Source organism: Ruegeria sp. O11 (assembly GCF_056535285.1).
Genome location: NZ_JBQERS010000007.1, coordinates 1 through 115,343, shown reverse-complemented (window position 1 = coordinate 115,343; position 115,343 = coordinate 1). Strand labels below are relative to the sequence as shown.

Genomic DNA, 115,343 nt, shown 5'->3' with positions numbered 1-115,343 from the left:
TGCCGCGCATTGCTTTTAGCTGCGCCAGTGCTTCTTCCGGCGATTCCGGTTTCGACAAAAGCTGACCATCGAAGTCCAGAACCTGATCACAGCCCAGAACCATGGCACCCGGAACCTTGTCACTAATTTTACGCGCCTTCATCTCGGCCAGTGCATCAGCGATATCGCGGGGCGATGCCCGCTCGGCCAATAGCGAACGCTTGGCCGTATCTTCATCCACACGCGCGATCTGAACTGAAAACGGGACGCCCGCGTTTTTTAGCAACCGGGCCCGGATCTCGGACCCCGAGGCAAGGACTATGGGGACAGTCATGTGGAAAACCCCGTGTGCAAATCATTGAGTAGTCTTGAACGGTTTGTATGACTTTCCGGTTGACACGCAACCCCGGGATTTTGGCACAAGACTTCCCCGAGTCGCCCGGATCCTGTCCAGACGGGACAAGGATAAGTCGAAAAGATCGGATAAGCAGGCTATCCCAAGATACCCTATTGGTTATCCACAGATAATATTATGAGTGATCATCTTAAGTATCTGTAATTATGTTGTTTTTAATAAATATCAATAGATCCTAAAACTCAGCGATTTATTTCGTCCACCTGGGGAAAAATGCAGAACAAAAAAGTAATCCACTGATTTTGATCTCCCTACAAAACCATCTTCCTTTTTCTTTCTTTATTTTTTTATTAGGAGGGTTCCAGGCAGATCCGGGAAGCCCGATGACCGACATTCTTTTCGCAATATACCCTTGGGTGAAATCACTGCACATCATGGCGGTGATTTCTTGGATGGCCGGGTTGTTCTATTTGCCCAGACTGTTTGTGTATCACGTCGAAAAAGCGCAGGCCGTGAATGGTGCGCAGGAAATTTTCTTCGAAATGGAAGAAAAGCTGATGCGCGTGATCATGCGTCCAGCAATGATCGTGGCCTGGATCTGCGGGCTGATCATGGTGTTCACGCCCGGTATCGTCGGATGGGATTGGAGCTGGCCTTGGGTCAAAGGTGCGGCTGTGATCGGGATGACCTGGTTTCATCATTGGTTGATGGCCCGGCGCAAGGACCTTGCTGAGGGGCGAAATAAGCTCACTGGGCGGCAGTATCGCATGATGAATGAGGTTCCGACCATTCTGATGGTTGTGATCGTTCTGGCGGTCGTACTGAAGTTCTAAGGGCCTGTTTGACTCTTCTTAAGTAAGCGCTTATCTATCGCGTAACGCGCCCGTCCGGGCGAGGTATCTTCCGTTCTGAAATTCCACTCTGGTGCCGCGATCCAAGCGGCCAAGGTCCGTATCATCATGACAACTGAATCCCTGAATCTGGCTGACCTTAAGGCCAAAAGCCCCAAAGACCTGCTCGCCATGGCCGAGGAGCTTGAGATCGAGAACGCCTCGACCATGCGCAAAGGCGAAATGATGTTCCAGATTCTGCGCGAACGCGCGGATGAGGGATGGACCATCGGTGGCGATGGCGTGCTGGAAGTGTTGCAGGACGGGTTCGGTTTCCTGCGCTCGCCCGAGGCGAACTATCTGCCGGGCCCAGATGATATCTATGTTTCGCCCGATATGATCCGCAAACACTCATTGCGGACCGGGGATACGGTTGAAGGTGAGATCAAAGCGCCTGACGAAAACGAGCGTTACTTTGCGCTGACCAACGTCACCAAGATCAACTTTGAGAATCCAGAAAAAGCCAAACACAAGATCCTGTTCGATAACCTGACGCCTCTGTACCCAGATGAGCGTCTGAAAATGGAAATCGAAGATCCGACCATCAAGGACAAATCAGCCCGCGTGATCGATCTGGTTTCACCGATTGGTAAGGGCCAGCGTTCGCTGATCGTAGCGCCACCGCGGACCGGTAAGACGGTGATCCTGCAGAACATTGCGCATTCCATCGAGCAGAACCACCCCGAGTGTTATCTGATTGTCCTGCTGATTGACGAGCGACCGGAAGAGGTGACGGATATGCAGCGCTCGGTGAAGGGAGAAGTTGTGTCTTCGACCTTCGACGAACCGGCAACACGCCACGTGGCTGTGTCGGAAATGGTGATCGAAAAAGCGAAGCGTCTTGTCGAACATAAACGAGATGTTGTTATTCTTCTCGACTCAATCACAAGACTTGGTAGAGCGTTTAACACCGTGGTGCCATCTTCGGGTAAAGTTTTGACCGGTGGTGTGGACGCAAATGCCCTTCAACGGCCCAAGCGCTTCTTTGGTGCTGCGCGGAACATTGAAGAGGGTGGTTCGCTGACCATTATCGCCACCGCACTGATCGACACCGGTAGCCGGATGGACGAGGTGATCTTTGAAGAGTTCAAAGGCACCGGTAACTCGGAAATCGTTCTGGATCGCAAGATCGCAGACAAACGTGTGTTCCCGGCAATCGACATCCTTAAGTCTGGTACCCGGAAAGAGGACCTGCTGGTCGATAAGGGTGATTTGGCCAAGACATTCGTTCTGCGCCGCATCCTCAACCCGATGGGTACGACCGATGCGATCGAGTTCCTGTTGTCGAAGTTGAAACAGACGAAGACAAACGGCGAATTCTTCGACTCGATGAATACCTGACACAGGTCTTAACCAACGCGAGGCCTTCGAATGGATACGATATTCGCCTTGGCCAGCGCGCAAGGCAAAGCAGGGGTGGCGGTTATCCGCCTCTCTGGTCCGCAAGCGCATTCTGCGGCCAACATTTTGGCCGGTGGAGGCCTGCCATCACGCGGGATGACGGTTCGGACGCTTAGCGCCGCCGATGGGACGCGGTTGGATGAGGGTTTGGTCCTGACCTTTAAGGCTCCCTCCAGCTTTACGGGCGAGGACGTGGCCGAACTTCAGATTCATGGTAGCATGGCTTCCGTTAACGCCGTATTGGCATCTTTGTCAGATATGGATGATCTCCGTCTGGCAGAGCCGGGTGAGTTTACCCGGCGCGCTTTGGAAAACAGTAAGATGGATTTGGCGCAGGTCGAAGGCCTTGCAGATCTGATTGACGCAGAAACCGAAGCGCAGCGGAAACAGGCGCAAATAATTTTGGCAGGTGCTTTGGGCAGCTTGGCTGAAGGGTGGCGGCGCGATCTGATCCGTGCGGCATCCTTGCTTGAGGCTGTGATTGATTTTGCCGATGAAGAGGTGCCCACAGATGTAACGCCCGAAGTCCGCACATTGATTTCAGGTGTCATGGGCGAACTGACCCGAGAGGCGAAAGGTGTTCGCATCGCTGAGCGGATCCGCTCTGGCTTTGAAGTTGCCATTGTTGGTCTTCCAAATGCGGGGAAATCGACTTTGTTGAACGCCTTAGCTGGACGCGAGGCGGCTATTACGTCTGAATATGCCGGGACAACGCGGGATGTGATCGAAGTTCGTATGGATCTTGCAGGATTGCCAGTTACTCTGCTTGATACAGCCGGTTTGAGAGAAACCGAAGATCATGTCGAAAATCTAGGGATCGAGCTGGCCCGCAAACGGGCCGATGCTGCTGACTTGCGTGTATTCCTAACGGATACACCTGACGATTTAGGCATTCAGATGCAGGAAGATGACATTCATGTTTTGCCGAAATCTGACTTACGAGAAGCTGATGGGCGTGGGATATCCGGTAAAACCGGGCAGGGAATTGACCACCTTATCGACAATATATCGTGTATCTTAAGTGAACGGGCTACTAGCAATGGTATTGCGACCCGCGAGCGCCATCGCGTTGCGATGACAAAGGCAGCGGAAGCGTTGGCTGCGGGACAGACAGTTCTGGAATCGGGACCAGATATGTATGATATAGCAGCTGAGGAACTGCGAACAGCCATTCGCGCTCTTGAATCTCTAGTTGGACGAATAGATGTCGAAACCCTTCTGGATGAGATCTTTGCTAGTTTCTGCTTAGGTAAGTAAGGAGTGTTTCACGTGAAACATTCGAAATTTGATGTTGTCGTTATCGGTGCTGGGCACGCAGGTACCGAAGCCGCACATGCAGCAGCGCGCATGGGCGCAAAAACTGCATTGGTAACTCTGTCCGAACAGGACATTGGCGTCATGTCGTGTAATCCGGCGATTGGTGGGCTAGGTAAAGGACATCTGGTTCGAGAGATCGACGCTCTTGACGGTGTAATGGGACGCGTCGCGGATCGTGCAGGTATTCAGTTTCGTTTGTTGAACCGGCGCAAAGGCCCGGCTGTTCAGGGTCCCAGGGCGCAAGCAGACCGGGCCCTTTACCGGGCTGCCATGGCAGAAGAAACTGAGAAACAAGACAACTTATCGGTTATCACAGGGGAAGTAATTGACTTTCTGATGGACGGTCATCGTGTTGTCGGAGTTAAGCTAGCAGACGAATCTGAGGTTCCGGCGCAGGCGGTCATTTTGACGTCTGGAACTTTCTTACGCGGAGTAATCCATATCGGGGACGTGTCTCGCCCTGGGGGTCGTATGGGCAATCGCCCATCAATTCGGCTGGCAGAGCGCTTAGATGAGTTTGCATTGCCCATGGCGCGCCTGAAGACTGGTACGCCTCCCCGATTGGATGGCCGGACCATAAACTGGGATATATTAGAACGTCAGGATGGCGACGCGGAGCCAACCCTGTTTTCATTCATGTCTAGGTCGGTGACAGCCCCACAAATTGCATGTGGTATAACTCACACGAACGCACAAACGCATGAGATTATAGAAAAAAATCTATCGCGTTCTGCCATGTATGGCGGGCATATCGATGGTGTCGGCCCAAGGTATTGCCCGTCCATTGAAGATAAGATCGTTCGATTTGCGGACAAGGAGTCCCATCAGATATTCTTGGAACCGGAAGGGGTTCAGGATAATACAGTATACCCAAATGGTATTTCTACCTCGTTGCCGGAAGATGTTCAGGTTGCCTACGTTCAATCGATTGTTGGACTAGAACATGCAAAAATCCTGCAACCAGGATATGCGATCGAATACGATTATGTTGACCCGCGTATCCTGTCGGCATCTTTGTCCGTTCCTGATGTGCCTGGTCTATATCTTGCGGGTCAGATCAACGGTACTACAGGATATGAGGAGGCGGCTGCACAAGGCTTGGTCGCCGGGTTGAATGCTGCGTTAGAGGTGCAGTCTCGAGCGCCTTTCTATTTTACCCGTTCAGACAGCTACATCGGGGTGATGATTGATGATCTTACCACCCGCGGGGTTGCTGAACCTTATAGGATGTTCACGTCACGGGCTGAGTTTCGGCTATCCCTCCGTGCTGATAATGCAGATCAAAGACTGACCCCGATAGGGGAGGAACTGGGCTGTGTTGGGGCGCAGCGCCGGGGCCTATTCGCGAATAAGCTCGAAAAGCTAGCGGCTGCCAAGGCCAGTCTAACTTCGCGAACGTATACTCCCAAAGAAATCCTGGCTGCAGGGATTAATGTCAATCAGGATGGAAATCGTCGCGACGGGATGGCTGTACTCGCCTTTCCTGACGTGTCTTTTGAAAATATTGTCCTGCTTGAACCTGGATTGGAAGGGACAGAGAGGGAAATCCGCCGTCAGGTTGAACGCGATGCCTTGTATGCAAACTACATAGCGCGCCAGCAACGTGATGTTGAAGCAATGAAGCGAGACGAGACCCATGAAATACCTCGGGATTTCAACTATTTTGGACTGGACGGATTATCGTCGGAAATGAAGCAAAAGCTGTCACAAGCCAAACCGGCCAATATTGCTCAAGCTGGTCGCGTTGAAGGTGTGACCCCGGCTGCGTTAACTTTGGTCCTGGCTAAGCTCCGGCGCGACGTGAAAGCTCGCAACGCATGAAAGGTCAAGACGTTGCCATCGCTGAGAAACTGAATGTTTCACGTGAAACATTCGAACGTCTCGCGATCTATGTTGCATTGCTTGAGCGTTGGAATCCGAGAATCAATCTAGTTTCAAGGAACAGCCTAAAGGATATCTGGGTTCGTCATATTCAAGATTCAGTTCAAGTATTCAGAACATCAAAGCCTGTGGATCATTGGGTTGATTTAGGCAGCGGCGGCGGGTTTCCCGGAATGGTCTGTGCTATTATGGCAATAGAGTCCACACCAGAAACCCGATTTACGCTGGTTGAAAGTGATCAGAGAAAATCAGCATTTCTTCGAAATGTGGCCCGGGAATGCGGGGCGAAATGCACGGTCTTAGCACGAAGAATTGAAGCAATTGATCCCTTGGGTGCGGATATCTTGTCGGCTCGGGCATTAGCGGATTTGACCAACTTATTATCTTTTTGCGAAAGGCATTTAGGTGAAAATGGTGTAGCTTTGTTGCCAAAAGGCGCAACCTGGAAAAAAGAGCTTTTAGACGCACGCAAGGAATGGAATTTCGACGCCGATCCTATTAAAAGTCTTACAGAACCTCAGTCTGTTATCCTGAAAATCAAAGGAGTTGCGCGTGGTTGATCTGTCTCGTCCTGCCGGACCTCGGATAATCGCGGTTGCCAATCAAAAAGGCGGGGTGGGGAAAACCACGACTGCAATCAATCTGGCGGCTGGGTTGGCCGAGGCAGGTTGCAAGGTTTTGGTCGTAGATCTGGACCCCCAGGGCAATGCCTCAACGGGATTGGGGGTCGAAGATCGCGATTGGACAACCTATGACCTAATATTGGACGACGCATCGTTGGAAGCAGTGGTACAGGAAACAGAAATTAAAGATCTTTTTGTAATTCCGGCCACCGTTGACCTAAGTTCAGCAGATATTGAGCTGATCTCGAATGAGAAACGCAGCTATTTATTGCATGATGCGCTGCGCCAGACGGCGATTGACTCGTTTGATCTGGATTTTGTTCTGATCGATTGTCCGCCATCATTGAATTTGCTCACTGTAAACGCCATGGTAGCAGCTCATTCTGTCCTTGTGCCCTTGCAAAGCGAGTTCTTTGCGCTCGAAGGCTTGTCGCAGTTGATGCTGACTATCCGCGAAGTACGTCAGACAGCGAATCCTAACCTCAGGATCGAAGGTGTTGTGTTGACCATGTATGACAACCGCAACAACTTGTCCCGTCAGGTCGAAAAGGACGCTCGTGACAATCTTGGTCAGATGGTATTTAAGACCAAGATACCAAGAAATGTGCGGGTCAGCGAGGCGCCATCATATGCGCTTCCTGTACTGCAATATGATTCGGGCTCACTCGGGGCGATGGCATATCGGCATTTGGCGCGAGAAGTCATGCATAAGAACAACAAAGTAGCCATCTAAGTGGCCGTCAGGAGGGCAACATGAATGCCAGGAAAGGAAAACCCCGAGGACTAGGTCGCGGATTGTCGGCATTAATGGCTGATGTTGCACCAGAAGCCGATGGTCGTATCTCGTCGGAGCCTCGCCGCCCCGACCTTACAGTGCCCATTGAGAAGTTGCAGGCAAACCCGGATCAGCCGAGACGTCGATTTGCTCAAGAGCAACTGGATGAACTTGCCGCATCAGTCAAAGAAAAAGGCATTATTCAACCTTTGATTGTGCGAAGTATCGCAGGTGGCCAATATGAGATTGTCGCCGGTGAGCGCCGGTGGCGCGCCGCTCAGATGGCACAACTCCATGATATTCCAGTAATTATTCGCGAGTTTGATGATACCGAAGTGCTCGAAGTCGCGATTATCGAGAATATTCAGCGTGCTGATTTGAATGCCGTGGAGGAAGCGGCAGGTTTCAAGCAGTTGATGGATCGCTTTGGTCACACGCAGGAAAAACTTGCCGAAGCTTTGGGTAAAAGCCGAAGCCATATTGCCAACCTGTTGCGTCTGCTGTCTTTGCCGATGGATGTGCAAACACTTGTGATCGAGGGGAAATTATCTGCTGGTCATGCAAGGGCCTTGATCACAGCAGAAGATCCTTCGGAATTGGCCAAACAAGTTGTGCGTGACGGTCTTTCCGTGCGGGCTACTGAAGCGTTGGTCAAAAAACAACAAGGTGGTCCGGATAAGCCAGCGCTAAAATCCAGAAATCTGAATGCTGGGAAAGATGCAGATACGCGCGCCCTCGAAAAGGATTTGTCTGCTATTCTGGCAATGAAGGTCACCATCAACCACAAACCCGGATCAGAAACGGGGCAGGTGGTTTTGTCTTATGAAAACCTTGATCAGCTGGATGATCTTTGCGCAAAGCTTAGCCGCTAGGGCGGGTCCAGATAAAAAGCATGACGCCGCCTAGCACAACGGCCTGAATGATCAGGACGTGTGAAGGCATGGACAGCAACACCGACAGGCCAAATACGGCGGCAACCGACAGGGTGGCCGCTTTTTTTGCGCCAGGCCTAATTACGCCCGAGCTCTGCCAGTCGACAATTAGCGGACCAAAGGTCTGATGGGTTAGCAGCCAATTATGTAGCCTTGATGAAGAGCGCGCAAAGAAAAATGCCGCGAGCAGAAGAAACGGCACTGTTGGAAGCAAGGGTAAGACCACTCCAACCATGGCGAGCGCGACGCAGACCAACCCCAAACCAGCCCAGAGATATTGCATTTGTTACTCCAATAGCTCTCGGATAACGGCATTGAGAACGGCGCGGCCCTGAGATGTGGCGCGTAGCTGGTCGTCTTCCAGGATCAACATGCCCAGATCGGCCAGCGTATCAAGTTTTTCCTGCGGCAGGTCTTCGCCCGAGAGTTGATTGTATCTATCTATATTTAGGCCCTCTGTAATCCTAAGGCACATCATAAGGTATTCAAACGCTTGTTCACGCTGTGTTAGTTCGAACCGGTTGCTTTCTCCACTTCCATTTTCAACGGCGGCCAGCCATTTGGTTGGCGAAAGAAAGGTCTCGGTCGCAAATTTGTGGCCATCAAGGGTGATCCGCCCGTGTGCGCCTGGCCCGATACCCACGTAATCACCATAGCGCCAATAGATCAGGTTGTGCTGAGACTCCGCTCCGGATCGGGCGTGGTTTGAGACCTCATAGGCGGGTAAACCATGGGCCTCGCATATCTCTTGCGTGGCCAGATACATATCCGCCGCGCTGTCATCCTCGGGCAGACCGCGGAGCTTACCAACTGCATAGCGATCTCCGAACGCCGTACCCTCTTCGATGGTGAGTTGATAAAGCGACAGGTGATCGATCGCCATCGACAGGGCCTCAGCCAACTCAGCGCGCCATGCGTCCAGAGTTTGATGTTGTCGGGCATAGATCAGATCAAAACTGACACGGTCAAAGCAGCTACGGGCAATATCAAAAGCGGCGCGGGCTTCAGCCACAGTGTGAATACGACCCAGGCGGCGCAGGTCATCGTCGTTGAGGGCCTGCACACCCATTGAAATACGGTTCACACCTGCATCGCGATAGGCTGCAAAGCGACCGGCCTCGACTGAGCCGGGGTTGGCTTCAAGCGTGATCTCCATATCGTTGGCGGGGCGCCAAAGGGCGCGGGCCTCGTCGATGATGGCAGAGATGGTGTCCGGCGCCATCAGCGATGGCGTGCCACCGCCAAAAAAAATCGTGTTAAGTACCCGACCTTGCGTTTCACTGGCTGCGCGTTTAAGCTCATTCAGATAGCTATTAATCCATTGTTTTTGAATAATATTTCTTGAAACGTGGCTGTTGAAGTCACAATAAGGACACTTGGCCTCGCAAAAGGGCCAATGCACATACAGGCCAAAGCCCCCGTTGCGCCAATCATCCGCCAAAGCAGCCTTTCACGAACATCTCCACCGCGCGGCCGCGATGGCTGATCTTGTTCTTTTCCCAACGGTCCATCTCGGCAAAGGTAATGTCGTGCCCTTCGGGGACGAACATTGGGTCATAGCCAAAGCCATCCTTGCCACGAATTGGCCATGTTAAATGTCCAGGGGCCACGCCCTCGAACACCTCGTCATGCCCGTCGGGCCACGCCAGAACCAGAGTACAGCGGAATTGCGCTGTGCGAGGGTGGGCAGCGCTCTTCGCTTCCAGCTCGTTATGTGCGCGGGTCATCGCCATCAGAAAATCACGGCCATTGCCGGTTTCTGCCCAATCGGCGGTGTAGACGCCCGGCGCGCCATCCAGCGCGTCGATGGTGATTCCGGAATCGTCCGACAGGGCGGGCAGGCCGGTGGCTTGCGCGGCGGCGTGGGCCTTAATCCGGGCGTTGCCGACGAAGGTATCCTCTGTCTCTTCTGGTTCAGGCAGGGCCAATTCACCAGCACCCACGACGGCAACACCAAAGGGTTCGAGGAGATGTGCCATCTCCTCAAGCTTGCCTTTGTTGTGCGTGGCGACCAGCAGCTTGTCCCCGTTGAACTTACGAGTCATGCGGTGGCAGCTTTCTGTGCGGCAGCCAGTTCAGCCACGCCCTTTTCCGCCAGATCCATCAATTGGTCCATCTGTGCGCGGCTAAAGACGGATCCCTCGGCACTCATTTGCACTTCGATTAGTTTGCTAGAGCCGGTCATGATGAAGTTGCCATCGACGCCGGCCTCGCTGTCCTCGGGATAGTCGAGGTCCAAAACTGGCTGACCCGCGTAGATTCCGCAGGACACGGCGGCGACGGGATCAACCAAAGGGTCCGAAATAACATCGCCTGTTTTCATCAGCTTATTCACTGCCAGACGCAATGCCACCCAACCGCCAGTGATCGATGCACAACGTGTGCCGCCATCGGCCTGAATTACATCGCAGTCGACAGTGATCTGGCGTTCACCCAATGCAACTCGGTCTACACCGGCACGCAGAGCACGGCCGATCAGGCGTTGAATCTCTACGGTGCGGCCACCTTGCTTGCCGCTTGCCGCTTCACGCCGCATCCGCGTATTCGTCGCGCGGGGCAGCATGCCGTATTCGGCGGTGACCCAACCCAGGCCCGAGCCTTTTATAAATGGTGGAACGCGGTCCTCGATCGTGGCGGTGCACAGTACATGGGTGTCACCCATCTTGATCAGGCAGGAACCTTCGGCATGTTTGGTAAAGCCGGTTTCAATTGAAACGGCGCGCATTTCGTTTAGATCACGTCCTGAGGGTCGCATGGAAAATCCTTTGTTTGCTGGGTTGGGGATACCGCTCTGCAGCGTTACGATGCAACCCCGATTGACCTTTCTTGTGCCTGCTATTTAATGACGATCCAGCAGAGGATTGCCGATGAGCGAAGCGAGCAAAATTCTGAGCGAGATGAACGACCGGTCACGTGAGGTGTTCCGGCTGATCGTCGAAAGCTATCTGGACAGCGGTGAGCCGGTCGGCAGCCGCACTCTGACACGCACGCTTTCGGAAAAAGTCAGCGCGGCGACCGTGCGTAACGTGATGCAGGATCTGGAATTCCTGGGCCTGCTGGACAGCCCGCATGTCAGTGCTGGTCGGATTCCGACGCAGCAGGGGCTGCGGATGTTCGTCGACGGATTGCTTGAAATGGGCGATCTGGGCGCGGATGATCGGCAGAAGCTGGACGAAACATTAGGCTCTAACGCAGGCGATGTTGGCGGAATGTTAGATCGTGTGGGATCGGCATTGTCACACGTGACACAAGGCGCTTCGCTGGTTCTGACACCCAAACATGAGGCTGAGATCAAGCATATCGAGTTCGTCTCGCTTGGTCATGATCGCGCTTTGGTGGTTCTGGTGTTCTCTGACGGGCAGGTGGAAAACCGGCTGTTTACGCCTCCACCCGGTCAGACACCAAGCTCGATGCGTGAGGCTGCGAATTTCCTGAATGCGCTGATCGAAGGACGTACGCTTAGCGAAGTGCGTCGCCAAATGCTGTCGCAGATAGATGCGCGGAAGCAGGAAATCGATATTTTGGCGCGTGAAATGGTCGAAAGCGGCATTGCTGCATGGGACGGGGATGGCAGCGACTCGGCTCGATTGATCGTACGCGGACGCGCGAATCTACTGAATGAACCGGGTCAGGCCGAGGAGTTGGACCGAATCCGCACCCTGTTTGATGACCTTGAGCGCAAACGTGACATCGCTGAATTCCTTGAATTGACCGAGGAAGGTGAGGGTGTGCGCATTTTTATTGGCTCTGAGAACAAACTTTTCTCACTTTCGGGTTCCTCTTTGGTGGTGTCTCCATATATGAACGCTGATCGTAAGATAATCGGTGCGGTTGGGGTCATTGGACCCACACGTCTGAATTACGGACGGATCGTGCCGATCGTGGATTATACGGCGCAACTGGTTGGGAAGTTGATTTCCGACCGGAGCTAGAGGGTAAGAGATGGCAGAGCCCAAGAACGAAGAATTTCTGGACGACATCATGTCCGCAGAAGCAGAAGAGCTGGCCGAGGAATTTGCTGAGATCAGCGATGAAGCTCTGGAGTTGGACGAATTGCGCGCAGAGCGCGACGACTACAAAGACAAATTCATGCGTGCGCTTGCCGACGCTGAAAACGCCCGTAAGCGTGGCGATAAGGCACGTCGGGATGCCGAGCAGTACGGTGGATCCAAGCTGGCGCGTGACATGTTGCCGGTCTATGACAACATGAAGCGGGCGCTCGAGGCCGCAACCGATGAGCAAAAAGAGCTTGCTGCCGGCTTGTTGGAAGGCGTCGAACTCACCATGCGTGCGCTGAAGGACGTGTTCCAGAAGCACGGTATCGAAGTAATTACACCTGAGGTGGGCGACCGGTTTGATCCGAACGTTCATGAAGCGATGTTTGAGGCACCGGTTCCTGGCACCAAAGCAGGCGACATCATTCAGGTTTCGGCAGAAGGTTTCATGCTACACGACCGTCTGTTGCGCCCGGCGCAGGTAGGTGTTTCGTCTATGCCTGCGGGCTGATTGGCTTCAAAGAAGCCAAGCCTTCGGCGAGAGTATTTTTGAAAAGATGAAGGGGCGGTCAGGATTTGGCCGCCTCTTTTAGTTTGTATATCAGGTCAAGGGCTTCGCGCGGGGTCAATTCGTCCGGCAGGACTTCGTCGAGCATATCCGTAACGGGTGTTGCCTTGGGGGCGGGAGGTGGCGGCGGCGGAGCGGCTGAAAACAAGGGCAGATCGTCGATCAAGGCTTTTTGCTTGCCGCCTTCGCGCTCAGTTTTTTCCAACTGGTCCAGAACAACACGCGCGCGTTCCACCACCGAAGCGGGCAGGCCAGCAAGCTGAGCAACCTGAACACCATAAGATCGGTCGGCGGCACCTTTATGGACCTCGTGCAGGAAGATCACCTCTCCCTCCCATTCCTTGACGGCTACCGTGGCGTTGTCGACGCCCTCCAGACTTCCTGCCAGAGCCGTCAATTCATGGTAATGCGTGGCAAACAGCGCGCGACATTGATTGGCGGCGTGCAGGTGTTCGAGCGTGGCCCAGGCGATCGAAAGCCCGTCATAGGTGGCAGTGCCTCGGCCGATTTCATCAAGAATGACCAGCGCGCGGTCGTCGGCCTGGTTGAGGATGGCTGCGGTTTCAACCATTTCGACCATGAAAGTTGATCGACCGCGCGCAAGATCATCTGAGGCGCCGACGCGGCTGAAGAGCTGGCTGACCACCCCGATATGCGCTTGCTCAGCAGGGACATAACTGCCCATCTGAGCAAGCAAGGCAATCAGCGCGTTCTGCCTCAGGAAGGTCGACTTACCGGCCATGTTCGGCCCGGTCAGCAACCAGATGGAGGCGCCATCTACAGCGCTAAGATCGCAGTCATTCGCAATGAAAGCATCGCCGCCTTGCTGGCGCAACGCGTGTTCAACAACCGGATGACGTCCACCTTCTACCTCAAAGCTGCGCGAGCTGTCGACCTGCGGACGACACCAGCTTTCCCCACGCGCTAGATCAGCCAAAGAAGTGGTTAGATCCAGTTCTGCCAGACCACGAGCCGCTTGGTTCAGTCGTGCGGCACGGTCCAGAATTTCGCTAGAAAGCCTTTGATAGAGCCGCTTTTCAATCTCCAACGCCAGATTTCCAGCGTTCAGGATGCGGGTTTCGATCTCGGACAGTTCCACGGTTGTGAATCGCACCTGATTGGCGGTGGTCTGGCGGTGGATATAAGTCTCAGAGAATGGAGGGCTCAGCATCTTCTCGGCATGGGTGGCCGTGGTTTCAATGAAATAGCCCAGCACGTTGTTGTGCTTGATCTTCAACGAGGTGATGCCAGTGTGTTCCGCATATTTCTGCTGAAACCCTGCAATAACAGAACGGCCTTCGTCGCGCAGCGTCCGGGCCTCGTCCAGCTCGGCATCAAAACCCGGAGCGATAAATCCACCGTCGCGCGCCAGTAGGGGTGGCTCAGCAATCAATGCCTCATCGAGTAGGTTCAGTAGATCATCGAAATCTACGAGGTTCTGCAGAGCGGTTGCCAGCAGGATTGGCAGATCCTGGCCCTCGCAAATTCCAGCAATCGCAGCAGCCTGAGTCAGCCCGTTACGAATGGCAGCCAGGTCACGGGGACCACCGCGTTCCAGTGATAGACGAGAAAGGGCGCGGTCCAGATCTGGTGTTTTACGTAGCGCTTCGCGTAGATCCGAAGCAATTAGACTGTCTTCGGCAGCGAAACTCACGGCGTCCAGCCGGGCATGAATGACGTCCAGATTGCGCGAAGGACTGGATAGGCGCTGTTCCAGCAATCGCGCGCCACCAGATGTAACTGTACGATCAACCACCGAAAGCAAAGAGCCCGCGCGACCACCGGACAAGGATCGGGTCAGTTCAAGATTACGACGTGTGGCCGCATCTATTTGCACTACCCGGTCCTCGGACTCTTTCAGTGGAGTTTGCAGAAGGGGTAGTTTTCCTTTCTGCGTGATCTCCAAATAGTCGATCAGCGCGCCCATAGCCGAAATTTCGGCGCGTCCAAAATTACCGAATGCATCCAGCGCGCCAACGTGAAACAAGCCGCAGATGCGCTTTTCAGCAGCAGTGCTGTCAAAGCTGGCACGTCCCACCGGGGTTAACGAAATGCCCAGATCGCGCACCGGTTCCTGCAACATCTGTTCCGTCCCGTCGGCCACGATTAACTCGGACGGGGCAAGCCGCGCCAGTTCGGGGCTGAGGCGTACGGAGGTCAATGGCATTACATGAAACGCACCCGTGGAAATATCAGCCCACGCCAGCGCGGCCTCATCCCGTACCTGGGAATAGGCGGCCAGAAAGTTGTGGCGGCGAGCTTCCAGAAGGGCGTCTTCGGTCAGTGTTCCCGGAGTTACCAAGCGCACAACATCGCGCTCTACAACCGATTTAGAGCCTCTTTTCTTCGCCTCCGCCGGGCTTTCCATCTGCTCACAGACCGCGACACGAAAGCCCTTGCGGATCAAGGTCAGCAGATACCCTTCGGCAGAATGCACGGGCACGCCACACATCGGAATATCGGTTCCGTTATGCTTTCCGCGCTTGGTTAACGCGATGTCCAGCGCTTCGGCCGCGTTGACGGCATCTTCAAAGAACATCTCATAGAAGTCGCCCATGCGATAAAACAACAGGGCGTCTGGATGAGCCTCTTTGATCTCAAGGTATTGCGCCATCATCGGCGTGACTGTGGACAAAGGCGGCCCCCTTATGGCGTGTTCCGGCGCGACCTTACAAATCCCGCATCTTCTGTAAAAGCCGAAAACTCATTCCCGTTGAGGCGCGGCTCTGCCTGCGCTATGAGGCAAAAGCCCTTAAGTCATGGAAACGACCTGTAAGATGCCCAAAGCGAAGATCACCAAAGAAGAGGCGCTGGCCTTTCACCTCGACCCGACCCCCGGCAAGTGGGAGGTGCAGGCCACCGTTCCCATGACCACGCAGCGCGATCTGTCGCTGGCCTACAGCCCTGGCGTTGCGGTTCCATGTGAAGCCATCGCTGAAGCGCCCGAGACCGCCTATGATTATACCAACAAGGGCAATCTGGTTGCTGTGATCTCGAATGGCACCGCCGTTCTGGGCCTTGGAAATCTTGGCGCGCTGGGCTCAAAACCGGTGATGGAGGGGAAATCGGTCCTGTTCAAGCGGTTCGCCGATGTGAACTCGATCGATATCGAGCTGGATACCGAAGACCCGGATGAGTTCTGCCGTGCGGTGCGTCTGATGGGTCCGACATTTGGCGGGATAAATCTGGAAGACATCAAGGCGCCCGAGTGTTTCATCATTGAACAGCGCCTGAAGGAAGAAATGGATATCCCAGTCTTCCACGATGACCAGCACGGAACAGCGGTGATCTGTGCTGCGGGCTTGCTGAACGCACTGCACATCTCAGGCAAAAAGATTGAAGATGTGAAAATTGTACTGAACGGGGCGGGTGCTGCTGGGATCGCCTGTATCGAACTGCTTAAGGCAATGGGCGCGCGGCATGAGAACTGCATTGTCTGCGATACCAAGGGCGTGATCTATCAGGGCCGGACCGAGGGCATGAACCAGTGGAAATCAGCCCACGCGATCTCGACCGATCTGCGCACTCTGGAAGATGCCATGAAGGGTGCGGATGTGTTCCTTGGCGTGTCGGTCAAAGGGGCTGTGACGCAGGATATGGTGGCCAGCATGGCCGACAATCCGGTCATCTTTGCGATGGCGAACCCCGATCCCGAAATCACACCGGAAGAGGCGCATGAGGTCCGCGTTGATGCGATCGTTGCGACGGGCCGTAGCGACTATCCGAACCAGGTGAATAACGTTCTGGGCTTTCCTTATCTATTCCGCGGCGCGTTGGATATTCACGCCCGTGCGATCAATGACGAGATGAAAATTGCGTGCGCCCATGCGCTGGCACGATTGGCGCGTGAAGATGTGCCGGATGAAGTAGCAATGGCCTACGGCAAGTCGCTTACTTTTGGGCGTGACTACATCATCCCAACCCCGTTTGATCCGCGCCTGATTCACCGTATCCCACCTGCGGTCGCCAAGGCCGGTATGGATACCGGCGCTGCGCGGCGCCCAATCATCGATATGGAAGCGTATGAGCTGAGCCTGAAATCCCGCATGGACCCGACGGCCAGCATCTTGCGCGGCCTGAACGCACGTGCGCGTCAGGCGCAAAGCCGGATGATCTTTGCCGAGGGCGACGATCCGCGCGTGTTGCGCGCAGCCGTCATGTACCAACGCTCGGGCTTTGGGAAGGCGCTGGTTGTAGGGCGGCCGGACGATGTCAAAGAAAAGCTTGAAGCCGCTGGTCTTGGGGACGCGGTGCGCGAGATTGATGTGGTGAACGCGGCCAATACCTCACATCTCGAGGCCTATAAGGATTTTCTGTATCAGCGCCTGCAGCGCAAAGGGTTTGACCACAAGGACATTCACCGCCTCGCTGCGCGGGACCGACATGTCTTTTCGTCTCTAATGCTGGCGCATGGTCATGCGGATGGTCTGGTGACCGGGGCAACGCGCAAGTCGGCGCATGTTCTGGACCGCATCAACCATGTGTTTGACGCCGATGCCGCCCATGGCGCGGCGGGGGTTACTGCATTGCTGCACAAAGGACGGATTGTCCTGATTGGCGACACGCTGGTGCATGAATGGCCGGATGAGAACGATCTGGCCAATATCGCCGAGCGCGCCGCAGCGGTGGCGCGTCATATGGGGCTTGAGCCCCGGGCGGCCTTTGTCAGTTTCTCGACCTTCGGTTACCCGGTGTCTGAACGTGCTGAGAAGATGCACCGTGCTCCGGTAGTGCTGGACGAGCGCGGCGTCGATTTCGAGTACGAAGGGGAGATGACGGTTGATGTGGCCCTGAATGTGGATCAGCAGGAAGCTTATCCGTTCCAACGCCTGACCGGACCAGCCAATATCCTGATTGTTCCCGCACGACACTCGGCTTCAATCTCGACCAAGCTGATGCAGGAAATGGGTGGAGCCACCGTAATCGGTCCGATCCTGTCCGGCGTCGATAAGCCGATCCAGATCTGTTCGACGGTTTCGACCGCGAATGACATTCTGAACATGGCCATTCTGGCCTCCTGCGATATTGGGTAAATCATGACGATATGGAACCTAGGCTCTATCAACGCGGATATGGTCTATGCCCTGCCGCATTTGCCCGCGGCGGGCGAGACACTGGCGGCCAGCGGGTTGCAGAGGTTTCTGGGCGGCAAGGGCGCCAACATGTCGGTGGCTGCGGCCCGTGCAGGGTCACGGGTTTCGCATATCGGCGCGGTCGGGTCAGATGGCCTTTGGGCGCGGGACAGGCTGACCGAATATGGCGTGGACACGCGGCAAATTGCTGAGGTGGATGTACCCACGGGTCACGCGATCATCGCGGTGGACGCGCAGGGCGAAAACCTGATTGTTCTGTTTCAGGGTGCCAACCACGCCATCTCGGATGACCAACTAGGGCAGGCGTTGTCCTCGGCCGTTTCGGGTGACCTGCTGGTGATGCAGAACGAAACCAATGCTCAGATTGAGGCCGCCAAACTGGGTTGCGAACTGGGGCTGACCGTGTGCTACGCAGCCGCTCCATTTAAAGCCGAGGCGGTACAGGCGGTTCTGCCGTATCTGGACTTTCTGATCCTCAACGAAGTCGAAGCTGAGCAATTGCAGGATGCAACGGACCTGGCCCCGTCTGAGTTGCCGGTCGAGCATGTGATCGTCACCTTCGGCTCAAAAGGTGCGCGGTATTATCAGCGGGGTCATAAACCACAAGCGTTTCGGGCGCATAAGGTCAACGCCGTGGATACCACGGGTGCTGGTGACACCTTTACCGGCTATGTGCTGGCGGGCATGGATCGGGGCATGCCAATGGAGCAGGCAATTGCACAAGCAAACCGTGCCGCGGCCCTGATGGTCACGCGGCACGGAACGGCGGATGTTATCCCTGACCTGAAAGAAGTGCACGAGGCGCAGTTTGATTAAGATCCGGCAAAGGGTGCTTCGCTTCCCCACAATTGCTTGACGCGCGCATCGCGACCGCAGGCTTTGCGGTATGCTTTGTACGCGTTCTTTTGGCGCTTGGGACCAAACCGGGTCAGGACCAGCTTGTCGCCCTTGTAGTAATCCTGATGATAGGCTTCCGCCGGATAAAACGTGCCGGCCTGCAGGATCGGTGTGACCACCGTTTGACCCAACGCGTTTTGCGCGCTGCTCTTGGCCTGCTGCGCCAACGCCTTTTCCCCTGTGTTAGAGACGAAAATGGCGGTCCGATAACTCTCACCACGATCGCAGAACTGACCTCCCGCGTCCGTTGGATCGACCGAACGGAAGAACATGTTCAGCAAGGTTTCACGGGAAACGCGGGCGGGATCGAAGGTGATCTGCACCGCCTCGTAATGCCCGCTTCCGCCTTTTGAGACCTGATCATAGGTTGGGTTCTCGGTTGCACCGCCCGTATAACCCGAAACTGCACCTATTACCCCGGGCACAGATTCGAAATCGGATTCGACACACCAGAAACAGCCCCCGGCTACGGTCAGCGTTTCTGTCCCCGCCGCAGGGGCTGGCAAGGCGCGCAGCATTGCGACCAACAGGATCAGCACAAACAGAAGCGAAGGTTTCAGGCAATCAAGGTAAGTGGTCCGGGTCATGGCAGGTCTCCTTCCGAAACCAAGCTGCCCGCTGGATCGCGCTTGCGCAATGCGCTGACATGATTTGTCACGCGCTGGTGAGACGAGTTTATCAGCCCAGCAACTGCCCCAGTTTCATCGCCACACTCATATTGCCCGAGATCTTCAGCTTGCCCAAAGCAACCCCGGTCATCGGGTTCAGCTTGCCGGTCAGCAGTTTGGTCAAGTTCTCGCGCGAGATGCGAATGGTGCAATCGGTCTCGCGATCTTTGGTTGAGGCAGTGTTGTCGGCCAGAACAATCACGCCATCCTTACCGCAATCGAATTTCAGTGATCCGTCAAAGCCCTTGCCATTCAGACCTTTCTGAATTCCGTCGGCGATGTCTTGCAGCATGATCTGTCCTTCTTTGGCTGACGTGTGCGTAAAGAAAAACACCTGATCCGCGCAAGCCTGACCTGACGGGAACCGTGCAAAGAAAAACCCCGGCGCCTTATAGGGCACCGGGGCCGTTTTTCGAATTCTGATTGCTTACTTGTTCAGTCGTTTGTCACGCGCCGCCAAGAGTTTCAGGCGCAGTGCGTTCAGCTGGATGAATCCTGCTGCGTCTTTCTGATCGTATGCGCCGGCGTCTTCCTCAAAGGTCACGTGTGCTTCGGAATAGAGCGAGTGATCCGACCAGCGGCCCACGGTCGAGGCCAAACCTTTGTACAGCTTTACGCGCACAGTGCCGGTGACATGTTCTTGCGACTTGTCGATGGCGGCCTGCAGCATCTCACGCTCAGGGCTGTACCAGAAGCCGTTATAGATCAGCTCGGCATATTGCGGCATCAGCTGGTCCTTCAGGTGCATCGCACCCCGGTCCATGGTGATGGATTCGATGCCACGATGCGCTTCCAGCAGGATGGTGCCGCCGGGGGTTTCGTAAATACCGCGCGATTTCATGCCAACGAAGCGTCCTTCGACCAGATCGAGACGGCCAATACCGTGCTTGCCGCCATATTCGTTCAGCTTGGTCAGGATGGTTGCGGGGCTCATCGCCTCACCATTGATGCTGACCGCGTCGCCTTTTTCAAAGCCGATCTCGATGAATTCCGGCTCATTCGGCGCATCCTCGGGGTGGACCGTGCGCTGATAGACATAGTCGGGTGCCATATCGGCGGGGTCTTCCAGAACCTTACCCTCGGACGAGGTGTGCAGCAGGTTGGCATCGACCGAGAAGGGCGCCTCGCCGCGTTTGTCCTTGGCAATCGGAATTTGGTTCGCCTCGGCAAATTCCAGCAGACGGGTGCGGCTGGTCAGGTCCCACTCGCGCCATGGAGCAATAACCTTGATGTCGGGGTTCAGCGCGTAAGCCGCCAGTTCGAACCGCACCTGATCGTTGCCCTTGCCGGTCGCGCCATGGGCAACGGCATCAGCACCGGTCGCCTCAGCAATCTCAACCAGACGTTTCGAGATCAGAGGTCGCGCGATGGACGTACCGAGCAGGTATAGACCTTCATAAACCGCGTTGGCGCGGAACATGGGGAAGACGAAGTCGCGCACGAACTCTTCTCGGATGTCCTCGATATAGATGTTCTCGGGCTTGATCCCAAGCAACTCTGCCTTTTTGCGGGCGGGCTCAAGCTCCTCGCCCTGACCCAGATCGGCGGTAAAGGTCACGACCTCACAGCCATACTCGGTCTGCAGCCATTTCAGAATGATCGAGGTATCAAGGCCACCGGAATAGGCCAGAACAACTTTCTTGGGCGCGGACATCTGACTTCCCTTTATGCGTAGAACGACTGGCCCCTAGCGGGTTTTGGACGCGGGGGCAAGCTGTGTGGATTGACGCAGGGCGGGAATTGAGGTGAAACGGTCCGTTAGAGAACAAGGAATAGTTGAGAGGGCGGTTTTTATGCTGGGATTAGAGATATTCGTGCATTCGGTGAGAATGGTTCTTAGGAATCTGACACAGGCATTGCAGATTTCTGTGGTACCAGCGTTGATTGGCGGCTTCTTAGCCATTGGCTTGTTCTTTCTGTTCGGCATCCCGTTTGAAGAATTTAACAGTGAAACCACTGGCTTCCCTGACGGTGTAACGGCGGCATCCTTCACCGGATTTCTGCTTTGCTTTATGGCCGTTATATTTGGGGTCATGCTGTGGATTGTCGTGTCGTGGCACCGCTTTGTTCTTCTTGAGGAATATCCAAGCGGTTTGGTTCCGCCTTTCAGGTTCGACCGTGTGCTCGCCTATTTCGGGCGTCTCCTGATGCTCGGCCTAATCGCTCTTATCATCATGATACCGGGGACGTTGATCATGAGCATGGTGGCGCAAGCCTCTGCAGTGCTAGGAATTCTGGTTTGGCTGGGCTTGATTATCTTTCTCACCATCGGTTTCTATCGGGCCTCCGCGATTTTGCCCGCCGCAGCGATCGGAAAACCGCTAAAGCTGTCTGAAGCTTGGCAGGCGACCTCTGGCGCAAGCGGAGCAATTGCACTTCTGGTCGTCTTGTCCATCCTCTTCCAATTGTTGCTTCAGCTACTAGCGTCACTGCTGCTGTTCGTCCCGATCATCGGTATCTTCGTTGTCTTGTTTGCGAGCATGCTGATCGTCCCATTGATCAATGTCAGCATTCTGACGACGATCTATGGTGTGTTCGTCGAGAAACGCGAGTTGTCCTGAGCCCGTACACATATGTATTCCTTGCCCTTTCAGCGGTGATCGGGCAGGGAAATCGACATGACCAATTTCATGACCCGTGCCCGTGCTGCCGAACAGGCGATGCGCTCTGTTTTTCCAGCAACGCCTCTACAGCGGAATGCCCATCTGTCCGACCGTTATGGCGCGGATATCTGGCTCAAGCGCGAAGACCTCAGCCCGGTGCGGTCCTACAAGATCCGCGGCGCATTCAATGCGATGCGCAAGCAGCAGGGGCAGGAGCTATTCGTTTGTGCCAGCGCAGGCAATCACGCGCAGGGCGTGGCCTATATGTGCAAGCATCTGGGCGTGAAGGGTGTGATCTTCATGCCGGTGACAACGCCGCAGCAGAAGATACAGAAAACCCGTATCTTTGGTAGTGACAATATCGAGATACATCTGACCGGTGACTATTTCGACGATACTTTGTCCGCCGCTCAATCCTGGTGTGCAGAGCAGGGTGGGCATTTCTTGTCTCCGTTCGACGATGAAGACGTGATCGAGGGGCAGGCCTCGTTGGCGGTTGAGATCGAAGAACAGCTGGGCCGCTTGCCGGATCATGTGCTGCTGCCGGTTGGCGGCGGCGGCATGTCCTCAGGCGTGGCGACCTGGTTCGGGGACCGGGCGCATTGCCTGTTCGTGGAACCGGCGGGCGGGGCGTGTTTGCGCGCGGCGCTGGCAGCGGGGCACCCGGTGGTGCTGGATCATGTGGATACCTTTGTAGATGGCGCAGCAGTAGGCCGGATTGGTGAGAAACCCTTTGAATTGCTGAAATCGCGTCATCTGTCGGATGTGCTGACTTTGTCCGAAGACCGCATCTGTACCACCATGATCGAGATGCTGAATGTCGAGGGCATCGTTCTGGAACCTGCCGGTGCATTGGCGGTTGAGGCCGTGGGTGACGTGCAAAGCTTTGTACGTGGCAAGACGGTGGTCTGTGTCACCTCGGGTGGGAATTTCGATTTCGAGCGTTTACCTGAAGTCAAAGAGCGCGCGCAGCGTTATTCCGGGGTCAAGAAATACTTCATCTTACGCTTGCCGCAGCGCCCCGGTGCTTTGAAGGAATTCCTAAGTATTCTGGGGCCCGAAGACGATATCGCACGGTTCGAATACATGAAGAAATCGGCGCGCAACTTTGGTTCGGTCCTGATCGGGATCGAAACCCGTAAGCCCGAGAATTTCATGCGGCTGTTCGCGCACCTGGATGAGGCCGGGTTTACATATACGGACATCACCGAAGACGAGACGCTGGCGCAGTTTGTGATCTAGCGCAGGTTGTCGGCCAGACCGGCCTGAAACAGTGTTTTCGACTCGTCATAGGCCGCGATAATCGCCGATAAATCAACAGCCGTACTTTCACCTGCGGCTGCGCGGCGCTCACCGTCCTGGCACAGTTTTGAGAAGCAATCAAAGCCAAGGCTCAGTGCGCTACCTTTCAGGAAATGCAGGTTCTGCTCGATTTCGGATCGGGTGGTATCATCACGCAGCTTGCAGATGACCTCCTGAACCTCGTCTAGAAAGATCTCGACAACCTCGTCGAATTCTTCTGCGCCGACCTCATCACGTAACTGTCTGACTCTGGACCACTGAATCATGCCACCCTCTTGCAGTTGCATATTGGTAGACCGCTGCCGGTAAACGTGGGGTTAAATCGTGGTCATTTGAGTTTCATAGGATGTTAAGCTGACCGGCGTAGCGTTGCGACAACTGGAGAGTTGAGCAAGTACAGGGACTTCATGGTGCCGGATGCCAGTCAAGTAGAGGCCCGGGTCGAGCTGGATTTTGGCGCGATCCGTAAGGTTCTTGTTGTAGACGATAGCCGACTGCAGCGGCGCATTCTGGTTGCCTCGCTGAAGAAGTGGGGGTTCGAAGTTCTTGAGGCCGATAGCGGCGAGGCTGCGATTGAACATTGCGCAATCGATACACCCGATCTGGTTCTCAGCGACTGGGTCATGCCGGGTATGGGCGGGCTAGAGTTCTGCAGCGCGTTCCGAAACCTGGATAGCGAGCAATATAGCTATTTCATTCTTCTGACCTCAAAAAGCGAAAAGCAGGTGGTCGCGCGAGGGCTGGATGCCGGGGCGGATGATTTCCTGATCAAACCGCTCGAGGCGGATGAGCTGCGAGCGCGCATCTCGGCGGGCGCACGCATTCTCGACATGCAACGGGAATTGTCGCGAAAAAACCAACTGATCGAAACGGCGTTGAATGAACTCAAACTTGCGCACGACGCGATCGACAAAGATCTGATGCAGGCGCGAAAGATTCAGGAATCGCTGGTGCCAGAGTTGAAGGGAACCTTCGGTAAATCTCAGGTTAGTCTGCTTTTGAAACCCTGTGGGCATATCGGCGGCGATCTTGTTGGAATGTTCTCACCCGGTGTTAATCGGCTGGGGTTCTATAGTATCGATGTCTCAGGCCATGGCATCACATCCGCGATGATGACGGCTCGTCTGGGCGGGTATCTGTCCAGTACACATTTCGACCAGAACATCGCGATGGAACGCCGGTTCAGCAAATTCTACGCCTTGCTACCGCCCGAAGAGGTCGCGTCTCTGCTCAACTCCCGTCTGATCGCCGACACCGGGATCGAAGAGTATTTTACGATGGTTTATGCCATCGTTGATCTTCGCAACGGACATCTGAAAATGGTGCAGGCAGGTCACCCGCATCCGCTGCTGATGCGCCATGATGGCAAAACCGAGTTTTTGGGCGAAGGTGGGTTGCCAATTGGTCTGCTGCCGGAAGCACAGTTTCAGCAAACCGAAACCTATATGCAGCCGGGCGACAAGCTGCTGTTGTACTCGGACGGATTTACGGAATGTCAGCTCGACGATGGCAGTTTGCTGGACGAAGACGGTCTTAGGTCAATGGCTGTCGAGTGCGCTGAAGATAACGGAGGGCCGGAATTCCTCGAGGATATGTTTTGGCGACTCAGTCAGGTGATGTCGCCAGACAGCGGCATGACCGATGACGTCTCTGCCGTGTTTTTCGAATATAACGGACCTTAGAGCCCATGCAGGTGGCGCTGGGCGAAATGGGCGTCGCCCTCATTGCCTAACAGATGAACGGCATCTGCGGTCTCCATCCAAATGGCCTCATGAATGTCTTCGGTCGGAGGGCCTAGGCGACGGACTGGGTGGGCGCGGTAGATCAGGCAGACTTTCTCAGCCCACAGGTCGTATTCCGGCATGTAGGTGTATCGCCGAAACGCACCCACACGCCGGGGTGCGGCGATCAGCCAACCGGTTTCTTCGTAAACCTCACGGTGAAGCGCCGTAATGGGTGATTCCCCGGGATCGATGCCACCGCCTGGCAGCTGAAGATCGGGGCCAGGTTCCAGCTGACAGGTTAGCAACAATCGGTTGCCTTGAGGCAGCAGAGCATATACGCCGACACGCCGGGTGTATTTACGATCTGCCTCGGGGCTTTCACCGAACCGTCTGATCATGTAAGGCCCCTTTCAACCAAAACTGTTCAACCTATATGGTGGCGGTATGCCAACCTGTGGCGCTTAAGGAAACCCCATGTCCATTGGAACCAAAATCGCGTGGGACGACTCGGTCCTGCCCTTTCAACTCGATATACCCGACATGCGTGGCCGTGTGGCGCGGCTGGACGGTGTGTTGGACGGCATCCTGAAACAGCACGACTACCCTGAGGTGGTCGAGGCGCTGGTGGCCGAGATGGCCCTGCTGACCGCTTTGATCGGGCAGACAGTATCGCTGCGCTGGAAGCTGTCTTTGCAGGTGCAGTCCAAGGGCGCCGTACGGATGATCGCAACCGATTACTACGCGCCGCAGGTCGAAGGTGAGCCCGCGCAGATCCGTGCCTACGCCAGCTTTGATCGTGACCGGCTGACCGATGCTGCCCCCTTCGATCAGGTGGGTGAGGGCTATTTCGCCATCATGATCGATCAGGGCGAGGGCACGCAGCCCTACCAAGGCATCACGCCATTGGCCGGTGGATCGCTGAGCGCCTGTGCCGAGGCTTACTTTGCACAGTCTGAACAGCTGCCAACCAGGTTTTCACTGAGCTTCGGCAAATCGACCGAGCCCGGTGTCGGGGAACACTGGCGCGCAGGCGGGATTATGTTGCAGCACATGCCCAAGGCCTCGCCCTTTGCCGCGTCGGGGGAGGGCAACGGAGAGATCCTGACCGCCTCTGACCTTGTGGATGGCGAAGAAGGTGAAAACTGGGGTCGCGTCAACATCTTGCTCGACACCGTGGATGATCTGGAATTGATCGGGCCGGTGATCGCTCCGACCGACCTGCTGGTGCGTCTGTTTCACGAGGAACAGCCCCGTGTATTCGATGCGCAGCAAGTGCAGTTTGGCTGCACCTGTTCCGAAGATCGCGTGCGGCAAAGTCTGTCGATCTATTCGGCGCAGGATATCGAGAAGATGACGACCGATCAGGGCACTGTAACGGCCGACTGCCAGTTCTGCGGCGCACATTACGTGCTGGACCCAACAACTGTTGGGTTCGAGGCCGAAGGTCCGGATGGCGCGTGATCTGATCTCGGAACTGACAGCGGCTCTGGGTCGTGATGGCGATGGGTCCAGTGACTTTGATCTGAACCCGGAGACGGTGCTGCCTGCGGGGCGCAAACTGCGCCCTGCCGGTGTGTTAGTGCCTGTTTCCATAGTCGGCGATGTGCCACAGTTGATCCTGACCAAGCGCTCTTCGGCGTTGAAGCACCACCCAGGCCAGATTGCCTTTCCAGGTGGAAAACAGGATGAAGGTGACACGGATGTCACGGCCACCGCCTTACGCGAAGCCCGAGAAGAAATCGGTCTGCCACCCGAATTGCCGAGCATTCTGGGCCATCTGCCAACCCATGAAACCGTAACCTCCTTTTCGGTAACGCCTGTTGTTGCGATCCTTGAAGCCAGCTTCGAAACCATCGCCGAACCGGGCGAAGTGGATGAGGTCTTCTCAGTTCCGCTTGCGCATGTCTTGAACCCAAAGAATTATGTCGTCGAGTCGCGCCGTTGGCGCGGCCAAAGACGGTATTACTATGCTGTACCCTATGGCCCCTACTACATCTGGGGAGCAACGGCGCGGATGCTGCGGGGACTGGCAGCGCGGATGAGTGAATGAAGCGGATCACGGAAGACTGGTTAACCGAACGAGCTACGCAAGATGTGTGCGCCGCACTGACTAACGGCGGGGCGCAGGCGCTTTTCGTCGGTGGTTGTGTGCGCAATGCTCTGCTGCACGCACCGGTTTCAGACATCGATATTGCCACGGATGCAAAGCCCGAGCGGGTTATGGAACTGGCGCAGAAGGCTGGACTGAAACCAATCCCGACTGGGATCGAACATGGCACGGTAACCGTCGTCAGCAAGGGTATTCCTCATGAGGTCACGACGTTCCGCCGTGATGTCGAAACGGATGGCCGACGTGCGGTTGTGGCCTTTTCCGACAAGGTCGAAGAAGACGCCGCGCGTCGTGATTTCACCATGAACGCGCTCTACGCCAAACCTGACGGCACGATCCTTGATCCGTTGAACGGTTTGCCGGATCTGCAGGCGCGTCGCGTGCGCTTCATCGGGGAGGCCAGTGATCGCATCCGCGAAGACTACCTGCGGTCGCTCAGATACTTCCGCTTTCACGCTTGGTATGGTGATGCAGACCAGGGCTTCGACCCCGATGCGCTGGATGCGATTGCTGCGAATTTGGACGGGTTAGAGACACTTTCCCGCGAAAGGGTCGGGGCTGAGATGCTGAAACTTCTCGCTGCGCCTGACCCCGCGCCGTCGGTTGCCGCCATGCACAGCACCGGTGTTTTGGCGCAGCTTTTGCCCGGGGCAGATTACCGGGCTCTGGCGATCCTGATCCAGCTGGAACAAGACGCCCAAGCCACGCCCGAAGCGATTCGCCGTTTGGCCGCGATTGCACCGCCTGAAGTCGCAAAAACCCTGCGCCTCAGCCGTGCGCAACTGCAAAGACTGACCCGGATGCGCGACGAAGCGATGGCGATGACCAGCGTCGCGGAACTGGGTTACCGCTATGGCTCGGAGGGCGGTTTGCACGAGACGCTTTTGCGCCACGCATTTCTTGAACAGCCATGGTCAGAAGACCTGAGCCAAGCATTGCAACATGGGGCCGCAGCCAGTTTCCCGATTAAGGCGTCGGATTTGATCCCAGCCTTCTCGGGTCCCGCGCTGGGCAAAAAACTGGCCGAGCTTGAGGCGCGGTGGATCGCGTCGGATTTCACGCTCAGCCGCGAAGAATTGCTGGCGGAATAAATTGAAGTCTCAAAAGGGGATGACAAACCCGATTTGATTTGGCAGGGTGCGCCTGACTCATATGGAGGGAGGAATGCGAATGTATTACGGGATCTGGTTCGGCTAAAGCCCGGAACACTTTGACCCGTAGGGGTGGTGTTCTGGCGCCATCTTTCTTCGCATGACCTATTTTTTGCTCAATCGGAGCACTCTCTATGTTTCGCTACTTCGAAAACCTCATTGACCCTTTTGTCGCCTATGAACAGGTAAATACCCCACCTACGCGGCTGTGGCCTTTCATGTTGGGCTATTCGCAGCCTTTCAAACGCGTTTTCGTGCTGGCCGCACTGATGTCCGTGATGGTTGCTGCGGTCGAGGTCGGACTGATCTTTTATATGGGCCGCGTTGTGGATCTGCTGGGAAGTTCACCCGCTGAATTTTGGCAGGCGCATGGGACAGAGCTGATCGTGGTCGCCGCGCTGATTCTGTTCATTCGTCCCATTCTGCAGCTGGTTGACGTCTTGTTGCTCAACAACACGATCCTGCCGAACTTTGGCACGCTGATCCGTTGGCGGGCGCACAAACATGTTCTGCGACAATCGGTGGGTTGGTTCGAGAATGACTTTGCCGGCCGCATCGCCAACCGGGTTGTTCAGACCCCGCCCGCTGCGGGCGAGGTTGTGTTTCAGGTCTTTGACGCGATCTCTTTCTCGATTGCCTACATGATCGGCGCGGCCATTCTGCTGATGGCGGCTGATCCGCGCCTGTTGCTGCCGTTATTGATTTGGCTGGTGTTTTATGGCGCTTTGGTTCGGTGGACCGTCAAGCGGGTAGGACCCGCGTCGCAAGCCGCGTCTGATGCGCGTTCGACCGTAACGGGGCGCGTGGTGGACAGCTATACCAACATTCACTCCATCAAGATGTTTGCCCATGACACGCAGGAACAGGATTATGCGCGCGAGGCGATTGCAGAAACCCGCCGCACATTCCAGATCGAGATGCGGATTTTCACCATTATGGATGCCGCACTGGTTGCGTTGAACGGTGTGCTGATCGTGGGTGTTGTTGGCTGGGCGATCCTGCTTTGGGCGCAAGGTAGCGCTACGGTCGGTGTGGTGGCCGCCGCCACTGCGTTGACGCTGCGGCTGAATGCCATGACCGGATGGATCATGTGGGCGTTGACCAGCTTCTTCCGGGAACTCGGCATCGTTGCTGAGGGTATGCAAACCATCGCGCAACCCATCGATTTGTTGGACGAGTCTGATGCGCAGCCCTTGCGTCTGGGCAATGGCCAAATCGAAATCCGCGATCTTTCACACCATTATGGCCGCGAAGCCGGTGGGCTGGATCACGTCAATCTGACGATCAAACCAGGTGAAAAAATCGGACTGATCGGTCGGTCGGGGGCAGGAAAATCGACTCTAGTAAAGCTACTTTTGCGGTTTTACGATGTTGAACAGGGTGCGATACTGATTGATGGTCAGGATATTTCGAAGGTCACGCAGGACAGTTTGCGCAGCCATATCGGGATGGTTCAGCAAGACAACGCTCTGCTGCACCGCTCGGTGCGGGCTAATATTCTTTATGGCCGACCTGATGCGACCGAGGATCAGATGATCGCCGCCGCAAAACAGGCCGAAGCGCATGAGTTCATCCTCGATCTGCGGGACCCGGAAGGGCGCACCGGTTATGATGCGCATGTTGGCGAGCGGGGTGTGAAACTGTCTGGCGGTCAGAGGCAGCGGGTGACGCTGGCGCGTGTGATCCTTAAAGATGCACCGATTTTGCTGTTGGATGAGGCGACATCCGCCCTAGATTCCGAAGTCGAAGCTTCGATACAGGAAACACTCTACGGCATGATGCAAGGCAAGACCGTGATCGCCATTGCGCACCGGCTCAGCACGATTGCGCAGATGGACCGCATTCTGGTGATGGATGGTGGTCGCATCGTCGAACAGGGCGGCCATTCCGAATTGCTGGCGCAAGGAGGGCTTTACGCCCAGTTCTGGGCGCGGCAATCTGGGGGCTTCCTGAACCCGGAGGCCGCTGAATGAGGATTGCCGACCTCATCCAACCGTTCAAAGACATCGAAACGCCCCCGCCGCAAACGCTGGGGGCGTTCATTCGCTGGAGCCTGTCCGGCGCCTGGCCGATGCTATTCGTCGCTGCTGCGTTCTCGGCAATCGCAGGCGCTATGGAGGCCGGCACCGCCTGGGTCTTGGGGCGGGTTATCGATCTGACTACAACCAGCGGGCCCGACGCGTTTTTGACCGGCGGCAACCTCGCGATCATTTTGGGTGCTGTCGCATTCTTCATGCTGTTGCGTCCCGCGCTGTTTGGGCTGTCATCGATCGCGAATAACTACATCGTCATGCCCAACATCACACCACTGGTATTAGCCAAGCTGAACCGCTGGACGCTGGGTCAATCGGTGACCTATTTCGACGATGATTTCGCCGGGCGGATTGCCCAAAAACAGATGCAAACCTCAAATGCGATGACGCAGGTGGTGTCCGAAACCATCAGCGCGATTGTGTTCGCCTTGGCCTCGCTTGCGGGGTCATTGCTTTTGTTAGGGTCTATTCATCCGCTTGTGATGGTCCCGTTCGCCGCTTGGTTGGTTGTCTACTTACTGCTGGTGCGCTGGTATCTTCCACGCATTCGGGTGCGCTCTGCCGCGCGTGCTGGAGCACGGGCGATGGTGTCGGGGCAAGTGGTCGACACGATTACAAATATCAAGACGGTCAAACTGTTCGCTCATTCGGAATTCGAAGACCACGCTGCGCGCAACTCTATGGTCGACCTGCGAGAACGGTCGCTGGAATTCGGCAAGTTGTCGGCCAGTTTCCGGTTCATCCTGATGACGCTAGCCGGGGTTCTGCCAGTCCTGCTGATCGGTGCGACGCTGTGGCTTTGGCGGGTGGGCGGCGCGTCTGCCGGGGATATCGTAGCGGCTGGTGCCGTGGCGATCCGTATCTCACAAATGACCGGCTGGGTCAGCTTCACGTTGATGGGTCTATACGCCAATGTTGGCGAGATCGAGAACGGGATGCATACCCTGACCAAGCGCGACCGGGTCGAAGATGCCCTGAATGCGACTCCGCTTGTGGTCTCGGAAGGTGAGATCGCCTTTGACCATGTCAGTTTTGCCTATGGCCGCGATGTGGGCGGCGTGTCTGACCTGCATTTCACCGCAGCTCCGGGTGAGAAGCTGGGCATTGTCGGGGCCTCAGGTGCGGGGAAATCCACTTTGGTTTCACTGCTGCTTAGGCTCTATGACGGGGAAAATGGCGTCATTTCAATTGACGGGCAGGATGTCTCTCAAGTGACACAGGACAGTCTGCGCCAACAGATCGGGATGGTTACGCAGGAAACTGCTATGTTCAACCGCTCGGCGCGCGAGAACATCCTCTATGGCCGTCCTGACTCGACTGAGGCTGAATTGATTGAGGCCGCGACCAAGGCCGAGGCGCATGAATTCATCCTGGGGCTTGAGGATGCGCAGGGGCGTAAGGGCTATGATGCGCATCTGGGTGAGCGGGGTGTGAAACTCAGCGGCGGACAACGGCAGAGGATCGCTTTGGCCCGTGCCATCCTGAAAGACGCGCCGATATTGGTTCTGGACGAGGCGACCTCGGCGCTGGATTCCGAGGTCGAGGCCTCGATTCAGGCCGCGCTGCACCGGGTGATGCAGGGTAAAACGGTTCTGGCGATCGCGCACCGTCTCTCCACGCTCAGCGAGATGGACCGGATCATTGTTCTGGATCATGGGCATATCGTCGAAAGCGGTACACATGAGGCACTGTTGGAACGTGGCGGGCTTTATGCCCGGTTCTGGCACCGCCAGTCGGGCGGGTTCATTCAGGCGGAGGCGGCAGAATAAGGGGTTTTGTTGGTCGCAAACCCCCGGTATCAGGCCCCCATGACGCAGCACTACACCATTAACCGCCTCGGACATCAGGGCGACGGGATCGCCGATGGTCCGATCTATGCGCCACGCACCCTGCCGGGTGAGGTGGTCAGCGGCACGCTGCTGGGGCAGTTCCTGAGTGACATCCGTGTCGAAACGCCTTCGGATCAGCGGGTCAAAGCACCCTGCCGTCATTACAAGGCCTGTGGGGGTTGCCAGCTGCAGCACGCAGCTGACGACTTTGTCGCCGACTGGAAGGTCGACGTGGTGCGCAACGCGCTCGCCGCGCAGGGGCTCGATGCCCCGATGCGGCCCATTCACACCTCGCCCGAGCGATCGCGCCGCCGTGCGACCATCGCCGTTCGGCGCACCAAGAAGGGCACTCTGGCCGGGTTTCACGGACGCGCTTCGGACACGATCACCGAAATCCCGGATTGTCACCTGCTGCATCCCACCTTGATCGACGCCATTCCGGTGGCCGAAGCCTTGGCCATGCTGGGTGGCAGCCGCAAAGGCGTGTTGGCCGTAACGCTGACCCTGTCCGAAGGCGGTCTGGATGTGGCGGTTAAGGGCGGCAAACCGCTGGATGGTCCGCTGGAACTGGCACTCGCGCAAGCGACCGAGCACCACGGCCTTGCCCGGCTCAGCTGGGATGACGAGGTTATCGCCATGCGTGAGCCTCCGATCCAACGCTTTGGAAACGCTGGCGTCACCCCACCACCCGGAGCGTTTTTGCAAGCTACCAAGGATGGAGAACAGGCTCTATTACAGGCTGTTACCGATGCGACACTGGGGGCCAAGCGGATTGTCGATCTGTTCGCGGGTTGCGGAACATTCTCGCTGCCGCTGGCACAGACAGCCGAGGTGCATGCGGTCGAAGGTGAAGCTGAAATGACGAAAGCCCTGGATCTGGGCTGGCGCAAGGCGCAAGGCCTGAAACAGGTCACAACCGAGGCCCGAGATCTGTTTCGCCGCCCGCTCATGCCCGATGAGCTCAAGAAATTCAATGCTGTCGTGCTAGACCCGCCGCGCGCAGGGGCCGAGGCGCAGGTGGCCGAGTTAGCGCAGGCCCAACGCCCAGTGCTCGCATATGTCTCATGCAATCCGGTGACTTTTGCCCGCGATGCAAAAATATTGGTTAACGCCGGATATACCCTTGAATGGGTGCAGGTGGTTGACCAATTTCGATGGTCGTCACACACCGAACTTGCCGCTCGGTTCATTTTGAACAATTAACCCTGAGATAAGGACCACCCGCATGGTGATCGCCCAACGACTGCTGCCCATCATCGAAGCGCCGACTTTCGGGAAGTTCATCACCGGCGTGATCCTGTTCAATGCGGTCCTGTTGGGGATGGAGACATCATCCACGCTGATGGAGGCGGCAGGCCCGCTGATCGTGACGCTTGATAAACTGTGCCTCACCATATTCGTCATCGAAATCGTGGTGAAACTGATCGCGACCGGGCGTCGGTTCTTCACAAGCGGCTGGAACATTTTTGACTTTGTGATTGTGGGTGTCGCCCTTGTCCCCAGCGCGGGGGCGCTTTCTGTTCTTCGGGCGCTGCGTATCTTGCGGGTATTGCGCGTCATCTCCGTTGCGCCGCGCCTGCGCCGAGTAGTCGAAGGCTTCATCTCGGCGCTGCCGGGCATGGCCAGCGTGTTCCTGCTGATGGCGATCTTGTTCTATATCGGCGCGGTGATCTCGACCAAACTGTTCTCATACAGCTTTCCGGATTGGTTCGGTGATCTGGGCATGTCTGCCTATACGCTGTTCCAGATCATGACGCTGGAAAGCTGGTCCATGGGGATCGTGCGCCCGGTGATGGAGGTCTATCCCTACGCCTGGCTATTCTTTGTTCCCTTCATCATGGTGACCACCTTTGCGGTGGTGAACCTTCTGGTTGGTCTGATCGTGAACTCGATGCAGGATGCCCACCATGCCGAGGATGAGGTCAAAACAGACGCCTATCGTGACGAGGTTCTTGAAAGGCTCGAGTCGATTGAACGCCGCCTGACGGAACAGTCGTACATCAAAAAGTGATTTAAGTTTCGCGCAAATCTGGCATAATAATTGGCAAAAAAGAGCATCAGGCAGTGAAAACTATGGATCGTCGAGCATTTGGAATGGGCGCGATGGCAACGCTGAGCCTTTCAGCGTGCGCCTCAGCGAAACCCAGATTTCTTTCTTATCGCGGGCCCGAGGTGACCTCATTGGTCATCAACAAGGGCGCACGCAAGATGTATCTTCTTCATAACGAGCAGATTTTACGGGAATATGATGTCGATCTGGGATTTGCGCCCAGAGGCACAAAAACCAAAAAAGGCGACGGCCGCACGCCTGAGGGCACTTATCTGATTGACCGCCGCAACCCACGTAGTCGGTATCACCTGTCGCTGGGCATCTCGTATCCGAACTCGGAAGATCGGGCGAAGGCCAAGGCCGCCGGCGTTGATCCGGGTGGTGATATCTTCATTCACGGACAGCCGAACCTACGATCCGAGTTCAAGCGTGCGAAGAAGACACCTGATTGGACAGCGGGCTGCATCGCTGTGAAAAACGACGAGATCGAAGAGATTTACGCGATGGTGAACGAGGGAACTGTCATCACTCTGCGTCCCTGACACATAGCGGTTTCCAAGCACCAAACCCGAACTGCACATAGTCGCGCTGGTAGGCTTCGGCTGCCAGCGCTTCAAGCCGTGCATCGTAAATCTGATCCAGCGAGAAGGGCACATCAGGCATTGCCTTCACCGGAGTTGGCGGTGCTTCGTGTCCCACTTGACTGGCAAGCTCGGGCAATTTGATTGCCATCTCATCCTCACGCAAAATCAGATCGGGTAGGGTGAATCCAGCCACGCCTTCCAATGTTTGCGCCTGCCCGCACCATTCTCCGTCGACGCGGATCGGGGTCTGACCCGCAAGAATACTGCGCAACATTCCCAGATAAGCCGAGAAAGCTTCGTAATGTTGGACAAGCGAATAAGCACCTAGATCACCTTTGGCAGGTAGCGGCACTTTGTACCGCCGGCTCAGCATATTGCGGATGCTGACATAGGCGCCGGGGCCGGTGTACAGGATACGGTCACAGAATACCGCATGCGCGCGCGCCAACGGATGCCGCAGCACTGTGAATTTGCGGTGACCGGGATGGCTTTGCATCCATTGACGCGTCTGTTTCTGATTGCGGCCAGTGATCAGGTCATCGGTTGTGACTCCATCGAGATCAGCAAGCCATTGCGCCACTTCCGCCTCGGGGCCACCGCGCACGGGTAGATACATCAGGGGCGTGTTTGCCGCGCCCACATAGCGCGACACGGCAGGACCGCGGAGCGGCTCGAAATTTGGGATTTGGTGCAACTTGAACCGGTCATACTGTGACAGTGCCTGCTCCATGTCGTCTGGATTGGTCACTTTCGACAAGGCAGGTGCGGGGTTCTGGCGCTTGAGATGTTGGTTCAGCTCGGCAAGCCGTGCGCTGACGCCCAGCCAGGCAGCAAGCCCGTTCAAAACGTCCAGATCATTCAGATCGTCATAGTCTATATAAAACGGCGTCTGCCCTGTGGTTTGCAAGTGCTTGAGAACGGTCTGCTGGAACGCCTGCCGTTGTTGAAGTTGGTCAAAGAACTCTTCGGTGTCGAAAGTGACCTGCGCGTCGCGGCGCTGCTTGATGTTTACCAATCTCCACTGCTTGGTCTTCAACGCGATTTTCCAAGAGATGTAGCTGTCCAGAGGATTGCGCATCAGGATGATCTTGGCACAGCGTGGATCATCAAGCGCAGGCCCAAGAGCACGCGCATCGTGATCACTGAAGAATCGAAAGCCGTTCATCTCACCCGGCGCGTTTCGGATCGCATTGATCAGAGCCAGAGGATCGTTCTCGCGATCTTCCAGGGTAAACCCAAGAAGGCTGTCCAGTTTCGGCAGGCCGACGAAGTAGGGGTTGAACGCCTCACCGTGACAGGTCACCCCGTCGAGCGTATTCAACTGCAATTCCAACAGGTTCGAGCCAGTACGCATATCGGCCAGTACGATGAAGCAATCGAAGCGGCGGGTCATTTTAAATTACTGCACCAGATAGGGCTTTTTGAACGATTTGGCTTGTCCGCCAAATACATCGTTAACAGGAAAATCACCCATCAAATAGGGATGCATGCCCTGGTTTTTGAGATTCTGCAGAAACTTACCAAACCCCGTCAGATCCACCATCGTGGGTGCCTCGGTCAAGTGGGTGGGCTGGGGCGCACCCATGTCTTCAAGCACGGTCTGCAGGTGTTCCATTGGGGATTCCACGAACTCAGCCATGGTCCAGACCCGTATTCTGGAGTTTGCGCGGGCTGTATCCAGCAACTCAAGCTGCTTTGTTTCCCGCTGCTGCAAACGGGCAGCTTCACACCGAATATCGGCAAAGTTCATGTTGGACCTGAACAAGGGAACCGCCCAGGCCCCGGTGATGATGGCAATACTGGCGTTCAGATCGCGCAACAGGAATTCGTTGATCTGTTGGGTATCATTCGGTCCGAATTGAAAACACTGGCGCTCGCCTCGTGTGTTCCAGATGACGTTCGACAGGAATGCAGTCGGATTGTAGTCGCGGAGAGATGCGCAATCGGGAAGCGCGCCGTTCATCATTGTGCCACCGTTTGCAAATTGCACCTTCTCCGGGTGAAACAGATGTCCGTGCACCCGCGCGCCCGTCACATTTGCAAGCCAGGGCTCGAAATTTTCAAACAGCTCTGAAAAGCCTTGAAGCACAGAATAAGGAAAAGCGGTTAGACCCCGTTCGCTTGTCGCGCGCGGAAAACAGCTCTGCATATACAATCCGTCCCGGCCGCGAATGCGCCGTTCGACAGCTTTGGAAAACACCCTGTCGATCTTTCCCGGATTGGGCTCGGTCGGGGTCATCGCGCTGTTTTCATCCGACAAAAAGGATTGATACAACCGGTCTGCTCCGTGCCATATTTTACGCGCCACAAAGCAATCCGAGCGGCGTAGCAATTGCAGGTGGTCATCGTAGAACATATGCGGTCGGCCCTGATAGTCGAACTTCGACAGTGTCAGCGACCGGCTTTCAATATGCGTGGAATACAGGCGCGCGAGCGTCTGAAAATAGCTTTCGTCCGGAATCCAGACCCTCCGAAAATACCGGTCATAGTCCGGTCGCTTGGGGTCCTGCAAAATGGCTGACAGGGTTTGCCGTGTCAGGCACCACCATTGGCTGCCCATATGGGGCACCAGACCTTCTGGGATGGCCCTGCGCAGGCCTGCTGCGCGTTGAAGCCGCACGTATGCGTCAAACAATCTCCGTTGTTTGCGCCATGAGAACGGAAAACGCAGCGTGAAGCGTTCAAGATCCAACCCCCCCATTGTCCAGCAGACATCGCGTGTTGTGGCGCTTTCGATGAAATCAACGCGGGGGCGATCAGCCAGATAGTCTATCAGCTCGCCCACAGGGCGAAGCGGCAAACAAGCACCCGAGGCAAGATAAACGTGACGCACCTTCGGGAAACTGTCCAACATCTGGCTTGCAGCGGATTGTGAGGCCGCAACGATGCCCCAACCACCCCATTCACAGACATGCCGATCCGAGAACTGGATTAGCGGGTTGTCTGAGCACGCAGTGACCAGAGTGGAATAGGCCGAGTTGGCCACTTTGCGATCTACATGGATCACGACCGGGCAGCCCGATGCCGTCCAATGCCGCGCCACCTGCTCTACTCGGTCGAGTGCGGTGTGCACCAGCATGACGATGCCAAGGTTACTCATGCCCAGTTCCCTTTTGACATCATGCCGAGGATCTCAAGCTGTCGCCAGTTGATGTATTTCTCGGACCAGTTGTTCCAGAAAATAGGTTTATTCTGCAACTGTTCGGCATAGGCTTTGTATTCTCCCGAACCGCTGTAATGCTGGCTGCGGCTTAGCTCCTCATACGCTTTGTCACCCAGAGTTTCGATCAGCTTGGCATGCAGCAGTGCGCCGCTGGTCTTCTCACCCCCGCGCTCCTCATAAACTTGATTGAGGCCACGGGGCAGCAGCGCATGGGTCGAGCTGACATAGGCGTAGCGGCGATGCCATTTCACCAAAGGGATTTTGTTCAGCGCGGGGGCTTTTTCGGGCGTTTCATGAAAGAAAACCCTCGCGCGCGCGCCGCCTTGGATCCACAGGTTTCCATAGGTGGGATTCCGAGTGATCATGTAGTTGCCCGAGTCAAACCACGGGGCGATCTCGAACGGATCCTGACCGGCGTGATAGGGCGTGTCTTCGATCGGTCCTTCGGGATACATGTCGATCAGCATTGTGCCGAAACTACGCACGCTGGTGTCGTCCAACCAGTCGGTCAACGCCTTTATCGGGCGAGTATCACAGAACGGGTAAACAAAGAACTCGTCCGGATCGACGGTCAAAACCCAGTGTTTGTGGGCATAGGTTCGCAGTAGATAATTTGACCAATCCAGCCCATAAATCGACCGTTTATAGCCGGCATCCGTCCACCACAGTGACACGTCTGGCTGGCCGGTTAAAAATTCACGCGTTCCGTCACTGCTATTGTTGTCGACGAATAGGAAATGGTTAATGCCAAGCTTGCGGTAGTAATCGAGAAAATAGGGCAGGCGGATACATTCGTTTCGCACGACGCTCATCAACAAGATGTCCTGCGGGCGAATATCTGGCGTGTTATTCTGTATCGCCTTCAATTCGCGTCTTTTGCGCAGGCAACGCAAAAGGCGACGCTTGCGTCGCAATCTCATGCGATAGGAATCCAAAAGGCTCACGCGGCTGCCCAACCTTTTTTGATATACGCGAGTCTGCCCGGGGCCGCCTGAGGCCTGAGTGGTGCCGAGCCGTCATCGTTTTATGACATCTAGCTACCTTGCGAAGCAATGGGTTTATATCCCGTTTACTTCCCCGTAGTGGCTGGAAAGCTGCCACCGTTCAGCAGCCCCAAAGTCTCCAATTGTTGCCAATCGCGCAGCTTTACAGAATCAGACCCCCAAAGATCGGGTTTATTAATAATCCCATCATAATATGTGCTGAATTTTTCAGGGTCGTGGAAATGCTGGCGCCTGTGTTTTTCGATCTGCGATTTTTCTATAACCCCCGGCAGGAATTTCGTGTGCAGCAAAACGCCCGAAGGAGCCTGCCCCTCTGGCCCGTCATATTCAAAATTCAGGGCTCGCGGCAGGACGGAGTGGCAGGAATTCACATAAGCCATATGTCGCGACCAGTGGACCAAAGGGATTTTGTTCAGAGTCGGGGATCTTTCAGGGCGGTCCGAAAAGAAAGCTCGCTCGCGCGTCCCGCCTTGAACCCACAAGTTGCCCAATGGAAATTGACGTTGGGATCTGTAGGGGCCGGGGTCGAACCCGTTCAGAACATCCGTAGGATCGGATTGCGGGTCATAGTACTGTGTGCCCACTGGGCCTTTGGGAAACAGATCCAGCATCAATGCGCCAAAGGCGGACTGCCCACGCGCGTCCAGCCAGCCCGTCAAATCGTTTAACGAATGCGTGTCGTGATGGGCATAGACAAGCAATTCATCGGCATCGACCATAAGCGTCCAATGCCCGTGGCCAAATTTCCACTGCAGATATGTCAGCCAATCCAATCCGAACCGGGACGCACGATAGCTAGCCGTTGTCTGCCACAGCGATACATCCGGCTGATCAAGCAGGTACTGGGTCGATCCGTCGTCGCTGCCGTTATCCACAATCAGAAAATGATCTACACCCAGCGTCCGGTAGTGATGAAAAAACCACGGCAATCGGCTGATCTCGTTCCGTAGAGTGGTAAAGGCAAGGATAGCTCCCGGCGCGATTTGTTGCGTTTTGTCTGCACGCGAAGTTAGCTGATGGCGGCTACGAAAAGACCGCCATAAAAGCCGCTTACGCTTTAGGCGCAGTTTGTATCGCTGCCCCCAGCTTAGCGGCTGATCCTTTGTGCTCACTTTTTGTAGCTGCCATTCTGATGCCAGCGCCACGCATCGGTGATCATCGTCTCTAACGTTGATCTTTTTGGCATCCAGCCCAGCTCTTGTTCTGCGCGGGTTGAACCTGATACCAGACGTGTACAGTCCCCTGCCCGGCGTGGGCCGATGCTGTAGGGCACCGCTCGATTGGTGACGGCCTTCGAATGCTCGATCACTTCCATAACCGAAAATCCCGATCCGGTACCCAGATTGAACACGCGGCTCTCTTTGCCTTGTTCCAGCCACTTCAGACCAAGAATATGCGCATCGACCAGATCGCAGACGTGCACATAATCGCGAATACAGGTGCCATCGGGCGTGTCATAATCGGTACCGAACACTGTAAGACCATCGTGCTTACCGGCGACAGCGTCCAGCATTAGCGGCACCAGATGGGTCTCGGGTTGATGGAATTCACCAATTTCGGCATCCGGATCGGCCCCGGCGACGTTGAAATATCGGAAGATCACATGGTTTAGCCCGTAGGCGAATTCGAAATCACGCAGGATATCTTCGATCGCGCGTTTTGAGGCGCCATAGGCGTTCAGCGGTTGTTGTGGTGAGGTTTCATCGAGCACCACATTGTCGTGTTCGCCATAAGTGGCGCAAGTCGATGAAAAGACGAAATTCAAACAGCCCGCGTCGACTGCCGCTTGGATTAACGTCAAAGAGCCGGTCACATTGTTCGACCAGTACCTGCCAGGCTCGGACATTGCCTCACCCACTTGGCTGAGGGCTGCGAAATGCATCACAGCGGCTGGCTGGTATTTGGCAAAGACGGCGTCCATATGCGCGCGATCCAGTAGGTCGCCCCGTTCGAACGGACCAAATTTCACCGCATCCTGCCAACCGGTGACCAGATTGTCATAGGTCACCGGAATATAGCCCGCCTTTGCAAGCGCCTTGCAGGCATGCGAACCAATATAGCCCGCGCCGCCGGTGACCAGAATATGGGTCATTCCAGTCCCATCGCGGCCATCATTTCTTCGATCTTGGCGACATCTTGCGGGTTGTTCAGTTCCCAAAATTGACGACCTTTGGCTTCCACCTCGACGCACAGGACCTTGCGACCGTTTTCCATGAAACGCAGTTGTTCAAGGCCCTCCAATGTTTCCAGCGGGCCGGTCGGCCAGGAGGGATAGTCTGCCAGTGCATCTGGCCGATAAGCGTAGACACCGACATGATGAAAGACCGGAGTTGGATCATCGTTGTCATAGGTCTCAGAGGTGAAGGGAATTACCTCTTTCGAGAAATAGAGCGCACTGTGATCATTGCCAAACACTGCTGTCGTACCCCCAACGCGGTCGTGTTTGCGGTCATTCAACAACCCATTCAGAGCGTCGCCATCGCAGCGCAGAACCGGGGTGGCCACACCGGCCTCAGGGGCATCGCGCAAGCCTGAAATCAGGTCTTCGACAAACCAGTGCGGCGTCAATGGTGCATCGCCCTGCAGGTTCACTACGATCTCATAACCGCTGCCCAGCGCCGTATGCGCCTCGGCGCAGCGTTCGGTGCCATTGCGACAGGTATCCGAGGTCATGATCACTTCGGCCCCGAACCCCTCGGATACTTGGCGAATGCGGTCATCGTCTGTCGCCACGACGACGCGATCGACACCCGCGACCGAAATGGCGGCGCGCCAGGATCGTTCGATCAGTGTCATGGCTGTACCATTGACCCCGGTCAGCGGCACCAGAGGTTTGCCCGGATAGCGGGTCGACGCGTAGCGGGCGGGAATGACGATCAGAACAGACATCAGGCTTCCTTCAGGTCGACGCCCGGAGCATAGGCGATGAAAAACGGGTTGGCATAGCCGTCTTTGCCGTAGGTCAGCGGGGTGTGGTCATCAAAGCGCACGACATTTCCACCAGCACCGGCTAGTACTGCATGGCCCGCTGCGGTGTCCCATTCCATTGTGCGGCCCACGCGGGGGTAAAGGTCAGCCTCACCCGTTGCGACCAGACAGAACTTCAGCGATGACCCGGCGCTTTTGCTGTCGCGCACCTGATATTTGTTGATGTAATCCTCAGTCGCCTGATCGCGGTGCGATTTCGAGGCAACGATCATCAGAGCTGAATTGTCTGGTTTAGAGACTACTATTGGCGTTAACGCACCCGGCTGATCCTTGTCCAGCGCGCCGGTTTCCTCAACCGCTTGCCCATCGGCCTGCGTATAAAACATCCGTCCCCGTGCGGGCGCATAAACTACGCCGCGCGTCGGTACGCCGTTCTCAACAAATGCGATGTTCACCGTGAAATCGCCTCGACGGTTGATGAATTCCTTGGTGCCGTCCAGCGGATCGACGATCAGAAAGGTCTCACCTTTTTCCGAGTGCGAGTCCGCCTGCTCTTCAGTCACTAGTAAAATTTCGGGAAAAGCTTCGCGCAGCCCGTCCGAGATCAGCGCATCTGCGGCCTCATCCGCCTCGGTCACCGGGCTGGAATCGGATTTGACTTTGACGTCGAAATCGTCCGCCTCGTAGATCTGCATGATCTTGTCGCCTGCCTGAAGGGCCAGCCGCCGGATGACGGGTATCAGGGCGTCATAGGTCACAAAAAAGCTCCGTTCTTGAGATTTGTTGATCCAAGTTTCTTACGGACTTATGATGCGCTGGATACGGAACAGCAAGAATTTCGTGCCAGATTGCAGGTGACATGAGCAGGAAAGAGTGGTCGCGTGTTTCACTATAAGCGAAATCAGTCGTTGTTGGGCGGGGCCTTCACCACAGCTGAACTGATATTCCATGCGATTGTGCGCAATATCCGATCGCAGCATTCAAATGCGGTGATGGCGATCCTTATAAATATTCTTCAGGTGGTTGTGGTCGCCGGAGCGTTCTACTTGATCCTGTCTTTCATGGGCACCCGGATCGCGAAGATACGCGGTGAGTTCATACTTTTTCTGCTGTCTGGAGTGTTTCTGTTTCTGACACATATCAAATCGGTCGGTGCCATTGCCGGTGTCGGAGATGGCAACAATCCCATGACTTTGCATTCGCCGATGACCATGATGGTGATGCTGGCGGCTTCGGCGCTAGGCACGCTCTATACCCAACTTGTCTCGATCCTGGTGATTTTGTTTGTCTACAGTGTCGCCGTTTCGCCGCTCGAGATTCAGGAGCCAGGCGGAGCTTTTGCCATGCTTGTGCTTGCCTGGTTTACGGGGTGTTCGGTGGGGCTCGTGTTACTGGCGCTGAAGCCGTGGTTTCCCAATACAGTGACCATCCTGAAAAATGTCTATCGGCGGATGAATATGGTTTTTTCTGGCAAGATGTTCGTGGGAAACGCGCTGGGCGGGTTCATGCTGACCATGTTTGCCTGGAACCCGCTGTTTCATGTTATCGACCAATGCCGTGGTTTTGTGTTCCGGAATTATTTTCCTCGCAACACAAGTTGGGAATATGCGCTTTGGGTGGGGATTGTCCTGACCATGATCGGGTTGCTGGCTGAATTCTACACGCGCAAACACGTGTCAAAAAGCTGGGAGGCGCGTCGCTAGGTGGCGACCCGAAGCGTCAGATTAATACGCCCGCCCTTCGGCAGCAGTTTGGATGATCCAAATCGGATGCGGTCAATCCCGTGATATGTCAGCCGGGCAGGTCCGCCCATGATCACCACATCGCCCGAGCTCAGCCAGATTGACTCGGTCTTGCCCCCGCGTGTCGTATTGCCGATGCGGAATAACGCGTCATCGCCCAGTGAAATCGACAGCACCGGCCAAGAAAAATCAGCCTCGTCCTTGTCTTGATGCAGGCCCATCTTGGTGCCTTCGCCGTAGTAGTTGATCAGGCAGCAATCGGGCTGACGTTCCGCACCGGTCACGTCTTGCCAGATCGTCAGAATATCATCCGGGATTGCAGGCCAGGTCATGCCTTTGGGATGGGTATCCTGATACCGATAGCCAGCCCGATCCGTAACCCAGCCCAATGCTCCGGCCGAGGTCATGCGTACCGACATTTCTTTGCCCGATGGGGTGATGGGCCGATAGAGCGGCGCGGCCTTCAGAATCGGGCGCAACAGGTCAACCAGGCGGGTTTGCGACACCGCATCCAGATAGCCTTTGCGGATATCAAATCCGCGCAAAAGAAGCCGCGCCATGGAAGAATCCCCAAACCTTGCCAGAACCTTGCCAAAAAAGGCCACAAAATCCCGAAAACCTGCGTTTCTGACCGCTTGCAGGCCCCAGTCTGCGCCCTTATATACGCCTCGACGCGCGATGGTGTAGTGCTGTCGCGCACATCAGATCGGGGCCGGGATGCCGTAACGGGTTCAGGCCTCGGGACATCGCCTTAAATTGAAAGGGATCAAAATTATGGGAAAAGTAATCGGGATTGACCTCGGAACCACCAACTCGTGCGTGGCCATCATGGATGGCTCGCAGCCGAAGGTCATCGAAAACGCCGAAGGGGCGCGGACCACGCCCTCGATCGTCGCCTTCACTGAAGATGAGCGCCTGGTCGGTCAGCCTGCAAAACGTCAGGCGGTCACCAACCCCGACAACACGATCTTTGGCGTCAAGCGCCTGATCGGTCGTCGCGTGGATGATGCAGAAGTCGAAAAAGATAAGAAAATGGTGCCGTACGCCATCGTTGATGGCGGCAATGGCGACGCGTGGGTTGAAGCCCGCGGTGAAAAGTACTCCCCAAGCCAGATCTCGGCCTTCACTCTGGGTAAGATGAAGGAAACCGCAGAAAGCTATCTGGGTGAGGAAGTCACGCAGGCGGTTATCACCGTTCCGGCATACTTCAACGACGCCCAGCGTCAGGCCACCAAAGACGCCGGTAAAATCGCCGGTCTGGAAGTGCTGCGGATTATCAACGAACCGACAGCGGCTGCGCTGGCCTATGGTCTGGACAAAGAAGAAACCCAAACCATCGCGGTCTATGACCTTGGTGGCGGTACCTTCGACGTGACCATTCTGGAAATCGACGACGGCCTGTTCGAGGTCAAATCGACCAACGGTGACACCTTCCTGGGTGGTGAAGACTTTGACATGCGCATCGTCAACTATCTGGCGGATGAGTTCAAAAAGGAACACGGCGTCGATCTGTCTGCCGACAAGATGGCCCTGCAGCGTCTGAAAGAAGCCGCTGAAAAAGCCAAGATCGAACTGTCCTCGACTTCGCAGACCGAAATCAACCAGCCGTTCATCTCGATGGGTTCGAACGGTCAGCCGCTGCACATGGTCATGAAACTGACCCGTGCCAAACTGGAATCGCTGGTTGCGGACCTGATCAAGAAATCGATGAAGCCGTGCCAGGCTGCTCTGAAAGACGCCGGTCTGTCGGCTGCTGACGTGGACGAGGTTGTTCTGGTCGGTGGTATGACCCGGATGCCGAAAGTGATCGAAGAGGTCACCAAGTTCTTCGGTAAAGAGCCGCACAAGGGTGTGAACCCGGACGAAGTTGTTGCCATGGGCGCCGCCATTCAGGCCGGTGTTCTTCAGGGCGACGTCAAAGACGTGGTTCTGTTGGACGTGACCCCGCTGTCACTGGGCATCGAGACCCTGGGTGGCGTGTTCACCCGCCTGATCGACCGCAACACCACGATCCCGACCAAAAAGTCTCAGGTCTTCTCGACCGCCGAGGACAACCAGAACGCCGTAACCATCCGCGTGTTCCAGGGTGAGCGTGAAATGGCTGCGGACAACAAGATCCTGGGTCAGTTCAACCTCGAAGACATCCCGCCCGCACCGCGCGGTATGCCTCAGATTGAGGTTACTTTTGACATCGACGCCAACGGCATTGTCTCGGTTTCGGCCAAAGACAAAGGCACCGGCAAAGAGCAGAAGATCACCATCCAGGCCTCGGGCGGTCTGTCCGATGAGGACATCGAAAAGATGGTCAAGGACGCCGAAGAGAACGCGGAAGCCGACAAGGAACGCCGCGAGCTGGTCGACGCTAAGAACCAGGCGGAAAGCCTCATCCACTCGACCGAAAAGTCGATGGAAGAGCATGCCGACAAGGTTGACCCGACCACCATCGAAGCTATCGAGCTGGCGATTGCCGCGCTGAAGGACGAGCTGGAAACCGAGAATGCCGACAAGATCAAATCCGGCATCCAGAACGTCACCGAAGCCGCCATGAAGCTGGGCGAAGCCATCTACAAGGCGCAAGCCGAAGAGGGTGAGGATGCGCCGGCTGCAGCCGATGAGGCACCGGGTGAAGACGACATTGTCGACGCCGAGTTCGAAGATCTGGACGACGACAAGCGTAACTAACGGGTAACCGGGCCAATTCGGGCCGGTCCGGTTGCCGGGCCGGCCCGATTACGTTGAGGCAGAAGGAAGAACTGATGTCCAAACGCGACTATTACGAAGTGCTCGGCGTGTCCAAGGGCGCTTCGGCGGATGAGATCAAGAAAGGTTTTCGCAAGAAAGCCAAAGAACTGCATCCCGATCGCAACAAGGACAATCCTGATGCCGAAGCGCAGTTCAAAGAGGCCAACGAAGCCTATGATGTGCTGCGCGATGGCGACAAAAAGGCGGCCTATGACCGCTTTGGCCACGCTGCGTTTGAAAACGGTATGGGTGGCGGAGGTCGTCCCGGTGGCGGTTTTGGCGGCCAGGGCGATTTCTCCAGCGCGTTCTCGGACGTTTTCGACGACTTGTTCGGCGACTTCATGGGCGGCCAACGTGGCGGCGGCGGTGGACGTCGTGCAGCCCGCGGATCGGACCTGCGCTATAACCTTCGGGTTTCGCTGGAAGAGGCTTATGCGGGTCTGCAGAAAACTATAAATGTACCGACCGCCGTGGCCTGCTCTTCATGTGAGGGTACTGGGGCTGAGGGTGGGGTTGAACCCACTACCTGTCCAACCTGTTCCGGTATGGGCAAGGTGCGCGCGCAACAAGGCTTCTTCACTGTTGAACGCACTTGTCCGACCTGCTCCGGTTTGGGTCAGATCATCAAGAATCCCTGTAAATCGTGTGGCGGTGCTGGTCGTGTTGAAAAAGATCGCGCGCTATCGGTGAACATTCCAGCGGGCGTTGAAACCGGTACCCGCATCCGTCTTGCCGGTGAAGGCGAGGCTGGCATGCGCGGTGGCCCTCCGGGCGACCTCTATATCTTTGTCGAGGTTTCGGATCATAAACTGTTCGAGCGTGACAGCGTGAACCTATATTGTCGCGTTCCGGTCAGTATGGGTAAAGCGGCGCTGGGTGGCTCGATCGAAGTTCCTACTATTGATGGTGGTCGCGGCCGCGTTCAGATTCCGGCAGGCAGCCAATCCGGGCGTCAGATGCGTTTGCGCGGCAAAGGCATGCCCGCGTTGCGTGGTGGTGGTATCGGCGACATGTTCATCGAACTGGCCGTGGAAACTCCGGTCAATCTGACCAGCCGCCAGAAAGAGCTACTGCGTGAGTTTGACGATTTGGGTGAAGACAATCACCCGGAATCGAAAAGCTTTTTCTCTTCTGTTAAGTCCTTCTGGGATGGCATGAAGGGTTAAACCGGTTAAGCAGGGGGGCTCTGCCCCCATCGCCCTTTGGGCGACTCCCCCGAGATATTTATGGCCAGATGAAGCGGGGGACCCGTGTGTTGCCGATCCGACGGGCAGGGATAAGGCGCGTTAACTTTTCGGAAACCGATTCTGCGTCAGAGTGGGGTTATGACCCAAGACGCCTTTGCCGAAGCCCCCATGCTGTTCGATGCGGACGAAGCACCGGCGCAGCCGCTGCCCGTTGGTCGGTTACCCTCCTACATCAAAGACCATCGCAAGCGGCTGCGCGAAAGGTTCATGTCTGGCGGATCAGCAGCGATGCCGGATTATGAACTGCTGGAGCTGGCTTTGTTCCGATCCATCCCGCGTCAGGACGTGAAACCGCTGGCGCGTGCTCTGATGGATGCGTTTGGCGACTTCAACCGCGTGTTGACGGCGCCTGAGGAACGGCTGCGTCAGATAAAGGGGATCGGGGACACGGTGATTACCGATCTGAAAATTCTTGAGGCCTGCGCTCATCGGATGGCACGAGCGCGGGTGATTCAGCGGCATGTGATTTCGGGCTGGGATGCGCTGCTGGATTATTGCCACACGACGATGGCCCATCGCGAGACCGAGCAGTTTCGGGTGTTTTATCTGGACCGGAAGAATGTACTGATCGCAGATGAAGAGCAGGCGAAGGGCACAGTGGATCACGTACCGGTTTATCCGCGTGAGGTGGCGAAACGCGCGCTGGAGCTGAATGCGTCAGCGTTGATATTGGTGCACAACCATCCCTCAGGTGACCCGACGCCTTCACAATCTGACATCGACATGACCAACCGGATTCAGGATGCTTGCACGGCGCTGGGGCTGACCTTGCACGATCATTTGATTATCGGCAAATCGACAGAATTGAGCTTTCGCGCACAAGGATATCTTTGACCGCTATCGAATCCAGACTTCGACCCGGCGGTTCACCTTGCGGCCCCATTCGGTGTCATCGCAGGCCATTGGCATCGCTTCGCCAAAGCCCTCAACCGCGATCTTGAGACTCGCAGGAATACTCGTTTCGATGGCCGCCAGCACCGCGTTACGAACGGTTTTGGCCCGCTGCAGAGCAATGCGCGTGTTGGATGTGGCAGCCCCGTCGCCATCGCTAAACCCTACAAAAGTCACCTGTCGCGCATCCAGCCTACCGCTTTCCAACACCTGCGCGAGGTGCAGGATATTTGAGCGGGATTGCGCATCGGTTCGCGACGAGCCGGGCTCGAAGCGGAAGGACAAAGATAACCGGGACAGAGGGCGGAGGGTTTCGATCATGCGCTGTAGTTCTTCCAGTCCAACTTCGGTTCCGCCGGTGCTGACGGCATTGACCAGCCGCTCGCCTTGTAACGCCATACCGATGGTCTCGGGTGATTGATCGACAAATCCGACTTGCCGGATCACCATTTGTGCAACGCCACTTTGGGTGTAGGCCAGAAATTGCCGGGCGAGCCGCGGCAATCTTCTTTGCGGCAGGTAGATAAACATAGGTGCGGTGAGCGGGTAGTCCTCGGTCTTTACGGATTGCCTCGTCGCCGAGAGGGTATGACCGCAGCCACCGGTCAGTGGCAACGCTCGCGCTTCGCCCGTCTCAGCAAGGCTGGCGATACCAATTGCGAAAGGATCGCCTGAGATCGCGCGTACAAGATCGCTGTTGCGAGCATGAAACGTAACGTCTGCTGAGATCGGCGCATCGACCGGTGCCAGCAACAGATCCTCTATGGCCTGTGTGAGGCCAGATCCGGCTTTCGGCAGGTACAGAGAAATGGGTGCATCGGGACCGCCAAGATCGGACCAGTTTGTATTTTGTCCCGTGAAGATTTTGGCTAAGTCTGCGGGGGATATCTGACGTATGGGATTGTCGTCAGATACAATCGGAACAATCGCATCCAGTGCCAAGACCCGCGACCGGCGTTCCTGAGTCAGATCACCCAATCCAGCGTCGCGGTTCAACTTAGCCTCGTCCGGCCGAATCTCGCGTTGAGCAAGAACGATATCCGCCGCGCCCTTTGCAAGATCGGCAAACCCTTGAGAGGTGCCGGTCACGGAGAAGGTAAACCTGGCCAAAGGTGTAAAGCGGTCAGGATGACGCAATGTATACTCACGTTGGGTTACGGCAGTCTCTGAAACAGATACCGACAGACCTTCTTGTACGGCAAAACCCTGCACGAGTGCCGGCATCAAAGTTTCTGCCATAACGGATGAACCTGAAAATCGCACTTCGGCGACAAAATCGGTCAGATTGGGGCAAGCTGGTCCATCGCATGTCACGCCTGAGCCATCGATCGTCAGTTCGCCAAACTGCGTATCGACGCGGTAAAACTCACCATCATACCCAAGCAATGTGCCGACGACTTCAATCTTGCCGTCGTGTGAGGTCAGAGTGATGTCTTGCGCGGAGGCTCCCTGTGCCAAGGACAAGGGCAAAAGCGCGACAAATGCCGCACGAAGGATTTTCATTTTGGACCGTTGAATTGCCTGCTGCCTATTTGGCAGCGATTGTCAGGTCTGTGAACAGATTATTCAACACCAGAAAATCACCAGCCGTTTCGCAACCCGGCATATCCAATGTCAGATCGCGGGATCTCAGGCGTTGATCCGCGCGCCATTCCAGCGATTGCACGTTCAGAGGTTTGCCGCAATTGGCCTCGGTGACTTCAGTTTCGACTGATAGGGTGATCGAGCCCGTTTCGGTCGCGGATTGTATCGGGAAGGAATAGACTTCAATATTGCGTGCAATGTCAGAGCCGCCCTGTCCAAGATGGATCACCGAACCCTCACCGCCGGCCTCAGAGCCAGTCCATACGTGGCCTTTTTCTCCGTAGCCTGCGCCGAATTCCAATGCGTGCAACTGCAGCTCTGTCTTACCCTGCCATTGTAGGGCGATCCGGTTGAAGTCGTTGATCTCTGGCACATGCGTTGTGGCAACTGTACCTTTGCCGTCGGGCAGTGAGATCAAGAATATGGCGTATTCGGACAGCGCCGGAACAGTCAGGTTCAAGCCACCAAGCGCATCGGTTTCGGTGTTGAATACCAGCCCGTTATGATGAACTTCGATGGTTGCATTTGCATGGCACGGGGCCTTGACTCGCAACCGTGCATTCGCACCGGGTACAGCCAAAGCGCGCGCGCTTAGATCACAGTTGGATGGCAAACGGCTTTGTTCGGGAGCTGGATGCGAGGATTTTGGTTTAATCTCATTGTGCGCTTCGGTGGGGGAGGAAGAAGTCAGAACAACGCTTTGCAACCCGGCAAGGTCCGCGCCCTGCTCAGAAATCGACGCGACACGCGCGCCGCTTGGATCAGCGCTGAGTTGCTGCGCGGATCCGCTTTGCATCAGATACCCGATGGCCAGGGCGCAGGCAACAGTTCCGCCCGTGGTCACATAGTTCTTTATTACAAACAAGACACCCTCCCCAGTTGAAGGAGCGACTCGTAACTTGCCTCTGAATCAAGGCCAATATGTGGCCTTGAGGCGGACTCATTGTGTTTGAAAGTAGATGACGTTAGGTCAATCTACCGTGGCAATGTTTGAACTTTTTGCCTGAACCACAGGGGCAGGGATCATTGCGCGACGGATTTCCCCAGGTTGTAGGGTCATCTTCGACAAAGCCTGGGCGGGAATCGCCCGAAGCTTGCGCCTCTGCCACTGCTTCGGCCTGTCCCGCCGCCTTATCCACTGCCTGCTGGGCCTGGGCCTGCTGCGCGGCCATCTGTGCCAGCATTTCCTTCTGTTCCTCTTCACTGAGCGGGCGAACGCGCGACAATTGCTGGGTCACGGTTTCACGCAACGAATCGAGCATCCCTTCGAACAACTGGAAGCTTTCGTTCTTGTATTCGTTCAGCGGGTCACGCTGGGCATAGCCTCGGAAAGCCACTACCGAGCGCAAATGTTCCAGCGTCAGAAGATGTTCGCGCCATTTGCCGTCGATGGTTTGCAGCAGAACCTGCTTTTCGATGTTACGCATGTTCTCGGGGCCGAAGGCGACGGCTTTCTGTGCCATCATTTCATCGGCTGCCTTGATCAGGCGTTCGCGGATCTGTTCGTCATCCACTCCCTCTTCGGCGGCCCAGTCCTGAACCGGTGCATCAATGGTAAGTTTGTCCTTGACGGCCTCATGCAGCCCCTCGGTATTCCATTGATCGGCATAGGTTTTCGGCGGCATGTATTCGTCGATCATATCGTCGATTACCTGCTCGCGCATATCCGAAACCACATCCGACAGATCGTCTGCTGACATGATCTCGCGTCGCTGGCTAAACACCACCTTACGCTGGTCATTCATCACGTCGTCAAACTTCAGAACGTTCTTGCGCATGTCGAAGTTGCGACCTTCGACCTTGGACTGCGCCCGTTCAAGCGATTTGTTCACCCAAGGGTGAATGATCGCCTCGCCCTCTTTCATGCCCAGCGTGGTCAGGACCTTGTCCAGACGTTCCGAGCCGAAGATGCGCATCAGGTCATCTTCGAGGCTGAGGTAAAACACCGTGCGGCCCGGGTCACCCTGACGTCCCGAACGTCCGCGAAGCTGGTTGTCGATCCGGCGGCTTTCATGGCGTTCGGACGCCATCACGTAAAGACCGCCAGCCTCTAGCACCTTTTCCTTTTCTTCCGCGTGCTTGGCTTCTTCTGCCGCACGCAACTCGACCGGGTCAGCCTCGGGGTTTTCGGCCAGCGCCTGGAGAACCTTCATCTCGACATTGCCGCCCAGCTGAATATCGGTGCCGCGGCCCGCCATGTTGGTGGCGATGGTCACCGCGCCCAGGCGGCCAGCATCGGCCACAATCTGCGCTTCCTGTTCATGCTGGCGGGCGTTCAGAACGTTGTGTTCGATTCCCTCTTTGTCCAGCATCTGGCTGATCACTTCGGACTTTTCGATCGACGTGGTGCCGACCAGGACCGGTTGACCTTTTTCACCGGCCTTTTTGACCTGTTCGATGATGGCGCCGTATTTCTCACCCGTGGTGCGATAAACTTGATCGTCCTTGTCCTCACGCGCAATCGGCTTGTTGGTCGGAACCTCAACCACGCCCAGTCCATAGATTTCCTGAAATTCCTCGGCCTCGGTCAGTGCTGTGCCGGTCATGCCCGACAACTTGTCGTAAAGGCGGAAATAGTTCTGGAAGGTTACGCTGGCCAGCGTCACGTTCTCGGGCTGAATCTGCACGCCTTCCTTGGCTTCGATGGCCTGATGCAGGCCTTCAGACAGGCGACGACCCGGCATCATCCGACCGGTGAATTCGTCGATCAGCACGACATTCCCATCCCGGACGATATAGTCCTTGTCGCGTTGGAACAGTTTATGCGCGCGCAGGCCCTGATTGACGTGATGCACCACAGTGGTGCTTTCAGGGTCGTACAGCGAATGCCCTTCGGGCAGCAGACCCGCCGAAAGCAGTTGCTGCTCGAGAAACTCGTTGCCTTCATCGGTGAAGGTCACGTTGCGGCTTTTTTCATCCAGAGAATAATGATCGTCCTGCAATGTCGGGATCACCGCATCGATGGCAGTATACAGATCCGACCGGTCCTGCGCAGGCCCCGAGATGATCAGCGGGGTCCGAGCCTCGTCGATCAGGATCGAATCCACTTCATCCACAATCGCGAAATTGTGGTGCTTCTGATAAACCTGCTCCAGATCGGCCTTCATGTTGTCGCGCAGATAGTCGAAGCCGAGCTCGTTGTTTGTGGCATACGTGATGTCGCAGTTATACGCGGCCATTTTCTCGGCATCGGGCTGACCTGTCCAGATCACGCCTGTGGTCATGCCCACGGACGCGAACACCTTGCCCATCCATTCCGAGTCGCGCTTGGCCAGGTATTCGTTCACTGTAACCACATGCACGCCCTTGCCGCTCAGTGCATTCAGATAAGCGGGGAGAGTGGCGACCAAAGTCTTTCCCTCACCCGTCTTCATTTCCGAGATATTGCCCTGATGCAGGAAGATGCCCCCCATCAACTGCACGTCAAAGGCCCGAAGACCCAGCGCGCGCTTGGCCCCTTCGCGGACATTGGCAAAGGCCTCAGGCAGCAGGTCATCCAGATTTTCACCGTCCAGCGCCCGTTTGCGCAGCTCAGCGGTCTTCTCGATCAGGCCTTCGTCGGTCAGTTTCTCGAACTCGGGCTCCATCGCGTTGATCTTTTCGATCAGGGGGCGGGTCGCCTTGATCTTGCGGTCGTTCGGTGTTCCGAACACCTTTTTGGCGAGCGTTCCGAGTCCCAGCATGTTCACTCCAGCGGATCTGTTCTTATCGTGGTTGCGACAGGCTTGCCCACCTTGCGCGCAACCCATAGATACGGGGGGTGAAAGGCGGCCCTGTCCAAGGCTTCAAAGCGATGTAAGCGGCAGGTTCTAAAGTGTCAACGCTGCGCCCTGTCGCGGCAAAGAAATAGGATGATTCCATGCCCAAAGGCCTCACTTTTCTGCCATCGCTGGCGCTTGCTGCCGTGATGGCCCTGCCGTTGGCCGCCGAAACCAAGCCCGATGCATCGACCGTCGTGGCGCGCGTGAATGGTGATGAGATCACATTAGGTCACGTCATCGCCACTGCGTCTGCTCTGCCCGCGCAGTATCAGCAGTTGGAAGACGACGTTCTTTATGACTTCATCCTTGAACAACTGGTCCAGCAACACCTGTTGGGTCAGCAACAGGATGCTCTGAACCCTCTTAACGCATTGCGTCTGGAAAACGAAACGCGGTCCCTGCGTGCGGTACAGACGGTTGAGGCGATCACCGCTGCCGAGGTTACGGATGAAGCAATCCAGGCCGCCTATGATGCGCAGTTTGCCGAATTCGAGGGCGAGGACGAATTCAACGCCAGCCATATTCTGGTTGAAAGCGAAGACGAAGCCAAAGCCATCAAGGCCCAGTTGGACGAGGGCGCGGATTTCGCCGAATTGGCGAAAGAGAAGTCCACCGGCCCCTCGGGACCCAATGGCGGTTCGCTGGGATGGTTCGGTAAAGGTCAGATGGTGCCCGAGTTCGAAAATGCGGTTGTAGCTTTGGAAAAAGGCAGTGTTTCGGAACCCGTCCAGACGCAATTCGGATGGCATTTGGTTGCTCTGAACGACAAACGCAAAACGCAGGCCCCAGAACTGGCCGTCGTGCGCGATGAACTGGCCCAAACCATCCGGCAGGACGCGATTCAGGCCAAGGTCGACGAGTTGACCCAGCAGGCAACGATTGAACGTCCAGCGCTGGAAGGGGTTGGACCCGAGGTCATGCGCCAGATCGAGCTGCTGCAGGAGTAACGCGTGTGGCGACGATCACCAAGGTATCACCATTGGCCCCAGAGGCCTTTCCTGAATTGCCTGCCATCGACGGCGTACGTTTTGCCACGGTTGAGGCGAGCGTCCGCTATCAGGGCCGCACTGACGTAATGATGGCGGTGCTGGATCCGGGCACATCGGTGGCTGGGGTTTTCACCCGTTCAGCCACGCGCGCGGCGCCAGTTCTGGACTGTCAGGACAAGATCGGCGGGCCGTATGATGGGCCTGCGGCAATCCTGGTGAATTCGGGCAATGCCAATGCCTTTACCGGTCATTATGGACAAACCTCGGTGGCCGAGGTGACGCAAGCCGTCGCCAAAGCCACCGGCGTTGCGGCGGAGCGGGTCTTCACCTCTTCCACCGGAGTCATCGGCGAGCCGCTACCCCATGACCGCATCGTCGCCCAGCTTGAGGTCTTGAAATCCGGCCTCAATCGGCACGCCATCGAAGACGCGGCGCGGGCGATCATGACCACGGATACCTTCCCAAAAGGGGCATCCGCGCAGGTTGAGATCGATGGCAAAACAGTCTCTATCGCAGGGATTGCGAAGGGCTCCGGCATGATCGCGCCTGATATGGCGACGATGCTGGTCTATATATTCACCGACGCCCATGTCGAACAATCCGCTCTGCAAGCGATGTTGGGTGCTCAGACAGATCGTACCTTCAACTGCATCACCGTCGACAGCGATACCTCGACCTCTGACAGCCTGCTTCTGTGTGCGACCGGAGCCTCGGGCGTTGATGCCACGGGGAATGACGCGTTTGCGCAGGCACTTGAAGCCGTGATGCTGGACCTCGCGCAGCAAGTGGTGCGCGACGGTGAGGGGGCAACGAAATTCGTAGAAATTCGTGTGACCGGAGCTGCAACGGACGCTGACGCCAAAATCCATGGGCTGGCCATTGCCAACTCGCCTCTGGTCAAAACCGCCATCGCAGGCGAAGACCCGAACTGGGGTCGTATCGTCATGGCCATCGGTAAATCCGGCGCTGCTGCTGACCGCGACCTTCTGAGCATTTCTTTCGGCGACATCCTTGTCGCCGAAAAAGGCTGGGTTAGTCCCGATTACCGCGAGGAAGACGCAGCCGCTTACATGAAAGGCCAAGACCTCGTGATCGCAGTCGATCTGGGATTGGGTGAAGGTAAATCCACCGTTTGGACTTGCGACCTGACCCACGGTTATATCGAGATCAACGCGGATTACCGTTCATGAAAACAATCTTAGTGTCTGCGGTGGCTCTGATCGACATCGAGGGCCGCGTCCTGCTGGCCCAACGCCCCGAAGGCAAATCTATGGCTGGTCTTTGGGAATTCCCAGGGGGCAAAATCGAACCCGGCGAAACCCCTGAGGCTGCGCTGATCCGCGAATTGCACGAGGAGCTGGGCATCGACACCTGGGCGTCGTGCCTCGCGCCCCTGACTTTCGCCAGCCACAGCTATGACGATTTCCACCTGCTAATGCCGCTGTTTGCCTGCCGCAAATGGGAAGGCATCCCGCAATCGAAGGAAGGGCAGGCGCTAAAGTGGGTACGCGCGAATGATCTGAGAAATTACTCGATGCCTGCGGCGGATGTTCCGTTGATCCCGATTTTGCGGGATTGGCTGTAGGCAAAGGGTGAGAGCCATTGTTCCAGAGGGCTACTGGGGCTCACCTCTCAAGTTTGTTCAACTGCGTTGAAATATCCGAGCCGCTTTCATCAGTGGCTCGACATACACGCCGTAGAGTGTCTGATAGTCTTCGGTTTCCGGCCCGATGCCAAACTGTAAATCTTCTCGGCCTTTGGGAACATAGAGCGTACCGCCCATCCGGTCCCAAACCGCCAATCCACCGCCCATGTTTTTGTCCCAATGTTTGGGGTCGCTCGAATGATGGATCTGGTGCATGGCGGGTGATATCAGCCATTTCTCAATACGCGGGCCATAGCTGACCCAGATGGGACTGTGGCGCAAAACACCACCGATGAGGTTGGACCCGAAGAATATGACATTTGCGCCACCGATCTGATAGGCGGTCAGATGATCACCAAACAGACCTATAAAGACACCATTCACGATGGCCGCCGCACCTACTGCACCGAAACCGTAAAATACCGCGTCGAATGGATGGTGCCGCTCGGCGGTTGCAAAGTTCAGATGCTCTGCCGAGTGATGTATCTTGTGGAATTCCCAAAGAAACGGAACTTTGTGCTGCAGATAGTGCATCCACCAGCGCATAAAATCATTCACGACATACAGCGTGACGGTCAGCGCGATGGCGACCCAGACCGAGCCACCCTCGCTTTGAAGGTCTGCACCCAAAGACCGGATACCATCTGCGACGACAGGGGTCAGTTTCCAGAGTGTGTTGACGATCCAATCGAGGGCAAACACAAAGATGATCGGATTGAGAAGAAGGATTACATAATCAATGAAGGCCGAGCGGGATCCCCAGACTTCTTTCTTGAAGAAAACCGAATGAAATCTGCGGTCATCTCCTCCCAATCGATGGGCGACGATTGCGATGCTCATACCACACAGGACATACACCCAAAAATGCCGCAGGTTTGCGTTATCCGCAAAGCCCGAAATTTTGGATATGGCTATCTGAGCCAGTTCTGAAAAGTCCATTCCGCGGTGCCTGTACCAAATTCACTGCATAACTGCATAGATGTAATCTCACTTAATACCGGCGGAAATGTGGCGCAGCCCTCCCCTTCTTCAACTGTTCGGAGTGCTTTATCTAAATTCGATACACCAAAGGGCTTGGCCTTAGCAGATGTGGTCGGGTCCCGAATCTCGACCTGCCGACACGGTGCCTTGTTACAATTCGTAAGAATTGAGAAAACATCAGGCAAAGCTTGACGCTGATCTTTTCCGCGTCCCTTATCGGGGCATCGGCGCCCGGGGCGTGTTCCCGGCTTGTCGTTTCCGGCCCGAGGAGGGGTCGGATGGGGAGGAGAGAAAGATTGGCTCAGACGCAGTCGGGCGCTGGTGGGATGCAGTCCCTTCCGGCGCTGTTACACCGCAATGTGACCCAGTTCGGGGATGCCCCGGCTTACCGCGAAAAGGAATTCGGGATCTGGCAATGCTGGTCCTGGGCCGAAACCGCCAAAGAAATCCGCGCCATTGCATTGGGTTTTCTGGAGATTGGCGTTGAAAATGGCGATCATATTGCTGTCATAGGCCGTAATCGCCCGGCGCATTATTGGTCGATGGTCGCGGCACAGATGGTGGGCGCGATCCCAGTGCCGCTTTACCAAGACGCTGTTGCCGAAGAGATGACCTATGTGATGGAGCATTGCGGCGCAAAATATGTCGTCTGCGGTGATCAGGAGCAAGTCGACAAGGTCATCGAAATTCAGGAAAAAGTGCATCAGATCAAGCACATTCTGTATACTGATAAACGCGGGATGCGGAAATACGACCACAGCCAGATGAACGCGCTTGAAGACATCATGGCCGAGGGCAGTGCCGGCCACGCGCGGTTTGATGCGGAACTCGACAAGCGCATCGCCGAGATCACCTATGACGACACCTGCGTGATGCTCTACACCAGCGGAACGACGGGCAAGCCCAAGGGAGTGGTGCTGTCGAACCGGAATGTGATCGAAAGCGCCAAGAACTCGGCGGACTTCGATCATCTGACCCGGAACGAGGACATCCTGTCTTATCTGCCGATGGCCTGGGTGGGCGATTTCATCTTCTCCATCGGTCAGGCCTATTGGTGCGGCTTCTGTGTGAACTGCCCCGAAAGCGCCGACACGATGATGACTGACCTTCGCGAGATCGGGCCGACCTATTTCTTTGCACCGCCGCGCGTATTCGAAACTCAGCTGACCAATGTGATGATCCGGATGGAGGATGCAGGCAAGCTGAAGCAGCGCATGTTCCATCATTTCATGGCCCATGCCAAAAAGGTTGGCGGGTTGCTGTTGGACGGCAAGCCTGTGGGCTTTGGCGACAAATTGAAATACGCGCTGGGCAACCTGCTGGTTTATGGCCCGCTCAAGGATACGTTGGGTTATGGCCGCTTTCGGGTGGGCTATACAGCGGGTGAGGCAATTGGGCCGGAAATCTTTGATTTCTATCGCTCTTTGGGCATCAACTTGAAGCAGCTCTATGGCCAGACCGAAGCGACCGTATTTATCACCGTGCAGCCGGATGGCGAGGTGCGCGCCGATACGGTTGGTGTGCCCGCGCCGGATGTCGAGCTGAAAATCGATGACAGCGGCGAGATCCACTATCGCTCGCCCGGTGTGTTTGTTGAGTACTACAACAATCCGGACTCTACGGCTTCAACCAAAGATGCCGAGGGCTGGGTTGCGACCGGTGATGCCGGGTTCATCGAAGAAAGCTCGGGCCATTTGCGGATCATTGATCGCGCCAAGGATGTTGGCAAAATGGCCGATGGATCGATGTTCGCGCCGAAATATGTTGAGAACAAGTTGAAGTTCTATCCCGATATTCTCGAAGTCGTGCTGTTTGGCAATGGCAAGGATCGTTGTGTCGCCTTCATCAATATCGATCTGACCGCGGTTGGAAACTGGGCCGAACGCAACAACGTGGCATATGCGTCCTATCAGGAATTGGCAGGCCATCCCCGTGTGTTAGAGACGATTCGCAGCCATGTGGAAGCGGTGAATAAGTCGGTTGCGGCTGATGAAATGCTGTCGGGCTGTCAGGTGCATCGCTTTGTGGTTCTGCACAAGGAACTGGATGCCGACGATGGAGAAATGACCCGGACTCGGAAGGTGCGCCGTGGCTTTGTCGAGGAGAAGTTCCACGACATTATCGCTGCGCTTTATGATGGGTCTGGCCAAGTGTCGACGACCACCGAGGTGACCTATGAAGATGGTCGCAAGGGTTCGATTTCTGCGACGTTGGAGATTGTGGATGCACCGGTTGTGCCGGTCGCGCAGCACAAGGTGGCAGCGGAATGAGGGGGCTGACGTGCGCCGCTCGACCTTCGGTCATCACCCCGTCCGCCATCCCGTTTTTGTGTCAGGGAGGTACTGATGCTGGATAATTCCGAAGGATATGTCACCGAAGACGGTCGCAAGATTGGCGGCGTTGTGATGGAGATGAAGAACATCACCCTGCGCTTTGGCGGTGTGGTGGCGATAAAGGATATCTCGTTCGACATTCGCGAAGGCGAAATTCGCGCGATCATTGGACCGAACGGGGCGGGTAAGTCCTCGATGCTGAATGTGATCTCGGGCTTCTATGTCCCGCAGGAGGGAGAGGTCTGGTTCCACGGGGCCAAGCGCCCGCCGATGCGGCCCTTCGAGGTGGCGCAACAAGGCATTGCGCGGACGTTTCAAAACATTGCCCTTTTCGAAGGTATGAGCGTTCTCGACAACGTGATGACCGGACGCCTTGGCTTTATGAAGACAAACATCCTGCAGCAGGCCTTGTGGAAGGGTAAGGCCGAGGCGGAGGAGACCGAGAACCGGGAGGCGGTCGAGAAGATCATCGATTTCCTTGAAATTCAGCACATCCGCAAAACGCCTGTGTCTCGCTTGCCCTACGGACTGAAAAAGCGGGTTGAGCTGGCGCGTGCGCTGGCAGCGGAGCCCAAGCTGCTGTTGCTGGATGAACCGATGGCCGGGATGAATGTCGAAGAGAAAGAGGACATGAGCCGCTTTATCCTCGACGTGAATGACGAGTTCGGCACCACCATCGCCCTGATCGAGCATGACATGGGCGTGGTGATGGACCTGAGCGACCGAGTGGTCGTGATGGATTACGGCAAGAAGATCGGTGACGGCACGCCGGATGAGGTGCGCAACAATCAGGAAGTCATCGACGCCTATCTGGGGGTCAGTCATGACTGACGCTCGGGCAGAATTGGGGAGGGGCTGGCATGCCTGAACAACTCGTATTTGCGATGGAAGTCATCCTCAACGGTCTGATGGCCGGGGTGCTGTATGCGCTGGTCGCGCTGGGCTTTGTTCTGATCTACAAGGCGTCGGGGATTTTCAATTACGCGCAGGGGGTTATGGCCTTGTTCGCGGCGATGACGCTAGTCGGGATCATGAATGGGCAGGTACCTTTTGCGCATCTGATCAACGCCATCTTTGGCACGCATGTTCATTACTTTGGTTGGAACGTCCCCGCGCTGCTGGCGATCATTTTGACCATGGCGGTGATGGTGCTGCTGGCCTGGGCCGTGCAGCGGTTCGTGATGCGCCATCTGGTTGGGCAGGAACCGATCATCCTGTTCATGGCCACCATCGGCCTGGCCTATTTCCTTGAAGGCGTGGCAGACTTGATGTGGGGGTCCGAGATCAAGACGCTGGATGTAGGTCTTCCGCAGGGTATTAACCTGTGGATCGACGAGACGACGTTCAACATCTTCGACTATGGCTTCTTCATCGACAATCTGGACATCGTGGCGACGATCATCGCGGCGCTGCTGGTGGCGGCCTTGGTCGCGTTCAGCCAGTACACCAAACAGGGCCGAGCGATGCGTGCGGTGGCGGATGATCATCAGGCGGCGCTGTCGGTCGGGATCTCGCTGAATTTCATCTGGGTCATGGTCTGGTCGGTGGCCGGGTTCGTGGCGCTGGTTGCAGGGATCATGTGGGGCACCAAATCGGGCGTTCAGTTCTCACTGTCACTTATCGCACTCAAGGCGCTGCCGGTGCTGATGCTGGGAGGGTTCACCTCGATTCCCGGAGCAATCGTCGGCGGGTTGATCATCGGTGTTGGCGAAAAACTGTTCGAGTTTGCCATCGGCCCCTTGGTTGGTGGTGCGACCGAGAACTGGTTTGCCTATGTACTGGCGCTGATCTTTCTGGTGTTCCGGCCGCAAGGCCTGTTCGGCGAGAAGATCATTGAGAGAGTGTAGGGTATGACCAAGCTGATCGCCATCATCAACGTGATCGCATGGGCGGGGTTCTGGGCTTTTGGTTACATCGCTCTGACGTCCAGTGATCTAAGCGAAGGCCAGCTTGTGATCGCTGTGCTTCTGGCTTTTGCTGGGCTTGTTATGGGCGTTCTCGCCTACATGAAACTGGTGCGTGCCTCTGAGGCGACCGGATACGCCAAGGGCTCCAATCAACTGGACGCTGCAGCCCGCAATCGGGCGCAGGAAGAATGGGGAAAGTAAGACATGTTCTATCGTGAGGCCGGAGACTTCAAAACCTCCTACGTAGCTGACAGCCAGACTTTCCCTATCAAGTTTGACCGGTATCGGTACTACGTCGTGTTGGCAGTGGCGTTCGGGATCATTCCATTCATCATCAACGACTATTGGGCCAACGCACTGCTGCTGCCCTTCCTAATCTACGCGATCGCTGCAATCGGGCTGAACATCTTGGTGGGGTATTGCGGGCAGGTTTCGCTGGGAACAGGTGGTTTCATGGCTGTGGGGGCCTATGCTTGCTACAAGCTGATGACGGCGTTTCCAGATGTCAGCATGTTCATCCATGTTCTGTTGGCTGGCGGTATCACTGCGCTGGTGGGCGTGCTGTTTGGTCTGCCCTCTTTGCGGATCAAAGGGTTCTACCTTGCGGTGGCCACGCTGGCTGCACAGTTCTTCCTTGTATGGCTATTCAACCGGGTGCCGTGGTTCTACAACTACTCGGCCTCTGGCCAGATCAACTCGCCCGAACGGGATGTGTTTGGCATCATCATCACAGGTCCGAATGCGCCTGCCTGGGCGACCTATCTGTTTTGCCTGATCTTTTTGACCTTCAGTGCGATCATCGCGCGTAACCTGACACGCGGCACTACGGGCCGAACATGGATGGCGATCCGCGACATGGATATCGCAGCCGAGATCATCGGAGTGAACCCGCTCAAGGCAAAGCTTACCGCCTTTGCCGTCAGCTCGTTTTTCGTAGGCATTGCAGGCGCACTGTTCTTTGCTGTCTATCTGGGCGCGGTCGAAGTGGGTGAAGTGTTCGGTATTCAGAAATCATTCCTGGTGCTGTTCATGGTAATTATCGGTGGATTAGGGTCTATATTTGGGTCCTTCGCGGGGGCGGCATTTCTGGTTTTGCTGCCAGTTGTCCTAAAGCTGCTGGGTGTCGATCTGCTGGGTTGGCCCACGGATATCGTTGCGCACCTGAATCTCGTGATCGTGGGCGCTCTCATCATCATATTCCTTGTTCTTGAACCCCACGGGCTGGCGCAGCTTTGGCGCGTCGCGAAAGAGAAACTCAGACTCTGGCCGTTCCCGCACTAGTGGGCAGGCCCAATGAAAAGACGGGCGGCTGAAGCCCGAAACCCAACATCGGATCAACTAAGGGAGGAGACACCCGATGAAAAAGAAAATGGCTACCCTGGCGCTGGGCGCGCTGATGGCAGCAGGACCTGCGCTCGCAGATCTTGTGATCCCATCGCTCAGCTATCGTACGGGCCCATACGCTGCAGGCGGTATTCCGTTTGCTGATGGCTATGCTGACTATTTCACCCTGCTCAACGAACGAGACGGGGGTATTGGCGGTGTTCCTGTCAACGTGATCGAATGTGAGACCGGCTATAACACCGAAAAAGGTGTGGAGTGCTATGAATCAACCAAAGGCGAAGGGGCGCTGATTTATCAGCCTTTGTCGACCGGTATTACATATCAGTTGATCCCCAAAGTAACGGCGGATGACATCCCTTTGCATACAATGGGTTATGGCCGGACTTCGGCTCGCAACGGCAAGGTGTTCAGCCACGTCTTCAACTATCCCGCGAATTACTGGGACGGTGCCTCGGGCGCGATCAACTATCTGCTCGACGAAAATGGAGGCGATCTGAACGGCAAGAAAATCGCTCTGGTCTATCACAACTCAGCCTATGGCAAGGAACCGATCAGAACGTTGGAAGAACTGTCGAAAAAGCACGGCTTCGAACTGTCGTTGTTGCCGGTCGACCATCCAGGGCAAGAGCAAAAATCCCAGTGGCTGCAGATCCGTCGTGAAAAGCCAGACTTTGTCCTGATGTGGGGCTGGGGCGTAATGAACCAGGTCGCCATTCAGGAGGCTGCCAATATCCGCTTCCCGATGGAAAACTTCATCGGCGTTTGGTGGTCGGGCGCGCAGCATGACGTACTGCCGGCTGGCGACAAGGCGAACGGTTACAAGGCCGTAACCTTCCATGCCGTTGGTGATGACTTCCCTGTATTTGACGACATCAAGACGCATGTCGTGGATGCGGGAAAGGCCGCAGGCGCGGGAGATCAGGTTGGTACCGTTCTGTACAACCGTGGCCTCTACTCAGCGATGCTCGCCGCCGAAGCGATCAAGGACGCGCAGGAAGCAAATGGAACCGGGGATGTCACACCGGGTATGGTTCGGGACGCGATGGAGCAGCTGAACATCACCGAAGAGCGCATGGCCTCTCTGGGTATGCCGAACTTTGGTCCGACCTTCCAGGTATCGTGCGATAACCATGGCGGCCCAGGCTTGGTCGGCGTCTCTCAGTGGGATGCAGGTACACAAACATGGAACTTGATCTCTGACTTCAAGCCAACCGATGGTGAAGTGATCGGTGCGCTGGTTGAAGAAGACTCGAGCGCATATGCAGCCGAAAACAACGTCGAAACACGCTGCAACTAAGGCCTGCTTCGACCATAAACTTAGGGGCGGCGGTAAGCTGCCGCCCCGATTAAACGGTCCCACGGGGCAGGCATGAGGATATGCGCTGATGCTGGATGCTGCACAAACCACTGATGTACAAGCCGAAACATTGCTTGAGGTTAACAATATCGAGGTGATCTATAATCATGTGATCCTCGTGCTGAAAGGCGTTAGCCTGACTGTGCCGAAAGGCGGTATTACTGCCCTATTGGGTGGAAACGGCGCGGGTAAGACCACGACACTTAAGGCGGTGTCAAACCTTCTGCATTCCGAACGGGGCGAGGTTACCAAAGGCTCGATCAAATATCGCGGGACCAGCGTGCATGAAAGCGATCCGGCTGTTCTGGTTGAAAAGGGCGTGATTCAGGTAATGGAAGGCCGCCACTGTTTTGAACATCTGACTGTCGAAGAAAACCTGCTGACGGGTGCCTATACCCGTAAAGACGGCTCGGCTGCGATCCAGCAGGATTTGGAACTGGTTTACAATTACTTTCCACGCTTGAAGGAACGCCGCCGGTCGCAGGCCGGATATACTTCGGGCGGCGAACAGCAAATGGTGGCGATGGGCCGGGCGCTGATGTCACGCCCCGAGACGATCCTGTTGGATGAACCCTCGATGGGTTTGGCCCCGCAGTTGGTCGAAGAGATTTTCGGCATTGTAAAAGACCTGAACGAGAAGGAGGGCGTGTCCTTTCTGTTGGCCGAACAGAACACAAATGTGGCTCTAAGGTTTGCCCATTACGGCTATATTCTGGAATCGGGTCGCGTTGTGATGGACGGACCTGCTGCCGAATTGCGCGAGAATCCTGACGTTAAGGAGTTTTATCTCGGCATGTCAGACGAGGGCCGAAAGAGCTTTCGCGACGTGCGCTCATACCGCCGTCGCAAGAGATGGCTGTAAGCGGGCAGAGGATATTTCAATGACCTATTTCGATAAGCTTGAAACCCGATCAGCCGATGAACGCGCAGCAGATCATGCGCGCGCCTTGCCTGAACAAATAAGTCGCGCGCAGGCAGCGCCCGGATACAAGGATATCCTTTCTGATGTGCAGTCAGACGCAGTGACTGATATGCAGGCGCTGGCGCAATTGCCGGTGCTGCGGAAATCTGACCTGACCAAGGCACAGGCTGGGCGGCCGCCATTTGGTGGGTTTACAGTGAAACCTGCGCGGAACTTCCAGCATGTGTTCCAGTCACCGGGCCCAATTTATGAACCGGGCAGCACCGATCACGACTGGTGGCGCATGGGCCGCTTTCTGAATGCCGCAGGCGTGGGCCCGGGCGATATCGTGCAGAATTGTTTCGGATACCACCTGACCCCTGCAGGTATGATTTTCGAAAGCGGAGCCCAGGCGGTGGGCGCGTCGGTTCTGCCAGCCGGCACCGGACAGACTGAACTGCAGGTAACCGCTGCGCGCGATGTGGGTTGCACTGCCTATGCCGGAACCCCGGATTATCTCAAGATCATCCTCGAAAAGGCTGACGCGATGGGTGTTGCTCTGCAGTTTTCGAAGGCAGTCGTGGGCGGGGGTGCGTTATTTCCTTCCTTGCGTCAGGAGTACGCGGATCGGGGCATAGCTTGCCTGCAATGCTATGCCACTGCGGATCTGGGCAATATCGCCTATGAAAGCCCGGCCATGGAAGGGATGATTATCGACGAACACGTCATCGTCGAGATTGTCACGCCGGGCACTGGCACACCCGTTGCCCCCGGTGAGGTTGGTGAAGTCGTCGTAACCACTCTCAACCCCGACTATCCTCTGATCCGGTTCGCCACAGGCGATCTGTCGTCTATCATGCCCGGAGCCTCTCCGTGTGGGCGCACCAATATGCGCATCAAGGGCTGGATGGGGCGCGCTGATCAGACCACCAAAATCAAGGGTATGTTTGTGCGTCCCGAACAGGTGGCCGCACTGGTGGATAAGCATGACGAGATCGTCAAAGCCCGCGTTATCGCGGCTCGTCAGGGCGAGATGGACACGATGACCGTACAGATTGAAAGCCCATGCGAGAATGACGGTGCCTATGCCAAATCGGTTGCCGAGGTGCTGAAACTCAAAGGCGCGATTGAGGTCGTGGCCCCCGGCTCATTGCCTAAGGATGGGTTGGTGATCGAGGATCAGCGCGTCTACGATTAAGGGTCTGCGGCAGTATGTGCCGCAGATTTGTTTCCCGTCACACTGGTGTTTCTTAGCAATTTGGTCGATTAAAGACGGAACCTTCGGGATTCTCAGTCAGGCATCATGGCCGAAATCGAATATTCAGAACACGGAACACGCAATCGCGGCGCGTTGGGCACGCGTTTCGTGGGAGCTATCGCCTGTATTGTAGCAGCAGCTTGTCTGTTGCCGATGGTGGCCGTGGTTCTGGCAGCGGTGACCGGCGGAACGGACACCGTTTCACACTTGTTAGAGACTGTACTACCCAGTTACGCTCTGACAACGATCATCCTTGTCGCGCTGGTTGCAGCGGGAACATTTTCAATCGGGGTTGGCGCGGCCTGGCTGGTGACCATGACCCGTTTCCCGGGGGTGAGATTTCTCGAAATTGCATTGGTGCTGCCGTTGGCCTTCCCGGCCTACGTTCTGGCCTATGCCTATACCTTCATCCTTGACCACCCTGGTATCGTGCAATCCACACTGCGCGATGTGACGGGCTGGGGGCCGCGCGACTATTGGTTCCCCGAAATTCGTTCGACCGAGGGCGCGGCGGTGATGTTGATCCTTGTGCTCTATCCTTATGTCTATCTGCTGGCACGGGCCGCGTTTTTGCAGCAAAGTGCCACCGCCTTTTTGGCCGCCCGCGCCTTGGGGAACGGACCTTGGCCCGCCTTCTGGCGTGTTTCCCTACCTATGGCACGTCCCGCCATTGCGGGGGGAGTGCTGTTGGCTGTGATGGAGACCATCGCCGATTTTGGAACCGTCGCCTATTTCGGTGTCCAGACATTTGCCACCGGGATCTACACAAGCTGGTTTTCCATGGCCGACCGTGCCGCTGCAGCTCAGCTTGCCTTGTGTCTTCTGGGGTTTGCACTTGTGATGGCAATAGCCGAACGGACACAGCGTGGTAAGGCCAAATACTACCAAACCGGCAAACAGCATGCTGCCCAACCTGCCGCGAATCTGAAGGGCACAAGGGCGTTTGCCGCTTTTCTGCTTTGCGCAATTCCAGTTCTGTTCGGATTTCTTCTACCTGTTGTGATCCTCGTGCAGATGGGTCTTGAATCCGAACAAAACCTTCTATCACGCAGATATGTTGGGTTCATTCAAAATTCGCTAACGCTGGCCGGAACTGCAGCCGTGATCACTGTTTGCGCCGCCATCTCGGTCGGGTTCTATCAGCGCCTCAGACCCGGGCGTGGATCTGCCACGGCGGCTTATCTGGCGCGGCTGGGTTATGCGGTGCCCGGTGGAGTGATCGCTGTCGGGCTGATCGTTCCCTTTGCCGGGCTAGACAATGCGCTGGATGCCTGGATGCGTAAAAACTTTGATATTTCAACGGGACTGCTGGTTACAGGTTCGATCTGGTTGCTGGTCGCGGCCTATATGGTGCGGTTCCTTGCCGCTGCGCTCAGCGCATATGAAGGTGGCCAAAGTACCGTGCACTCTAATATGGACGCTGCCGCGCGATCGCTGGGGCAGACACCGCTGGGCACATTGCGCCGGGTGCATTTGCCGATCCTGACCCCTTCGCTATTGACGGCGTTGCTGATCGTCTTTGTCGATGTCATGAAAGAATTGCCCGCAACTCTTATCATGCGGCCCTTTAACTTCGACACATTGGCGGTGCAGGCTTACCGGCTGGCGTCGGACGAGCGGTTGGAAGGTGCAGCGGTGCCGTCACTGGTTATCCTCGCAGTGGGGCTGTTGCCGGTGATCCTGATTTGTCGTCAGGTTGGACGCAGGTAGCACACGGTCGGTTCTAAAAATTCGTGTCGCGATTGCACTGGGCTTGATTCAATGACGATTTCCGGCAAGGCTTGTTTTATGAACATGCAGCCTCCCAGCCGGTTCGGGTCCGGCTCTGCCCAGATGCCGGTCGCGTTTGACCGGCGTGAGATGTCTCAAATACTGTCTGTCTATGGCCGAATGGTCGCCGCCGGTGAATGGCGTGACTACGGAATTTCCAATTTACGCGAGACAGCCGTGTTTTCAATTTTCAGGCGAACTGCCGAACATCCGATTTACCGGGTGGAAAAACACCCCCGCCTGCGAATGCGGCAAGGTATGTATTCGGTGGTGGGTATGGATGGGCGCATTCTGAAACGTGGGCACGATCTGCGCTCTGTTTTGAGAGTTCTGGAACGCAAATTGATCCGGGCGGTTGACTCTGATTAGAGCCTTTTATGCGCCGTAACTGGCCCATCGCCTTGCGCTGCAATTCGGGCAATCGCCTGATCCATAGGCTCAAGCGCGACAGCCATGTGATAGGCATTGGCGTGGAGCAGCAAATTCCCGGCCGCCACCCAGGCCACATGGCCCTTCCAGAATAGCAGATCACCGCGTCGCGCAGATTCCCCTGCAGGCACAAGTTCTCCGACTTCACGTTCCTGATCGCCGCTGTCTCCGGGACAGGGGATGCCGCAGGCCAGCAGGGCAGCCTGTACCAAACCCGAGCAATCCAGTCCGAACCGGCTATTGCCTCCCCATAGATATGGCGTGCCAAGAAACAGTTCGGCAGCGGCAACAGGATCGGCGAGCTGAGAGTAGGCAGGGACAGCGTGGACCGCTGGAATAAAGCCCAGTGCGGTCTCCATAAATCTGTCTTCCTCCGACAAAACGCGAATTCTGCTGCCGAAACTTAATGAGGTTAGGTCGCGGCTTTTAATGTCAGGCTTCTCGTATGCGTGAGTCGAACCGGCTATGATCCAGTGAGTCTGGGGCTCAATTGGGCCCAACCGATCGGTGGGCAGCCATCCCTCATAACCATCCTTGCTAGCTTTGATCTTGCTCCAGCCATCAAGCTCTTCTTCGATGGTCACAGAGTCACCGAACAGCAATTGCCGGTCGCGCGAGCCATCAGGTTGACGTAGCAAATCGACGACGGGACGGATAATACGCGCTTGGGTCATAGGCCAAGAAGCTCCGGAAGGGCCGCCAGAAGGGCACGTGGCCCTTGACCCAACCCGCCCTTGCTGCGGCCGGGTTCCTTGCTACGTTGCCAGGAATAGATGTCAAAATGCATGTAGCGGCTGCGGTTAGCAAACCGGCGCAGGAATAGCGCTGCGGTGATTGACCCCGCAAACCCACCGGACGGCGCATTGTCGAGGTCGGCGATGCCAGGCTCAATCATCGCTTCGTAGGGCTCATGGAATGGCATGCGCCAGACCGGATCTGCGACAGTTTCTGCTGCCCGTGCCAGCGTTTCGGCTGCCTTGTTGTCATCGGTATAATACGGTGCCAAATCGGGCCCCAACGCTACCCTTGCTGAACCGGTTAACGTGGCCATCGATATCAGCAGATTGGGCGCGTCCTCATGTGCCAGCGCCAGCGCATCGGCCAGAACCAACCGTCCTTCGGCATCGGTGTTGTTGATTTCTACGGTCATTCCATTTCGCGCGGTTAATATATCACCGGGACGGAATGCGTTGCCCGCAACCGAGTTCTCTACAGCTGGGATCAACACCCTCAGCTGCAATTCCAACCCGAGCGACATGATCATACGGGCCAAACCCAGCACATTGGCTGCGCCACCCATATCTTTCTTCATCAACCCCATCGAGGCACCTGGTTTCAGGTTCAGCCCTCCGGTATCGAAACAAACCCCTTTGCCAACCAATGTCAGTTTCGGGCCGCTGTCACCCCAATTCATCTCCAGTAGCCGAGGCGCCTGTTCCGCTGCGCGTCCGACCGCGTGGATCATTGGAAGGTTCTGGTCCAACAGCGCCTCGCCACTGATGACTGATACATCTGCACCGAACTCCTGCGCTAGGTCCTCAATGGCTTGTTGCAATTGCGTGGGGCCCATATCTGCAGCGGGAGTGTTGACCAAATTCCGTATTAAGGCCTCGGCATTTGCCATGATCTCGATCCGTTTGGCATCCACACCTTCGGGTGCAACCAACGCGGCATTTGCAGCGCTTTGCGCGGCGTAGCGATCAAACGCGTACCCGGTCATCAGCCAGCCAAAGCATTCAGCTTCAAGCACGTTCGCCGGGATGCCCGAGGCTACGCGATAGGTCCCTTTTGGTAACGATTCCGCCGCTGCGGCCAAGGGAAACCGTTTGCGCGCTCGTTTTGCCGCGCTGCCATATCCCGCAAGGGCAAATTCAGGCTTACCATCTGGGCCCGGCACCAAAACTGTTTGACCAAGTGCGGCAGAAAAACCATCCGCCGAAACCCATGAGTGCACGTGATCCGGCTGATTTTCCAGCCAGCCCGCCAATTCGGATTGCTGCAGAACATATAGAGGCAGAGACGGGTCAGTAGCGGGGGCAAAGGACAGGGTCATACGGGCCTCGGCTGGTTGAAGTTCCGCACAGACTATCTGTCTGCGGCGTCCCCGCAACCCCTCTCAGACCGATAGATCCTGCTGATCCCAGATGGCGGTCAGCGAACGCTCGCCAACCCGGATCAGACGGCATAGCGTGGCGCCGGTAGCTACAGCATCGCCGGCATCAACCGAATGCACGACGTCACCCGCGACACGGGCCAACGCTGTCATGCCGATCTGTTCGGATATGGCCACCAATGATTTCGCGCATTTGCGCAGCCCAGTCCAATCGCGTTTCCGCCAGAATCTTTCGCAATTCGACAGGCGCAGAGCGAGTTCTTCAACTGTTCTGCACAGCACATCCATTGCATTGTTGTCACCAAGTTGATGATACAGGCTGTTTAGGCGGTCCGGGTCCAGACGCACGGATTCTTTCTGTTCAAGCGTGATAATCTTGTCCACCACATTCACCCCAGTTGATATGCCCCCACGGCACGCTACAATTCTGCTTTGAAATACCTTTGCAATTCCTTGCGGAGCAGCGGGATAATGTCTCGAATTTTGTGAGAATTCAGGGTACAGAGCGATCCAGTCAAAACAACAGGGGCATCAGAATGAAATTTGCCAAACCTTTGCCGACCTATCTGGTGAAACGGTATCACGGCTGGAAGGCGACCACCTATTCCGAGAATCAGGTCTGGTATCGGCGATTGGCGACGGAGGGACAGCGCCCGCGCGCAATGGTCATTTCGTGCTGCGACAGCCGGGTGCACGTGACCTCGATCTTCGGTGCCGATCAGGGTGAGTTTTTCATTCACCGTAACATCGCCAACCTGGTGCCACCTTACGCACCGGACGGGGATCACCACGGCACCAGCGCGGCCATTGAATATGCGGTAACGGCGCTGAAGGTCGCGCATCTGATAGTTCTGGGTCATTCTCAATGTGGCGGCGTGCAGGGCTGTATCGACATGTGCAAGGGGCAGGCTCCGCAGCTTGAGGCGAAAGACAGCTTCGTCGGACGTTGGATGGATATCCTCAAGCCTAAATACGAGCTGGTTGCCGATGTCGAAGACAGCACCGAACAAGCCCGGCAATTCGAGCGTCAGGCCGTGGTCGCCTCGCTGGAAAACCTGATGACCTTCCCTTTTGTATCTTCCGCCGTCGAAGAAGGCTCACTCAGCCTGCATGGGCTCTGGACCGATATCGGAGAAGGCGGGTTGCAGAGCTATGATCCGCAGGAAAAGAAATTCGTCGTGGTATAGGCACGTCATTCATTGCTTGACGCTAAACAGCGCAGATCAGCCCTCTGATTCTGCGCTGTTTTTTGATATAGTCCATCCAGTTCAATTGGATTCGGACCATTTCTATGAGATTGATTAAACGTATCCTCGTCGCCTTTCTTGTTATCATTCTGGCACTGGTTGGGGTGTCCTACCTGCTGCCAGGTAAAGCCGAGGTGTCGCGCAGCATCACGATCGACGCCCCGGCCGCCCAGATATTCCCCTATGTTAATTCGATGCAGGAGACCGAGAAATGGTCGCCGTGGCTGTCGCGTGATCCCGAAACCAAGCTCAGCTACAGTGGCCCGGATGCTGGGGTTGGCAATACGTTGAACTGGAGCTCGGACAATCCGCAGGTGGGCACTGGATCACAGGAAATCATCGAAAGCACCCCCGATCAGTCCGTCAGAACCGCCCTCGACTTTGGCCCGATGGGGACTGCAACGGCTACATTCGCATTGCAATCCGAAGGTGCAGGCACGCAGGTGACCTGGGGTTTCGTGTCTGAGCTGGGAATGAATCCTATGTCCCGCTGGATGGGCCTGATGATGGATAACTGGGTCGGTGGCGATTACGAGCGCGGGCTTGAGAACCTTAAGGCGCTGGTCGAGGGATAGCGCCAAATCGAGACGTTGATTTGGGCTCGCGAATGTCTCGTGAGTTCAGGGCATTGAGGCAAAAATTATTTTGGATTCATTGTGTTATCAGTAACCAGAATTTCGGCGATGACCAAACGTCTTTGAAAAAGGTTGAGATGACAACCAGCCGCTCAATCAATTCGTTCACAATGCGGGCTCGTTTCAAATCTGGGAGCGCGTATTTGTACAGATGCCCGGTTTTGGAGTCCGTTGTGCTTTTGTATTCGGAAGGCTACCTGAATAATGGTCAAAACCTCAATCAAATTGAGTGTTTGTGAACATCCATGTGGGAAAGATTTGGTGCCCAGGAGAAGCACATAACTTTTATATCACAGTACATCATGTAGTATCATAAATACGCACGATAATAGGTAATGATTTAATATTATTGAATTTTTGCATTGCAGGTAGCCTCAACTCGTGTCACCGTACCGCAATATATTTTGGGGGACGAATTGGGGGACGGGTTTTGTCAAGCAGCCTACACAAGCTCTCGGCAGTCGGATTGAATTCGCTCCCGTCAGGTAAGCACGAGGATGGTGGCGGATTGCGGTTCGTGCGGCGCAAAGATGGTACGGCTGCGTGGGTATTTCGTTTCACGATCCACGGCGGGCGTAGGGAAATGGGCCTTGGTCCCTACCCCGATGTTTCACTCAAGGCTGCGCGAGAAATGGCGACCGAGTACAGGCAACAGGCCAAGCGCGGTATCGATCCTATAGCCAAGCGCGCAGCACTGAAGCGGGAAGCCATCCGCAATCTGCATATGCTACAGGATATAGCACAGGATTGCTTTGAAGCGCGCAAGGCGGAACTAAAAGGCGATGGAACCGCGGGGCGTTGGTTTTCGCCATTGGAGAACCACATCCTGCCCAAGCTTGGAAAGATGCCCATCGCTGAGGTGGATCAAATCGCTGTACGCGATGCACTGGCGCCGATCTGGCATGAGAAGGCCGAGACGGCCAGAAAAGCTGCGAACCGCTTGCGCCTTGTTCTCAAACATGCTGCAGCGTTGGGCCTGAACGTAGACTTACAGGCAGTAGACAAGGCCAGAGCTCTTCTCGGCAAACAACGACATGAAGCGAAGAACATTCCTGCCCTACCGTGGCAGGAGGTGCCAACTTTCTATGCATCGCTGGGTCAGGGTGTCACTGAACTCGCGTTACGGCTATTGATCCTCACCGGGGTGCGATCTGCCCCGATCCGCCACGCAAGACCGGATCAAATCGATCTACGCGCGCGCATCTGGACGATACCCGCCGAGCTTGTGAAGAGTCGCAAAGGTGCGACGGGAGATTTTCGCGTACCAATGACCGACGAGGCTGTGAAGGTCGTAGAGGATGCTCTGCGTCACGGTGGTGAAGTGTTGTTTCCGGGGCAGCGAGGAAAACCGATCAGCGATATGACGATGAGCAAACTCATGCATGACCGGGGCATGGCGGCCCGCCCGCACGGGTTCAGATCAAGCTTGCGAACTTGGGCCGAGGAAACCGGCCAGCCGTACGAAGTCGCTGAAACAGCACTTGGTCATGTTGTCGGCAATTCGGTGGAGCGTGCATATCAACGATCCGACCTGATTGAGAAGCGTCGCGTTTTCATGGCCGCGTGGGCTGATCACGTAACAGGCAAAGGCCAGGCTGAAGTTGTACCGATCAGTGGGGTGCAGGGATGAGTGAGAACAGCAAAAAGCCCCTTCATGAAGCTACTTGGAAAAATCGCCACGAAAGTGAATTGGTTCGATTGGGAAACAGCGACCCTGATGAAGCGCTGGCTTTGTTGGAGCAACTTTCGAATTTGGGCATCGCGATCCCCGCCGAGATTGCGCTGCACGTCGCAGTACGGTGTAGAGACTTGGCACCGCGGCCAAGAAATAAACGAAAGAGAGGCCGCCCACCGAGGTCGTTCGGTGACTACCAGCTAAGGTTGACCGATGGAAAAGCAGCGATTGAGGGACGCGAATTGAGCGTGTCGCGCTCAGAACGCGAGATAGAACGATGCAAGTCCGAATTTCGAAGCTTTGTCAAATACGCTGAAAGCCAAGATAGTGAACCGCCAGAAAATAGGTGAATTTAGCCTATTTGTTGTCAGTGACTGACGCCTGAAAGGGCTTCAGACTCATGTCATGATTTTACATTTCATGAGGTGTCATATGTACGACCGCCTTTTAACTGACCGCGAAGTTGCCGAGCGCCTTGGCGTGTCCAAGGCTACAATCTGGCGACATGCCAAGGCCGGATTGCTACCAAAACCCGTCAAGCTTGGATATGCCGCCCGCTGGCCGGAAAGCGACATTCAGACTGCAGTGGAAAGCTTGAAAGCCGAGCGAACTTAAACACCCCAAAAATCGAAAAACCTTAAACGCGAGCTCAACAGCCCGCGAACGGAGGAGACATGCCTCATCTGACCTTTCGAATTCTCGATTACGACTGGCGTCAAAAACATACGCCGAAACCCGAAACTCAAACGCATCAAGCCGAAAAGGAGAAACACGATGCAATTTCCTAACAGCGGCACAGGCCGCCCATACATTCGCCTCGACGCAAGAACGGCAACATTCAAGGCCTCGTGCCTTGACAGCGACGCGGCTGAAGTCGACCTGACCGGCAAGATCCTAGACCTGGATCTTACCAACGCAGAACAGGGTTGGCTTAAAGTGGATCAACAAGGCGCGGATTTTTTACCCTTAGCCAAGCGAGATGATTGGAACGGAACACCAAGCCCATCTCCGGAATACTCGCCCGCTGTATCGCTAGACCTCAGAAGTGAAGCCTGGGGTGAACCTGCAGTCCGCGAACTACGTGGCGGTTCACGTGCCATCACCTCTTTCATCGCATCCGTCGCAAAAGAGGCAGGTGAGATTCCAAACGGAAAGGCTGTTCGAGTTCGCATTCTTGCGGTCGACACGGTGAAATTCGGGCGAGGCACATCGACAGAAATCAGGTTTGAAATTGCGCCAAAGAGCAAATGGCCTGACCTCTCAACGTTTGGGTCTGATGGCGGTTCATCGCGAACTGACCCTGAGCACGCAGATGATGATACTGAACAGCCGGATGCCTGGGCCTGAGTCCATCGCAAGCAAGCGCAAACGCTCGGGTTTGATTGGACCAACAAATCAGAACCCGAGCTGCCTGTATTGTCTTGCAACGACCTTCCTGCCAACCAGCAAAAAACGAGTAGCAACATGAGCGACACGTTGATCGACTTTACTGACGGGGAACGCGAAGATCTAACGATCGCTGCAGGCCGCATGGCGTTGTTCTGGAAGCGAGAAGGACTTGCTGACGCGGTTCGCCAGATTGGGCCTCACCTGGGATACGAGGGTTTACGAGTTGCTCTGGGCGCATATTTTGAGTTGCGGCAACAAAGAATGGATCGGGACCGCCGGAACGAGTTTCTGGATGACGAAATCCCGTTTTAGTCCAATCAATCGCGCAGCATTTTGGGAAACAGCGCCCGACGAACTTCTTCACCACGCGGCACTTGAAGCTTTTGGTGAGCCCAACTTATGTCTTTCGACCCAAAGCGACCTCAGATTTGGGCAACGAGGATCCAAATCCGTCGTTCTGCAAGGTGAAAAACGCGGATCCTTCTACGATCATGAGGCGCAAGACGGTGGTTACCTTCGCATTCCCGATGCAGATTTTGATCAGCGCGCAGCCCACGGCAATGGAACATTCAGATTGGGCAACAGAAAATTAGAAAAAACCAACCGCGAAAAGGCCCGAAAGCTTTGGTCAAATGCAATTCCGATCAAAGGTACCCCTGCCCAGAAGTATCTCGATTCACGTGGCATCCTGAGACACCTTCCAGAAAATGCGGCCCGCTTTCATCCGAACGCTGCGGATGGCCGTCCCTGCTGCGTTTTTCCAGTATTGGATGCAATGGGTGAAATCTGTGGCGTGCAACGCGTTCCGCTTTCAACTGATGGCTTACGTGTCGGTAATCGAAAGTCACTTGGGCCAATTGGCGAAGGTTGGTTCGAGGTCTCGGATACCAAACCAGATCATACGCTGGTTGCGGAGGGCGCAGAGGATGCTCTGGCAATATGGCGGGCGATGAAAGAGGACATTTCCACACCCGACGTTCGGGTGGTCGCAATGCTTGGCCAGCGATGGGCACGGGCAGCGAAGGATTTTCCTGGCGCGATCCTCTGCGCGGATGCGGACAGTGTCGCAGCAGCACGCGATGCCGCGGTTTCCTGCGGCGGGCGTGTTTTTGATCCATCGCCCCGCAAGGACGCAAACGAAATTCTAATCGAAGATGGTCCGACGCAACTTTGGAACCGCCTCAGGCGTGCCCCGCGGGCGCTTGCAGACCGCGATGCTCAAGAGCCCGTTGCACCCGATGGCTTCTGGTTGGGAGAGGTTGAACCCATATTTGAAAATGCTGATGCGATCCGGGGTTGGTTACCGAAACGTGGAATCGCAACGCTCTTTGGACCGCCGGGGTCCGGCAAAACATGGTTGGCGTTGGACATGGCCGCACATCTTGCTGCGAACCAGCCCTGGTATTCCCATCGCACGCAAGGCGGGCCAGTTGTCTATGTTGCATTTGAAGGCGTTGGCGGGATGCGAAACCGCCTTGTGCCTCTTCTGAGAAAGGTTGGCTCCGTACCAATGTACGTTCTCAATGGTGAGCTTGATCTTTGCGACGAGGAGGCTGTTTCTATTTTGATAAAGCAAATCCGAACGCTCGGTCGGGAAGCTGGCCAGGCCGTACAATCCGTCTTCATAGACACATTGGCACGCGCAATCGGCGGACGCGACGAAAACTCGCCAGAGGGCATGGGGGCCGCTCTGAGGGGCGCCAGCGCGATCGAGAAAGCAATCGATGGCCTTGTCCTGCTTGTTCATCATACTGGAAAAGACACGTCACGCGGAGCGCGCGGTCATTCTTCGCTCAAAGGCGCTGTCGATGCAGAAATCTCAATCACCCGAGACGGCGATACAATCACGGCAGTCGCCGAGAAAGTGCGGGATGGAGAAGACGGGGCTAAACTCTGCTACCAACTCAAGCAAGTGGCGCTGGGCCTCGACCGCGACGGGGAGCATATCACGTCGTGCTTTATTGAGCCAATGTCCAACTCACCTCATGAAATTGCTGATGCGGCGGGGCAGCTGCCCGACAAACAGCAGAAGCTCATTGAGATTATTTCGTTTTACATCGATGAGCACGGCGTATGGAATCCGGGAGGCGAAGAGTGGCCAGAACCGGAAATGCACCGGATTGTTAAACGGGAGGAACTCATTTCCTACGCCTCGAAGTCGGATATCTCCAAAGCATCGCGCGGTCGCGACCAAAAGCGGGAAATTAACCGGATGATAGATGCACTGCATACTGCGGGGCGCGTAGGAACACACCGAGATTGGATTTGGCTTGTTTCAGCGTGAGCGAGATGCGCGAGAAACGCGCGAGATCGCGGTAACTAGCGGGCGCGAGATTTGGCGCGAGATCACTATAGATAAACTCGCATCTCGCGCGTTGCTTGAACCATCGCAACAGTGCGAGAGCGCGAGCCCGGGCAAAGCACTCGGGCTCGCGCTCTCGCTGTCAGAAGTTGTGCGAAATGGCGGGCGAACGGCGGGTTTGAGCAGAGAAACGGACATTCGCAAAAATAGGTTCAATGACCGCTTCGAGCCCGAAGCAGACCTTCTCGACCAGTAGACCACGCCGTTGCAGTATTACTTCTCGTTAACCGGAGCGCCGCGGCGCAGATCAAAGACCAAACACTCATGCTGGCTGCGGCGAAATTCGGAGGCACCACGTCTCCATCGCGGACAAAACACTCGTTGTCTCTGGGGCCGCTGCATGGACTAAACCCACTCGATCGGATTCGTCTTCAACACCGCAGCGGATAAGCCGTCGTTGCGCGAAACAGCGGCTCACTGTAGACTTCAAACAGGGGAGGTAGATCCATGCGTTGGATTATTACCATCTTTACTACGGCATTCTTTATACTTGGGCCCGCTCAAGCAGGTCAGTTGTTCGATGCAGCAAAGCAGGGTGATACAGCGACCGTTAAGGCTCTGTTGGAAAGCGGTACCTCGGTTGATGAGCGGGGGCCGAACAAGGCTACGCCCTTGATAGCTGCTTCGTTGGCTGGAAACACCGAAACCGCTGCGGCTCTGATCGAAGCAGGGGCTGACGTGATGGCGCGTAACCACAGCGGTTTCACTCCACTTCACGCGGCTGCCTTCGGCGGTAAGATTGAGACAGCGCAGCTGCTTCTCGCTAAAGGCGCAGACGTGAATGGACGCATCAACAGGGCCGAAAAGTCACCCATCTTCATGGCGGCCGACGAGGGTCATATCGAGATGATCGAGCTACTGCTCGACAACGGTGCGGATATTGTGACACTCGATAACGATGGCTTTTCGGTTCTAATCCGAACGATGTTCCGTAAACACTATGATATCGTTGGGCTGTTGAAGCGGAACGGAGCCACATGCCCCCCGCCAGATGCCTTCGGCCCGGAATTTCACCGCCTGTGTTTGGAGGCAGGCACATAAGGTAAGGTCAAAAAATGAACATTCGACTTCTGATGAGCGGGCTGGTTATTGCAGGCATGACCACGAGTGCGCTGGCGGATGAGCCCATCAACACTGGGCCTTTCGGCGATGTTGCAATCAAGGGTTATGACACTGTTGCCTATTTCACCGAAAGCCGTGCGGTAAAGGGGTCAAGTGAGTTCGCATATGATTGGCTTGGCACGCCATGGCACTTCAACAGCGCGGAGAACCGCGAACTGTTTAAGTCTGACCCAACCAAATACGCTCCGCAATACGGCGGGTATTGCACATTGGGTGTCGGCCTTGGGGCCAACGCGTCTGAAAACATCGACCCAGTAAATTCCTGGCGGATCATCGATGGGAAGCTTTACTTTATATCGGACCCGACCGGAGCAGAAATGCTTGACCACCCAGAAGGGGAGGCGGTGATCGCCAAGGCGGATGCGAATTGGGAGAAGACCAAGCCGCTGGCAGCCAAGGATTACTCCAACTGACGCGCACCTCGGATGATGGTCATCCGCCAGGCCTAAAGTGAAACAGAATATGCGGGTTGATGTAGCTGTAAGGCGCGCTCGCCCCGACCTCTTCTTCGGCATTTTTGTAGACCATGCCACAAGCCGGGCGACCAAGCGAAAGACCGGGTTGTTGCAAGCACAATGTGTCATCTTTCACAAATGCCGATCCAGTGACAAACAATGTGGATGCGCGCAAGGCCATACTTCCGTTCTCTGAAATCTGCATCAAGCCGGGTCCGCGGCCTTCGAAGTTTCCCTGCCATACGTTACCATCGATCAGAGCGGTAACCGCGTCGGCAGATAGCTTTTCGCGCGCGCCAGGTTGAAAGCCGAAGGGCCATTCCTGCACGCCCGCAGTCAACATTGCATCAATGATCCGATCGAGTTCTTCCTGCTTCCGAAAATGCGCAAACAAGACTTTGTAGAGTTGCGCCGAAGTATGCGGAGCAAATTCGGCCACCTCGTCTGCAGTTGCTTGCGCCTTTTGCGTCTGGCCAGCCTCTCCATAGGCGGCAGCGAGGATGTTAAAGTAGTCCTCAATACCTTGAGAATTGCCTTTTATCTCCTCAAGGATTTCGACGGCACGTTGGGGACGCCCTGTCAGAATATAGGACAAGCTTGCGATCTGACGTGCATAGCCCGGCAATAGTGGGTTGAGACGCAGAGCCGTTTCGAAATTCTCGATCGCCTCTTCATGTCGTCCGTAGAATGTTTGCGCAAAGCTCAGCGCAAGATAGGCAGATGCTTCACCGGGGGCCTTCTCGACAGAAAGCTGCGCCGAGCGCATCGCTTCCTCATACCTTCGATCCACAGTCTGCAACTCGCTTAATACGGCAAAAGGCATCGCCGCATCGGGATCAATTTCTAAGGCACGACCGGCATGTTCGTAGGCGCGTTTCCGGGCGACCGGAAAGGGCAGCACATCGTCATAGTTACGGCGCATGATCAGTGCCTCGGTGCGGGCCCGTGCCGCGAATGCCCTTGCAAAAGTCGGGTCGATTGCGGTTGCGTCCGAATAGAGGCTCAAAGCTTCGCGCAGCTTGGGCCGAAAGCCGCTGCGAGCGGCTTCTTCGGCTCTGAGAAAGAAGTCATATGCTTCCAGATTCGTTGTAGGTAGGCGTTCGATCCGCTCCTTTTCGGACACACTCACATCCACACCAAGTTGATCAATGATCTCGTTTATCAGGCCAGCCTCCATGGAGAAAATATCGGCTTCGTCTCGCTCCAACCGCTCGGCCCATACTGTCTGCCCGCTGCTCACATCTGTCAGCCGCGCGTTGACCAAAAGCCGAGTTCCCGCTCTGCGCACGCTGCCTTCGAGAACATAGCCCACCCCTAACTCGCGACCTATGGCCCTGCTGTCGATTGTCCGGTCCCGATAGGAAAACGCGGTGTTGCTGCCGATCACCATCAGCCCGGCGACTTTCGAGAAATCTGTAATCAGATCGTCCGTGAGCCCATCTGCGATGTAGCGTTCCGCGTCTGGCAGCCCGAGGTTTTCAAAGGGCAACACGACGAGAGAAGGCAGCCCGTCCTCTGCCGCGATGATTTCACTTTCAGCGCCGCCGAAAAGGGCAACTATGCCATCACGCAATATAAAAGCGGCACCTGAAAGAACCGCGATTACGGCCACCGCCGTGACAGCGCCTCGAACTTTGAAGCGAGACAGTGAAGTGTATTTCGAGCCATTCGGGTCCGCCATCCGAAATACCGTGAGAGGCTCAGGTATGTTTTTGACCCGGTGGACACCCGCAGATTCAAATGGCTTACTAACTTTACCGCGCGTGTGTTCGTAAACCTCGCGCGAGATGCAGATGCCTCCGGGCGTAGCTAGGGGTTCCAGGCGCGCCGCAATGTTAACACCGTCTCCGTAAATGTCGTCGCCATCGATGATTAGATCTCCCAGGTTGATACCGATCCGCAATTCGATACGCTGGTGGGGATCAATGGTGTCGTTTCTGTCCTTAACCGCCTCCTGTATCTGGATCGCAGCCTCGACGGCATCAACAACGCTTGCAAATTCGGCCAGCAGTCCGTCGCCGATAAGCTTGACGATCCGCCCGTTCTTTTCATCTATCAAACGGGTGAGGATGTCTTGGCGCACCGTGGTCAAACGTTCGAAAGTGCCCACCTCATCCTCGGCCATCATACGGCTGAAACCGACTACGTCTGCGGCGAATATGGCGGAAAGCCTGCGTTCCAAGGTTTGCCCCTCTCCTCCAAAATGCGGGCAGTACTGCGAAGTTAACACTAAAAAAAACGTGACGGAAACTGCGCTCGCTAAAAATATTTGGCTGGGCGGGTGCTTGTCTTTCAAAGGTACGGTGGCGCAACAAGCCAGTTGTTTCCGAGCAGCATAAGGCAGCTTGCTCCGCATTTGAAACATTGTATCCGAGCGAAGCGAACGGCCTGATTAAGTTTTGACCTATATGCATGATTTGAACGTCCGATATCGAGAAATCGTGCTGCCCCGTCGCGGGCGATACCGTGACACTGTCGAGCAATCGATTTGATTTTCGCTACGCCAGCATCGGGCGGCTTTGTCCGCAGTGCCGTCATTCAGGCTTGGTGCAGCTAATGTCCGCTTTGAGCCCAAAGCTGACGTTAAAAGCGAACTTGTGTTTGGCAGTCGGCCAACGTGTTTAACTCAACCTATTCGTTGAGGTCGACTAGCTTGTTCAGGAAGTTCGCGAATTGATGGTCAAACAATACCGCACTACAGCAAACCGTATTGTTGAGAGCAGATGTCCAGTTTTTCGTTAAAATTGTCCAGTGTGACTGACTTCACAGCTAAATCATCTTCACTGGTCAATCATCATCATTGAAGCGGCGAAAGCAGGCTGCTCGGGAAACGTACTCTGCATCCGGGTGGGTCATTTTCCTGAGTGAGCAGATGCCTTTTTTGATGTGGCAAGAACTACTGTATTGGAGCAGAAAAATGACACTTAGGTCAGTTAAAGAACGCGTCATTCAGACTTCAAGTTTTGAGTTGGTAGGTATTTTTTTTGTTGCCCCCATTTATGCCCAACTGGCCGGGTCATCAATGGTACATGGGTTTGCAACAATTGCCGTATTATCTATCGCAGTAATGGTCTGGTCGCCGATCTTTAATACCTTCTTTGACGTGATTGATAGACATTTCACCAACCGGCTGGCCTGCAAACGCCCACACAGACTTAGAGTTTTACACGCCACACTGCATGAAGTTACAGCGATATTGATAACTTGTCCGCTACTTATGTGGATCGGCGGGCATACACTGTCAGCCGCCTTAGCATTCAATCTGGGCTTGACGATAACCTATTCGATTTACACATATTTTTTCCACATGATTTACGATCGTTTGCGTCCTGTGGAAAAACAAACACATGTCGAAACTAAAAAGCAAATTCCGGCGCTTAGCTCGATCTTGGCAACGGATTCTCCGTAGGTCGGCTTGATTGAAGCAGAAGCCAAATTCGGAGTAGACAGTAGATTCTGAGTGTGAAACGAACCATAAGATGGATCGTAAGCAAGTGTGTGTTCCTCAGTTGGAGGGCGTCAGTTTTATCCGCAAAGCTTAAATACAGACACGTTGTTATGAACGGCCGCACCGAGCCCAGAACCGCCGTCGCTAGGCGGACCGATTGGAGTCTGATTCATGCAGCTTCACCGGTTTTGGCATTTGAGTTTCCAGGTTGATTTATGTCCGTGTGCGGGAAGAATGCTGACCACAGATGAAAGAGGAGGCCTCGCTTTATATCCCCAAAAGCTTCCTTTAGGGTCTCGTCCAGTTTTTTTGCGGTATTCCAAGGGCCGAGAACCTGCATCGTTCAGCAAGAGGAACAGTATCCGGGTTTCCGGCTACCTAGCTGCCAAAGGGCCAGCTGAAGATGTCCCCTATATTCTCTATAATTGCGGCGAGGAGCAACACACCGGCGATCAGTGCCGCGATGAGCCAGATGAACTGGAACGTGATAGCCGCGATCCCAAGGCTTGCGCCATAGGCTGGATACCGCCAATTCTCCCGGCGTAGACCGGAGATTAGCGACAGCACCAGAGCCACAACGCCCAGTACCGGACCGACTATGACGAGGTACATCCAGTAGTTCGTTTCTTCCTCGACAGGCGGAGTGTCTTCCAATCCACGCAGGTTGAACCAAGCAGATCGCCCGATGTCGCCTGCGATCTCGCCGATCTGGCTTCCCACGGAGGGAGCGGGCTGAAGGCTCGGATAGACGATATGCATGAACACGGCGATAACACCGAGACCGCCGGCAAGCACGGCCCAGAGGCCGAAAGTATAGAACGGATGCGGCGCCGGGCCTTGTTTCATCGCGGTGTGCACTGTCATTCAGGTCGTATCACTTGAAATTGGGGCAACAGCATGGCGGATGTTGCCTTCTGTCCGCCCAGCCCCCTCTAAGTGGTCAACCTTTGGCGTCAATCTCGGCTGGTCGCTGCTACGAATGGAGCACGTGAAACCCTCCAGCGTGAAATTCCATGCGATTTCTGCACGAGCGCATCAAAGCGAATGTCACCGAACCGTCAGTTAGAGCGGGCAACCCAATGAAGGCGAACCGCTCCTCCTTAGTATCTGACAGTTGCGTGTCTTCGAACCCACCAAGTTGAACGACTGCTTCGTCCGCAGAGCAGACGTTCGTTGCAGCTTGCTCCAATGTCCGCTTTGCGGGACCTTTCTGCCATTGTTGCTCCCAATTCGAACAGCAGCTTAGTGTCGACGCTTCGTGACAACCGCTTCCAGCACCTCGCCTTCGTGATCCACAGCCCGCCAAAGATAATGCCGTTTGCCATTCACCTTCACAAAGACCTCTTCCAGGTGCCACTTCCATTTCGAGAACGTGCGCAGCTGCTGCACAGGCTTTCTTCGGATCTCCGCAGCAAACATCGGGCCAAACCTGTTCCACCAGTATCGGACAGTTTCATGGCTCACGTCGATGCCTCGCTCGTGCAGCAGATCTTCGACATTCCGAAGCAAGAGTGGGAAACGGATGTACAGCATCACCGCAAGGCGGATGATTTCGGGGCTGGTTTTGAAGTATTTGAAGGAGGCAGGTTTGGTCATTCCTAAATGCCATGCATCCGCCCTGCCCCGCTCAAGCAAAGCTCTTCTGACAAGACCAGTCGAGACACCTTCAAGCTGACCCGCGCCGCCGCTCTTGCCGAATGGTGTCAACTTTGTTCCGGATAGGTTCGCAGTTTCCGCAGCAAACTGAGACTGGTTCGAATTAGTCTGACAGCACCCGTGATACGTCCATCAGACAATGGCCCGGAGATCATCACTCTGCTTCTCTAAGTATTGTACAGTCTTACCTCGAAAAACGTCATATGAAATGACGATGCTGCAAAGCGCAGCGAAGAAACACCACACCGAAGGTAGAACAAACAATTCATAACCGAAGAGCGTGACGAGAAACGACGCTGTAAGCGCTAGGCCAAACTTGAAAGCGGTGGGGTTTGATGAGGCTGCCAGCGCAGTACATGCAGTAAAGAAGTAAATGTATTGGATGTTTGGGATAAGGGTCATACCTTGTAGGTACAAAATATGCCCTCCCCATTCATCGCTAGAGGTGGGAAGTACGGGGTTATTGATTGCTTTTAGCATAAGGTAAGTTCCCACAGCCAAGCCACCAATGATAAGTCCACCGAATAAGTGCTTACGCCACTTTCGCTTTTCGATCAGAAAACCTGCAGTTGGGCCAGCAACAGGCCAATAGAAAAACGCGAAAAAAATGAAGCCATAGTTTACCATCGTAAAAAGTCTCAAAGACAATTGGTCGGATATCCCGAGCCAGACCAAACCCTCAAGACTTTGTTGTAAACCGAAAACTAACGGAAAAGATGACAGGAATATTAGGCCACGCCCTAACTTCTGTCTGCATGCGGAAATCATGGTAGCTGCACCGGCAACGGACAATATTCCCCCCGCGACAAAACTTGCCGTAGCTGAAAAGCACATCTTTAACTCCATTCAGTACATATATCTCTAGCCAGCATCATATGTCGGTGATTGTAGCAGCCAAGCTTTTCATCTCACTATAGGCACACAAGGTCGGCTTTTAGCGGCCTTTTGACTTTGCAGATTCCGAGTTTGGTATTCCGGAAACAGCGGCAGCAGGGGGAATGTCGGTTCGGACCCTGCAATCCGGGTTGCGAAATGCGGGCACAAACCTGTCGGATACTCGGCAGGAAATTAGAAGGATGCTTGCCACAGAATGGTTGCAGACCACCGATATGAAGATCGCGGAGATCGCGGCTTCGCTTGGATACACAAGCAGTTCGAACTTCACCCGAGCGTTTCGCGCTCGGACTGGCCAAACGCCAGGTGAGTTTCGAATGGCAAAAAGGGGTGATCATTGCTGATATCAACTCGAACTGACAGCGAACGCCTTGCAGTTGTTGGTTGAAGCCAATTTTGAATGAGAATTGATGCTAGCGGCACCATCGGTCATTTGGGGCAAAACCATCCAACGGTTCAGCGAAACGCGAATGCCAACAATGGGTCACAAGCCTAGCTTTGCAAAGTCGGCTTTCTGCGCATTGCCGTCCTTAGCGCGGACTGCAGCACCCGGTAACTTTGGGCTCGAAACCGCCATTCGCTGCACTTGCCGCGAACGTCAGCTTTGCGGTCAAGAACGAATATCGTTTCTTTCCTAATAGGCGTTGGATAGCTATAATCCTCGCATGTCAAAGCGGGACAAACTCAAGCGTAACCGTATGAAACGGTACGAAGATCTAGCATCGCGTAGAAACTACGTTGAACCGATGCAATACTTGTTTGGGCAGCTGAAAGGCGCGGTTGATAAGGGCAATCATGACAAGGCTATCAAGATTGCGATGTTTCTCATTCCATTTGGGCATGCCAAAGCTTTGCCGCGGAAACAGGATGGTGATGAGGTGGGTCACGACCGCCTAATAGTCAACTTCACGTTGGACTGATTAAATCTGAGACATCCGATGCTTTAGATTCTTTAGGATCGAGCGGCTCATCCATCACAAATCGTATGGGGGACTAATTGGGGGACTTAGGGCTAAAAAATATCCCAATGGATTGATTATATGAAATTATTTTGGAAATAGTGGTGCCCAGGAGAGGACTCGAACCTCCACGTCCATACGGACACTAGCACCTGAAGCTAGCGCGTCTACCAATTCCGCCACCTGGGCAGGTGTCGTGGAGGGGCGTTTAAGCCGACTGGCGGTAGGCGTCAACCGGATTCGGGGCGTTTTTTGAAAGTTTTTTAGTGTCTCGCCCTGACGGGGATACACGCTTTGGATTTTCGCGGATGCGCGGCGTTATTGCGCCTTGTCCGTCGGGCGGTTGGGCGGTAGATCAGATCAGAACCAGACAGCAGGAGCGCCATCATGTCCAAACTGGTCACGATTTTCGGTGGATCGGGCTTTGTCGGCCGATATATCGCTCGGCGCATGGCAGCCGAAGGCTGGCGTGTTCGTGTCGCTGTGCGGCGACCCAATGAGGCGATGTTTGTGCGGACGTATGGCGCGGTCGGGCAAGTTGAGCCCATACTGTGCAATATCCGCGACGATGCTTCGGTTGCTTCGGCGATGCATGGTGTCGATGCTGTGGTGAACTGCGTTGGTGTCCTGAATGAGCTGGGCAAAAATGCGTTTGACGCGGTGCAGGCCGACGGGGCCGAACGGATCGCCCGCCTGGCTGCGTTGAACGATGTCGATCATATGGTTCATATCTCAGCCATTGGCGCCGATCTGGAATCTGATAGCGAATACGCACGCACCAAAGCCCAGGGCGAGGCGAATGTTCTGCAACACATGCCGGGGGCTGTTATTCTGCGCCCTTCGATAATCTTCGGGACCGAGGATCAGTTCTTTAACCGATTTGCAGGAATGACGCGCATGAGCCCATTCCTGCCTCTTGTCGGAGCCGACACAAAGTTTCAGCCGGTCTATGTGGATGATGTTGCGCAGGCCGCTGTTCAGGGTGTTTTGGGCAAGGCCTCTGCAGGGATTTATGAGCTTGGCGGTCCCGAGGTTAAGAGCTTTCGTGGCTTGATGCAGCAGATGCTCGAAGTGATCCATCGTCGTCGGATCATCATAGGCATGCCGTTCCTCGCTGCCAAAATCATGGCGGGCGTACTGGATATCGTAAAGTTTGTTAGTTTTCAGTTGTTCCCAAACAATATCCTAACCCGCGACCAGGTTAGAAACCTGCGGCGCGATAACGTCGTGGCAGAAGATGCCAAGGGGTTTGTGGATCTTGGGATTGAGCCCGCAACACTGGATTCGATATTGCCGGAATATCTCTGGAAATTCCGCCCATCGGGTCAATATGACGATATTCAGAACTCGGCCAAGAATCTGCGTATCTGATCAGGAATAGGCGATAACTAACAGGATCGCCCCAAGGATCACGCGATAGATTACATAAGGTGTGAAACTGACGCTGCGCAACAGGCGCATCATCAGGCTCAACGCCAGCAGTGCGGCAACAAATGCAAACGCTGCCGCGATGACTCCGTCCTTAGCCAAATCCCAGTTAGCATCCTGGATGACGTCAACCGACAAAAGGGCTCCCGAGGCTAATATAGTTGGAATAGACATCAGCATGGCAATCCGGGCCCCATCTTCCCGTGTATACCCGAGTTGTCGTGCACCCGTGATGGTAATCCCAGACCGTGAGGTCCCCGGGACCAGCGCCAGCACCTGCCATAGCCCCATTATCACGGCATCTCTTATGCCCCAATCTGAGGCATGTTTGATTTGCGCGCCTTTCTGATCCATCCAGTACAGCAGCAATCCGAATCCCAGCATCGTCCAGCCGATGACCGCGATTGAGCGCAGGGATTGCTGAAGCCCTGACAGGTACAGAATCGCGCCGACAATAACGGTTGGAATGGTGGCCACGATTAATCCGAAGGCCAGCTGTGCCCTGGGAGTATCGATTCGCCCGGTCAAAACTTCTGGCAGACCGGCCAATGCCTGCCTCACATCTGACCAGAAATACAGAACCACGGCACCAAGCGTGCCCAGATGAACAGCGACATCAATCGCCAGGCCTTGGTCACTTGCGCCGGACAGGCCCGGAAGCAGGATCAGATGGCCCGAGGATGAGACCGGCAAGAACTCGGTGACGCCTTGGATAATCGCCACAAGAATCAAGTGAAAAAGACTCATCTGCTCTGCCGGTGTTGTGGTCTGCTTGTTGTGATCAATGGGTATAAGCGTGCTGCGAGAAAGGAAAGCGTATAGATAGGTCCGAATCGGTACTATTTTCTGGACTAAATTTCGCCCCAACACACCAAATCGCCAAAATTTTCTAAAAATAGGTCAGTATATTTGACTTTTCATCCCCAATGACTTCCCTTAAAGAGACCCAAGCAAGCCAATTCATGGAGTCTGACCCGTGGCCAAGCAACCGATGCTGAAATTTGTGCAGATCGATCGCGTCATGCCTGAAAAGCGTGCCGCTGGTGACCGCAAAGAGGACTTTGATGAAATCTATGCGGAGTTTGCCGCCGAAAAAGCGGCCGAGCAAGCGAGTCGTTGCAGCCAGTGTGGTGTGCCTTATTGCCAATCGCATTGCCCACTACACAACAACATTCCGGACTGGCTGCGCCTGACCGCTACAGGACGGCTGGAAGAAGCCTATGTGACCAGCCAGGCGACCAACACGTTCCCCGAGATCTGTGGTCGTATTTGCCCGCAGGACCGACTTTGTGAAGGTAACTGCGTAATCGAACAATCGGGTCACGGGACGGTCACCATTGGAACGATCGAGAAATACATAACCGATACAGCCTGGGACAAAGGTTGGGTGAAGCCCGTCGCGCCAGCGGTGGAGCGTGGCGTAAGCGTTGGCATCATTGGTGGCGGCCCCGGCGGACTGGCCGCGGCCGATATGCTGCGGCAGGCGGGCATCCAGGTCACGGTCTATGATCGCTATGACCGCGCAGGGGGTCTGCTGATGTATGGTATTCCGGGCTTCAAATTGGAAAAAGACATTGTCCAGCGTCGCAATGATTTGCTGGCCGAAGGCGGCGTAGAATTTGTTCTGAATTGCAATGTGGATGCTGCCAAGTTCCAAGAAATCCGAGCAAAACATGATGCGGTAATTATTGCGACAGGTGTCTACAAATCCCGCGATCTGTCCATGCCGGGCAGCGGTCTGACCGGGATCGAAAAGGCAATCGATTTCCTGACCGCCTCGAACCGTAAGAGTTTTGGAGATGCCGTTGAAGATTTTGATAGTGGCCGCCTGAACGCTGAAGGTAAGAAAGTTGTCGTCATTGGCGGCGGTGATACCGCGATGGACTGTGTACGGACGTCAATCCGGCAGGGGGCAACTTCGGTCAAATGTCTCTATCGCCGTGACCGGGCGAATATGCCGGGGTCACAGCGTGAAACCCAAAATGCCGAGGAAGAGGGTGTCATCTTTGAATGGCTCAGTGCGCCCAAAGGCTTTACCGGCGACGACAAGGTTTCAGGTGTCATGGTGCAGAAGATGCGCCTGGGTCAGCCCGACGCATCGGGGCGCCAATCGCCAGAAGTGATCGAAGGTGCGGATTACGTCGAAGACGCCGATCTTGTCATCAAGGCGCTGGGTTTTGAACCCGAAGACCTACCCACTCTGTTTGGTCAGCCCGACCTGCCCGTGACTCGATGGGGCACTATCAAGGCCGCATTCGAGACTGGTGAGACCGAAATGGAAGGCGTTTACGCGATCGGAGACATCGTGCGTGGTGCATCGCTTGTGGTTTGGGCAATCCGCGATGGGCGCGATTGTGCTGACGCGATTATCGACCGGTTCAACGCCAAAGCTGCCGTCGCGGCCGAATGACACAAACGGCGGCAGATCATCTGCTGCAATCACAATATTAAATACTCGACGGACAGGCGTTGCCAAATGAACGCCCACGAAGGTTCAGAAACCTTGGAGTGCCGACGGAAGAAGGAGACAGCCAATGACCAAGTTTGACGCAGATTGGGTGCAGGCCGAAGAAACCAAACGTCAGTGGATGGCTGAGAATGGTCTTTATTCCGAAGAAGAGGAACATTCATCCTGCGGCGTGGGTCTGGTTGTTTCTGTTGACGGCAAGAAAAGCCGCAAAGTTGTTGACGCCGGAATCGATGCGCTCAAGGCGATCTGGCACCGGGGGGCTGTGGATGCTGACGGCAAAACCGGTGACGGAGCAGGCATCCATGTGCAAATCCCCGTTCCGTTTTTCTATGACCAGATTCGTCGCACCGGGCATGAGCCAAACATGGACGAACTCATCGCGGTTGGTCAGGTGTTCTTGCCCCGGACTGATTTTGGTGCGCAGGAAAGCTGCCGGACCATCGTCGAAACCGAAGTGCTGCGCATGGGGTATTATATCTACGGCTGGCGGCATGTGCCGGTCGATGTGACCTGTCTGGGTGATAAGGCCAACGCAACCCGGCCAGAGATTGAACAAATCCTGATCTCGAACTCCAAAGGCGTGGATGAAGAGACCTTCGAGCGTGAGCTTTACGTCATCCGCCGCCGCATCGAAAAGGCTGCAGCCGCCGCGGGGATCTCAGGGTTGTATCTGGCTTCGCTGTCCTGCCGGTCGATCATCTACAAGGGTATGATGCTGGCCGAACAAGTGGCGGTGTTCTATCCCGACCTGATGGACGAACGCTTTGAATCCGCGTTCGCAATCTACCATCAGCGCTATTCGACCAACACATTCCCGCAATGGTGGCTGGCCCAGCCGTTCCGTATGCTGGCCCATAACGGTGAAATCAACACACTCAAGGGCAACGTCAATTGGATGAAAAGCCATGAGATTCGCATGGCCAGCGCGACCTTTGGTGACCACGCCGAGGATATCAAGCCGATCATCGCAGGTGGATCGTCGGATTCGGCCGCATTAGACTCGGTGTTTGAGGTTTTGGTGCGCGCTGGACGTTCAGCTCCGATGGCGAAAACCATGCTGGTGCCGGAAAGCTGGTCAAAGCAGGCAGTCGAACTGCCTCAGGCTTGGCGCGACATGTATTCCTATTGCAACTCAGTCATGGAACCGTGGGACGGACCTGCCGCGTTGGCGATGACCGACGGACGTTGGGTATGTGCCGGACTGGACCGGAATGGCCTGCGCCCAATGCGATATGTTGTAACGGGTGACGGTCTGGTCATAGCGGGTTCCGAGGCCGGGATGGTCCCAATTGATGAGGCGTCGGTGAAGGAAAAAGGCGCGCTTGGACCGGGGCAGTTGCTGGCCGTGGATATGAAAAAAGGCAAGCTGTATCGTGACACCCAGATCAAGGACAAGCTATCGCGCGCCTTGCCGTTTGGCGATTGGGTCAGCAAGATCAACGATCTGGATACAACGCTTGCAGGTGTAACCGAAGCGCCCATGTTCTCAGGCGAAGAGCTGCGTAAGCGCCAGATTGCTGCGGGATACTCGGTTGAGGACCTCGAACAAATTCTGGCCCCTATGGCGGAAGATGGCAAAGAAGCGCTTGCTTCGATGGGGGATGACACGCCCTCGGCTGTTCTGTCGAAACAGTATCGCCCGCTCAGCCATTTCTTCCGTCAGAACTTTAGCCAGGTAACAAACCCGCCAATCGACAGTTTGCGCGAGTATCGCGTCATGTCGCTAAAAACTAGATTTGGTAACCTGAAGAACGTTCTGGACGAAGATAGCAGCCAGACCGAGATTGTGGTTCTGGAAAGCCCCTTTGTCGGTAATGCGCAATGGGAGTTGCTGGTCGGGCAGTTCAACTCTCCTTTGGCCGAGATCGATTGCAGTTTTGCCCCGGGTGAGGGTCAGTTGGACTTGGCTCTGGCCCGCATCCGCGCCGAGGCGGAAGAAGCGGTGCGTTCGGGTGCAGGACATCTATTGCTGACCGATCAGCATTCCGGGCCAGACAAGGTGGCGATGCCGATGATTCTGGCCACCAGCGCCGTACACAGTCATCTGACACGGCAGGGGCTACGGACCTTCTGCTCGCTCAACGTGCGGTCGGCAGAATGCGTCGATCCGCACTATTTCGCGGTGCTGATCGGGTGCGGTGCAACCGTTGTGAACGCATATCTGGCCGAGGATTCTCTGGCAGACCGGATCGAACGGGGCCTGTTGGATGGCACCTTGACCGAGAATGTGGCGCGATACCGCGAAGCCATCGATCAGGGCCTGCTCAAGATCATGGCAAAGATGGGTATTTCTGTCGTGTCTTCTTATCGCGGCGGCCTGAATTTCGAGGCCGTCGGCCTGAGCCGCGCCATGGTGGCCGAGTATTTCCCCGGCATGACGAGCCGGATTTCCGGCATTGGTATCCACGGCATTCGAGTCAAGGTCGAAGAGATTCACGCCAAGGGCTGGGCAAGCGGCCTGGACGTGCTGCCCATCGGTGGTTTCTACAAGGCGCGTAAATCGGGTGAGACCCATGCGTGGGAAGCGACCTCGATGCACATGATGCAAATGGCCTGTAATAGAGCCTCATATGAGCTGTGGAAGCAGTACTCGGCCAAGATGCAGTCGAACCCGCCGATCCATTTGCGCGACCTGATGGACTTCAAACCGCTGGGCAAGCCGGTGCCAATTGAAGAGGTCGAGTCGATCACATCGATCCGCAAGCGTTTTGTCACCCCGGGTATGTCGCTGGGGGCGCTGTCACCAGAGGCGCATAAGACGCTGAATGTGGCGATGAACCGGATCGGTGCGAAATCCGACTCGGGTGAGGGTGGTGAAGACCCTGCACACTTCGTGCCGGAGCCCAATGGCGATAACCCCTCGGCCAAGATCAAACAGGTGGCTTCGGGGCGGTTTGGCGTGACCGCCGAGTATCTGAACCAATGTGAAGAGCTTGAGATCAAGGTCGCTCAGGGTGCGAAACCGGGTGAGGGTGGTCAGCTTCCGGGTATGAAGGTCACCGACCTGATCGCGCGTCTGCGGCACTCGACTAAGGGTGTGACACTGATCTCACCGCCGCCGCACCACGACATCTACTCGATTGAGGATCTGGCGCAGCTGATCTATGACCTCAAGCAGATCAACCCGCGTTGTAAGGTGACGGTGAAGCTTGTTGCGTCGTCGGGCGTTGGCACAATTGCTGCCGGTGTGGCCAAGGCGAAAGCGGATATAATCCTTATTTCGGGCCACAATGGCGGTACAGGTGCCTCGCCCGCGACATCAATCAAATATGCTGGTCTGCCATGGGAAATGGGCCTGACCGAGGCGCACCAGGTTTTGGCCATGAACAACCTGCGTGACCGCGTCACTCTGCGCACCGATGGCGGCCTGCGCACCGGGCGTGACATCGTCATGGCCGCGATGATGGGGGCCGAGGAATACGGTATCGGCACCGCTGCATTGATCGCGATGGGCTGTATCATGGTGCGTCAGTGCCAGTCGAACACCTGCCCAGTTGGTGTCTGTACGCAAGACGAATCCCTGCGTGCAAAGTTCACCGGCAACGCGGACAAGGTCGTCAACCTGATCACCTTCTACGCGCAGGAAGTGCGCGAACTTCTGGCCAGCCTAGGGGCGCGTTCGGTTGATGAGATTATCGGTCGCGCAGACCTGTTGGCTCAGGTAAGCCGGGGCTCTGCGCATCTGGACGATCTGGACCTCAATCCGCTGCTGATCACCGTCGATGGAGCGCATAACATCGTGTACAACCGCGATAAGGATCGAAATGCGGTGCCTGATACGCTGGACGCTGAGATCGTGCGCGATGCCGCCCGGTTCTTGAAAGACGGTGAAAAGATGCAGCTGTCATATGCCGTCCAGAACACGCATCGGACCGTGGGAACCCGTGTCTCCAGCCATATCGTCCAGAACTTTGGGATGCGGAACACGTTCCAGGACGACCACTTGCATGTCAAACTGCAAGGTTCGGCCGGTCAATCGCTTGGGGCCTTTGCTGCTCCGGGATTGAAGCTGGAAGTCTCAGGTGATGCCAATGATTATGTAGGCAAAGGCCTTTCGGGTGGCACAATCGTCGTGCGTCCACCGCAGGTCAGCCCGTTGCAGGCGGATGACAACACTATCGTTGGCAATACCGTCCTGTATGGTGCGACCGACGGACATCTGTTCGCGGCAGGTCGCGCGGGTGAGCGGTTCGCGGTTCGGAACTCGGGCGCAACTGTTGTGGTCGAAGGCTGTGGCTCGAACGGGTGTGAATACATGACCGGCGGTGTTGCGGTAATTCTGGGTGACATTGGAGCGAACTTTGGCGCGGGTATGACAGGCGGCATGGCCTATCTGTACAATCCCGAGGGCAAGGCCGAAGCGCTGTTGAACAACGAGACCCTGGTCACCTGTCCAGTCACGGTAGAGCATTGGTTGGATCAACTGAAAACGCTGATCCAACGCCATGTCGACGAAACCAATAGCCGCAAGGCTGCAGATATTTTGCAACACTGGGAAGTGGAAAAGACGCATTTCCTGCAGGTCTGCCCCAAGGAGATGCTGAACAAGCTAAGCCACCCCCTGACCACCGAAGTCGCAGCGGTTCCTGCAGAATAGGATCTGCGATATCGAAAACGGTTTACCCGGCGTGTCGAATCCAACACGCCGGGTTCTCTTTTGCATATGCGCAGGGCTTCTAATTCTTGTGCAATTCGGTCTGGAACGCCTAGCTTTGGTCATTGTTTGTTCGGGAAATGCGGGCATGATCCTAAATCAATGATGTGAAAGAGGCGGAGTTTTGGTGTGCCGATAACCTATACAGACCAGTTTTATTCCTTCGATCCGGCAAACCCACCCCCCGTCGGATCCGCGATCACGGTCGATACATTTGATCTGGTTGATCAGGACGAAAATGGCGAGATTGAGGACTTTGGCGGTGACACTGTCGCCGGGCAAACGGTTTCAGATTCCTGGCCCGGAGACACCGTGACGATAAATGTTCCCGGTGTCGGAGACGTCACCTATGTGGGTATTACATTCTATCTTTCGGACGGCGTCACGCGGGTTTTCACACCTACAGACGGTCAGGTTCTTCAGGCAGGCACGCTGGTATCGACGACATTTGTGAATGTTGAAGGCCCCCTGATTGTCCCGGGCGAACTTGGCCCACCTTGTTTCACGCCTGGAACACTGATCGATACGCCAGATGGGCCGCGTCTGGCTGAAGACCTGAAACCCGGAGATCTTGTTACAACAGCAGATAGCGGTGTAGAACCGGTGCTTTGGGTTGGCCGGACGACCGTAGCGGCAGAGGGTAATCTGGCACCGGTTCGGTTTGAGGCCGGGATGTTTGGCCTTGTCGAGCCGCTGGTTGTTTCTCCTCAACACCGAATGCTTATTGGCGATTGGCGTGCGCAATACCTGTTTGGACATGATGAAGTTCTGATCGCAGCGCATTGTCTTGTGAACGGTGATACTGTGACACGGGTGGAAGGGGGCGAGGTCGACTATATCCATCTCTTGTTCCGCCGGCATGAGATCGTGTTCGCCAACGGGGCCAAAAGCGAAAGTTACTATCCGGGACATGCGCTGACCCAGGCCGAGCAACGAACACAAGGTGAAGTTCTGGCGCTGTTCCCTGAGTTGAGTGTGCGCGGTGCTGCATCAGTCAATACGGCGCGCCCGGTTGTTCGTCCGCGGGACGGGCAGATGTTGTCGAATTAATCCGTTTCAAATGCGCCCTCTGCGGCGTATAGCAAAGCATGGCAAAGAAAGCAGCGCGCAAGTCACGCGGTAAGAATAAAAAGGCATCAGGCTCAAAGAAATCGCAAGGCCTCATCGCGCGGATGCGGCGGTGGGGGCTGCGAATCGTCTTAGGTATTGCTGTCGCGTTTTTTGCGTTGATCCTGGTTTATTCGGTCGTGAACCCTCCGATCACACATACGATCTGGTCGGAATGGCGCCGGTTGGGAAAGGTTGACCGTGACTGGGTCGCCATCGAAGAAATTTCACCCGTCATGTCCCGATCTGCAGTGGCTGCTGAAGATGCAAATTTTTGCCTGCATTGGGGTTTCGATGTTGAGGCCATTCGGGACGCGTTGGAAGATGGGGGCAATCGAGGCGCATCGACCATAACGCAGCAAGTGGTGAAGAATGTCTTCCTTTGGCAAGGGCGCAGTTGGGTGCGCAAGGCCCTTGAGACTTCGATAACCCCGGTTGTCGAAATGGTCTGGAGCAAGCAGCGCATTCTAGAGGTCTATCTGAACGTCGCCGAAACCGGGACCGGTGTGTTTGGTGTCGAAGCGGCGGCTCAGAAATACTATGGGGTGAGTGCGGCAAAGATGTCGCCTGTACAGGCAGCGCGTATTGCAGCAATTCTGCCCTCGCCGCGAAACAGATCAGTTACCGATCCTTCGGTTCAAACCCGCAGGCGTGCAGCGTCCATCCTTGATGGAGCGGCCACCATCCGCGCAGATGGACGCGCCAAGTGTTTCGAGGATTGAATCTCAAGCCGGTCAGAGGCTAAAGCTGAGGTGTATTCTCTGGTTCGATTGGAAGCTCATGGCGCGTCTGTTTCACGTTCCCCTCTCTCCCTACTGCCGCAAAGTCCGCTTATCCCTGGCTGAAAAGAAGATCGAGGTTGAGCTGGTCGAAGAACGATATTGGGAACAAGACCCGGACTTTTTGCGCCGCAATCCGGCGGGCAAGGTCCCCGTGTTGCGATTGGATGGTCAGATCATGGCCGAGAGTGCCGCGATTTGTGAATATATCGAAGAGACTCGTCCCGAGCCGCCCCTGATGCCTAAAAAGCCCGAGGCGCGTTACGAAGTCAGGCGTCTTGTTGGCTGGTTCGATGACAAGTTTCATCACGAGGTAACCTCAAAACTGCTTTATGAACGGGTGAACAAAAAGGTCACTGGGCAGGGTTATCCGGACAGCAAGAACGTCAAGGAAGGTGCAAAGGCGATCAAGTATCATCTGGATTACATGGCCTGGCTGCTGGACCATCGCCGCTGGTTGGCTGGGGATCAGATGACATTGGCCGATTTCGCCGCGGCAGCGCATCTGTCGGCGCTGGACTATATCTCGGACGTGGATTGGAACCGGAGCGCTGCGGTGAAGGACTGGTATGCGAAGATCAAGTCTCGCCCTGCATTTCGCTCGATTCTGGCGGATCAGGTGCCTGGATTCCGGCCACCGCCTCATTACGCTGATCTGGATTTCTGATAGGTTGGGGAAGGGGGCTGTCTGCCCCTCTTGGCCTATTGGGCCAATTCACCCCCGAAGAAAATTAGGGCCAGATGAAGAACGTATCGGAATTGAAGGCACGATTGGTGGAGCAGGCCCTTGCCGAGGGGTTTGTGGCTTGCCGGGTTTGCCGTCCTTGGGACGTGCCGCAGGTGCCGGAGCGGTTAGAGGCATTTCTGCAGGCCGGATATCATGGTCAGATGGGGTGGATGGCGGAGCGGAGCCATTGGCGCGGGGATCCGTCAGCGCTCTGGCCCGAGGCACGATCCGTGATCATGCTGGCCGAGAGTTATACGCCTGAGCATGATCCCGCAGAAGTGCTGTCGTATCCCGAATTGGGTGCAATTTCGGTTTATGCACAGAACAAGGATTATCATGATCTGGTCAAGAAACGCCTGAAGCGATTGGCGCGCTGGCTGATTACTGAGGGCGGGGGTGAAGTGAAGGTGTTTGTCGACACGGCGCCAGTACCTGAGAAATCTTTGGGAGAGGCAGCTGGGTTAGGTTGGCAGGGTAAACACACCAATCTGGTAAGCCAAGATTGGGGCAATTGGGCCTTCTTAGGGTCTGTATTCACGACATTGGACCTGCCTTCGGACGTGGCTGAGGTCGACCATTGCGGGTCGTGCAGGGCTTGTTTGAATGCATGTCCAACAAACGCTTTTCCAGCGCCGTATCAACTGGATGCGCGCCGTTGTATTTCGTATTTAACCATCGAGCATAAGGGGCCGGTGGATGAAGAATTGCGGGGGCTAATGGGGAACCGGATATATGGCTGCGATGATTGTCTTGCAGCCTGCCCCTGGAACAAGTTCGCAGTCGCTGCCAGCGATATCAGATATGCAGCGCTTGAGGAATTGAAGGCGCCGTCGTTGGCAGAGTTGGCGATGTTGGATGACACGGCTTTCAGAGCGATGTTTTCGGGCTCACCGATCAAGCGGATCGGGCGGGACCGGTTTGTGCGGAATGTGCTTTATGCGATTGGGAACTCGGCGGTACCGGCGTTGCTGCCGGTTGCTCAGACGCTGACCGATGATCCTGATCCGACGGTGGCTGATGCTGCGCGCTGGGCGGCGTCTAGGTTGTCGTAAACAGGCTGGACGCGCCGTAGGAAAACGCTACACCCGATTCTGGCGAACAGATGGAGGACCCGATGGCGCTGGCTTTGGGTGTGGATACGGGCGGAACCTATACAGATGCGGTGCTGGTTCGGGATGAGCGTGAGGTGATTGCCTCGGCTAAGTCTCTGACCACTCGCGCAGATTTGGCGATTGGGGTTGGCCGGGCCATCTCGGCGGTGCTTGCAGAAGCTGAGATCGCGCCAGATCAGATCGGATTGGCATCGCTTTCGACGACTCTGGCCACCAATGCGCTGGTCGAAGGCCAGGGTGGGCGTATCGCGCTGATTTATGTCGGGTTTCGGGAAAGTGATCTGGAAAAGCATGGGTTGCGGGATGCGCTGAAAGGCGACCCGGCATTGGTTCTGTCCGGTGGGCACAATCATGCAGGCGGTGAGAAAGAGCCGTTGGATACAGAGGCGCTTGAGGCCTTCTTGAAGTCTCATGAAGGCATATCTGGTTACGCGGTTGCGGCACAATTTGCCACCCGAAACCCGGCGCATGAGCTTGAAGTTGCACGGGTGGTTGCGGAAAGAACCAGTATTCCGGTGACTTGCTCGCACCATTTGTCAGCCAAATTGAATGGACCAAAACGGGCTGTGACTGCGGTTCTCAACGCGCGATTGATAGGCATGATTGATCGTTTGATCGGGCGGGCGCAGGACCAACTGAAAGAACAAGGTATTTCAGCGCCTATGATGGTCGTGCGTGGGGACGGGGCTTTAATGAGTGCCGAACAGGCGCGTGAACGCCCGATCGAGACGATCCTCAGCGGCCCGGCGGCATCGATTGTGGGCGCGCGTTGGTTGACGAATGCCGATAACGCGTTGGTTTCCGATATCGGTGGAACTACGACCGACGTCGCGTTGATACGGGATGGAAAGCCCGCGATTGATCCCGCAGGTGCACAAGTTGGCGGTTTCCGTACTATGGTCGAAGCCGTTGCGATGCGTACCCACGGTCTGGGTGGGGACAGCCAGGTACATGTTTTGACCGAAGGATTGCAGGGTGGTGTCTTTCTTGGCCCGCGGCGTGTGCTTCCGGTTTCGTTGATCGCTGCCGAAGCACCAGAGGTTGTTCACGCAGAGTTGGATGAACAATTGCGCGCTACAACGGTGGGTGAACACGATACCCGTTTTGCGCGGCGGGTGGCGGGTATCCCGGCTGAAGGCGTGGGCCCGCGCGAAGCTGTCTTGCTGGACCGGCTGGGCGATGGGGTGCAGGCGCTGAGTAAACTGCTGCAGACACGGATGGAACATGGCGCGCTGACGCGTTTGATCGATCGTGGGATTGTTCAGGTTTCCGGTGTCACGCCCTCAGACGCGAGCTATGTTCTGGGTCGTCTGGACGACTGGGATGCTAAGGCGGCACACAAGGCACTGGAGCTAATGGCGCGTAAGCGGGTTGGATCTGGAGAAACGCTGGCGAGATCATCTGAGGCGCTGGCGCAGATGATCGTTGATCAATTGACCGAACAAACCTCATTGACTTTGTTAGAGGCTGCTTTTGCGGAAGAGGTCGACGGTTTTGGTCTTGCACCGCAGGAACTCGCGCGGCACGTACTAACCCATCGTGGTCTTGCCAAGCACCGAGGATTGATCGCGCTGGATACCGCAATGAATGTCGATGTGGTGGGCCTAGGGGCCTCGGCACCCAGCTATTACCCTGCCGTAGGTGAGCGGTTGCATTGCAATATGATCCTGCCTGAACACGCTGGTGTTGCGAATGCTATCGGAGCGGTCGTTGGTCGGATGACCCTGCGCCGGTCAGGCACTGTTACGTCTCCCGCTGAAGGCCGCTATCGGGTGCATCTGGAAGAAGGGCCACAAGATTTCTCGGATTCAAGCGCTGCCCTGAAGGTACTTGAAACAGCTTTGCGTGGAGAGGCCGAAGGTGCCGTGCGCGAAGCAGGGGCCGAGGATATTCGAGTGACGGTCGAGCGCGACATCCGCACTGCAAAAATTGAGGCGCAGGAGGTGTTTGTCGAGGCGTCGGTCACGGTCGAGGCCAGCGGACGGCCTCGGGTGGCGGTGGGGTAGCCCCCGCAGGGGCTACCGGAATCCTTATTCTGCTGCGCTAGAGCGTTTTGGCAGCACCCAATCCGGGCGCGGGAAGTGGCATGTGTAACCGTTCGGGATACGTTCTAGATAATCCTGGTGTTCTGGCTCGGCTTCCCAGAAATCTGCGACAGGCTCGACCTCGGTCACGACTTTGCCCGGCCAGATGCCGCTGGCATTCACATCGGCAATCGTGTCTTCTGCCACTTGTTTTTGGGCATTGTCCACGTAATAGATCGCAGAGCGATAGCTCATGCCGCGATCATTGCCCTGGCGGTTCAAGGTGGTGGGGTCGTGAATCTGGAAGAAGAACTCCAACATTTCACGATAGGTGATCTGTGCCGGGTCGAACCAAATCTCGATTCCCTCTGCATGGGTGCCATGGTTTCGATAGGTGGCGTTGGGTACGTCACCGCCGGTGTATCCGACACGGGTGCGGGACACGCCCGGCAATTTGCGGATCAGGTCCTGCATGCCCCAAAAGCAGCCTCCGGCCAGAACGGCGCGTTCATCGGTCATCTGATTTCCTCCACATGGATCAGGAATTCGCCATAGCCCTCGTCCTCCATATCGTCGCGATGGATGAACCGCAGCGAGGCGGAATTGATGCAATAGCGTAGCCCACCATGTTCGCGCGGGCCATCGGGGAAGACATGGCCCAGGTGGCTATCGCCGTGTTTCGAGCGGACCTCGGTCCGGATCATGCCATGGGTGGTGTCGCGAAACTCTTCGACATGCTCATGCACGATGGGTTTGGTAAAGCTGGGCCAGCCGCAGCCGGATTCGTACTTATGGGTCGATGCGAACAATGGTTCGCCCGAGACGATATCAACATAGATGCCGGGCTCCTTGTTGTTCAACAGTTTGCCTGTGCCCGGGCGTTCGGTCCCGCTGCGTTGAGTGACGTGGAACTCCTCCGGCGAAAGGGCGGCGATGGCCTCAGGGTCCTTGGTGAAACGGGACATGGCTCCTCCGATTCTATTGGTTTCGACCAATAAATGGGGTTCTAAGGGGGAAAGCAAAGGCTTGTTACATCGGCTCGCGCAGTCGTGCGCGATCTTAGGCCAGCTTGGCGACGGGTTGGCGTGACAATTGCACGGCCAAAATACCCAATGTGGTGATCAGTACGCCGATCGCATCAAGTGGCCCCAATTTTTCACCCAGCAGGAGGGCCGCTATGGCAACACCGAAGACCGGGTTGAGGAAATGGAAGGTTGCCGCACGGATCGGGCCGATCCGGTCCAGCAGCAGGAACCAAATCAGCGTGGCCAAAAGGCCGGGGAACAGCGTGGTGTAAGTAAAAGCCAGTATGAACGGAGCGGTTGGGTGGATGTAGATGGTTTCAAAGATCGGGGCGGCGACGAACAGCGCCGCTGCGCCTACAAGCATTTGCAGCCCCACCACCATCATGAAATTGCCGCCAGAGGTCGCTCCGCGCACCGCCAGCGTAGCAAAAGTGAGTGCAAGTGCCCCGAACCCGCAGAGCATGACCCCAAACAGGTCAATGCCAGCCCCGATCCGGCTGCCCATGATCAGGGCGACACCGGCAAAGCCTGCAAACAAACCGATGATACCCACCGGACGCAGTTTTTCGCCCAGCAGTAGCCATCCAGCCAAGGCGACAAGTAATGGCATAGTTGATGCAATGATCGCAGCCATCGATGCTTCTACGGTCTGCATGGCGAAGAAATTTAGACCCAAATAAAGGGCATTTTGACAGATTCCGAATAGGATTGTGGCGCGCCATTGGGCAGGCGTCAGATTCCAGCTCTGCCCCATGGCGCGCGCGATCGCCACGCCGAGCATCCCGGAAATGAGAAACCGCAGCGCAAGCGAGAACAGGGGTGAGGCATCGGCAACAATGATCCGTGCCGAGGTAAAGGCCGATGACCAGATCAGGGCAAACACAAGCCCCATAGCGATGGCGCGCAGATCCATTTCGGCCTCCTTGGAAATTCGCGGCGACTGTCACCGGTTTTCGTGACAACCGCAAGGAAAAGGGGCCGCCCGGTGGCGACCCCTTCGATCTTGTGATCTGTCTACGGTGATTTAGCCGTTGACGCTGTCCTTCAGGGCTTTCGCGATGGTCATCTTGACCACTTTGTCAGCCTCTTTCTTGAACTGCTCACCGGTCGCAGGGTTGCGCACCATGCGCTCGGGGCGCTCGCGGCAGTAGATTTTGCCAACGCCGGGCAGGGTGACGGCGCCACCGGCCGAAACTTCGCGGGTGATCAGGCCGGTCATGGCCTCCAGCGCGGCATTTGCGGATTTCTTGTCAGTTCCCATTTCCTCAGCGAGAGCAGCCACCAGCTGAGTCTTTGTCATAGGCTTTGCCATTTCTTGGTCTCCTTAACGTGCCCGATCTATAGGGCCTCACCGCGTAACTGTAACGGGATATTGTGGCCGAACACAACGAATAGTAGCACTAAAAACCCCAAAAATAGGGGAAATTCGTTGCTTTTTTGCTTCACAGAAAGGCCGTTTCGTCGAACGAACGCAATTTCCGGCTGTGCAAGCGTTCTAGCGGCATGCCGCGTAAGTGTTCCATCGCCCGGATTCCAATGGCCAGATGGCGGCTGACCTGAGTTGTATAGAATGCCGAAGCCATGCCGGGAAGCTTTAATTCACCGTGCAGAGGTTTGTCCGAGACACAGAGCAATGTGCCGTAAGGCACCCGGAACCGGTAGCCATTTGCAGCAATAGTCGCGCTTTCCATATCTAGCGCAATCGCACGGGACTGGCTGAGCCGTTGCACCGGCCCGGACTGATCGCGAAGCTCCCAGTTGCGGTTATCGACGGAGGCGACGGTGCCTGTCCGCATGATGCGTTTCAGCTCGTAGCCTTCCAACTCAGTTACCTCGGCTACAGCCTGTTCCAGAGCGACCTGGACTTCGGCCAGCGGTGGGATCGGCACCCAGACGGGCAGGTCGTCGTCCAGCACCTTGTCCTCGCGCAGGTAAGCATGTGCCAGTACGAAATCTCCCAGTGCCTGCGTGTTGCGCAGACCGGCGCAGTGACCAACCATCAACCAGGCGTGCGGGCGCAGAACCGCTATGTGGTCGGTGGCCGTTTTGGCATTCGATGGTCCGACGCCGATATTGACCAGCGTGATCCCAGACCCATCCGCGCGTTTCAGGTGGTAGGTTGGCATTTGCGGCAGTTTCAACGGCTGTTCGATTGCCGCTTCTGGGTCAGCGATCTCGACATTTCCAGTCGAGACAAAGCTGGTATAGCCGCTGTCGGGGTCGGACAATTGCGCGCGCGCATAGTTTTCGAATTCAGAGACGTAGAACTGATAGTTTGTGAACAGAACGTGGTTCTGGAAATGGCTGGGGTCCGTTGCGGTGTAATGCGACAGCCGCGCAAGAGAGTAATCTACGCGCTGGGCGGTGAATAGCGCCAGAGGCTCGGCATCGTTCTCAGGCTCGTTGATGCCATTTACGATGTCGTCATTGGTTGTGTTCAGATCGGGCACATCAAACGCATCGCGCAACGTGAAACCGGCTGCACCTTGGTGCGGAACCACCAGATCCGGGTTGTTGGCCACGGCGAAATGCACCGGGATCGGGGTCTCAGAGGCTCCAATTGTTACCGGCTGATCGTGATTCTTGATCAATAGTGCGATTTGCTGGGCCAGATATGACCGGAACAGATCGGGCCGGGTGACCGTTGTCGCATGCGTGCCCGGTTCGGATACATGACCGAAGCTTAGTCGGCTGTCGACCTGTGCGTAGGAAGAGGTCCTGATCCGGATTTCAGGGTAGAACGCCCGGAAACTTTCGGTAGGAGCGCCATTTTTGAGCGCGTCAGCAAACTTGTCGCACAGGAACTTTGTCGCTTGTTCATAAAGCTCTTCCAAGCGCGCGACAGCGGCCAGCGGGTCTGTAAATTTCTCGGGGTTGGGAACGTCAGGGGTTTGGATAGTTGTCATGCAAGGGGTTCCAGAAGGTCGATCTTTTCAAATGTGCGTACGTCTACCAGCCCAAGGTCTGAGATCCGCAGTTCAGGGATCACGACTAGGGCTAACAAAGAATGCTGCATATATGCGTTGTTGAGTTCACAGCCACAGGCTTTCATCGCCTCGACCATCTTTTCGGCTTTGGCTGCAACTTCTGCGGCTGGGTTGTCGGACATCAGGCCCGCTATGGGCAATTCAACCAGCGCCAGTTCTTCACCGTCCCGAAAGATTGTGATGCCGCCGCCCACTTCCGCCAGTCGGTTTGCAGCCAGAGCCATCTGCTCGCGGTCAGTGCCGACAACGATCATATGGTGGCTGTCATGCGCCACGGTCGAGGCCATGGCCATTTTGCCCTGATACCCAAAACCTGACACAAAGGCGTTGGTCACCCCGCCCGTGGCGCGGTGGCGTTCAACCAACGCGATCTGGCAAACCTCGCCTTCGCCCTCAACAAGCCCTTCGATAATGGGCAATTCTGACTTCAGCGCCCGCGTCGGGGCTTGATTCTCAACGACGCCGATCACATTAGCCATGACGCGGTTGGCGCCAGCGGGGGCTGTAATCTCAAAATCGGTCGAAGACAGCTCATGTCCCAGATGGACAGTGTTCCGTGCCTTGGCAGGCCAATCCAGATGCGGACAGTCGACCGTCACCGTTCCGTTTTCAGCCACGACCTGGCCCCGCGCAATAACTGTTTCGATTGGCAGGCTGGTCAGGTCAGAACTCAGAATAATGTCGGCTCGCCGACCCGGCGTGATCGAGCCGATCTCACGTTCCAACCCAAAATGAGTCGCGGTGTTAATGGTAGCCATTTGAAGCGCGACCAGAGGATCACATCCGCAAGAGATTGCATGGCGCACCACACGGTTCATATGACCATCATTGACCAGAGTACCCGAATGGCAGTCGTCGGTACACAAAATGAAGTTGCGCGGATCCAGCCCCTTTTCGGTCACCGCAGTGATCTGGCTTTCTACATCATACCAGGCAGACCCCAGCCGCATCATTGACCGCATCCCCTGACGGACCCGAGCAATGGCATCGTCCTCGCAGGTGCCTTCATGGTCATCAGCGGGGCCACCAGCGACGTATGCTGCAAAATCAGACCCTAAATCAGGCGATGCATAGTGCCCGCCCACTGTTTTTCCCGCTCGCTGCGTGGCAGCAATTTCCGCAAGCATCTTCGGGTCGCTATGTATGACCCCGGGGAAGTTCATCATCTCTCCCAACCCAATAATGCCGGGCCACGACATCGCTTCAGCCACATCCTCGGCTGTAATCTCATATCCTGTGGTCTCCAGGCCCGGTGCCGAAGGTGCGCAGGACGGCATCTGGGTAAAGATATTCACGGGCTGCATAAGCGCTTCGTCATGCATCAGGCGCACGCCTTCAAGGCCAAGCACATTGGCGATCTCATGCGGGTCGGTGAACATCGAAGTGGTGCCGTGTGGAATGACTGCGCGGGCAAACTCTGCAGGCGTCAGCATGCCCGATTCGATATGCATATGCGCGTCGCAAAGTCCCGGAAGCATATGCCGGCCATCTGCCTCGATGACCTGAGTTTCAGGACCGATGCAATAGGAGGCATCCGGACCCACAAAGGCCACGCGTCCCGCAGCGATGGCGACATCATGATCCGGCAGGGCTTCTCGGCTGTGTACATTCACCCAGATACCGCCGCGGATCACCATATCGGCAGCTTCGCGGCCTGCAGCAACGGCGATAAGACGAGGGGTGGTATCGGGCCAACTTGGGAAGGGAGTGTATTCCATGGCCCAACTTTCACGAATGAAGCAAAAGGTGCAACCCCCACCGGTAAGGTATCATCCAATCATCACAATTCATGCCAACCGCAGCGCGCCAGCGCTGCTACGCCCAACCAGAGGAGATGCTCAAAGGGCATTGAGGATGGGCGGGAGGTCCCGGTCTAGCTTTGAGTGTCGGCTGCGATTTCGGAGCGCAGCCAGTCAACAAAAACCAATGCGCCCGGCGTTTCCTCAGCTTGAGGTGACAGCAGCAAATAATATGCCTCGGGCATGGCGGCACGGTGAGAGAACGGCGCAATTAGGCGACCTTCGTCAAGTAGGCGTTTGGCGATCATGTCATGGGCTAGGCACAATCCGCCTCCAGCCATCGCGACTGACAGGCTGACCAGATAGGTCGTCGAGTATGTAACCTGCGGTTTCTCCCAAATTAGACCCTGATCTGTGATCCAACTCTCCCAATTCGACAGCAAGTTCGAACAATCAAAAAGAGGCTGTTCTTGCAAGGTCTCAAGCGTTACCCGGAAGCCCGGAGCACAGACGGGATAATAGTGATCGGTCTGCAATAGTTCTGTGCGCACCGTGTCGACAGGACGCAGCGAATATCGAATTTCGACCGCCGCACCCTCAGCCATTTCGCGTGGCTCCCACAGCTCGGTGAAGATGTTCAAATGCACATCCGGGTGCAGTTTCCGAAACCGGGGAAGACGCGGCGCCAGCCAGTTGACGGCAAATGTTATGTTGCTCTGCACCTGAACCGCGTTTTGTTGCGCCCCCGTGACGGCCTGGGTGCCCCTTACAAGCGTCCGAAACGCCTCGCGCACAACCGGCAAATAGGTGATGCCTGCTTCGGTCAGTTCCAATGCGCGCGGGCGACGCAGGAACAACGGCTGGCCCAGATACCCCTCCAGCGATTTGACCTGCTGACTAACCGCACTTTGCGTCATATTCAGATCCCGTGCCGCACCTGTAAACGACAGGTGACGGGCTGCTGCTTCAAATGTGCGCAGCCAACCCAGAGGAGGAAGTGGTTTCCGCATATGCATAACTCCGCCAGTAGTTTTACTTATGAATTAGGTGTGTTTTTTTCGTTGGTCAAACTTTTGCAGTGCAGGCACGATTTACCCAATGCCCCAATCGTCCCACGAAGGAGTCCGGTATGAGCGTCACCAACCTGCGCCCCAACATTGATCATTGGTCCGAACGTGTTGATATGGCCGCAGCCTTCCGCTGGACCGAGCGTCTCAACATGCATGAAGGGGTGGCGAACCATTTTAGCCTGGCGGTCAATGCAGACGGCACGCAGTTTCTGGTGAATGCCAACCAGATGCATTTCTCGCGGATCAAAGCGTCAAATCTGCTGCTACTGGATGCCAACGACAATAATGTCATGGATCAGCCCGGAGCGCCGGACCCGACGGCATGGGGGTTGCACGGATCAATCCACCGCCATTGCCCCCATGCGCGTTGTGTGATGCACGTGCATTCGATTTTTGCGACGGTTCTGGCCTCACTGGCGGACAGCACCCTGCCGCCGATTGATCAAAACACCGCAACCTTCTTCAATCGCTATGTGATCGATGAGGAATTCGGTGGTCTGGCGTTCGAAAGCGAGGGCGAACGATGTGCTTCGATGCTGTCAGACCCGATGAAAAAGGTCATGGTCATGGGCAATCATGGGGTTCTGGTGATCGGTGACAGCCCTGCAGATGCCTTTAATAGACTCTACTATTTTGAACGCGCCGCTGAAACTTACATCCGTGCGCTTCAAACTGGGCAGCCCTTGCGCGTTCTGTCCGACGAAATTGCGGAAAAGACCGCACAGGAATTGGATGACTATCCCGGTCAGGCCGAGGCGCATCTGCGCGAAATTAAAGCAGTCTTGGATGCCGAAGACTCGGACTACGCAACCTAAATACCCCCTCTAAGGAGTTTCAGCCATGACTGACGTTCATGATGCAGAAGCCGCCCGCTGGAATTACCGCCCCGACGGTCCGGTCGGTCTGAATCCTTTGTTCAACTGGCCGCCGCGCCCCGCTGCGATCCTGCGTTGGTACAGAGGGGCTTGGCTGCCGCTTACGTCGCTGACTCTGTGTATGGCCTTGGCAGTGGCTGCATATTTTGCGTTTTTGCCTGCATTAGAGACTATGCAATCCTTCGCGCCTGGTTGGATGTTCCGCGTTTGGCTATTGAACATGCTCCCTCAGATCCTTGTTGCTGGGGGCCTGCATTGGTGGCTTTACATGCGCAAAGGGCAGGGCATGTATAAAAAGTTTGACCGTCGGGACCTGACTCGGAACAACGGTTCATTCACTTTTCGAAACCAGGTATTGGATAATATCTGGTGGACCTTGGGCAGCGCGATGACTGTGGCCACGGTCTATCAATGGGTAATCTATTGGGCGATGGCGAACGGCTACGTGCCAGTCATAACTTGGGCGGCAGCGCCGGTCTGGTTCGTGATCTGGATGCTGCTAATCCCAATGTGGTCCGGGTTGCATTTCTACTGGGTCCATCGGTTGGAGCATCACCCGAAACTCTACAAGCACGTTCATGCCGTGCATCATCGCAACGTCAATATCGGGCCGTGGTCAGGGATATCGAACCACTGGTATGAAAACCTGCTTTATTTTTCGACCTACTTCATCCATCTGATCGTGCCCTCGCACCCGCTGCATCTGTTGTTTCATGTTTACTTTCAGCAGATCAGCCCGGTTCTGTCCCATTCGGGCTTTGAAAAGCTAAAGGCTGGCGAGACGGACGCAGCGCGGGCAGGAGATTTCTTCCATCAGCTTCATCACCGGTATTTCGAGTGCAACTATGGCACTTCTGAGATTCCGTTCGACAAGTGGTTCGGGACCTATCACGACGGCTCAGCTGAGGCGACAACACGGACTCGGGCGTATAAAAAGCAGATGTATACCTAGATGACTAATGCCGCGAAGGTCCGGACATAGTCAGATTCGCCCTGATTAGTGTCTGATCAGCCCTTTTCGAACAGCGCGATCAAAGCAATATCATCTTTGTTGGGGCCGGCGGCTAGCTCACCATATATACGCACTTCGGCAAATGACAGATTGCTGATTTGTTCTGCCTCGAGAGCGCCGAATGCATAGGAAAACCCCAGTGCCTCAAAGTGCTTTGCGTTGATTGACAGGGCGAATTGTGCGCCGGGACGCGCGACCCGCAAGAGCGCGGGCAAAGCCTCGGGCCCCAAGTGGCCATGAGTGAACGTTCCGGAGGAAACCACGCCTGCATAGCTGTCACGCGGGACGGGCAGGCCCTGATTCAGATCGGCCTCGATCGCGTCTCGGTAGATATCCTTGCGCATCGCCTGATCCAGCATTTCAGCACTGATATCAGTGGCGTCAATCGGGCCAACGCCCAGCCCCGCCAAAACCGCACCACATAACCCCGTTCCCGCTCCAACATCCAATACCGGACCCTGACCACCGGCAGCAACGAAAGCGCGCGCTGTGTGGATGTGGAGTTGATAGTCTTCCAGTGCGGCAAAATTGTCGTCGTAGTCTCCGGCCCATTCAGCGTAGAGACGCTTGTTCTCTTCAGGCGACTTCAAGGAATAGGCGGCGCGTAGATCGGGTGTTTTGTTGCTCATACATCAATGAAGGCGCATCAGAGGATTCGAATCAAGTGCGTCCATCCGGCGCTTGCATCCCCGGGCCGGGCGGATCATCAAAGGAGCCATGACTCAGACACTTTTTTCATTCGGCCACGGCTATTCTGCCCGAGCGACATCGAAGAGACTTGATCCAACATCCTGGCGGATCATCGGAACCTCGCGCGATCCAAAGCAAATTGAGACCATTCGCGCGTCGGGCGCCGAGCCGATTGTCTGGCCGGGGGAACGGCCTGACTTGGAAGGTGTCACACATGTATTGATCTCAACCGCGCCTACAGCAGATGGTGACCCTGTATTGGCAGAGATGCGCGATGAGATTGCCGCCCGCGCCGGGCAATTCAAATGGGTTGGGTATCTGTCGACCACTGCGGTTTATGGTGATCACGAAGGGGGTTGGGTGGATGAGACCACCGCGCCCGAACCTACCGCCGAACGAGGTCGGTGGCGCGTGCGTGCCGAAACGCAGTGGGCAGATATCACGGACCTCCCGTTACATACATTCCGATTGGCGGGGATTTATGGGCCGGGGCGTGGACCGTTTTCCAAGCTCAAGAGAGGTGGCCTGAGACGGGTCATTAAGCCGGGACAGGTATTCTCGCGTATTCACGTTGATGATATCGCGCAGGTGTTGATCGCATCGATGGCCAAACCCAATCCGGGCGCGGTCTACAATGTCTGCGATGATGAACCGGTGCCACCGCAGGATGTGATCGGCTATGCGGCCGAGCTGCAGGGACTGCCGTTACCACCTGCTGTGCCGTTTGATGAGGCTGATCTGACTCCGATGGCCCGTAGTTTTTACGATGAAAACAAACGCGTTCGGAATGATCGGATTAAAGAAGAGTTGGGTATCTCACTGCTCTACCCAAATTACCGGGTTGGGTTAGAAGCGTTGATGGAACCCTCGTGATCACTGCGCCTTGTCAAGAAACAGATGCAGGTAGTATGGGGATGCGATGAAGGATCGCTCAGCCACCCTGAAGATTACGGTTTCTACTCTCACCCGGCAGCGCCCCGAAATGCTGGCTGCATTGATCGAGAGCTGGGGCGAGATGAAGCTGCCGCCTGATTGCTCAGTGCGATGCCTTGTGGTCGAAAACGACAGTTCATCGCTTAGCGAGGATACCGTGCGGGCAGCGGGGGCTGTGCTGCCCAACGGGGCGGGTCTGGATTATGTCCTTGAGACCGAGCCTGGCATTCCTTTCGGGCGCAACCGTGCAGCGCGCGAGGCGCTTGAACAGGGTTCGGATCTGCTCTGTTTTGTTGATGATGATGAAGTGGTGGCATCCGATTGGCTTGAGAGTTTGGTTGCCGGTTATCGCAAGAGTTCCTCTGTGTTGTTGGGTGCGCCGCTCCGCGCCGCAGGGCCGACTGGGCAGGAAACCGCAATGCAGCGGCTGATGCTGCGCAACATCAGCAATCGATATCTCGACAAGGAAAACGCCGCCGCCAGGAAGGCGACATTGAACGATACCGGCGGCGTTACCATCGTGACCAACAACTGGCTGGGCGAGACGAGGTTGTTCAGCGAAACCGGGCTTTGGTTCGATGAAACCATGCGGATGACAGGCGGAACGGACGCAAAGTTCTACGCCGAGACCGTTGCCGCCGGATTACCTGTGGGCTGGGTGCATGATGCGTTCGTGTATGAAACCATTCCACCCGAGCGTCTCTCGTTCTGGTATCAGGCAGCTCGGGGGCGGGACCAGTCCAACACGCATATGCGGCGCAAGCTTGATCAGAAGCCGACAAAGGCGATCTTGGGTTTCCTGAGCGCCCCCTTGCGGCTGGTGGCACTGCTGGTGGCAATCCTGTTGTTTCCGTTCCAACCGGATCGACGGTTGATCCAGATCGCCCGCACGGCTGGGTGGTTGGTCGGCGTATTGGGAATTCCCTTTGGCTACAAATCAGCCCTTTATAAGAAAGTCAGTGGCCACTGAACCTGTGTCGACAGACAGCTTGACGCTGGCGTCAGTCAGGCAATTCACAGCAGTCAGCATCGTAGATCCATTTGCGTCGCCACCCCCACGTGCTCAAATTGCGAGTCAAGCTGAAGCCCAACGGTGAAAATGCAATCGCGTACTTTAGCGTCCGGCTGCGCGAAGACGTTCAAGTGATAGTTTTGAGTTATCGATATCATCGAAAAACAAAACTTATGTGAATGGCTTGGATTTGCTAAATCTACATCCAAACAGAAAGAACGAGTCGTTAATGCTATTTCCTACAATGAAGGCAGGGCTGATCCGCGCGATCCCGCGTAATGCCCATGCCAAGGACGAGCGCAAAAACACTCAAGACCCCTGTTTCTCGTTTCAAAGTTAACCGCGCGACGCACACATCTAGCCAGTACTGGAGATCGATATGGACGGAAGTGATACCCCCAACATGGGCAAATGCCCGGTAATGCATGGCGCCGAGGCCCGGTCCAACCGGGATTGGTGGCCGAACCAACTTAACCTGTCGATTCTGCATCAGCATAGCCCTGCATCGAACCCGATGGGCGAGACATTTGACTATGCCGAAGAATTCAAAAAGCTCGACCTGAAGGCGCTGAAGGAAGACCTTTACGCGCTGATGACAGATTCGCAGGACTGGTGGCCAGCGGACTATGGTCACTACGGCGGCTTGTTCATCCGTATGGCCTGGCACGCTGCAGGTACCTATCGGACGGCGGATGGCCGTGGCGGTGCCTCGACCGGCAATCAGCGGTTCGCGCCTCTGAACAGCTGGCCGGACAATGGCAACCTGGACAAGGCGCGCCGTTTGCTGTGGCCGATCAAGCAGAAATACGGCAACCAGATTTCCTGGGCTGACCTTTATATTCTGGCGGGCAACTGCGCGATCGAATCCATGGGTGGCACGACCTTTGGCTTTTCCGGTGGCCGCGAAGACATCTGGGCACCCGAAGAAGACATCTATTGGGGGGCCGAAACCGAATGGCTGGCCCCAACCGAGAACCCGCACAGCCGCTATTCGGGCGAGCGTGATCTGGAAAACCCGTTGGCCGCCGTTCAGATGGGTCTGATCTATGTGAATCCCGAAGGTCCCGATGGTGAGCCGAACGTTCTGGCCTCGGGCCGCGACATCCGTGACACCTTTGGTCGGATGGCAATGAACGACGAGGAAACCGTCGCTCTGGTCGCGGGTGGCCACACTTTTGGCAAGGCGCATGGTGCGGGCGACCCCAACCTGGTCGGCCCCGAACCCGAAGCCGCCCCGATCGAGGACATGGGCTTTGGCTGGATCAACGACTTCGGAACCGGCAAGGGTGACGACACGACCACCTCGGGCATTGAAGGCGCGTGGACCGCGAACCCGATCAAGTGGGACAATGGCTATTTCGATCTGTTGTTCGGCTATGATTGGAACCTGACCAAAAGTCCCTCGGGCGCTTGGATCTGGGAACCGGTCGGCGTGAAAGACGAAGACATGGCGCCGGCGGCGCATGATCCGTCCAAGAAGGTCAAGACCATGATGACCACCGCCGACATGGCGATGCGCATGGACCCGATCTATGGTCCGATCTCGAAACGCTTCCATGAAAACCCAGAAGAGTTCGCCGACGCCTTCGCTCGCGCCTGGTTCAAACTGACCCACCGCGACATGGGTCCACGTGCCCGTTATCTGGGAGCAGAGGCTCCGAGCGAAGAGCTCATATGGCAAGACAATGTCCCTGCCGTCGATCATGCGCTTATTGACGACGCCGATGTGGCCGATCTCAAAGCAAAGATACTCGCAACCGGGTTGTCGGTTTCGGATCTGGTGTCGACCGCATGGGCTTCGGCTTCAACCTTCCGCGGATCGGACATGCGTGGTGGTGCCAACGGTGCGCGTATTCGCCTGGCCCCGCAGAAGGATTGGGAGGTCAACGAACCGCTGAAACTGTCCAAGGCGCTGGATGCGCTGGAAGGCGTTCAGAAAGCGTTCAATGATGGACAGTCTGGTGGCAAGAAAGTTTCCTTGGCAGATATTATTGTCCTAGGTGGCGCTGCAGCCATCGAACAGGCAGCCAAAGCCGCAGGCCATGACGTAGACGTGCCGTTTGCTCCGGGCCGGACCGATGCTTCGCAAGAGCAGACCGACGTCGATTCTTTTGTAGTTATGGAACCCATCGCCGACGGTTTCCGCAACTACCTGCACAAGGAATACTCGATTCCGGCCGAGGCTCTGCTGGTGGACAAGGCGCAACTGCTGACACTGTCTGCGCCTGAGATGACGGCACTTGTCGGTGGGATGCGGGTGCTGGGTGCAAACTTCGGTGGCACCTCTCATGGAGTGCTCACCGACCGGGTTGGTACGCTCAGCACTGACTTCTTTGTGAATCTTTTGGATATGGGTACCGAGTGGAAGCCGTCAGGTGATGGCGTCTATGAGGGTCGTGATCGGGCGAGCGGCGAAGTGAAGTGGACAGGTACCCGCGCGGATCTGGTCTTTGGTTCGAACTCGCAGTTGCGGGCGCTGGCCGAGGTCTATGGTCAGGACGATGCGGGCGGTAAATTTGTCTGCGACTTCGTTTCGGCCTGGAACAAGGTGATGAACGCGGATCGATATGATTTGAACTAACCCTGTGACAACCGCAGTGAATTGAGCCGCCCGAGGAGACTCGGGCGGCGTTTTCGTTCGCCCGAGTTTAGGTTGCCTACCGATCATTGGGTATGATTCCGCTGAAAGGTCGTCCACCTCGTTGCTGTGAGTTTCTTTTTAGCAGGTTTGTGGGGTAAATTATGAAGCTAACATATTGTTTTCATTAATATGGAGAAGAAACCGAGCGGAAATGTGAAGTTTTTTCAAAATGGGGGTTGCAGGTCTCAGGCCTAATCCGTAAATACCCCTTCACCGGCGCTGCTGAGGCGGTTGCTGGGACGCTGGGAACGGCGGAGACGAGCCGGAGAGACGGTTGAGACGCATCGGAGAGACGGTGGGCATCTGAGGTTGGTAATTGGGCGGTGGCGCTGAGTGATTGGCGTTATGGTCTGGTTTTTGGGTCTTG

The 115,343-nt window shown here is 55.8% G+C and carries 103 protein-coding genes, 1 tRNA gene and 1 pseudogene (1 of these 105 running past the window's edge); 65 read left to right on the top strand and 40 right to left on the bottom strand.

Annotated elements, in window-relative coordinates:
• A protein-coding gene (locus ACRZ91_RS14480; protein WP_480906534.1) for a Maf family protein crosses the window boundary here: on the bottom strand, window positions 1–313 show its 5' portion. 287 nt of this gene lie to the left of the window's left edge; 313 of the gene's 600 nt are visible here — the first part of the coding sequence; it begins with the start codon at window positions 311–313; its stop codon lies off the left edge, out of view.
• 404 nt (window positions 314–717) lie between these two features.
• Here ACRZ91_RS14480 and ACRZ91_RS14475 point away from each other — a divergent pair, with 404 nt between their 5' ends.
• From ACRZ91_RS14475 to ACRZ91_RS14445, 7 genes are all read left to right on the top strand, one after another.
• Window positions 718–1,167, top strand: a complete 450-nt coding sequence (locus tag ACRZ91_RS14475) for a CopD family protein (RefSeq protein WP_480717021.1) — start codon at window positions 718–720, stop codon at window positions 1,165–1,167.
• Between the two features lie 126 nt (window positions 1,168–1,293).
• Window positions 1,294–2,565, top strand: coding sequence for a transcription termination factor Rho (gene rho / locus ACRZ91_RS14470; RefSeq protein WP_010442979.1), 1,272 nt, complete (start codon window positions 1,294–1,296; stop codon window positions 2,563–2,565).
• A gap of 30 nt (window positions 2,566–2,595) precedes the next feature.
• Window positions 2,596–3,882, top strand: a complete 1,287-nt coding sequence (gene mnmE, locus ACRZ91_RS14465; protein WP_480906530.1) for a tRNA uridine-5-carboxymethylaminomethyl(34) synthesis GTPase MnmE — start codon at window positions 2,596–2,598, stop codon at window positions 3,880–3,882.
• A 12-nt stretch (window positions 3,883–3,894) separates the two neighbouring features.
• Window positions 3,895–5,763: a tRNA uridine-5-carboxymethylaminomethyl(34) synthesis enzyme MnmG gene (gene mnmG, locus ACRZ91_RS14460; protein ID WP_480906527.1), complete on the top strand. Its 1,869-nt coding sequence runs from the start codon at window positions 3,895–3,897 to the stop codon at window positions 5,761–5,763.
• A complete protein-coding gene (gene rsmG, locus ACRZ91_RS14455; RefSeq protein ID WP_480906524.1) occupies window positions 5,760–6,383 on the top strand; it encodes a 16S rRNA (guanine(527)-N(7))-methyltransferase RsmG in 624 nt (207 codons plus the stop codon). The genes mnmG and rsmG overlap by 4 nt, the downstream gene beginning before the upstream one ends.
• A complete protein-coding gene (locus tag ACRZ91_RS14450) occupies window positions 6,376–7,179 on the top strand; it encodes a ParA family protein (protein ID WP_480906521.1) in 804 nt (267 codons plus the stop codon). The genes rsmG and ACRZ91_RS14450 overlap by 8 nt, the downstream gene beginning before the upstream one ends.
• A gap of 20 nt (window positions 7,180–7,199) precedes the next feature.
• Window positions 7,200–8,093, top strand: a complete 894-nt coding sequence (locus tag ACRZ91_RS14445; RefSeq protein WP_480717027.1) for a ParB/RepB/Spo0J family partition protein — start codon at window positions 7,200–7,202, stop codon at window positions 8,091–8,093.
• On the opposite strand, the gene ACRZ91_RS14440 is transcribed toward ACRZ91_RS14445, so the two are convergent.
• From ACRZ91_RS14440 to rph, 4 genes are read right to left on the bottom strand one after another with little or no spacing between them, the layout of a single operon-like run.
• Window positions 8,083–8,436, bottom strand: a complete 354-nt coding sequence (locus ACRZ91_RS14440; protein WP_480906518.1) for a YbaN family protein — start codon at window positions 8,434–8,436, stop codon at window positions 8,083–8,085. The genes ACRZ91_RS14445 and ACRZ91_RS14440 overlap by 11 nt on opposite strands.
• Before the next feature lie 3 nt (window positions 8,437–8,439).
• Window positions 8,440–9,594: a radical SAM family heme chaperone HemW gene (gene hemW / locus ACRZ91_RS14435; RefSeq protein WP_480906515.1), complete on the bottom strand. Its 1,155-nt coding sequence runs from the start codon at window positions 9,592–9,594 to the stop codon at window positions 8,440–8,442.
• A complete protein-coding gene (gene rdgB / locus ACRZ91_RS14430; RefSeq protein WP_170471090.1) occupies window positions 9,584–10,198 on the bottom strand; it encodes an RdgB/HAM1 family non-canonical purine NTP pyrophosphatase in 615 nt (204 codons plus the stop codon). The genes hemW and rdgB overlap by 11 nt, the downstream gene beginning before the upstream one ends.
• Window positions 10,195–10,908, bottom strand: coding sequence for a ribonuclease PH (gene rph, locus ACRZ91_RS14425; RefSeq protein ID WP_170542547.1), 714 nt, complete (start codon window positions 10,906–10,908; stop codon window positions 10,195–10,197). Before rph ends, rdgB begins: the two co-directional genes overlap by 4 nt.
• A gap of 112 nt (window positions 10,909–11,020) precedes the next feature.
• On the opposite strand from rph, the gene hrcA reads away from it, so the two are divergent.
• Both hrcA and ACRZ91_RS14415 read left to right on the top strand, forming a co-directional pair.
• Window positions 11,021–12,085 carry a heat-inducible transcriptional repressor HrcA gene (hrcA, locus tag ACRZ91_RS14420; RefSeq protein ID WP_010442969.1) on the top strand — a complete coding sequence of 355 codons (1,065 nt, stop codon included), beginning with the start codon at window positions 11,021–11,023 and terminating at the stop codon, window positions 12,083–12,085.
• Between the two features lie 10 nt (window positions 12,086–12,095).
• Entirely contained in the window at window positions 12,096–12,659 is a 564-nt protein-coding gene (locus tag ACRZ91_RS14415; protein ID WP_480906511.1) for a nucleotide exchange factor GrpE, read from the top strand.
• Between the two features lie 58 nt (window positions 12,660–12,717).
• On the opposite strand, the gene mutS is transcribed toward ACRZ91_RS14415, so the two are convergent.
• On the bottom strand, window positions 12,718–15,333 hold the full coding sequence (gene mutS, locus ACRZ91_RS14410) for a DNA mismatch repair protein MutS (RefSeq protein WP_480906626.1): 2,616 nt from the start codon (window positions 15,331–15,333) through the stop codon (window positions 12,718–12,720).
• A 160-nt stretch (window positions 15,334–15,493) separates the two neighbouring features.
• Here mutS and ACRZ91_RS14405 point away from each other — a divergent pair, with 160 nt between their 5' ends.
• Window positions 15,494–17,749, top strand: coding sequence for an NADP-dependent malic enzyme (locus tag ACRZ91_RS14405; protein WP_170780066.1), 2,256 nt, complete (start codon window positions 15,494–15,496; stop codon window positions 17,747–17,749).
• Between the two features lie 3 nt (window positions 17,750–17,752).
• On the top strand, window positions 17,753–18,625 hold the full coding sequence (locus ACRZ91_RS14400) for a ribokinase (protein WP_480906508.1): 873 nt from the start codon (window positions 17,753–17,755) through the stop codon (window positions 18,623–18,625).
• On the opposite strand, the gene msrA (ACRZ91_RS14395) is transcribed toward ACRZ91_RS14400, so the two are convergent.
• The 3 genes from msrA (ACRZ91_RS14395) to ACRZ91_RS14385 all read right to left on the bottom strand — a co-directional run bounded on the left by msrA (ACRZ91_RS14395) (window position 18,622) and on the right by ACRZ91_RS14385 (window position 21,028).
• On the bottom strand, window positions 18,622–19,293 hold the full coding sequence (gene msrA, locus ACRZ91_RS14395) for a peptide-methionine (S)-S-oxide reductase MsrA (protein ID WP_170542553.1): 672 nt from the start codon (window positions 19,291–19,293) through the stop codon (window positions 18,622–18,624). The genes ACRZ91_RS14400 and msrA (ACRZ91_RS14395) overlap by 4 nt on opposite strands.
• 91 nt (window positions 19,294–19,384) lie before the next feature.
• A complete protein-coding gene (locus ACRZ91_RS14390; RefSeq protein WP_170542555.1) occupies window positions 19,385–19,666 on the bottom strand; it encodes an SCP2 sterol-binding domain-containing protein in 282 nt (93 codons plus the stop codon).
• A 135-nt stretch (window positions 19,667–19,801) separates the two neighbouring features.
• Complete coding sequence (locus tag ACRZ91_RS14385; protein WP_170471079.1) at window positions 19,802–21,028, bottom strand: argininosuccinate synthase; 1,227 nt, start codon at window positions 21,026–21,028, stop codon at window positions 19,802–19,804.
• 139 nt (window positions 21,029–21,167) lie between these two features.
• Between ACRZ91_RS14385 and ACRZ91_RS14380 the strand changes: the two genes are divergently transcribed.
• Window positions 21,168–21,935 carry a hypothetical protein gene (locus tag ACRZ91_RS14380; RefSeq protein WP_480906504.1) on the top strand — a complete coding sequence of 256 codons (768 nt, stop codon included), beginning with the start codon at window positions 21,168–21,170 and terminating at the stop codon, window positions 21,933–21,935.
• Window positions 21,936–21,992: 57 nt separating this feature from the next.
• Entirely contained in the window at window positions 21,993–23,219 is a 1,227-nt protein-coding gene (ilvA, locus tag ACRZ91_RS14375; protein ID WP_480906501.1) for a threonine ammonia-lyase IlvA, read from the top strand.
• On the opposite strand, the gene ACRZ91_RS14370 is transcribed toward ilvA, so the two are convergent.
• Window positions 23,216–23,545: an Hpt domain-containing protein gene (locus ACRZ91_RS14370; RefSeq protein ID WP_480906498.1), complete on the bottom strand. Its 330-nt coding sequence runs from the start codon at window positions 23,543–23,545 to the stop codon at window positions 23,216–23,218. The two genes, ilvA and ACRZ91_RS14370, sit on opposite strands and share 4 nt — an antisense overlap.
• A 141-nt stretch (window positions 23,546–23,686) precedes the next feature.
• Here ACRZ91_RS14370 and ACRZ91_RS14365 point away from each other — a divergent pair, with 141 nt between their 5' ends.
• Window positions 23,687–24,961, top strand: a complete 1,275-nt coding sequence (locus tag ACRZ91_RS14365; RefSeq protein WP_480906622.1) for a PP2C family protein-serine/threonine phosphatase — start codon at window positions 23,687–23,689, stop codon at window positions 24,959–24,961.
• Here the strand turns inward: ACRZ91_RS14365 and ACRZ91_RS14360 are convergent.
• On the bottom strand, window positions 24,958–25,401 hold the full coding sequence (locus ACRZ91_RS14360; protein ID WP_170542563.1) for an NUDIX hydrolase: 444 nt from the start codon (window positions 25,399–25,401) through the stop codon (window positions 24,958–24,960). The genes ACRZ91_RS14365 and ACRZ91_RS14360 overlap by 4 nt on opposite strands.
• 76 nt (window positions 25,402–25,477) lie before the next feature.
• Between ACRZ91_RS14360 and hslO the strand changes: the two genes are divergently transcribed.
• The 8 genes from hslO (at window position 25,478) to ACRZ91_RS14320 (ending at window position 34,718) form a co-directional block, all read left to right on the top strand.
• Window positions 25,478–26,464 (top strand): Hsp33 family molecular chaperone HslO, encoded by a 987-nt coding sequence (gene hslO, locus ACRZ91_RS14355; RefSeq protein WP_480906494.1) that lies wholly within the window; start codon window positions 25,478–25,480, stop codon window positions 26,462–26,464.
• Window positions 26,454–27,053, top strand: a complete 600-nt coding sequence (locus ACRZ91_RS14350; protein ID WP_480906491.1) for a CoA pyrophosphatase — start codon at window positions 26,454–26,456, stop codon at window positions 27,051–27,053. The genes hslO and ACRZ91_RS14350 overlap by 11 nt, the downstream gene beginning before the upstream one ends.
• Window positions 27,050–28,204: a CCA tRNA nucleotidyltransferase gene (locus tag ACRZ91_RS14345; protein WP_480906488.1), complete on the top strand. Its 1,155-nt coding sequence runs from the start codon at window positions 27,050–27,052 to the stop codon at window positions 28,202–28,204. The genes ACRZ91_RS14350 and ACRZ91_RS14345 overlap by 4 nt, the downstream gene beginning before the upstream one ends.
• Before the next feature lie 194 nt (window positions 28,205–28,398).
• Window positions 28,399–30,237: an ABC transporter ATP-binding protein gene (locus ACRZ91_RS14340; RefSeq protein ID WP_480906485.1), complete on the top strand. Its 1,839-nt coding sequence runs from the start codon at window positions 28,399–28,401 to the stop codon at window positions 30,235–30,237.
• Window positions 30,234–32,066 carry an ABC transporter ATP-binding protein gene (locus ACRZ91_RS14335; protein WP_480906482.1) on the top strand — a complete coding sequence of 611 codons (1,833 nt, stop codon included), beginning with the start codon at window positions 30,234–30,236 and terminating at the stop codon, window positions 32,064–32,066. Before ACRZ91_RS14340 ends, ACRZ91_RS14335 begins: the two co-directional genes overlap by 4 nt.
• A gap of 39 nt (window positions 32,067–32,105) precedes the next feature.
• A complete protein-coding gene (locus tag ACRZ91_RS14330; RefSeq protein ID WP_480906479.1) occupies window positions 32,106–33,329 on the top strand; it encodes a class I SAM-dependent RNA methyltransferase in 1,224 nt (407 codons plus the stop codon).
• Between the two features lie 22 nt (window positions 33,330–33,351).
• Entirely contained in the window at window positions 33,352–34,137 is a 786-nt protein-coding gene (locus ACRZ91_RS14325) for an ion transporter (RefSeq protein WP_480906476.1), read from the top strand.
• A gap of 62 nt (window positions 34,138–34,199) precedes the next feature.
• The gene (locus ACRZ91_RS14320; RefSeq protein ID WP_170542577.1) at window positions 34,200–34,718 is read left to right on the top strand and encodes a L,D-transpeptidase family protein; all 519 of its coding nucleotides are present in this window, start codon (window positions 34,200–34,202) and stop codon (window positions 34,716–34,718) included.
• On the opposite strand, the gene ACRZ91_RS14315 is transcribed toward ACRZ91_RS14320, so the two are convergent.
• From ACRZ91_RS14315 to cysQ, 7 genes are all read right to left on the bottom strand, one after another.
• The gene (locus ACRZ91_RS14315; protein ID WP_480906473.1) at window positions 34,702–36,153 is read right to left on the bottom strand and encodes a nodulation protein NodH; all 1,452 of its coding nucleotides are present in this window, start codon (window positions 36,151–36,153) and stop codon (window positions 34,702–34,704) included. The two genes, ACRZ91_RS14320 and ACRZ91_RS14315, sit on opposite strands and share 17 nt — an antisense overlap.
• A 6-nt stretch (window positions 36,154–36,159) precedes the next feature.
• Window positions 36,160–37,860: a DUF5927 domain-containing protein gene (locus ACRZ91_RS14310; RefSeq protein ID WP_480906470.1), complete on the bottom strand. Its 1,701-nt coding sequence runs from the start codon at window positions 37,858–37,860 to the stop codon at window positions 36,160–36,162.
• Window positions 37,857–38,843, bottom strand: a complete 987-nt coding sequence (locus ACRZ91_RS14305; protein ID WP_480906467.1) for a glycosyltransferase family 2 protein — start codon at window positions 38,841–38,843, stop codon at window positions 37,857–37,859. The genes ACRZ91_RS14310 and ACRZ91_RS14305 overlap by 4 nt, the downstream gene beginning before the upstream one ends.
• A 149-nt stretch (window positions 38,844–38,992) precedes the next feature.
• The gene (locus tag ACRZ91_RS14300; RefSeq protein WP_480906465.1) at window positions 38,993–40,039 is read right to left on the bottom strand and encodes a glycosyltransferase family 2 protein; all 1,047 of its coding nucleotides are present in this window, start codon (window positions 40,037–40,039) and stop codon (window positions 38,993–38,995) included.
• Window positions 40,036–41,019 carry a UDP-glucose 4-epimerase GalE gene (galE, locus tag ACRZ91_RS14295; RefSeq protein ID WP_480906462.1) on the bottom strand — a complete coding sequence of 328 codons (984 nt, stop codon included), beginning with the start codon at window positions 41,017–41,019 and terminating at the stop codon, window positions 40,036–40,038. The genes ACRZ91_RS14300 and galE overlap by 4 nt, the downstream gene beginning before the upstream one ends.
• The gene (locus tag ACRZ91_RS14290; RefSeq protein WP_480906460.1) at window positions 41,016–41,816 is read right to left on the bottom strand and encodes a 3-deoxy-manno-octulosonate cytidylyltransferase family protein; all 801 of its coding nucleotides are present in this window, start codon (window positions 41,814–41,816) and stop codon (window positions 41,016–41,018) included. Before ACRZ91_RS14290 ends, galE begins: the two co-directional genes overlap by 4 nt.
• Complete coding sequence (gene cysQ / locus ACRZ91_RS14285; RefSeq protein ID WP_480906457.1) at window positions 41,816–42,613, bottom strand: 3'(2'),5'-bisphosphate nucleotidase CysQ; 798 nt, start codon at window positions 42,611–42,613, stop codon at window positions 41,816–41,818. The genes ACRZ91_RS14290 and cysQ overlap by 1 nt, the downstream gene beginning before the upstream one ends.
• A gap of 123 nt (window positions 42,614–42,736) precedes the next feature.
• Here cysQ and ACRZ91_RS14280 point away from each other — a divergent pair, with 123 nt between their 5' ends.
• On the top strand, window positions 42,737–43,558 hold the full coding sequence (locus ACRZ91_RS14280) for an ABC-2 transporter permease (protein WP_170471040.1): 822 nt from the start codon (window positions 42,737–42,739) through the stop codon (window positions 43,556–43,558).
• Here the strand turns inward: ACRZ91_RS14280 and ACRZ91_RS14275 are convergent.
• Window positions 43,555–44,157, bottom strand: a complete 603-nt coding sequence (locus ACRZ91_RS14275) for an alpha-ketoglutarate-dependent dioxygenase AlkB (RefSeq protein WP_170471038.1) — start codon at window positions 44,155–44,157, stop codon at window positions 43,555–43,557. The genes ACRZ91_RS14280 and ACRZ91_RS14275 overlap by 4 nt on opposite strands.
• Before the next feature lie 214 nt (window positions 44,158–44,371).
• On the opposite strand from ACRZ91_RS14275, the gene dnaK reads away from it, so the two are divergent.
• The 3 genes from dnaK (at window position 44,372) to radC (ending at window position 48,420) form a co-directional block, all read left to right on the top strand.
• Window positions 44,372–46,279, top strand: a complete 1,908-nt coding sequence (gene dnaK, locus ACRZ91_RS14270; RefSeq protein WP_170471036.1) for a molecular chaperone DnaK — start codon at window positions 44,372–44,374, stop codon at window positions 46,277–46,279.
• A gap of 74 nt (window positions 46,280–46,353) precedes the next feature.
• Window positions 46,354–47,505 (top strand): molecular chaperone DnaJ, encoded by a 1,152-nt coding sequence (gene dnaJ, locus ACRZ91_RS14265; RefSeq protein WP_010442938.1) that lies wholly within the window; start codon window positions 46,354–46,356, stop codon window positions 47,503–47,505.
• A 159-nt stretch (window positions 47,506–47,664) separates the two neighbouring features.
• Complete coding sequence (gene radC / locus ACRZ91_RS14260; RefSeq protein ID WP_480906453.1) at window positions 47,665–48,420, top strand: RadC family protein; 756 nt, start codon at window positions 47,665–47,667, stop codon at window positions 48,418–48,420.
• A 3-nt stretch (window positions 48,421–48,423) separates the two neighbouring features.
• Here radC and ACRZ91_RS14255 read toward each other — a convergent pair whose 3' ends face one another.
• The 3 genes from ACRZ91_RS14255 to secA form a co-directional block, all read right to left on the bottom strand.
• On the bottom strand, window positions 48,424–49,980 hold the full coding sequence (locus ACRZ91_RS14255; RefSeq protein WP_480906450.1) for a substrate-binding domain-containing protein: 1,557 nt from the start codon (window positions 49,978–49,980) through the stop codon (window positions 48,424–48,426).
• Window positions 49,981–50,005: 25 nt separating this feature from the next.
• Window positions 50,006–50,926 (bottom strand): hypothetical protein, encoded by a 921-nt coding sequence (locus tag ACRZ91_RS14250; RefSeq protein ID WP_480906447.1) that lies wholly within the window; start codon window positions 50,924–50,926, stop codon window positions 50,006–50,008.
• 100 nt (window positions 50,927–51,026) lie between these two features.
• Window positions 51,027–53,744 (bottom strand): preprotein translocase subunit SecA, encoded by a 2,718-nt coding sequence (gene secA, locus ACRZ91_RS14245; protein ID WP_480906444.1) that lies wholly within the window; start codon window positions 53,742–53,744, stop codon window positions 51,027–51,029.
• Window positions 53,745–53,920: 176 nt separating this feature from the next.
• Between secA and ACRZ91_RS14240 the strand changes: the two genes are divergently transcribed.
• Genes ACRZ91_RS14240 through mutT form a run of 3 tightly spaced genes read left to right on the top strand, consistent with a single transcriptional unit; the run spans window position 53,921 to window position 56,396 of the window.
• Complete coding sequence (locus tag ACRZ91_RS14240; RefSeq protein ID WP_010442932.1) at window positions 53,921–54,769, top strand: peptidylprolyl isomerase; 849 nt, start codon at window positions 53,921–53,923, stop codon at window positions 54,767–54,769.
• A gap of 5 nt (window positions 54,770–54,774) precedes the next feature.
• Window positions 54,775–56,001, top strand: a complete 1,227-nt coding sequence (argJ, locus tag ACRZ91_RS14235; protein WP_480906441.1) for a bifunctional glutamate N-acetyltransferase/amino-acid acetyltransferase ArgJ — start codon at window positions 54,775–54,777, stop codon at window positions 55,999–56,001.
• Complete coding sequence (mutT, locus tag ACRZ91_RS14230) at window positions 55,998–56,396, top strand: 8-oxo-dGTP diphosphatase MutT (RefSeq protein ID WP_170471024.1); 399 nt, start codon at window positions 55,998–56,000, stop codon at window positions 56,394–56,396. Before argJ ends, mutT begins: the two co-directional genes overlap by 4 nt.
• Window positions 56,397–56,453: 57 nt before the next feature.
• Here mutT and ACRZ91_RS14225 read toward each other — a convergent pair whose 3' ends face one another.
• A complete protein-coding gene (locus ACRZ91_RS14225; RefSeq protein WP_480456997.1) occupies window positions 56,454–57,395 on the bottom strand; it encodes a sterol desaturase family protein in 942 nt (313 codons plus the stop codon).
• Between the two features lie 368 nt (window positions 57,396–57,763).
• On the opposite strand from ACRZ91_RS14225, the gene ACRZ91_RS14220 reads away from it, so the two are divergent.
• The 10 genes from ACRZ91_RS14220 to ACRZ91_RS14175 all read left to right on the top strand — a co-directional run bounded on the left by ACRZ91_RS14220 (window position 57,764) and on the right by ACRZ91_RS14175 (window position 68,676).
• Entirely contained in the window at window positions 57,764–59,707 is a 1,944-nt protein-coding gene (locus ACRZ91_RS14220) for an AMP-binding protein (protein ID WP_480906619.1), read from the top strand.
• A 75-nt stretch (window positions 59,708–59,782) separates the two neighbouring features.
• Window positions 59,783–60,601: an ABC transporter ATP-binding protein gene (locus tag ACRZ91_RS14215; protein WP_170426283.1), complete on the top strand. Its 819-nt coding sequence runs from the start codon at window positions 59,783–59,785 to the stop codon at window positions 60,599–60,601.
• A 29-nt stretch (window positions 60,602–60,630) separates the two neighbouring features.
• Window positions 60,631–61,617 carry a branched-chain amino acid ABC transporter permease gene (locus tag ACRZ91_RS14210; RefSeq protein ID WP_010442926.1) on the top strand — a complete coding sequence of 329 codons (987 nt, stop codon included), beginning with the start codon at window positions 60,631–60,633 and terminating at the stop codon, window positions 61,615–61,617.
• A gap of 3 nt (window positions 61,618–61,620) precedes the next feature.
• A complete protein-coding gene (locus ACRZ91_RS14205; protein ID WP_170542606.1) occupies window positions 61,621–61,878 on the top strand; it encodes a hypothetical protein in 258 nt (85 codons plus the stop codon).
• A gap of 3 nt (window positions 61,879–61,881) precedes the next feature.
• Complete coding sequence (locus ACRZ91_RS14200) at window positions 61,882–62,958, top strand: branched-chain amino acid ABC transporter permease (protein WP_480906436.1); 1,077 nt, start codon at window positions 61,882–61,884, stop codon at window positions 62,956–62,958.
• Between the two features lie 76 nt (window positions 62,959–63,034).
• The gene (locus tag ACRZ91_RS14195; RefSeq protein ID WP_170471016.1) at window positions 63,035–64,318 is read left to right on the top strand and encodes an ABC transporter substrate-binding protein; all 1,284 of its coding nucleotides are present in this window, start codon (window positions 63,035–63,037) and stop codon (window positions 64,316–64,318) included.
• Window positions 64,319–64,406: 88 nt separating this feature from the next.
• The gene (locus tag ACRZ91_RS14190) at window positions 64,407–65,240 is read left to right on the top strand and encodes an ABC transporter ATP-binding protein (RefSeq protein ID WP_029622175.1); all 834 of its coding nucleotides are present in this window, start codon (window positions 64,407–64,409) and stop codon (window positions 65,238–65,240) included.
• A gap of 19 nt (window positions 65,241–65,259) precedes the next feature.
• A complete protein-coding gene (locus tag ACRZ91_RS14185; protein WP_480906433.1) occupies window positions 65,260–66,477 on the top strand; it encodes a phenylacetate--CoA ligase family protein in 1,218 nt (405 codons plus the stop codon).
• 105 nt (window positions 66,478–66,582) lie between these two features.
• Window positions 66,583–68,247: an ABC transporter permease gene (locus ACRZ91_RS14180; RefSeq protein ID WP_480906431.1), complete on the top strand. Its 1,665-nt coding sequence runs from the start codon at window positions 66,583–66,585 to the stop codon at window positions 68,245–68,247.
• A gap of 78 nt (window positions 68,248–68,325) precedes the next feature.
• Window positions 68,326–68,676, top strand: a complete 351-nt coding sequence (locus ACRZ91_RS14175) for a DUF2794 domain-containing protein (protein WP_010442919.1) — start codon at window positions 68,326–68,328, stop codon at window positions 68,674–68,676.
• Here the strand turns inward: ACRZ91_RS14175 and ACRZ91_RS14170 are convergent.
• The 3 genes from ACRZ91_RS14170 to ACRZ91_RS14160 all read right to left on the bottom strand — a co-directional run bounded on the left by ACRZ91_RS14170 (window position 68,673) and on the right by ACRZ91_RS14160 (window position 71,242).
• Window positions 68,673–69,410, bottom strand: a complete 738-nt coding sequence (locus tag ACRZ91_RS14170; RefSeq protein WP_480906428.1) for a C40 family peptidase — start codon at window positions 69,408–69,410, stop codon at window positions 68,673–68,675. The genes ACRZ91_RS14175 and ACRZ91_RS14170 overlap by 4 nt on opposite strands.
• Window positions 69,407–70,789 carry a leucyl aminopeptidase family protein gene (locus tag ACRZ91_RS14165; protein WP_480906425.1) on the bottom strand — a complete coding sequence of 461 codons (1,383 nt, stop codon included), beginning with the start codon at window positions 70,787–70,789 and terminating at the stop codon, window positions 69,407–69,409. Before ACRZ91_RS14165 ends, ACRZ91_RS14170 begins: the two co-directional genes overlap by 4 nt.
• Window positions 70,790–70,852: 63 nt before the next feature.
• Window positions 70,853–71,242 carry a hypothetical protein gene (locus ACRZ91_RS14160; RefSeq protein WP_480655600.1) on the bottom strand — a complete coding sequence of 130 codons (390 nt, stop codon included), beginning with the start codon at window positions 71,240–71,242 and terminating at the stop codon, window positions 70,853–70,855.
• 143 nt (window positions 71,243–71,385) lie between these two features.
• Between ACRZ91_RS14160 and ACRZ91_RS14155 the strand changes: the two genes are divergently transcribed.
• The 10 genes from ACRZ91_RS14155 (at window position 71,386) to ACRZ91_RS14110 (ending at window position 79,692) form a co-directional block, all read left to right on the top strand.
• Entirely contained in the window at window positions 71,386–72,036 is a 651-nt protein-coding gene (locus ACRZ91_RS14155) for a carbonic anhydrase (RefSeq protein ID WP_010442915.1), read from the top strand.
• A 104-nt stretch (window positions 72,037–72,140) separates the two neighbouring features.
• A complete protein-coding gene (locus ACRZ91_RS14150) occupies window positions 72,141–72,671 on the top strand; it encodes an SRPBCC family protein (RefSeq protein WP_480906423.1) in 531 nt (176 codons plus the stop codon).
• 526 nt (window positions 72,672–73,197) lie between these two features.
• The gene (locus tag ACRZ91_RS14145) at window positions 73,198–74,361 is read left to right on the top strand and encodes a tyrosine-type recombinase/integrase (protein WP_480906420.1); all 1,164 of its coding nucleotides are present in this window, start codon (window positions 73,198–73,200) and stop codon (window positions 74,359–74,361) included.
• Window positions 74,358–74,756 (top strand): hypothetical protein, encoded by a 399-nt coding sequence (locus tag ACRZ91_RS14140; RefSeq protein WP_170773746.1) that lies wholly within the window; start codon window positions 74,358–74,360, stop codon window positions 74,754–74,756. The genes ACRZ91_RS14145 and ACRZ91_RS14140 overlap by 4 nt, the downstream gene beginning before the upstream one ends.
• Before the next feature lie 82 nt (window positions 74,757–74,838).
• Window positions 74,839–75,021 carry a helix-turn-helix domain-containing protein gene (locus ACRZ91_RS14135; protein ID WP_170773748.1) on the top strand — a complete coding sequence of 61 codons (183 nt, stop codon included), beginning with the start codon at window positions 74,839–74,841 and terminating at the stop codon, window positions 75,019–75,021.
• Window positions 75,022–75,180: 159 nt separating this feature from the next.
• Window positions 75,181–75,753 carry a hypothetical protein gene (locus tag ACRZ91_RS14130; RefSeq protein ID WP_170773750.1) on the top strand — a complete coding sequence of 191 codons (573 nt, stop codon included), beginning with the start codon at window positions 75,181–75,183 and terminating at the stop codon, window positions 75,751–75,753.
• A gap of 117 nt (window positions 75,754–75,870) precedes the next feature.
• The gene (locus tag ACRZ91_RS14125; RefSeq protein WP_170773752.1) at window positions 75,871–76,107 is read left to right on the top strand and encodes a hypothetical protein; all 237 of its coding nucleotides are present in this window, start codon (window positions 75,871–75,873) and stop codon (window positions 76,105–76,107) included.
• Window positions 76,088–78,079, top strand: coding sequence for an AAA family ATPase (locus ACRZ91_RS14120; RefSeq protein WP_170773754.1), 1,992 nt, complete (start codon window positions 76,088–76,090; stop codon window positions 78,077–78,079). The genes ACRZ91_RS14125 and ACRZ91_RS14120 overlap by 20 nt, the downstream gene beginning before the upstream one ends.
• 525 nt (window positions 78,080–78,604) lie before the next feature.
• Window positions 78,605–79,198 carry an ankyrin repeat domain-containing protein gene (locus tag ACRZ91_RS14115; RefSeq protein WP_480906415.1) on the top strand — a complete coding sequence of 198 codons (594 nt, stop codon included), beginning with the start codon at window positions 78,605–78,607 and terminating at the stop codon, window positions 79,196–79,198.
• Window positions 79,199–79,212: 14 nt separating this feature from the next.
• A complete protein-coding gene (locus ACRZ91_RS14110; RefSeq protein WP_170752043.1) occupies window positions 79,213–79,692 on the top strand; it encodes a YHS domain-containing (seleno)protein in 480 nt (159 codons plus the stop codon).
• Window positions 79,693–79,711: 19 nt separating this feature from the next.
• Here ACRZ91_RS14110 and ACRZ91_RS14105 read toward each other — a convergent pair whose 3' ends face one another.
• Window positions 79,712–81,916, bottom strand: a complete 2,205-nt coding sequence (locus tag ACRZ91_RS14105; RefSeq protein ID WP_480906411.1) for an adenylate/guanylate cyclase domain-containing protein — start codon at window positions 81,914–81,916, stop codon at window positions 79,712–79,714.
• Between the two features lie 735 nt (window positions 81,917–82,651).
• Between ACRZ91_RS14105 and ACRZ91_RS14100 the strand changes: the two genes are divergently transcribed.
• Window positions 82,652–83,143, top strand: a complete 492-nt coding sequence (locus ACRZ91_RS14100; RefSeq protein WP_170773758.1) for a PACE efflux transporter — start codon at window positions 82,652–82,654, stop codon at window positions 83,141–83,143.
• A 417-nt stretch (window positions 83,144–83,560) separates the two neighbouring features.
• Here the strand turns inward: ACRZ91_RS14100 and ACRZ91_RS14095 are convergent, their stop codons facing one another.
• The 3 genes and pseudogenes from ACRZ91_RS14095 to ACRZ91_RS14085 all read right to left on the bottom strand — a co-directional run bounded on the left by ACRZ91_RS14095 (window position 83,561) and on the right by ACRZ91_RS14085 (window position 85,672).
• Window positions 83,561–84,046, bottom strand: a complete 486-nt coding sequence (locus ACRZ91_RS14095) for a hypothetical protein (protein WP_170476009.1) — start codon at window positions 84,044–84,046, stop codon at window positions 83,561–83,563.
• 381 nt (window positions 84,047–84,427) lie between these two features.
• Window positions 84,428–84,778: pseudogene (locus ACRZ91_RS14090) on the bottom strand (IS6 family transposase); the annotation flags it as partial.
• A 192-nt stretch (window positions 84,779–84,970) separates the two neighbouring features.
• Complete coding sequence (locus tag ACRZ91_RS14085; protein ID WP_170773760.1) at window positions 84,971–85,672, bottom strand: DUF6629 family protein; 702 nt, start codon at window positions 85,670–85,672, stop codon at window positions 84,971–84,973.
• A gap of 137 nt (window positions 85,673–85,809) precedes the next feature.
• Between ACRZ91_RS14085 and ACRZ91_RS14080 the strand changes: the two genes are divergently transcribed.
• Both ACRZ91_RS14080 and ACRZ91_RS14075 read left to right on the top strand, forming a co-directional pair.
• A complete protein-coding gene (locus ACRZ91_RS14080; RefSeq protein WP_480906617.1) occupies window positions 85,810–86,076 on the top strand; it encodes a helix-turn-helix domain-containing protein in 267 nt (88 codons plus the stop codon).
• 354 nt (window positions 86,077–86,430) lie between these two features.
• Window positions 86,431–86,652 (top strand): hypothetical protein, encoded by a 222-nt coding sequence (locus ACRZ91_RS14075; protein WP_170773764.1) that lies wholly within the window; start codon window positions 86,431–86,433, stop codon window positions 86,650–86,652.
• A 141-nt stretch (window positions 86,653–86,793) separates the two neighbouring features.
• Here ACRZ91_RS14075 and ACRZ91_RS14070 read toward each other — a convergent pair.
• A tRNA-Leu gene (locus tag ACRZ91_RS14070) sits at window positions 86,794–86,880 on the bottom strand.
• Between the two features lie 198 nt (window positions 86,881–87,078).
• Here ACRZ91_RS14070 and ACRZ91_RS14065 point away from each other — a divergent pair.
• Window positions 87,079–88,062: a complex I NDUFA9 subunit family protein gene (locus tag ACRZ91_RS14065; RefSeq protein WP_480906407.1), complete on the top strand. Its 984-nt coding sequence runs from the start codon at window positions 87,079–87,081 to the stop codon at window positions 88,060–88,062.
• Here ACRZ91_RS14065 and ACRZ91_RS14060 read toward each other — a convergent pair whose 3' ends face one another.
• Window positions 88,063–88,866, bottom strand: coding sequence for an undecaprenyl-diphosphate phosphatase (locus ACRZ91_RS14060; RefSeq protein ID WP_480872778.1), 804 nt, complete (start codon window positions 88,864–88,866; stop codon window positions 88,063–88,065).
• Between the two features lie 229 nt (window positions 88,867–89,095).
• On the opposite strand from ACRZ91_RS14060, the gene ACRZ91_RS14055 reads away from it, so the two are divergent.
• The 7 genes from ACRZ91_RS14055 to ACRZ91_RS14025 all read left to right on the top strand — a co-directional run bounded on the left by ACRZ91_RS14055 (window position 89,096) and on the right by ACRZ91_RS14025 (window position 100,974).
• Complete coding sequence (locus ACRZ91_RS14055; RefSeq protein WP_480906404.1) at window positions 89,096–90,529, top strand: NAD(P)-dependent oxidoreductase; 1,434 nt, start codon at window positions 89,096–89,098, stop codon at window positions 90,527–90,529.
• Between the two features lie 124 nt (window positions 90,530–90,653).
• Window positions 90,654–95,186 carry a glutamate synthase large subunit gene (gltB, locus tag ACRZ91_RS14050; RefSeq protein ID WP_480906402.1) on the top strand — a complete coding sequence of 1,511 codons (4,533 nt, stop codon included), beginning with the start codon at window positions 90,654–90,656 and terminating at the stop codon, window positions 95,184–95,186.
• A 186-nt stretch (window positions 95,187–95,372) separates the two neighbouring features.
• A complete protein-coding gene (locus ACRZ91_RS14045) occupies window positions 95,373–96,293 on the top strand; it encodes a Hint domain-containing protein (RefSeq protein WP_480906399.1) in 921 nt (306 codons plus the stop codon).
• Window positions 96,294–96,331: 38 nt separating this feature from the next.
• Complete coding sequence (mtgA, locus tag ACRZ91_RS14040) at window positions 96,332–97,072, top strand: monofunctional biosynthetic peptidoglycan transglycosylase (protein WP_480906396.1); 741 nt, start codon at window positions 96,332–96,334, stop codon at window positions 97,070–97,072.
• Window positions 97,073–97,130: 58 nt separating this feature from the next.
• Window positions 97,131–97,796: an FtsZ-binding protein FzlA gene (gene fzlA / locus ACRZ91_RS14035; RefSeq protein WP_170470958.1), complete on the top strand. Its 666-nt coding sequence runs from the start codon at window positions 97,131–97,133 to the stop codon at window positions 97,794–97,796.
• Window positions 97,797–97,870: 74 nt separating this feature from the next.
• A complete protein-coding gene (queG, locus tag ACRZ91_RS14030; RefSeq protein WP_480906392.1) occupies window positions 97,871–98,908 on the top strand; it encodes a tRNA epoxyqueuosine(34) reductase QueG in 1,038 nt (345 codons plus the stop codon).
• Between the two features lie 62 nt (window positions 98,909–98,970).
• On the top strand, window positions 98,971–100,974 hold the full coding sequence (locus tag ACRZ91_RS14025; protein ID WP_480906389.1) for a hydantoinase/oxoprolinase family protein: 2,004 nt from the start codon (window positions 98,971–98,973) through the stop codon (window positions 100,972–100,974).
• Window positions 100,975–100,998: 24 nt separating this feature from the next.
• On the opposite strand, the gene msrA (ACRZ91_RS14020) is transcribed toward ACRZ91_RS14025, so the two are convergent.
• The 7 genes from msrA (ACRZ91_RS14020) to ACRZ91_RS13990 all read right to left on the bottom strand — a co-directional run bounded on the left by msrA (ACRZ91_RS14020) (window position 100,999) and on the right by ACRZ91_RS13990 (window position 107,753).
• Complete coding sequence (gene msrA / locus ACRZ91_RS14020) at window positions 100,999–101,511, bottom strand: peptide-methionine (S)-S-oxide reductase MsrA (protein WP_480906387.1); 513 nt, start codon at window positions 101,509–101,511, stop codon at window positions 100,999–101,001.
• Complete coding sequence (msrB, locus tag ACRZ91_RS14015; RefSeq protein ID WP_170542641.1) at window positions 101,508–101,957, bottom strand: peptide-methionine (R)-S-oxide reductase MsrB; 450 nt, start codon at window positions 101,955–101,957, stop codon at window positions 101,508–101,510. The genes msrA (ACRZ91_RS14020) and msrB overlap by 4 nt, the downstream gene beginning before the upstream one ends.
• A 94-nt stretch (window positions 101,958–102,051) precedes the next feature.
• Window positions 102,052–102,930 (bottom strand): DMT family transporter, encoded by an 879-nt coding sequence (locus tag ACRZ91_RS14010; RefSeq protein WP_480906382.1) that lies wholly within the window; start codon window positions 102,928–102,930, stop codon window positions 102,052–102,054.
• 111 nt (window positions 102,931–103,041) lie between these two features.
• Window positions 103,042–103,329 carry an HU family DNA-binding protein gene (locus ACRZ91_RS14005; RefSeq protein ID WP_010442901.1) on the bottom strand — a complete coding sequence of 96 codons (288 nt, stop codon included), beginning with the start codon at window positions 103,327–103,329 and terminating at the stop codon, window positions 103,042–103,044.
• 130 nt (window positions 103,330–103,459) lie between these two features.
• The gene (locus tag ACRZ91_RS14000) at window positions 103,460–104,923 is read right to left on the bottom strand and encodes an AMP nucleosidase (RefSeq protein WP_480906380.1); all 1,464 of its coding nucleotides are present in this window, start codon (window positions 104,921–104,923) and stop codon (window positions 103,460–103,462) included.
• A complete protein-coding gene (ade, locus tag ACRZ91_RS13995) occupies window positions 104,920–106,722 on the bottom strand; it encodes an adenine deaminase (RefSeq protein ID WP_480906378.1) in 1,803 nt (600 codons plus the stop codon). The genes ACRZ91_RS14000 and ade overlap by 4 nt, the downstream gene beginning before the upstream one ends.
• A gap of 155 nt (window positions 106,723–106,877) precedes the next feature.
• On the bottom strand, window positions 106,878–107,753 hold the full coding sequence (locus ACRZ91_RS13990; RefSeq protein WP_480906375.1) for a LysR family transcriptional regulator: 876 nt from the start codon (window positions 107,751–107,753) through the stop codon (window positions 106,878–106,880).
• Between the two features lie 119 nt (window positions 107,754–107,872).
• Between ACRZ91_RS13990 and ACRZ91_RS13985 the strand changes: the two genes are divergently transcribed.
• Together ACRZ91_RS13985 and ACRZ91_RS13980 are read left to right on the top strand one after the other, a co-directional pair.
• Window positions 107,873–108,628, top strand: a complete 756-nt coding sequence (locus ACRZ91_RS13985) for a class II aldolase and adducin N-terminal domain-containing protein (protein WP_480906372.1) — start codon at window positions 107,873–107,875, stop codon at window positions 108,626–108,628.
• A gap of 25 nt (window positions 108,629–108,653) precedes the next feature.
• Window positions 108,654–109,640: a sterol desaturase family protein gene (locus tag ACRZ91_RS13980; RefSeq protein WP_480906368.1), complete on the top strand. Its 987-nt coding sequence runs from the start codon at window positions 108,654–108,656 to the stop codon at window positions 109,638–109,640.
• A gap of 56 nt (window positions 109,641–109,696) precedes the next feature.
• Here ACRZ91_RS13980 and ACRZ91_RS13975 read toward each other — a convergent pair whose 3' ends face one another.
• On the bottom strand, window positions 109,697–110,329 hold the full coding sequence (locus ACRZ91_RS13975) for a class I SAM-dependent methyltransferase (RefSeq protein ID WP_170470938.1): 633 nt from the start codon (window positions 110,327–110,329) through the stop codon (window positions 109,697–109,699).
• Window positions 110,330–110,417: 88 nt separating this feature from the next.
• On the opposite strand from ACRZ91_RS13975, the gene ACRZ91_RS13970 reads away from it, so the two are divergent.
• From ACRZ91_RS13970 to katG, 3 genes are all read left to right on the top strand, one after another.
• Entirely contained in the window at window positions 110,418–111,263 is an 846-nt protein-coding gene (locus tag ACRZ91_RS13970; RefSeq protein WP_480906365.1) for an SDR family oxidoreductase, read from the top strand.
• A gap of 46 nt (window positions 111,264–111,309) precedes the next feature.
• Window positions 111,310–112,293 carry a glycosyltransferase gene (locus ACRZ91_RS13965; protein WP_480906362.1) on the top strand — a complete coding sequence of 328 codons (984 nt, stop codon included), beginning with the start codon at window positions 111,310–111,312 and terminating at the stop codon, window positions 112,291–112,293.
• Between the two features lie 421 nt (window positions 112,294–112,714).
• A complete protein-coding gene (katG, locus tag ACRZ91_RS13960) occupies window positions 112,715–114,916 on the top strand; it encodes a catalase/peroxidase HPI (RefSeq protein WP_480906359.1) in 2,202 nt (733 codons plus the stop codon).
• Window positions 114,917–115,343 lie beyond the last annotated feature (427 nt).

Coding starts and splice junctions, on each gene's coding strand:
- ACRZ91_RS14165 (WP_480906425.1), bottom strand. CDS start 70,789: ATGACCCTGTCCTTTGCCCCCGCTACTGACCCGTCTCTGCCTCTATAT.
- mnmE (WP_480906530.1), top strand. CDS start 2,596: ATGGATACGATATTCGCCTTGGCCAGCGCGCAAGGCAAAGCAGGGGTG.
- msrA (WP_170542553.1), bottom strand. CDS start 19,293: ATGACCCGGACCACTTACCTTGATTGCCTGAAACCTTCGCTTCTGTTT.
- ACRZ91_RS14475 (WP_480717021.1), top strand. CDS start 718: ATGACCGACATTCTTTTCGCAATATACCCTTGGGTGAAATCACTGCAC.
- ACRZ91_RS14390 (WP_170542555.1), bottom strand. CDS start 19,666: ATGCTGCAAGACATCGCCGACGGAATTCAGAAAGGTCTGAATGGCAAG.
- ACRZ91_RS14320 (WP_170542577.1), top strand. CDS start 34,200: ATGGATCGTCGAGCATTTGGAATGGGCGCGATGGCAACGCTGAGCCTT.
- dnaJ (WP_010442938.1), top strand. CDS start 46,354: ATGTCCAAACGCGACTATTACGAAGTGCTCGGCGTGTCCAAGGGCGCT.
- ACRZ91_RS14440 (WP_480906518.1), bottom strand. CDS start 8,436: ATGCAATATCTCTGGGCTGGTTTGGGGTTGGTCTGCGTCGCGCTCGCC.
- queG (WP_480906392.1), top strand. CDS start 97,871: ATGAAGAACGTATCGGAATTGAAGGCACGATTGGTGGAGCAGGCCCTT.
- ACRZ91_RS14215 (WP_170426283.1), top strand. CDS start 59,783: ATGCTGGATAATTCCGAAGGATATGTCACCGAAGACGGTCGCAAGATT.
- ACRZ91_RS14290 (WP_480906460.1), bottom strand. CDS start 41,816: ATGTCTGTTCTGATCGTCATTCCCGCCCGCTACGCGTCGACCCGCTAT.
- ACRZ91_RS13975 (WP_170470938.1), bottom strand. CDS start 110,329: ATGAGCAACAAAACACCCGATCTACGCGCCGCCTATTCCTTGAAGTCG.
- ACRZ91_RS13990 (WP_480906375.1), bottom strand. CDS start 107,753: ATGCGGAAACCACTTCCTCCTCTGGGTTGGCTGCGCACATTTGAAGCA.
- ACRZ91_RS14325 (WP_480906476.1), top strand. CDS start 33,352: ATGGTGATCGCCCAACGACTGCTGCCCATCATCGAAGCGCCGACTTTC.
- ACRZ91_RS14150 (WP_480906423.1), top strand. CDS start 72,141: ATGAGATTGATTAAACGTATCCTCGTCGCCTTTCTTGTTATCATTCTG.
- ACRZ91_RS14115 (WP_480906415.1), top strand. CDS start 78,605: ATGCGTTGGATTATTACCATCTTTACTACGGCATTCTTTATACTTGGG.
- ade (WP_480906378.1), bottom strand. CDS start 106,722: ATGGAATACACTCCCTTCCCAAGTTGGCCCGATACCACCCCTCGTCTT.
- ACRZ91_RS14385 (WP_170471079.1), bottom strand. CDS start 21,028: ATGTCCGCGCCCAAGAAAGTTGTTCTGGCCTATTCCGGTGGCCTTGAT.
- ACRZ91_RS14195 (WP_170471016.1), top strand. CDS start 63,035: ATGAAAAAGAAAATGGCTACCCTGGCGCTGGGCGCGCTGATGGCAGCA.
- ACRZ91_RS14210 (WP_010442926.1), top strand. CDS start 60,631: ATGCCTGAACAACTCGTATTTGCGATGGAAGTCATCCTCAACGGTCTG.
- ACRZ91_RS14190 (WP_029622175.1), top strand. CDS start 64,407: ATGCTGGATGCTGCACAAACCACTGATGTACAAGCCGAAACATTGCTT.
- galE (WP_480906462.1), bottom strand. CDS start 41,019: ATGACCCATATTCTGGTCACCGGCGGCGCGGGCTATATTGGTTCGCAT.
- ACRZ91_RS14175 (WP_010442919.1), top strand. CDS start 68,326: ATGAACATGCAGCCTCCCAGCCGGTTCGGGTCCGGCTCTGCCCAGATG.
- ACRZ91_RS14025 (WP_480906389.1), top strand. CDS start 98,971: ATGGCGCTGGCTTTGGGTGTGGATACGGGCGGAACCTATACAGATGCG.
- ACRZ91_RS14340 (WP_480906485.1), top strand. CDS start 28,399: ATGTTTCGCTACTTCGAAAACCTCATTGACCCTTTTGTCGCCTATGAA.
- ACRZ91_RS13970 (WP_480906365.1), top strand. CDS start 110,418: ATGACTCAGACACTTTTTTCATTCGGCCACGGCTATTCTGCCCGAGCG.
- ACRZ91_RS14360 (WP_170542563.1), bottom strand. CDS start 25,401: ATGATCAGACGGTTCGGTGAAAGCCCCGAGGCAGATCGTAAATACACC.
- ACRZ91_RS14110 (WP_170752043.1), top strand. CDS start 79,213: ATGAACATTCGACTTCTGATGAGCGGGCTGGTTATTGCAGGCATGACC.
- ACRZ91_RS13985 (WP_480906372.1), top strand. CDS start 107,873: ATGAGCGTCACCAACCTGCGCCCCAACATTGATCATTGGTCCGAACGT.
- ACRZ91_RS14120 (WP_170773754.1), top strand. CDS start 76,088: ATGACGAAATCCCGTTTTAGTCCAATCAATCGCGCAGCATTTTGGGAA.
- ACRZ91_RS14415 (WP_480906511.1), top strand. CDS start 12,096: ATGGCAGAGCCCAAGAACGAAGAATTTCTGGACGACATCATGTCCGCA.
- ACRZ91_RS14185 (WP_480906433.1), top strand. CDS start 65,260: ATGACCTATTTCGATAAGCTTGAAACCCGATCAGCCGATGAACGCGCA.
- ACRZ91_RS14100 (WP_170773758.1), top strand. CDS start 82,652: ATGACACTTAGGTCAGTTAAAGAACGCGTCATTCAGACTTCAAGTTTT.
- ACRZ91_RS14065 (WP_480906407.1), top strand. CDS start 87,079: ATGTCCAAACTGGTCACGATTTTCGGTGGATCGGGCTTTGTCGGCCGA.
- ACRZ91_RS14255 (WP_480906450.1), bottom strand. CDS start 49,980: ATGAAAATCCTTCGTGCGGCATTTGTCGCGCTTTTGCCCTTGTCCTTG.
- ACRZ91_RS14205 (WP_170542606.1), top strand. CDS start 61,621: ATGACCAAGCTGATCGCCATCATCAACGTGATCGCATGGGCGGGGTTC.
- ACRZ91_RS14200 (WP_480906436.1), top strand. CDS start 61,882: ATGTTCTATCGTGAGGCCGGAGACTTCAAAACCTCCTACGTAGCTGAC.
- ACRZ91_RS14010 (WP_480906382.1), bottom strand. CDS start 102,930: ATGGATCTGCGCGCCATCGCTATGGGGCTTGTGTTTGCCCTGATCTGG.
- hrcA (WP_010442969.1), top strand. CDS start 11,021: ATGAGCGAAGCGAGCAAAATTCTGAGCGAGATGAACGACCGGTCACGT.
- rdgB (WP_170471090.1), bottom strand. CDS start 10,198: ATGACTCGTAAGTTCAACGGGGACAAGCTGCTGGTCGCCACGCACAAC.
- ACRZ91_RS14130 (WP_170773750.1), top strand. CDS start 75,181: ATGCAATTTCCTAACAGCGGCACAGGCCGCCCATACATTCGCCTCGAC.
- ACRZ91_RS14220 (WP_480906619.1), top strand. CDS start 57,764: ATGCAGTCCCTTCCGGCGCTGTTACACCGCAATGTGACCCAGTTCGGG.
- ACRZ91_RS14370 (WP_480906498.1), bottom strand. CDS start 23,545: ATGATTCAGTGGTCCAGAGTCAGACAGTTACGTGATGAGGTCGGCGCA.
- ACRZ91_RS14380 (WP_480906504.1), top strand. CDS start 21,168: ATGCTGGGATTAGAGATATTCGTGCATTCGGTGAGAATGGTTCTTAGG.
- ACRZ91_RS14240 (WP_010442932.1), top strand. CDS start 53,921: ATGCCCAAAGGCCTCACTTTTCTGCCATCGCTGGCGCTTGCTGCCGTG.
- ACRZ91_RS14330 (WP_480906479.1), top strand. CDS start 32,106: ATGACGCAGCACTACACCATTAACCGCCTCGGACATCAGGGCGACGGG.
- msrA (WP_480906387.1), bottom strand. CDS start 101,511: ATGACCGATGAACGCGCCGTTCTGGCCGGAGGCTGCTTTTGGGGCATG.
- mtgA (WP_480906396.1), top strand. CDS start 96,332: ATGGCAAAGAAAGCAGCGCGCAAGTCACGCGGTAAGAATAAAAAGGCA.
- ACRZ91_RS14405 (WP_170780066.1), top strand. CDS start 15,494: ATGCCCAAAGCGAAGATCACCAAAGAAGAGGCGCTGGCCTTTCACCTC.
- gltB (WP_480906402.1), top strand. CDS start 90,654: ATGACCAAGTTTGACGCAGATTGGGTGCAGGCCGAAGAAACCAAACGT.
- ACRZ91_RS14155 (WP_010442915.1), top strand. CDS start 71,386: ATGAAATTTGCCAAACCTTTGCCGACCTATCTGGTGAAACGGTATCAC.
- mutT (WP_170471024.1), top strand. CDS start 55,998: ATGAAAACAATCTTAGTGTCTGCGGTGGCTCTGATCGACATCGAGGGC.
- ACRZ91_RS14135 (WP_170773748.1), top strand. CDS start 74,839: ATGTACGACCGCCTTTTAACTGACCGCGAAGTTGCCGAGCGCCTTGGC.
- ACRZ91_RS14085 (WP_170773760.1), bottom strand. CDS start 85,672: ATGTGCTTTTCAGCTACGGCAAGTTTTGTCGCGGGGGGAATATTGTCC.
- ACRZ91_RS14315 (WP_480906473.1), bottom strand. CDS start 36,153: ATGACCCGCCGCTTCGATTGCTTCATCGTACTGGCCGATATGCGTACT.
- hslO (WP_480906494.1), top strand. CDS start 25,478: ATGTCCATTGGAACCAAAATCGCGTGGGACGACTCGGTCCTGCCCTTT.
- ACRZ91_RS14225 (WP_480456997.1), bottom strand. CDS start 57,395: ATGGACTTTTCAGAACTGGCTCAGATAGCCATATCCAAAATTTCGGGC.
- ACRZ91_RS14365 (WP_480906622.1), top strand. CDS start 23,687: ATGGTGCCGGATGCCAGTCAAGTAGAGGCCCGGGTCGAGCTGGATTTT.
- ACRZ91_RS14000 (WP_480906380.1), bottom strand. CDS start 104,923: ATGACAACTATCCAAACCCCTGACGTTCCCAACCCCGAGAAATTTACA.
- ACRZ91_RS14275 (WP_170471038.1), bottom strand. CDS start 44,157: ATGGCGCGGCTTCTTTTGCGCGGATTTGATATCCGCAAAGGCTATCTG.
- ACRZ91_RS13965 (WP_480906362.1), top strand. CDS start 111,310: ATGAAGGATCGCTCAGCCACCCTGAAGATTACGGTTTCTACTCTCACC.
- rph (WP_170542547.1), bottom strand. CDS start 10,908: ATGCGACCCTCAGGACGTGATCTAAACGAAATGCGCGCCGTTTCAATT.
- ilvA (WP_480906501.1), top strand. CDS start 21,993: ATGACCAATTTCATGACCCGTGCCCGTGCTGCCGAACAGGCGATGCGC.
- ACRZ91_RS14305 (WP_480906467.1), bottom strand. CDS start 38,843: ATGAGATTGCGACGCAAGCGTCGCCTTTTGCGTTGCCTGCGCAAAAGA.
- ACRZ91_RS14075 (WP_170773764.1), top strand. CDS start 86,431: ATGAAACGGTACGAAGATCTAGCATCGCGTAGAAACTACGTTGAACCG.
- msrB (WP_170542641.1), bottom strand. CDS start 101,957: ATGTCCCGTTTCACCAAGGACCCTGAGGCCATCGCCGCCCTTTCGCCG.
- rsmG (WP_480906524.1), top strand. CDS start 5,760: ATGAAAGGTCAAGACGTTGCCATCGCTGAGAAACTGAATGTTTCACGT.
- ACRZ91_RS13980 (WP_480906368.1), top strand. CDS start 108,654: ATGACTGACGTTCATGATGCAGAAGCCGCCCGCTGGAATTACCGCCCC.
- dnaK (WP_170471036.1), top strand. CDS start 44,372: ATGGGAAAAGTAATCGGGATTGACCTCGGAACCACCAACTCGTGCGTG.
- ACRZ91_RS14345 (WP_480906488.1), top strand. CDS start 27,050: ATGAAGCGGATCACGGAAGACTGGTTAACCGAACGAGCTACGCAAGAT.
- ACRZ91_RS14445 (WP_480717027.1), top strand. CDS start 7,200: ATGAATGCCAGGAAAGGAAAACCCCGAGGACTAGGTCGCGGATTGTCG.
- secA (WP_480906444.1), bottom strand. CDS start 53,744: ATGCTGGGACTCGGAACGCTCGCCAAAAAGGTGTTCGGAACACCGAAC.
- ACRZ91_RS14060 (WP_480872778.1), bottom strand. CDS start 88,866: ATGAGTCTTTTTCACTTGATTCTTGTGGCGATTATCCAAGGCGTCACC.
- ACRZ91_RS14095 (WP_170476009.1), bottom strand. CDS start 84,046: ATGACAGTGCACACCGCGATGAAACAAGGCCCGGCGCCGCATCCGTTC.
- ACRZ91_RS14310 (WP_480906470.1), bottom strand. CDS start 37,860: ATGAGTAACCTTGGCATCGTCATGCTGGTGCACACCGCACTCGACCGA.
- ACRZ91_RS14335 (WP_480906482.1), top strand. CDS start 30,234: ATGAGGATTGCCGACCTCATCCAACCGTTCAAAGACATCGAAACGCCC.
- mutS (WP_480906626.1), bottom strand. CDS start 15,333: ATGATGGCGCAATACCTTGAGATCAAAGAGGCTCATCCAGACGCCCTG.
- ACRZ91_RS14005 (WP_010442901.1), bottom strand. CDS start 103,329: ATGGCAAAGCCTATGACAAAGACTCAGCTGGTGGCTGCTCTCGCTGAG.
- ACRZ91_RS14140 (WP_170773746.1), top strand. CDS start 74,358: ATGAGTGAGAACAGCAAAAAGCCCCTTCATGAAGCTACTTGGAAAAAT.
- ACRZ91_RS14350 (WP_480906491.1), top strand. CDS start 26,454: ATGGCGCGTGATCTGATCTCGGAACTGACAGCGGCTCTGGGTCGTGAT.
- katG (WP_480906359.1), top strand. CDS start 112,715: ATGGACGGAAGTGATACCCCCAACATGGGCAAATGCCCGGTAATGCAT.
- fzlA (WP_170470958.1), top strand. CDS start 97,131: ATGGCGCGTCTGTTTCACGTTCCCCTCTCTCCCTACTGCCGCAAAGTC.
- radC (WP_480906453.1), top strand. CDS start 47,665: ATGACCCAAGACGCCTTTGCCGAAGCCCCCATGCTGTTCGATGCGGAC.
- ACRZ91_RS14170 (WP_480906428.1), bottom strand. CDS start 69,410: ATGACCCAAGCGCGTATTATCCGTCCCGTCGTCGATTTGCTACGTCAA.
- ACRZ91_RS14125 (WP_170773752.1), top strand. CDS start 75,871: ATGAGCGACACGTTGATCGACTTTACTGACGGGGAACGCGAAGATCTA.
- rho (WP_010442979.1), top strand. CDS start 1,294: ATGACAACTGAATCCCTGAATCTGGCTGACCTTAAGGCCAAAAGCCCC.
- ACRZ91_RS14400 (WP_480906508.1), top strand. CDS start 17,753: ATGACGATATGGAACCTAGGCTCTATCAACGCGGATATGGTCTATGCC.
- ACRZ91_RS14180 (WP_480906431.1), top strand. CDS start 66,583: ATGGCCGAAATCGAATATTCAGAACACGGAACACGCAATCGCGGCGCG.